The organism is Rhodoferax sp. XS2R6 (assembly GCF_056521365.1).
In genome coordinates this window covers 1-112,916 of record NZ_JBWMAY010000003.1, presented here as the reverse complement: position 1 = coordinate 112,916, position 112,916 = coordinate 1, and the positions used below count along the sequence as shown (strand labels likewise).

General features: G+C 60.1%; 109 protein-coding genes and 1 pseudogene. 83 read left to right on the top strand and 27 right to left on the bottom strand.

Annotation, left to right across the window (positions count from 1 at the left end; genetic code table 11):
• Positions 1–286 precede the first annotated feature (286 nt).
• Together AC097A_RS12070 and AC097A_RS12065 are read right to left on the bottom strand one after the other, a co-directional pair.
• Positions 287–598 carry a hypothetical protein gene (locus AC097A_RS12070; RefSeq protein WP_479621038.1) on the bottom strand — a complete coding sequence of 104 codons (312 nt, stop codon included), beginning with the start codon at positions 596–598 and terminating at the stop codon, positions 287–289.
• A gap of 436 nt (positions 599–1,034) precedes the next feature.
• Positions 1,035–1,721: a hypothetical protein gene (locus tag AC097A_RS12065; RefSeq protein ID WP_479621037.1), complete on the bottom strand. Its 687-nt coding sequence runs from the start codon at positions 1,719–1,721 to the stop codon at positions 1,035–1,037.
• A 454-nt stretch (positions 1,722–2,175) separates the two neighbouring features.
• On the opposite strand from AC097A_RS12065, the gene AC097A_RS12060 reads away from it, so the two are divergent.
• Together AC097A_RS12060 and AC097A_RS12055 are read left to right on the top strand one after the other, a co-directional pair.
• On the top strand, positions 2,176–3,672 hold the full coding sequence (locus AC097A_RS12060) for a M48 family metalloprotease (RefSeq protein ID WP_479621036.1): 1,497 nt from the start codon (positions 2,176–2,178) through the stop codon (positions 3,670–3,672).
• 57 nt (positions 3,673–3,729) lie between these two features.
• Positions 3,730–4,872 (top strand): M14 family metallopeptidase, encoded by a 1,143-nt coding sequence (locus AC097A_RS12055; protein WP_479621035.1) that lies wholly within the window; start codon positions 3,730–3,732, stop codon positions 4,870–4,872.
• Here the strand turns inward: AC097A_RS12055 and AC097A_RS12050 are convergent.
• From AC097A_RS12050 to AC097A_RS12035, 4 genes and pseudogenes are all read right to left on the bottom strand, one after another.
• Positions 4,869–4,970 (bottom strand): annotated as a pseudogene (locus AC097A_RS12050) (PEP-CTERM sorting domain-containing protein); the annotation flags it as partial. The gene AC097A_RS12055 and the pseudogene AC097A_RS12050 sit on opposite strands and share 4 nt — an antisense overlap.
• 1,458 nt (positions 4,971–6,428) lie before the next feature.
• The gene (locus tag AC097A_RS12045) at positions 6,429–7,292 is read right to left on the bottom strand and encodes a PEP-CTERM sorting domain-containing protein (RefSeq protein ID WP_315479683.1); all 864 of its coding nucleotides are present in this window, start codon (positions 7,290–7,292) and stop codon (positions 6,429–6,431) included.
• A gap of 189 nt (positions 7,293–7,481) precedes the next feature.
• Positions 7,482–8,129, bottom strand: coding sequence for a FecR domain-containing protein (locus AC097A_RS12040; protein WP_479621034.1), 648 nt, complete (start codon positions 8,127–8,129; stop codon positions 7,482–7,484).
• Between the two features lie 138 nt (positions 8,130–8,267).
• On the bottom strand, positions 8,268–8,915 hold the full coding sequence (locus AC097A_RS12035; RefSeq protein WP_315474009.1) for a response regulator transcription factor: 648 nt from the start codon (positions 8,913–8,915) through the stop codon (positions 8,268–8,270).
• 27 nt (positions 8,916–8,942) lie between these two features.
• On the opposite strand from AC097A_RS12035, the gene AC097A_RS12030 reads away from it, so the two are divergent.
• The 3 genes from AC097A_RS12030 to AC097A_RS12020 all read left to right on the top strand — a co-directional run bounded on the left by AC097A_RS12030 (position 8,943) and on the right by AC097A_RS12020 (position 12,396).
• Positions 8,943–10,331: a sensor histidine kinase gene (locus tag AC097A_RS12030; protein WP_479621033.1), complete on the top strand. Its 1,389-nt coding sequence runs from the start codon at positions 8,943–8,945 to the stop codon at positions 10,329–10,331.
• Between the two features lie 152 nt (positions 10,332–10,483).
• Entirely contained in the window at positions 10,484–11,062 is a 579-nt protein-coding gene (locus AC097A_RS12025; protein ID WP_479621032.1) for a ferritin-like domain-containing protein, read from the top strand.
• 29 nt (positions 11,063–11,091) lie between these two features.
• Entirely contained in the window at positions 11,092–12,396 is a 1,305-nt protein-coding gene (locus tag AC097A_RS12020; protein ID WP_479621031.1) for a PQQ-dependent sugar dehydrogenase, read from the top strand.
• A 1-nt stretch (position 12,397) separates the two neighbouring features.
• Here AC097A_RS12020 and AC097A_RS12015 read toward each other — a convergent pair whose 3' ends face one another.
• Entirely contained in the window at positions 12,398–12,928 is a 531-nt protein-coding gene (locus AC097A_RS12015) for a hypothetical protein (protein ID WP_479621030.1), read from the bottom strand.
• A 103-nt stretch (positions 12,929–13,031) separates the two neighbouring features.
• On the opposite strand from AC097A_RS12015, the gene serA reads away from it, so the two are divergent.
• Entirely contained in the window at positions 13,032–14,276 is a 1,245-nt protein-coding gene (gene serA, locus AC097A_RS12010) for a phosphoglycerate dehydrogenase (protein ID WP_479621029.1), read from the top strand.
• A 10-nt stretch (positions 14,277–14,286) separates the two neighbouring features.
• On the opposite strand, the gene AC097A_RS12005 is transcribed toward serA, so the two are convergent.
• Positions 14,287–14,727, bottom strand: coding sequence for an FKBP-type peptidyl-prolyl cis-trans isomerase (locus AC097A_RS12005; protein ID WP_479621028.1), 441 nt, complete (start codon positions 14,725–14,727; stop codon positions 14,287–14,289).
• A gap of 65 nt (positions 14,728–14,792) precedes the next feature.
• Between AC097A_RS12005 and AC097A_RS12000 the strand changes: the two genes are divergently transcribed.
• Complete coding sequence (locus AC097A_RS12000; RefSeq protein WP_479621027.1) at positions 14,793–15,944, top strand: HD domain-containing phosphohydrolase; 1,152 nt, start codon at positions 14,793–14,795, stop codon at positions 15,942–15,944.
• Here AC097A_RS12000 and AC097A_RS11995 read toward each other — a convergent pair.
• Positions 15,910–16,341, bottom strand: a complete 432-nt coding sequence (locus AC097A_RS11995; RefSeq protein WP_479621026.1) for a hypothetical protein — start codon at positions 16,339–16,341, stop codon at positions 15,910–15,912. The two genes, AC097A_RS12000 and AC097A_RS11995, sit on opposite strands and share 35 nt — an antisense overlap.
• Before the next feature lie 95 nt (positions 16,342–16,436).
• Positions 16,437–17,252, bottom strand: a complete 816-nt coding sequence (locus AC097A_RS11990; protein ID WP_479621025.1) for a PRC-barrel domain-containing protein — start codon at positions 17,250–17,252, stop codon at positions 16,437–16,439.
• Positions 17,253–17,517: 265 nt separating this feature from the next.
• On the opposite strand from AC097A_RS11990, the gene AC097A_RS11985 reads away from it, so the two are divergent.
• Positions 17,518–18,081, top strand: a complete 564-nt coding sequence (locus AC097A_RS11985) for a histidine phosphatase family protein (RefSeq protein WP_479621024.1) — start codon at positions 17,518–17,520, stop codon at positions 18,079–18,081.
• Positions 18,082–18,233: 152 nt separating this feature from the next.
• On the opposite strand, the gene prfH is transcribed toward AC097A_RS11985, so the two are convergent.
• Together prfH and AC097A_RS11975 are read right to left on the bottom strand one after the other, a co-directional pair.
• A complete protein-coding gene (gene prfH / locus AC097A_RS11980) occupies positions 18,234–18,863 on the bottom strand; it encodes a peptide chain release factor H (RefSeq protein WP_479621023.1) in 630 nt (209 codons plus the stop codon).
• Positions 18,860–20,008: an RNA ligase RtcB family protein gene (locus AC097A_RS11975; protein WP_479621022.1), complete on the bottom strand. Its 1,149-nt coding sequence runs from the start codon at positions 20,006–20,008 to the stop codon at positions 18,860–18,862. The genes prfH and AC097A_RS11975 overlap by 4 nt, the downstream gene beginning before the upstream one ends.
• Positions 20,009–20,434: 426 nt before the next feature.
• On the opposite strand from AC097A_RS11975, the gene AC097A_RS11970 reads away from it, so the two are divergent.
• From AC097A_RS11970 to AC097A_RS11955, 4 genes are all read left to right on the top strand, one after another.
• Positions 20,435–21,784: a vWA domain-containing protein gene (locus AC097A_RS11970; RefSeq protein WP_479621021.1), complete on the top strand. Its 1,350-nt coding sequence runs from the start codon at positions 20,435–20,437 to the stop codon at positions 21,782–21,784.
• An 8-nt stretch (positions 21,785–21,792) separates the two neighbouring features.
• Complete coding sequence (locus AC097A_RS11965) at positions 21,793–23,436, top strand: sensor histidine kinase (RefSeq protein WP_479621020.1); 1,644 nt, start codon at positions 21,793–21,795, stop codon at positions 23,434–23,436.
• Positions 23,433–24,134, top strand: coding sequence for a response regulator transcription factor (locus AC097A_RS11960; protein ID WP_479621019.1), 702 nt, complete (start codon positions 23,433–23,435; stop codon positions 24,132–24,134). The genes AC097A_RS11965 and AC097A_RS11960 overlap by 4 nt, the downstream gene beginning before the upstream one ends.
• A gap of 411 nt (positions 24,135–24,545) precedes the next feature.
• Positions 24,546–26,204: a hypothetical protein gene (locus AC097A_RS11955; RefSeq protein ID WP_479621018.1), complete on the top strand. Its 1,659-nt coding sequence runs from the start codon at positions 24,546–24,548 to the stop codon at positions 26,202–26,204.
• 276 nt (positions 26,205–26,480) lie between these two features.
• Here the strand turns inward: AC097A_RS11955 and htpG are convergent, their stop codons facing one another.
• A complete protein-coding gene (htpG, locus tag AC097A_RS11950) occupies positions 26,481–28,475 on the bottom strand; it encodes a molecular chaperone HtpG (protein WP_479621017.1) in 1,995 nt (664 codons plus the stop codon).
• A 217-nt stretch (positions 28,476–28,692) separates the two neighbouring features.
• Between htpG and AC097A_RS11945 the strand changes: the two genes are divergently transcribed.
• Positions 28,693–28,959, top strand: a complete 267-nt coding sequence (locus tag AC097A_RS11945) for a hypothetical protein (protein ID WP_479621016.1) — start codon at positions 28,693–28,695, stop codon at positions 28,957–28,959.
• On the opposite strand, the gene AC097A_RS11940 is transcribed toward AC097A_RS11945, so the two are convergent.
• Positions 28,956–30,221 carry an esterase/lipase family protein gene (locus tag AC097A_RS11940; protein WP_479621015.1) on the bottom strand — a complete coding sequence of 422 codons (1,266 nt, stop codon included), beginning with the start codon at positions 30,219–30,221 and terminating at the stop codon, positions 28,956–28,958. The two genes, AC097A_RS11945 and AC097A_RS11940, sit on opposite strands and share 4 nt — an antisense overlap.
• Positions 30,222–30,241: 20 nt before the next feature.
• Positions 30,242–31,201, bottom strand: coding sequence for a pseudouridine synthase (locus AC097A_RS11935; protein WP_479621014.1), 960 nt, complete (start codon positions 31,199–31,201; stop codon positions 30,242–30,244).
• A 217-nt stretch (positions 31,202–31,418) separates the two neighbouring features.
• Between AC097A_RS11935 and AC097A_RS11930 the strand changes: the two genes are divergently transcribed.
• The 4 genes from AC097A_RS11930 (at position 31,419) to AC097A_RS11915 (ending at position 35,082) form a co-directional block, all read left to right on the top strand.
• Entirely contained in the window at positions 31,419–32,765 is a 1,347-nt protein-coding gene (locus tag AC097A_RS11930) for a dicarboxylate/amino acid:cation symporter (protein WP_479621013.1), read from the top strand.
• 100 nt (positions 32,766–32,865) lie between these two features.
• Entirely contained in the window at positions 32,866–33,438 is a 573-nt protein-coding gene (locus AC097A_RS11925; protein WP_479621012.1) for an NADPH-dependent FMN reductase, read from the top strand.
• Positions 33,439–33,547: 109 nt separating this feature from the next.
• Positions 33,548–34,363 (top strand): transglutaminase-like domain-containing protein, encoded by an 816-nt coding sequence (locus AC097A_RS11920; protein WP_479621280.1) that lies wholly within the window; start codon positions 33,548–33,550, stop codon positions 34,361–34,363.
• Positions 34,360–35,082 (top strand): proteasome-type protease, encoded by a 723-nt coding sequence (locus tag AC097A_RS11915; protein ID WP_479621011.1) that lies wholly within the window; start codon positions 34,360–34,362, stop codon positions 35,080–35,082. Before AC097A_RS11920 ends, AC097A_RS11915 begins: the two co-directional genes overlap by 4 nt.
• Before the next feature lie 5 nt (positions 35,083–35,087).
• On the opposite strand, the gene AC097A_RS11910 is transcribed toward AC097A_RS11915, so the two are convergent.
• On the bottom strand, positions 35,088–35,909 hold the full coding sequence (locus AC097A_RS11910; protein ID WP_479621010.1) for an alpha/beta fold hydrolase: 822 nt from the start codon (positions 35,907–35,909) through the stop codon (positions 35,088–35,090).
• A gap of 17 nt (positions 35,910–35,926) precedes the next feature.
• Positions 35,927–36,445, bottom strand: a complete 519-nt coding sequence (locus tag AC097A_RS11905; protein WP_479621009.1) for a CBS domain-containing protein — start codon at positions 36,443–36,445, stop codon at positions 35,927–35,929.
• 129 nt (positions 36,446–36,574) lie between these two features.
• On the opposite strand from AC097A_RS11905, the gene AC097A_RS11900 reads away from it, so the two are divergent.
• Positions 36,575–36,904 carry a J domain-containing protein gene (locus AC097A_RS11900; RefSeq protein WP_479621008.1) on the top strand — a complete coding sequence of 110 codons (330 nt, stop codon included), beginning with the start codon at positions 36,575–36,577 and terminating at the stop codon, positions 36,902–36,904.
• Here AC097A_RS11900 and AC097A_RS11895 read toward each other — a convergent pair.
• The 4 genes from AC097A_RS11895 to AC097A_RS11880 form a co-directional block, all read right to left on the bottom strand.
• Positions 36,857–37,618, bottom strand: coding sequence for an alpha/beta fold hydrolase (locus tag AC097A_RS11895; protein WP_479621007.1), 762 nt, complete (start codon positions 37,616–37,618; stop codon positions 36,857–36,859). The genes AC097A_RS11900 and AC097A_RS11895 overlap by 48 nt on opposite strands.
• 115 nt (positions 37,619–37,733) lie before the next feature.
• A complete protein-coding gene (locus AC097A_RS11890; protein ID WP_479621279.1) occupies positions 37,734–38,183 on the bottom strand; it encodes a DUF4124 domain-containing protein in 450 nt (149 codons plus the stop codon).
• 52 nt (positions 38,184–38,235) lie between these two features.
• On the bottom strand, positions 38,236–38,454 hold the full coding sequence (locus tag AC097A_RS11885; protein WP_479621006.1) for a hypothetical protein: 219 nt from the start codon (positions 38,452–38,454) through the stop codon (positions 38,236–38,238).
• Between the two features lie 506 nt (positions 38,455–38,960).
• Positions 38,961–39,686, bottom strand: a complete 726-nt coding sequence (locus tag AC097A_RS11880; RefSeq protein WP_105261988.1) for a Crp/Fnr family transcriptional regulator — start codon at positions 39,684–39,686, stop codon at positions 38,961–38,963.
• 162 nt (positions 39,687–39,848) lie between these two features.
• Between AC097A_RS11880 and AC097A_RS11875 the strand changes: the two genes are divergently transcribed.
• The 8 genes from AC097A_RS11875 to AC097A_RS11840 all read left to right on the top strand — a co-directional run bounded on the left by AC097A_RS11875 (position 39,849) and on the right by AC097A_RS11840 (position 49,624).
• Positions 39,849–41,801: an AMP-dependent synthetase/ligase gene (locus AC097A_RS11875; protein WP_479621005.1), complete on the top strand. Its 1,953-nt coding sequence runs from the start codon at positions 39,849–39,851 to the stop codon at positions 41,799–41,801.
• The gene (locus AC097A_RS11870; RefSeq protein WP_105261990.1) at positions 41,798–42,583 is read left to right on the top strand and encodes an ABC transporter ATP-binding protein; all 786 of its coding nucleotides are present in this window, start codon (positions 41,798–41,800) and stop codon (positions 42,581–42,583) included. Before AC097A_RS11875 ends, AC097A_RS11870 begins: the two co-directional genes overlap by 4 nt.
• A gap of 11 nt (positions 42,584–42,594) precedes the next feature.
• Positions 42,595–43,524, top strand: a complete 930-nt coding sequence (locus AC097A_RS11865) for a branched-chain amino acid ABC transporter permease (protein WP_479621004.1) — start codon at positions 42,595–42,597, stop codon at positions 43,522–43,524.
• Positions 43,525–43,650: 126 nt separating this feature from the next.
• Positions 43,651–44,727, top strand: coding sequence for an ABC transporter permease subunit (locus AC097A_RS11860; protein ID WP_315473988.1), 1,077 nt, complete (start codon positions 43,651–43,653; stop codon positions 44,725–44,727).
• Positions 44,728–44,788: 61 nt separating this feature from the next.
• Entirely contained in the window at positions 44,789–46,123 is a 1,335-nt protein-coding gene (locus AC097A_RS11855; protein ID WP_479621003.1) for an ABC transporter substrate-binding protein, read from the top strand.
• A gap of 178 nt (positions 46,124–46,301) precedes the next feature.
• Entirely contained in the window at positions 46,302–47,111 is an 810-nt protein-coding gene (locus AC097A_RS11850) for an ATP-binding cassette domain-containing protein (protein WP_315479665.1), read from the top strand.
• An 84-nt stretch (positions 47,112–47,195) separates the two neighbouring features.
• Entirely contained in the window at positions 47,196–48,449 is a 1,254-nt protein-coding gene (locus AC097A_RS11845; protein ID WP_479621002.1) for a phenylacetate--CoA ligase family protein, read from the top strand.
• A gap of 203 nt (positions 48,450–48,652) precedes the next feature.
• Positions 48,653–49,624: a tripartite tricarboxylate transporter substrate-binding protein gene (locus tag AC097A_RS11840; protein WP_479621001.1), complete on the top strand. Its 972-nt coding sequence runs from the start codon at positions 48,653–48,655 to the stop codon at positions 49,622–49,624.
• Between the two features lie 54 nt (positions 49,625–49,678).
• On the opposite strand, the gene AC097A_RS11835 is transcribed toward AC097A_RS11840, so the two are convergent.
• Positions 49,679–50,008 carry a DUF1840 domain-containing protein gene (locus AC097A_RS11835; RefSeq protein ID WP_479621000.1) on the bottom strand — a complete coding sequence of 110 codons (330 nt, stop codon included), beginning with the start codon at positions 50,006–50,008 and terminating at the stop codon, positions 49,679–49,681.
• Between the two features lie 76 nt (positions 50,009–50,084).
• Between AC097A_RS11835 and AC097A_RS11830 the strand changes: the two genes are divergently transcribed.
• Positions 50,085–50,411 (top strand): polyhydroxyalkanoic acid system family protein, encoded by a 327-nt coding sequence (locus AC097A_RS11830; RefSeq protein ID WP_315495554.1) that lies wholly within the window; start codon positions 50,085–50,087, stop codon positions 50,409–50,411.
• Positions 50,412–50,471: 60 nt separating this feature from the next.
• Here the strand turns inward: AC097A_RS11830 and AC097A_RS11825 are convergent, their stop codons facing one another.
• Positions 50,472–50,726, bottom strand: coding sequence for an acyl-CoA-binding protein (locus tag AC097A_RS11825; protein ID WP_479620999.1), 255 nt, complete (start codon positions 50,724–50,726; stop codon positions 50,472–50,474).
• A 95-nt stretch (positions 50,727–50,821) separates the two neighbouring features.
• On the opposite strand from AC097A_RS11825, the gene AC097A_RS11820 reads away from it, so the two are divergent.
• Positions 50,822–52,375: a wax ester/triacylglycerol synthase family O-acyltransferase gene (locus tag AC097A_RS11820; RefSeq protein ID WP_479620998.1), complete on the top strand. Its 1,554-nt coding sequence runs from the start codon at positions 50,822–50,824 to the stop codon at positions 52,373–52,375.
• Between the two features lie 18 nt (positions 52,376–52,393).
• Here the strand turns inward: AC097A_RS11820 and AC097A_RS11815 are convergent, their stop codons facing one another.
• The 4 genes from AC097A_RS11815 to AC097A_RS11800 form a co-directional block, all read right to left on the bottom strand.
• Positions 52,394–53,167, bottom strand: a complete 774-nt coding sequence (locus tag AC097A_RS11815; RefSeq protein ID WP_479620997.1) for a hypothetical protein — start codon at positions 53,165–53,167, stop codon at positions 52,394–52,396.
• A 6-nt stretch (positions 53,168–53,173) separates the two neighbouring features.
• Entirely contained in the window at positions 53,174–53,830 is a 657-nt protein-coding gene (locus AC097A_RS11810; RefSeq protein ID WP_094481862.1) for a TetR/AcrR family transcriptional regulator, read from the bottom strand.
• 9 nt (positions 53,831–53,839) lie between these two features.
• Positions 53,840–55,090: a patatin-like phospholipase family protein gene (locus AC097A_RS11805; RefSeq protein ID WP_479620996.1), complete on the bottom strand. Its 1,251-nt coding sequence runs from the start codon at positions 55,088–55,090 to the stop codon at positions 53,840–53,842.
• Positions 55,091–55,203: 113 nt separating this feature from the next.
• The gene (locus AC097A_RS11800; protein ID WP_479620995.1) at positions 55,204–55,824 is read right to left on the bottom strand and encodes a phasin family protein; all 621 of its coding nucleotides are present in this window, start codon (positions 55,822–55,824) and stop codon (positions 55,204–55,206) included.
• A gap of 164 nt (positions 55,825–55,988) precedes the next feature.
• Here AC097A_RS11800 and AC097A_RS11795 point away from each other — a divergent pair, with 164 nt between their 5' ends.
• The 55 genes from AC097A_RS11795 (at position 55,989) to AC097A_RS11525 (ending at position 112,759) form a co-directional block, all read left to right on the top strand.
• The gene (locus AC097A_RS11795; protein WP_479620994.1) at positions 55,989–57,989 is read left to right on the top strand and encodes an SDR family oxidoreductase; all 2,001 of its coding nucleotides are present in this window, start codon (positions 55,989–55,991) and stop codon (positions 57,987–57,989) included.
• A gap of 64 nt (positions 57,990–58,053) precedes the next feature.
• Positions 58,054–58,422, top strand: coding sequence for a MarR family EPS-associated transcriptional regulator (locus tag AC097A_RS11790; protein ID WP_479620993.1), 369 nt, complete (start codon positions 58,054–58,056; stop codon positions 58,420–58,422).
• Complete coding sequence (locus AC097A_RS11785) at positions 58,419–59,714, top strand: nucleotide sugar dehydrogenase (RefSeq protein ID WP_479620992.1); 1,296 nt, start codon at positions 58,419–58,421, stop codon at positions 59,712–59,714. Before AC097A_RS11790 ends, AC097A_RS11785 begins: the two co-directional genes overlap by 4 nt.
• Positions 59,715–59,722: 8 nt before the next feature.
• A complete protein-coding gene (locus AC097A_RS11780; RefSeq protein ID WP_479620991.1) occupies positions 59,723–60,781 on the top strand; it encodes a Gfo/Idh/MocA family protein in 1,059 nt (352 codons plus the stop codon).
• The gene (locus AC097A_RS11775; RefSeq protein WP_479620990.1) at positions 60,781–61,365 is read left to right on the top strand and encodes an acyltransferase; all 585 of its coding nucleotides are present in this window, start codon (positions 60,781–60,783) and stop codon (positions 61,363–61,365) included. Before AC097A_RS11780 ends, AC097A_RS11775 begins: the two co-directional genes overlap by 1 nt.
• 18 nt (positions 61,366–61,383) lie before the next feature.
• Complete coding sequence (locus AC097A_RS11770; RefSeq protein WP_479620989.1) at positions 61,384–62,478, top strand: DegT/DnrJ/EryC1/StrS family aminotransferase; 1,095 nt, start codon at positions 61,384–61,386, stop codon at positions 62,476–62,478.
• A gap of 33 nt (positions 62,479–62,511) precedes the next feature.
• Positions 62,512–63,366, top strand: coding sequence for a dTDP-4-dehydrorhamnose reductase family protein (locus tag AC097A_RS11765; RefSeq protein WP_479620988.1), 855 nt, complete (start codon positions 62,512–62,514; stop codon positions 63,364–63,366).
• Positions 63,367–63,380: 14 nt separating this feature from the next.
• Complete coding sequence (locus tag AC097A_RS11760; protein ID WP_479620987.1) at positions 63,381–64,391, top strand: polysaccharide biosynthesis protein; 1,011 nt, start codon at positions 63,381–63,383, stop codon at positions 64,389–64,391.
• Positions 64,385–65,509, top strand: coding sequence for a non-hydrolyzing UDP-N-acetylglucosamine 2-epimerase (gene wecB, locus AC097A_RS11755; RefSeq protein WP_479621278.1), 1,125 nt, complete (start codon positions 64,385–64,387; stop codon positions 65,507–65,509). Before AC097A_RS11760 ends, wecB begins: the two co-directional genes overlap by 7 nt.
• 16 nt (positions 65,510–65,525) lie before the next feature.
• Positions 65,526–66,509, top strand: a complete 984-nt coding sequence (locus AC097A_RS11750; RefSeq protein ID WP_479620986.1) for a glycosyltransferase family 2 protein — start codon at positions 65,526–65,528, stop codon at positions 66,507–66,509.
• 63 nt (positions 66,510–66,572) lie between these two features.
• Entirely contained in the window at positions 66,573–67,286 is a 714-nt protein-coding gene (locus tag AC097A_RS11745; protein WP_479620985.1) for a class I SAM-dependent methyltransferase, read from the top strand.
• 104 nt (positions 67,287–67,390) lie between these two features.
• Positions 67,391–67,957, top strand: a complete 567-nt coding sequence (locus tag AC097A_RS11740) for an SIS domain-containing protein (RefSeq protein WP_479620984.1) — start codon at positions 67,391–67,393, stop codon at positions 67,955–67,957.
• A gap of 71 nt (positions 67,958–68,028) precedes the next feature.
• Entirely contained in the window at positions 68,029–69,021 is a 993-nt protein-coding gene (locus AC097A_RS11735; RefSeq protein WP_479620983.1) for an NAD-dependent epimerase/dehydratase family protein, read from the top strand.
• A gap of 7 nt (positions 69,022–69,028) precedes the next feature.
• The gene (locus AC097A_RS11730; protein WP_479620982.1) at positions 69,029–69,973 is read left to right on the top strand and encodes an NAD-dependent epimerase/dehydratase family protein; all 945 of its coding nucleotides are present in this window, start codon (positions 69,029–69,031) and stop codon (positions 69,971–69,973) included.
• Between the two features lie 10 nt (positions 69,974–69,983).
• Positions 69,984–70,790 carry a transketolase gene (locus tag AC097A_RS11725; protein ID WP_479620981.1) on the top strand — a complete coding sequence of 269 codons (807 nt, stop codon included), beginning with the start codon at positions 69,984–69,986 and terminating at the stop codon, positions 70,788–70,790.
• The gene (locus AC097A_RS11720) at positions 70,787–71,707 is read left to right on the top strand and encodes a transketolase family protein (RefSeq protein WP_479620980.1); all 921 of its coding nucleotides are present in this window, start codon (positions 70,787–70,789) and stop codon (positions 71,705–71,707) included. Before AC097A_RS11725 ends, AC097A_RS11720 begins: the two co-directional genes overlap by 4 nt.
• Positions 71,708–71,711: 4 nt before the next feature.
• Positions 71,712–72,311 (top strand): haloacid dehalogenase-like hydrolase, encoded by a 600-nt coding sequence (locus tag AC097A_RS11715; protein ID WP_479620979.1) that lies wholly within the window; start codon positions 71,712–71,714, stop codon positions 72,309–72,311.
• Positions 72,311–73,312, top strand: coding sequence for a phosphotransferase (locus AC097A_RS11710; RefSeq protein ID WP_479620978.1), 1,002 nt, complete (start codon positions 72,311–72,313; stop codon positions 73,310–73,312). Before AC097A_RS11715 ends, AC097A_RS11710 begins: the two co-directional genes overlap by 1 nt.
• Before the next feature lie 7 nt (positions 73,313–73,319).
• Positions 73,320–73,991 (top strand): class I SAM-dependent methyltransferase, encoded by a 672-nt coding sequence (locus tag AC097A_RS11705; protein WP_479620977.1) that lies wholly within the window; start codon positions 73,320–73,322, stop codon positions 73,989–73,991.
• Between the two features lie 8 nt (positions 73,992–73,999).
• Entirely contained in the window at positions 74,000–75,070 is a 1,071-nt protein-coding gene (locus AC097A_RS11700; protein WP_479620976.1) for a zinc-binding dehydrogenase, read from the top strand.
• A gap of 1 nt (position 75,071) precedes the next feature.
• Positions 75,072–76,322, top strand: a complete 1,251-nt coding sequence (locus AC097A_RS11695) for a class I SAM-dependent methyltransferase (protein WP_479620975.1) — start codon at positions 75,072–75,074, stop codon at positions 76,320–76,322.
• Entirely contained in the window at positions 76,319–76,846 is a 528-nt protein-coding gene (locus AC097A_RS11690; RefSeq protein WP_479620974.1) for a WbuC family cupin fold metalloprotein, read from the top strand. The genes AC097A_RS11695 and AC097A_RS11690 overlap by 4 nt, the downstream gene beginning before the upstream one ends.
• The gene (locus tag AC097A_RS11685) at positions 76,843–77,580 is read left to right on the top strand and encodes an SDR family NAD(P)-dependent oxidoreductase (protein WP_479620973.1); all 738 of its coding nucleotides are present in this window, start codon (positions 76,843–76,845) and stop codon (positions 77,578–77,580) included. The genes AC097A_RS11690 and AC097A_RS11685 overlap by 4 nt, the downstream gene beginning before the upstream one ends.
• A gap of 39 nt (positions 77,581–77,619) precedes the next feature.
• Positions 77,620–78,867 (top strand): methyltransferase domain-containing protein, encoded by a 1,248-nt coding sequence (locus tag AC097A_RS11680; RefSeq protein ID WP_479620972.1) that lies wholly within the window; start codon positions 77,620–77,622, stop codon positions 78,865–78,867.
• A 4-nt stretch (positions 78,868–78,871) separates the two neighbouring features.
• A complete protein-coding gene (locus AC097A_RS11675; protein WP_479620971.1) occupies positions 78,872–80,821 on the top strand; it encodes an acyltransferase family protein in 1,950 nt (649 codons plus the stop codon).
• A 151-nt stretch (positions 80,822–80,972) separates the two neighbouring features.
• Positions 80,973–81,557 (top strand): LbetaH domain-containing protein, encoded by a 585-nt coding sequence (locus tag AC097A_RS11670; RefSeq protein WP_479620970.1) that lies wholly within the window; start codon positions 80,973–80,975, stop codon positions 81,555–81,557.
• A gap of 50 nt (positions 81,558–81,607) precedes the next feature.
• On the top strand, positions 81,608–83,041 hold the full coding sequence (locus tag AC097A_RS11665; protein ID WP_479620969.1) for a PfkB family carbohydrate kinase: 1,434 nt from the start codon (positions 81,608–81,610) through the stop codon (positions 83,039–83,041).
• Between the two features lie 8 nt (positions 83,042–83,049).
• The gene (locus AC097A_RS11660; protein ID WP_479620968.1) at positions 83,050–83,781 is read left to right on the top strand and encodes a nucleotidyltransferase family protein; all 732 of its coding nucleotides are present in this window, start codon (positions 83,050–83,052) and stop codon (positions 83,779–83,781) included.
• Position 83,782: 1 nt separating this feature from the next.
• Complete coding sequence (locus AC097A_RS11655) at positions 83,783–85,159, top strand: lipopolysaccharide biosynthesis protein (RefSeq protein WP_479620967.1); 1,377 nt, start codon at positions 83,783–83,785, stop codon at positions 85,157–85,159.
• 39 nt (positions 85,160–85,198) lie between these two features.
• Positions 85,199–86,383 (top strand): hypothetical protein, encoded by a 1,185-nt coding sequence (locus AC097A_RS11650; RefSeq protein ID WP_479620966.1) that lies wholly within the window; start codon positions 85,199–85,201, stop codon positions 86,381–86,383.
• 61 nt (positions 86,384–86,444) lie between these two features.
• Positions 86,445–87,527, top strand: coding sequence for a glycosyltransferase (locus AC097A_RS11645; protein ID WP_479620965.1), 1,083 nt, complete (start codon positions 86,445–86,447; stop codon positions 87,525–87,527).
• Between the two features lie 138 nt (positions 87,528–87,665).
• Entirely contained in the window at positions 87,666–89,477 is a 1,812-nt protein-coding gene (locus tag AC097A_RS11640; RefSeq protein ID WP_479620964.1) for a glucosamine 6-phosphate synthetase, read from the top strand.
• Positions 89,478–89,485: 8 nt separating this feature from the next.
• Positions 89,486–90,727, top strand: coding sequence for a glycosyltransferase family 4 protein (locus tag AC097A_RS11635; protein WP_479620963.1), 1,242 nt, complete (start codon positions 89,486–89,488; stop codon positions 90,725–90,727).
• Positions 90,724–91,317 carry a sugar transferase gene (locus AC097A_RS11630; protein ID WP_479620962.1) on the top strand — a complete coding sequence of 198 codons (594 nt, stop codon included), beginning with the start codon at positions 90,724–90,726 and terminating at the stop codon, positions 91,315–91,317. The genes AC097A_RS11635 and AC097A_RS11630 overlap by 4 nt, the downstream gene beginning before the upstream one ends.
• Entirely contained in the window at positions 91,314–91,934 is a 621-nt protein-coding gene (locus AC097A_RS11625) for an acetyltransferase (RefSeq protein ID WP_479620961.1), read from the top strand. Before AC097A_RS11630 ends, AC097A_RS11625 begins: the two co-directional genes overlap by 4 nt.
• 30 nt (positions 91,935–91,964) lie before the next feature.
• Positions 91,965–93,140 (top strand): DegT/DnrJ/EryC1/StrS family aminotransferase, encoded by a 1,176-nt coding sequence (locus AC097A_RS11620; RefSeq protein WP_479620960.1) that lies wholly within the window; start codon positions 91,965–91,967, stop codon positions 93,138–93,140.
• A 28-nt stretch (positions 93,141–93,168) separates the two neighbouring features.
• The gene (locus AC097A_RS11615) at positions 93,169–93,534 is read left to right on the top strand and encodes an H-NS histone family protein (RefSeq protein ID WP_479620959.1); all 366 of its coding nucleotides are present in this window, start codon (positions 93,169–93,171) and stop codon (positions 93,532–93,534) included.
• 25 nt (positions 93,535–93,559) lie between these two features.
• Positions 93,560–95,389, top strand: coding sequence for a polysaccharide biosynthesis protein (locus tag AC097A_RS11610; RefSeq protein ID WP_479620958.1), 1,830 nt, complete (start codon positions 93,560–93,562; stop codon positions 95,387–95,389).
• Positions 95,390–95,482: 93 nt separating this feature from the next.
• Positions 95,483–96,382, top strand: coding sequence for an acetylglutamate kinase (gene argB, locus AC097A_RS11605; RefSeq protein WP_479620957.1), 900 nt, complete (start codon positions 95,483–95,485; stop codon positions 96,380–96,382).
• Between the two features lie 61 nt (positions 96,383–96,443).
• Complete coding sequence (locus tag AC097A_RS11600; RefSeq protein WP_105262036.1) at positions 96,444–97,130, top strand: response regulator; 687 nt, start codon at positions 96,444–96,446, stop codon at positions 97,128–97,130.
• 19 nt (positions 97,131–97,149) lie between these two features.
• Positions 97,150–98,580, top strand: coding sequence for a sensor histidine kinase (locus AC097A_RS11595; protein ID WP_479621277.1), 1,431 nt, complete (start codon positions 97,150–97,152; stop codon positions 98,578–98,580).
• A 50-nt stretch (positions 98,581–98,630) separates the two neighbouring features.
• On the top strand, positions 98,631–99,287 hold the full coding sequence (gene slmA / locus AC097A_RS11590) for a nucleoid occlusion factor SlmA (protein ID WP_315495522.1): 657 nt from the start codon (positions 98,631–98,633) through the stop codon (positions 99,285–99,287).
• Between the two features lie 108 nt (positions 99,288–99,395).
• Positions 99,396–100,070: a TetR/AcrR family transcriptional regulator gene (locus AC097A_RS11585; protein WP_105262037.1), complete on the top strand. Its 675-nt coding sequence runs from the start codon at positions 99,396–99,398 to the stop codon at positions 100,068–100,070.
• A 37-nt stretch (positions 100,071–100,107) separates the two neighbouring features.
• Positions 100,108–101,904: an acyl-CoA dehydrogenase C-terminal domain-containing protein gene (locus AC097A_RS11580; RefSeq protein WP_105262038.1), complete on the top strand. Its 1,797-nt coding sequence runs from the start codon at positions 100,108–100,110 to the stop codon at positions 101,902–101,904.
• Between the two features lie 47 nt (positions 101,905–101,951).
• Positions 101,952–102,386 carry a DUF2147 domain-containing protein gene (locus AC097A_RS11575; protein WP_105262039.1) on the top strand — a complete coding sequence of 145 codons (435 nt, stop codon included), beginning with the start codon at positions 101,952–101,954 and terminating at the stop codon, positions 102,384–102,386.
• An 18-nt stretch (positions 102,387–102,404) separates the two neighbouring features.
• Positions 102,405–104,804, top strand: coding sequence for a 3-hydroxyacyl-CoA dehydrogenase/enoyl-CoA hydratase family protein (locus AC097A_RS11570; RefSeq protein WP_479620956.1), 2,400 nt, complete (start codon positions 102,405–102,407; stop codon positions 104,802–104,804).
• A 1-nt stretch (position 104,805) separates the two neighbouring features.
• Entirely contained in the window at positions 104,806–105,330 is a 525-nt protein-coding gene (locus AC097A_RS11565; RefSeq protein WP_315495520.1) for a DUF4442 domain-containing protein, read from the top strand.
• 35 nt (positions 105,331–105,365) lie between these two features.
• Positions 105,366–106,559 carry an acetyl-CoA C-acyltransferase gene (locus AC097A_RS11560; RefSeq protein WP_105262042.1) on the top strand — a complete coding sequence of 398 codons (1,194 nt, stop codon included), beginning with the start codon at positions 105,366–105,368 and terminating at the stop codon, positions 106,557–106,559.
• A gap of 78 nt (positions 106,560–106,637) precedes the next feature.
• Complete coding sequence (locus tag AC097A_RS11555) at positions 106,638–107,444, top strand: acyl-CoA thioesterase (RefSeq protein ID WP_479620955.1); 807 nt, start codon at positions 106,638–106,640, stop codon at positions 107,442–107,444.
• A 37-nt stretch (positions 107,445–107,481) separates the two neighbouring features.
• Positions 107,482–108,246, top strand: a complete 765-nt coding sequence (locus AC097A_RS11550; RefSeq protein WP_315479622.1) for an enoyl-CoA hydratase — start codon at positions 107,482–107,484, stop codon at positions 108,244–108,246.
• A gap of 21 nt (positions 108,247–108,267) precedes the next feature.
• Positions 108,268–109,422: an MBL fold metallo-hydrolase gene (locus tag AC097A_RS11545; protein WP_479620954.1), complete on the top strand. Its 1,155-nt coding sequence runs from the start codon at positions 108,268–108,270 to the stop codon at positions 109,420–109,422.
• Positions 109,423–109,494: 72 nt separating this feature from the next.
• Positions 109,495–110,178, top strand: coding sequence for a TetR/AcrR family transcriptional regulator (locus tag AC097A_RS11540; protein ID WP_479620953.1), 684 nt, complete (start codon positions 109,495–109,497; stop codon positions 110,176–110,178).
• A complete protein-coding gene (locus tag AC097A_RS11535; protein WP_105262047.1) occupies positions 110,178–111,062 on the top strand; it encodes an SDR family oxidoreductase in 885 nt (294 codons plus the stop codon). Before AC097A_RS11540 ends, AC097A_RS11535 begins: the two co-directional genes overlap by 1 nt.
• A complete protein-coding gene (locus tag AC097A_RS11530) occupies positions 111,059–112,249 on the top strand; it encodes an acyl-CoA dehydrogenase family protein (protein ID WP_479620952.1) in 1,191 nt (396 codons plus the stop codon). The genes AC097A_RS11535 and AC097A_RS11530 overlap by 4 nt, the downstream gene beginning before the upstream one ends.
• Before the next feature lie 9 nt (positions 112,250–112,258).
• Complete coding sequence (locus AC097A_RS11525; RefSeq protein WP_479620951.1) at positions 112,259–112,759, top strand: thioesterase family protein; 501 nt, start codon at positions 112,259–112,261, stop codon at positions 112,757–112,759.
• The last annotated feature ends 157 nt before the right edge of the window (positions 112,760–112,916 follow it).

Here is a 112,916-nt window from a genome sequence, read left to right as displayed (position 1 = left end):
AATGACCAGCAAAAGTAATCGTAAGTACAAAATAGAGCTCTCCTCGGAAGCTACGTTAGCCAAAACGATCCGTGAATCGAAATGGAGAGCGACAAGCTTACAAAAACAATAATAGCCGTCATAAATTCAAACTTCCGCTTCCGCCGCGAAGCCGAGGCGTCTACAGACTGATTGCAGACTTTCACACCACTTTAAAGCAGTCGTTAAGGTGGGAGTGAGGGGTAGCCGGAGCGAAGAGTAGGGAAGCAAAAGCGCAGCTTTTGGCTTCCTCCGCTCGACTGCAGTGTTATGCAGCCTTTTCAATCGAACCGCCAGAGATCGTCAGAAGTAAGGTCACGACGCGCTCGCAAAGTGACTGTGACGGCGAGCGAACAGCCAGAACCAGTGGGTCTTCAGAAACAGGTTCGATGTGAACCTGATTCGTTTCGGAGGCGCCTCGGAGAAACAAGGAGAGTTCAACCCACTTGGAGTCTTCAGGTGTGTCGCTATCGCCATCGGAATCGACATCACATCCCGGACCCCACAAATGTTCGGCAACCAAATAGTAGGGAGGGCGCGGCCCCGGGTTTACTAGATGGATGATGTATTCGCGTTCCATTCTTTATGGTTACACAACGTTGTTAGACATCACCAGGAGCATGTTTCTCTTCCAGATAGTGAGCAAGCGATACATAAAAGTACTTGTGGTCTTCGTTTGCCGGCCACTTGAACGTGCAAGCCGTTTCGCCGTTGATCCAACCATGGCAGGTACGGATGAGTGTGCCGTCCTTCAACTGACTTGACCCAAATTTTGAATCTCCGCAGTTGGGGCAAATCATGGTGCCTCCCCGCGCGACATGCTGGGGCAGTTCGATTTCGCCAACTTTTCTGATATGCATTTGATAGGGCTATGTGTGGAAAGTCACCGAAATCGTATCAAACCTAGGCTTGCCAGAGTACGCCCGCTTTCGCCCCGAAGCCGAGGCGTCTACAGACTGAAAGCCGACTTTCACATCGCTCTAATGCAGTCGTTGGCGCTCCGCTTGAGCTAGGGGTTAGGCCGCACCCGTCTCATCCTGCGGCAGTTCCTCGTAGGACTGCTGCAAACGCTCCACGGCCTTTATAACTTCCGGGCGGGCCGAAAACGCCTGTACTTCCGCCTTTCCAAGCTTCTCGCGCTCGAGAATGGTCGCCAATGCATTGAGTTCAGACTGAAGTGTTGCGTAGACGAAGCTTCGGTCATGAAGAGTGCGGGCTTCGCTGATCACCTTCTCGGCATCTGTTTTTCGGTCTCGCATTCCTTCCGCCTTGTTGGAGAGAATTCGCAAAGCATCAGGAATCTCCTTGCTCAATGTGGCGTCCGCGCTTGCGGCGTATGCAAGGGCGGCTTGGTAGAACAACCATGCAATGTCTGATTGGATCAGCGTACGGAGGCGGTAATGTTCAGTTTGATGGAACTTCGAGTTGTCTAGTTCACGGAAGCCTTTACTCAGTTCCGTGGCATCAAACTCATCCCCATAGTCGCGGTATGCCTTGCACAACCCCAAGCACCGCGCGTAGTTGTGACTAACCGTGCCAAGGGTAGCCTGTAATTGACCGGCTATGACATCGAGACAGCCCTCTAGGTATCGCTGCTTCGTTGTCTCGTATTCCTTCTGACGGTAGTAGACGCGCATCGCGATCCAAGGACCGAATACAAGCGCCGCGATGGGACCGAGTGCTTTGATGTATTCGAGCAACATTTTCCAGTCAATTGTGCACATTGAATTCCCTGATGTTTAGATTTGAGCGAGCACTGCAATTGCTGGTCTTTTGTCATGGTAGCTGAGGCAACTACACGTTGGAATTCTTCAATGGGGTGCGATTTTGGAATGACCGTTTCCGCCGCATTGTGGCCGTTTACGGTTGACCTGGGCATCCCCTATTCGGGTGAATCTTCCCCCGCCCCATCGTCCAACCACGCCACGTCAGGCAGGTAGCCCGGGTACCCGGGCGCAGGCTCCACTCGCGGTTGCCACGGAGCAGGCGCGCCAGTCACGCCTTGATGGAACAACCCAAGCGAACCAGAAGCCGCCGCCCGCGACGAGGACGGAGAACGGGTGCACGGGCTACCTGCCCTCCAAGCCCGTAGGCCTGCAGGGGAGCCTCAAACCCCAGCCTTCCCTAAAATGCGATATCGCCCAAAACGTTAACCCCATGAATCTCAAACTCCCCAGCCTCCTGCTCACCGCCCTGTTGCTCTCCGCCTGCGGCACCACCATGGTCAACCCGGTCACCGGGCAGGCCGAGCGTTCGGTGATGAGCGAAGAGGACGAGGTGGCTGAGGGGGCCAAAGCGCATGCGGAGGTGTTGAAGGAATATGGCGTCTACAACAACGCCGCGGTGCAGCGTTATGTGACCAACCTGGGTCAGGCACTGGCGGCGCAAAGCCATCGCAACCAGCTGCAATGGCACTTCACCGTGCTCGACAGCCCCGAGATCAACGCCTTTGCGCTGCCCGGTGGCTATGTGTACGTGACGCGCGGCATCATGGCTTATATGGACAGCGAGGCCGATTTGGCTGGCGTCATCGGCCATGAGATTGGTCACGTGACGGCGCGCCATGGGGCGCAGCGCGCCACGCGCCAGCAAAACGCCGGGCTGGGCGTGCTGGCGGCCAGCGTGCTGGGTGCAGTGTTGGAGAGCCAGGGTTTTGGCGGGGCCGGGCAGCTGGCCAGCCAGGCCTCGCAAAGCGTGGCGGCGGGTTATGTCGCGTCGTACGGGCGCGAGCAGGAGCTGCAGGCAGACGGCCTGGGCGCGGAGTACCTGGCGCGCACACGCTACGACCCGCGCAACATGGTGGACGTGATCAACGTGCTGAAAAACCAGGAGCGGTTTGCCGCCGACCAGGCCAAAGCCGAAGGCCGCCCGGTGCCCAGTGGCGGCGACTGGCTGGCCTCGCACCCCAGCAACGACCAGCGCCTGCAGGCCATCACCGCGCTGTCGGCGCAGTACAAAGACCAGGGCAACTACAACAGCGAGGGGCGTGAGCGTTACCTCAAGCTCATTAGCGGCATGACCTTTGGCGACAGCCCGGCCCAGGGCCTGACGCGCGGGCGCAATTTCTACCACGAGCCTCTGGGCATTGCGCTCACCGCGCCCACCGGTTGGTACATCCAGAACGATGCCGACCAGCTGGCCCTGCTGAACACCGCGCGTGACGCGGCTGTGGTGGTGCGCGTGGCGCCTGCGCAGGCGGGCAAGACACACACGGATGTGATCCGCACCCTGCTCAAGCCCACACAGGGCCGCACAGAAACCACCACGCTCAACGGCCTGCAGGCCACGCGGTTTGCCGGTGCGCGCACCGCCAGCAATGGCCAGAGCCAGGCGCTGGAGGCCACGGTGATTACCGGCCCTGGCGACACCATCTACCTGCTGCAAACCAGCGCCAAAGATGCCAATGCGCTGCAACGCGCCCGCGCCCAGGTGCGCGAGGTGGAGGGCAGCTTTCGTGCCCTCACGGCACAAGACCGCGCCGCGGCACGGCCCTGGGGCATCAAGACGGTGGCCTACCCCAAGGGCGGGTTTGCCGAGCTGGCCAAAGCGTCACCCATTGCGCGGCCCGAGCAGCAGCTGCGCCTGATCAACGGTTACTACGGCGGTGGCGAGCCCAAGGTGGGGCAGCTGGTCAAAGTGGTGGATCCCCTTTAATTGCTATTAATACAGGAGCTGCTCGCGCAATAAGCACGCGGGCTAGAGGCCAATTTCATGCATAAACTGCACATCTCCACCCAGTTTGACTCCGGCGCTATTGACGTGGTGCGCCTGGAGCGTGCCGACGATATTCAGCTGCGTATCCGCAATGACAGCGCGGCGGACTTTGCCCAATGGTTTCACTTTTGCTTGCATGGCGCGGCCTTTCAGCCCGTGACCTTGCGTTTCTTGAACGCCTCTGAAAGCGCCTACCCCAAGGGCTGGGACGGCTACCAAGTGGTGGCCAGCTACGACCGCCAGGAGTGGACGCGGATTGACACCCACTACGACGGCAAAGAAATGACGGCGCGCCTGACGCCCATGGCGCAGGCGGTGTACTTTGCCTACTTCGAGCCCTACTCGTACGAGCAGCACCTGGACCTGCTGGCCTCGGCTGCCACCTCGCCCTGGGTCACGCAGCAGCGCCTGGGCAGCACCGTGCAGGGCCGCGACATGACGCTCCTGCGCATTACCGACGAAGCGGGCAACACGCCGCCCGAGCAGAAAAAGAAGGTCTGGATGATTGCCCGCCAGCACCCCGGCGAGACCATGGCCGAGTGGTTTGTGGAAGGTTTTTTGGAGCGCCTGCTGGACGCCGACGATGCGGTGGCCCGCGTGCTGCGCGACCGTTGTGTCTTTTACGTGGTGCCGCACATGAACCCCGACGGTGCGGTGCTGGGCAACCTGCGCACCAACGCCGCTGGTGCCAACCTGAACCGCGAGTGGGCCGCCCCCACGGCCGAACGCTCGCCCGAGGTGCTGCTGGTGCGCCAGGCCATGCTGGACATCGGCGTGGACCTGAACCTGGATGTGCACGGCGACGAGGGCCTGCCCTACAACTTTGTGGTTGGGTCTGAGGGCACGCCCGGCTACAGCCCGCGCGTGGCCGCGCTGGAAGACGCCTTCAAGGCCACTTGGGCCGCGAGCTGCCCGGATTTTCAGGACCGGGTGAACTACGGCAAGACGGCACCCGGCCAAGCCAACATGACGCTTGCTACCAACTGGATTGCCCAGCAGTTTGGCTGCATGGCTTTCACCGTGGAGATGCCATTTAAGGACAACGCCGACCTGCCGGACCCGCTGGTCGGCTGGAGCGGCGAACGCTCCAAAAAGCTGGGCGCCAGCGTGCTGCAGCCACTGCTGCAGTGGAGCGCCTAGGCCGATTTACCCATCTGGCGCTTGCGCGCCACGGCGCCCATCAGCCCCAGCCCGGCCAGCAGCATGGCGTAGGTTTCGGGTTCGGGTACGGCGGCAACTCCCCAGCTGGCAACCAGCAGCAGGCCGGGGGCGTAGAAGTTGTTCAGCGCAATGCGCGCCGCTGCGCCGCCGGTGTGAATCTGCAGCATGCCGCTGTAGTTTTCGCCCAGGTAAAACGCCGTGCCCGCCTGCGCGTAGTCATCAATTCCCGCAGCCTCTGACACCAGCCGCAGCCCGCTGGCGGGTCCACCGGACAGCAGCGTGAGCCGGTCGTAATAAAAGCCCTGGCGCAGCAGGGCATGGTGGTCTGCCGCCTGGAGGTCCAGCTCGAAGCTGCCGCTGCCAAAGTCTGGCGACAGATACACGCTGATGTCGGCCCCGGCCAGCCCAATCATCCCGCCCGCAAAGCTGGTGATGGGGGTGCTGCTGCTAACCAGCGGGCGGCCCAGGCTGGCCCCCATGCTCTGTAGCAGACCTGCATCGTCGGCGCTGTTGAGCACGGCATGCAGTGCGGCCAGCTCCATTGCCGGCGTGGCCGCACTGTTGGCGCTGGCGGTGGCCTGCCTGCCCAAGGCCGGCGCGGCCAGTGCAGAGAGGTTCCAGGCCTGTGCCGGGATGGAGAAGCGGCTCTCAAACGTGGCCTGCCCCGGTGTGGCGGCGGCTGCTAGCAGCGCAGCGGTGTCCGCACTGGCCGCCAGCAGGGTTTGGCTGTCGCTCAGCGCGGCGTTGTTCACCACGGCCTGTGCCGACAAGGGGCTGTTGAACCGCGGTATGCCGTAATCAGCGGTGCGCAGTGCAGCGATGTCTGCCGTCGCGGCGCTCAGCCGCTCCCCCCGCGAGGTGGCGGAGGTGCCTGCCGTGGCCGCCAGCGCGTCTGCGGTGTAGGCCAGGATCGATTTGCTTTCGTACTGCCCCGCCAGCGAGATACGGCCACTTAGGCCACTGCTTCCGCTCAGCAGTGCGGCGCCTGGTGTGAGCACTTGGGATGTGGTGTTCAGCTGCAGCCGCAGTCCGTTCAGCACATCGCCGGGCTGCGTGATGGCGGGCAGCTCCGGCAAGACCACGGCTTTGCTGCTGCTCACTCCATTGGGACTGCACTGCAGGTTGGGTGCCGCGCAAAACCAGCGGTTGAGGAGCGACTGCTGCACCGCCGTTGCGCCGACCAGGCTGCCCGTGAGCGCGAGTTGCGAATCCACTTGCAGCAGATTGCGGTTTGCGCCGGGTGCTACCGCTACCCCAGGATCAAAGATGGACACTGTGTGCCCGTATGCCAGTTCCAGCGTCAGCGTGGTGCCTGTCCAGGTTCCCAGGCGGTCATTCACCATTCGCTGTGAAATGATGGCTGTGTCCGTCAGCAGTGCCAGGTCCAGCCCGTCCGCAAAGCTGGCGGACTGGTTGAAGCTCTGGGTGTAGCTGGTGGCCAATGGCGCGGCGGACACCGCGTGGGCTGTGCAGCCCGCAAGAAGGAAAGATCCGACCAGCCTGCAGACAGGTGCCAAGGTAAATGCCTTCATGGTTCAGCTCCCCGTGGCATGGTTTGCGAACGCGGGCAGCGCGTTGCGCCTGCGCCGTGCGATGGCACCCATCAGGCCCAGCCCGGCGAGCAGCATGGCGTAGGTCTCGGGCTCGGGTACAGCGGCGAGTGTTCGGCTATCGAAGCCGTTGTCCCCAGTGATGTAATAACCTTGCGGGAGCGCAAAGCCGTAGCGTGATGTTGCCGCAATGGAGGTTCCGTTGGCGGTGGTATCCATCAAGTTCGTTTCTGTGCGAAACCCCAGATTGAAGGAGCTGCCGGGCAACAGGGCCATGGAATAGTCGAGCTCTTGGTGGAAGTCGAAGGTCCCTGTGGAACCCTGCCGTATGCTGAAGCCGCCTGAGGATGCGCCGTGCTGCCTTCCTACCCGGAAGTTCAGGTCGCTGTAAGAGGCAAAGTCTAAGGAGCCGGCATAGCTCCAATCCCCCATGCGAATGTTGACCAGGGCCAGCTGGCGATTGTCGGCCCGCGTCAATGACCCGGTGACGTCCATCTGGGCTGTCACGGTGACTGGCGACGCCCCGCTGCCGTGCAAGGTAAAGGTGCCTCCGGTAGCACCCCACAGAAACGTGCTTCCTCCGGTATTGCCATTCACCTGCTGCGACAGCACGGTGCTGTACGCTGTGACGCTGCCTTCAGCGCTGATCCTTCCGTAACCCGGCAAGCCGAAGCTACCGGGCCCTATCGACAGGGGGCTGCCAGTGCAGTCGCCCGTGCAGGAGTTGCTGCTGAGTTCGACCCAACTGGTGCCACCAGCGGGCATGTGAAACGTGTTTGCTGCGTGCGCCATCGATAGGGCGCAGCTTGCCGCGATGGCTGCGCGGGAAAGTAATTTTCTGAATGACATGAAAACTCCCTGAAGTAAGGGCGGTGTGCCCTGTTGCGAAGTGCGAGGACTTCAGGCGAGAGGCTAAAAGGCGCAGGACAAAGCAACAATGGGCCTGACTGCGTAGGCTGCGGCCGTTTCCTACGCAGTTCAGCGTAGAAAACGCCGCCCAATCTCAGGCTGTAGTCCATTCAGACTAGGCCGTCATTCCTAGTAGCTCACGCTTTCTTTGCCCGCGAAGGGCGGCTGGCGGCCCACCAGGGCTTCGAGCATGGTGAGCTCGTAGTCGCGGTGGTTGATCACCGGGGCCGCCTTCAACAAAGGCGCGGATGTCTCTGTGCCAATAAAGAACGGTGAGTCGTGGTAGCGGGTCACCACGGTGCGTGCCTGGCTCGGGTCGGCTCTGGGGCTCAGGTCTGCGGTGCCGTAACACAGGCAAAAGTAGGTTTGTGTGTCTGTGGCCTCGATATAGCAGGCCGTGCCGCGTATGCCGGCGGTGGCGGTGGGCATGTCTATGCGTTTGTTGCCAGGGCCAAACACGGCCAGCACCTTGCCGGTAACCACCCGCAGCACCGCCGTGATGCCTTCGCTGGTGAACTGCACCTGGCTGTCTTCGCGCATCAGGTAGGCGTTGTTGCCCATCACATAAATGACTTCACTGGCCTTGCCGGTGGCAATGGTGTCACCCGTCAGCACCAGCTGCCCTTCTTTGGCCGCGCTGCCGTTGACGCGCACCGTGCCTTTGAGGCTGCGGATGCCTGGGGTTAGCGGGCGTGTGCCCATGGACATCACCTGCACCATGTAAGACGACAAGCTGACGGCGCCCAGCGCCTGAAGAATGCTGCGACGGTGTGGCATGGAGATTCCCCTCGGTTTGGTGGTGCGTGTGGCGCTGTGCCTCGCGCCATGCTACCTACTTGGCCACCCCTTGTGCAATGGGTCCGTCTGCGTAGGCCACGGCCGGTGTGTACGCACTTTGGCGTAGGTGTGGTTGCGCTACAGGGTGCCCGGCGCGGTGTTGGCGCTTTCGGCCCGAATGGCGTAGGCCGCCATCTCGGCGCTGTTGCGCAGGCCCAGTTTGCTGCGGATGTTCTCGCGGTGTTTGCGGGCGGTGGCTTCGCTGATGCCTAGTTTGGCGCCCATTTCTTTGCTGGTGAGGCCTTCGCCCACCAGCTTCAGGATCACGGTTTCGCTCTGGGTGAGTTTGGCTTCCGGTCCGGGCGCCGCGGGGTCCTGGATGAAAAGGGCCGCAATGTCATTGCTGACATAACGCCTGCCTTGGGCAATCCGTCGGATGGCTTGCAACAGTTCGTGGCTGCTTTCGTTCTTGGGCACATAACCCGCAGCACCCAGTGCGAGGGCTGCGCGCACCGACGCAGCGTCCATGCGGGCGGTGACCACCAGTGTGCGGGTGGGGCAGTTGGCTGTGCGCAGGGCCTGCATGACAGCCAGGCCATCGAGCTGGGGCAGGCCCAGGTCCAACAGCAGCACGTCCGGGGCCAAGGCTAGCACCTGTGCCAACGCGCTGGCACCATCGTTGGCCAGGCCGATACAGTCCATGTCGGCCTGGGTGTCGATGAGCATTTGCAGCGCATCGGCCAGCATGGCGTGGTCTTCGGCAATAAAAATGCGTACGCTTGGCATAACGATGCAATCAGGGAGTGGTCTGCAATGGGATGGAAGAAAACAAAGTCTCTGGCCCGGCAGGCCTACGAAGAAAAAGCGTTCGCACTGTATTTTGCCTACGAAATTCCGTTCCCCTATATCGGCGTGACAGTGATTGCGCTGGCCTGTGCCTGGCTGATGTATGGGCACGTCCCGACCCCCTACATCGCGATCTGGTTTTGTGTGGGCGGCGTGTTGTCCGTGTTGCGCGAAGTTTTTGTGTGGAAGATGAAGCCGCGCTTGGCGCAGGGGGAGGGGTATCGCGAGGTTCTCTGGGGCTTCACGCTCTCCTCCCTTTTGACTGGCGCGACGTGGGGTGCGTTCACCTGGATGTACTTCGACGCTGGGCGGCCGCTGTCCTTGCTGATGATCGGTTTTGTGTTGGCGGGGTTGGCCGGTGGCACGGTGACGCCGGTTTCCATCTTTCTACCCGCCTATTACGCCGGAGTGTTGCCTACCGTTGTGCCCTTTGCCATCCTTTTGGTGTGGGTGGGCACAGTTGAGCACAGTGTGCTGGCGGGGCTCATCGTGGTTTTCCTTGCCTCTATTTCCGGTTATGCCCATGTGACCCACCGGTTGCATCGCGAGTCCATGCGGCTGCGGTACGAGAACCAGCAGCTGATCGAGGTGCTGGGTGAGCGCAAAGCCGCCGCAGAGGGCGCGTCCAAAACCAAATCGCTGTTTCTTGCGGGTGTCAGCCACGACCTGAAGCAACCCATTCGCGCCATGGGCCTGTACCTCGGTGTGTTGCAGCACACCGAGCCGACGGCCCAGGCCACAGCGTTGGCCAGTGTGGTGCCAAAAATGGAGAAGGCCCTGGCCGAATTACACGGGCAGGTGTCCCGGCTGCTGGAGTTGTCACGCCTGGAGTCCGGGGCCTTGCAATTGCACATGGAGCAGGTAGCGCTGCAGCCTGTGTTTGCGGGCTTGAACGCCTTGTTTGGAGATCAGGCCCGCAACAAAGGCATTCGCCTGCACTTCGCCAACACCAGCGAGCGACGCCATGCCGCGGTGTGGGCAGACCGGCGCCTGCTGGAATCCATTTTGCAAAACCTGGTTGGCAATGCGATCAAGCACACCCCAGCCGGAGCGGTGTATGTGGGCACGCGTGTGCGACTGGACTACCCAGAAGGCCGCCAGCTCTGCCTTGAGGTGCGTGACAGTGGCACCGGCATCGCCAGCCACTTGCAGCCACAACTTTTTGAGGCCTACCGCAGCTTTGACGACCGCGCTGCCAGCGAGAGCCATGGGCTTGGCCTGGCCATTGCCAAGGCGCAAGCCACTTACCTGGGGTGTGATATTCGTCTGGTCTCTGAAGAGGGGGCTGGCGCTACCTTCACCCTGTGCGGGCTGGCAGACGTGCCGACCGAAGCCCCAGCGAGCCCAATGGTTTAGGTTTGGCCCGATCGGTGGTCTGGCCGTCGGGGGATGGCTCTGATGGCGCGCTGCGTATGTGGCATGTGCGCCAGCGCACGGTGCCGGACTCCGGCCGGCCCCATGCTTTGTCTATTCCTAGCGTTCTAGGACCACGACTGAGAGGTATTGCCATGAACCCATCCGAGCCTATTGATGTGGACGCATTGCGCGCCCGTGCCCGCCGCCATATCGAGCAGGGCGCCGTGACCGAGGGTTACGCGGCCGACCGCCACGCGGTGCTGGAGATGCTGAATGGCGCACTGGCCACCGAGCTGGTGTGCGTGCTGCGCTACCGGCGCCACCACTACATGGCGCGTGGCATCCATTCGCAGGCGGTGGCCTCGGAGTTTTTCACCCACTCCAACGAAGAGTTGGGCCATGTGGACCAGATTGCCGAGCGCATCGTGCAACTCGGCGGGGAGCCTGACTTTGCGCCCGACACCTTGATCGAGCGCAGCCATGCGCAGTACATGGAGGCGACCACGCTGGTGGACATGATCAAGGAAGACCTGGTGGCCGAGCGCATTGCTATCGACAGTTACCGGCACTTCATCCAGTACCTGAGTGACCAGGACCCCACCACGCGCCGCATGCTCGAAGCCATCCTCGCGGTGGAAGAAGAGCATGCGGACGAGTTGGCCGATTTGCTGCAGCGTGTGCCGCCCCAGCCCGCCCCAGCCCAGCAGCTGCTGGGCCTGCACGCGATCTGAGGCCGCCAGTGCGCCACCTGTCCAGTCCTTTGAACTTTCTTGCCGTGGGCGCAGCCGGGCTGCTGTGCGCTTGCGGTGATGTAGCCACACTGCCGGTCGCGGCGGGCACCGGGCCCAGCCCGGTGTTGCCAGAGCCCGTGGCGAGCGTGGTGCCCACGGTCAACATTGCACCGGCACAGGGCTGGAGTCTGGGGCATGCGCCTGTCCCCGCCGCAGGCCTGCAGGTGCAAGCATTTGCCAGCAAGCTCGACCATCCACGGTGGTTGTATCTGCTGCCCAACGGCGATGTACTGGTGGCCGAAACCAATGCCCCAGCCAAGCCCGATGCAACGCCGAGCCTTAGGCGCTGGCTCATGGGTTTGATGATGGACAAGTCGGGTGCAGGCGTGCCGAGTGCAGACCGCATTGCCTTGCTGCGCGATACCGATGGCGACGGCGTGGCCGACCAGCGCACCGTGTTTTTGGAGCAGCTGCACTCGCCCTTCGGCATAGCCCTGGTGGGCGCCAACCTGTATGTGGCCAATACCGACGCGGTACTGCGCTTTCCCTACACCCCTGGGGACACCCATATTGCGGTGCCCGGTACCAAGGTGGTGGACCTGCCTGCGGGGCCCATCAACCACCACTGGACCAAAAACCTGATTGCCAGTGCCGATGGGCAGCAGCTGTATGTCACCGTGGGCTCCAACAGCAATGTGGGTGAGCGCGGTATGGATGTGGAGGTGGGGCGGGCTGCCATCTGGCAGGTCGACTTGCGCACCCAAACGCAACGCATCTTCGCCAGTGGCTTGCGCAACCCCAATGGCCTGGCTTGGGAGCCACAGACCGGCGCCTTATGGACCACGGTGAATGAGCGCGATGAAATCGGCAGTGACCTGGTGCCGGACTACCTCACGCAGGTGGATGACCACGCTTTTTACGGCTGGCCTTACGGTTACTACGGGCGGGTGGACACGCGGGTGACGCCGCCACGCCCCGACTTGTTGGCCCAGGCCCGATTGCCGGACTATGCGCTGGGTCCGCACACCGCCTCCTTGGGCCTGGCCGCCGCCACGGGTGAGGGCTTGTTGCCCGCCCTGGCGCAGGGCATGTTCATTGGCCAGCATGGCTCGTGGAACCGCCGCCCCCACAGTGGCTACAAGGTGGTATTTGTGTCGTTTGTGCAGGGGAAACCGGTGGGCGCGCCCATTGATGTGCTGACCGGATTTTTGAGTGAAGACGGAAAGGCCTATGGACGACCCGTGGGGGTGGTTCTGGACCACAAAGGCGGCTTGTTGGTGGCCGACGATGTGGGCAATGTGGTGTGGCGTGTGAGCCGCGCTGGCGCCTCTTGAGCTAGGCGATTTCGGGGCTGGCGTGGGCGCTGGCCGATTGCCCCACCAGAGACAGGTTGATCTCCCGCATCACCAGGGTTTTCTCGGCCTCGTTGCGGGTGTGCACCACCAGCACCACGCTGCCAGACTTGATGGCGTCCATGACGAACTCTGAGAAGCGGCCTTCTTTTTTGGCGGCACCAGCCACCGCACCCACAATGCCGCCCACACTGGCGAACCAGCCCAGCATGGCCAGTGGCGCGATCAAGGGGCTGGCCACAAACAGTGTGATGCTGCTGGCCCACAGCATGGCCGTTCCCACGGCTCCCACGCCGGTGCCCACCGCAGTGCCGATGGCGCCATCGACCAGCATGTCCTTGAGAATTTCATCACTTTCCACCGGCTGAATGGTCTGCCGCGCATCGCTTAGCAGTTCCATGTCACGCGGTGCAATGCCAAGCTCCTGCAGGCGCGCCCTCATCCGCGCGGCTTCATCGTGGGTGGCGTACAGCGCAGATACGCGGTGGGGGCTGCTGGGAAGGTGTGTGTCCATAAGGGGGCTTTCGTTGGTTTGTGTTCATTCTTGGCCGCACCTGTGCAGGCGGTCGGTGCGTTGTCGAACCGACGCAGCGCTGGTCTGCAGCGCCAATACAGCGATGTCCTCTCTGATCACTTCAACACCTTCAAGTCCCTCCGCCATTGCACTGAATGTGGTGTTGCTGGAGGGTATAGACCCGTCGGCCGTTAGTACCTTGCGCGATGCGGGCTTTACTCACGTCACCTGCCTGGCGCATGCTCCCGTGGGGGCGGCGTTGGTCGAGGCCTTACAGGGTGCTCACTTGTTGGGCCTGCGTTCCGGTACGCAGCTAACCGAGGCGGTGCTACAGAGTGCGCCATCCCTCATAGGGATTGGCTGCTTTTGTATTGGTACCAACCAGGTGGACCTGCCTGCGGCCACGCGCCTGGGCGTGCCGGTGTTCAACGCACCGTTTTCCAACACCCGCAGCGTGGCAGAGCTGGTGCTGGCCCACATCATTTACCTGCTGCGCGGTATTCCCCTGCGCAATGCGGACCTGCACCGGGGCCTTTGGATCAAGAGTGCTGCATCGTCTTACGAGGTGCGGGGAAAAACCTTGGGGCTGGTGGGCTATGGCCACATTGGCTCTCAGGTGGGGGTGCTGGCCGAGCAACTTGGCATGGTGGTGCTGTTTGTGGACACCGAGGCCAAGCTGCCGTTTGGCAATGCCAAGGAGGTGGCCAACCTGCCTGCGCTGCTGGCGCAGGCCGATGTGGTGAGCCTGCATGTACCGCAAACCCCCGAAACGCGGGGCATGTTTGGGGCCGAACAAATTGCCCAGATGAAACCCGGCAGCCACCTCATCAATGCCTCCCGCGGCACCGTGGTGGACATTGATGCGCTGGCCCTGGCGTTGGACAGGCTGCATCTGGGCGGTGCGGCGGTGGATGTGTTCCCTTTGGAGCCGCGGGGGAATGACACCGAATTTGATTCCCCATTAACCCGGTTCGACAACGTGGTGCTGACCCCGCACATCGCGGGTTCCACCCGGGAGGCACAGGCCAATATTGGCAAAGAGGTGGCGACCAAGTTGGTCCGCTACGCCCTCAACGGCTCCACTATCGCGGCTGTGAACTTCCCCAAGGTGGCTTTGCCGGCGCAGGCCGGGCGGCGCCGGCTCTTGCATATCCACCACAACACGCCGGGTGTGCTGGCGCAGCTCAATGCACTGCTATCTGCCGCCGGGGCCAATATTGCCGCGCAGTACCTAAGCACCCATGGCGACCTGGGTTATGTGGTGGTGGATGTGGAGGGCGCGACAGACCTGCCCGCGCTGGACCGCCTGTGCGCCATTCCCGGCACCGTGCGCTGCCGCTGGGTGTAGCGGCAGCGGCTTATTTGCCGTTGATGCCCAGCAGTTCCACCTCAAACAGCAGGGTCGCATTGGGCGGAATCACGCCACCCGCACCGCGCTCGCCGTAGGCAATTTGCGGCGGGCAGGTGAGTTTTGCCTTGCCGCCCACCTTCATGCGCTGCACGCCTTCGGTCCAGCAGGGGATCACGCGACCCAGCGGAAACTCGATCGGTTCGCCACGCTTGTACGAGCTGTCGAACTCTTTGCCGTCCGGCAGCGTGCCGCGGTAGTGCACCTTCACCGTGTCGCTGGCCTTGGGGCTGGCGCCGGTGCCTTCTTTGAGCGCGCGGTAGACCAGACCGGTGCTGCTGACCACGGCGCCGTCTTCTTTGGCGGAGGCTGCGGTGGTGGCGTTTTGGGCCCAGCTGCTGACGCTGGCCAGAGCAAGGGTGAGGGCGGCAATGCGGGTAATGGTGTGCATGGTGTTTGGTTTGGAAAAATGAGAACTGGATTGTCGCAGTCGCTTGGTCGTGGTTCAATTCACCCATGTCAGCGCTTCCCGACTCCCGCTCCATCATCCCTCAGTACCACGGCATGGGCCCCGTGGCGCACAGCCTTACCGAGCAGTTGCGTGCTGTTCACGGCCTGATCAGTGCGCGTTACCCTTTCATCGACCGCGTTGCCGTGGTTTTGTATGACCCGGTCACTGACCTACTCAAAACCTTTGTCAGCAGCAACAAAGACGACACCCTGCTCAAGCAGTACGAGGTGCCTTTGGCAGATGTGCCTTCATTGGCCGAATTGGCCCGCACGCGCCAGCGGCGATTGGTGGGCGACATTGCAGAAGCCTTTCGTTCCAACAGCCCGCACACCACCTGGCTCAAAGCACAGGACTACCGGTCCAGTTACACCACGCCCGTGTTTCAGGACGGGGCGCTGGCGGCCTTCCTGTTTTATGACTCCAAGCAAGTCCAGGCTTTTGACGAAGGCGCCGCAGAGTTCCTGGATATTTTTTCTGACCTGATCGCGCAGCTTTATCTGCTGCAAAAGCGTTTGGCGCACGGTCTGGTTGGCACCATCCAGGTAGCAGTGGATCTGGCTCGCATCCGTGACTTTGAAACTGGCCAGCACTTGGAGCGTATTGCCTACTACTCGCGCATCATGGCGCGGGCGTTGGCCAACAAACATGGGTTGACGGACGAGTACATCGAATATGTGCAACTCTTTGCCCCCTTGCACGACATCGGCAAGGTCGGCATCCCCGACCATATCCTGCTCAAGCCCGGGCGACTGGATGCGCAGGAATACGAAGTCATGAAGCGTCACGTCACGATTGGCGAAGGCATCATCGAGCGCATTGGCCACGACATGGGGATCCACGAAAGCCTGCCCAGCCGCATCATGCGCAACATTGTGGCCACCCACCACGAGCGTGGCGATGGCTCCGGCTACCCGCGCGGACTCACCATGGCTGATATTCCCATCGAAGGCCGTATCGTTGCGGTTGCCGATGTGTACGACGCTCTGACCAACCGGCGCGCCTACAAAGAGTCGTGGGACGAAGAGGCTGTAGCCCAGGAGTTAGCGCGCGAAGTAGCCGCGGGCCAGCTCGACGGTGAATGTGTGGCTGCTCTAATGGATGCGCGAGAAACCCGGGCCGCTATCAAGCTGCGCTTTGCCGACCAGCGCGCACCCTGAGCGGGCGCAGCGCCGTCACCAGACTCGCACCCGCCAACGCAACCCCCGCCAACACTTCAGACCAGATCGTCAGGTTGGTGACCAGGGTGTGTTCGCTGCACAGCGCCAACGTGTAGTGCAGCAGCCCGTCTAGCCCACAGGCGCCATAGGCCATAAGCAGCAGCGCACCCACTGCATGCCACCCCAAGCGACTCACAATGAGCCCCGCCACGCCCAGGCTGCTGACCGCCAGCCAGGCCCAGTACACCGTTTCGCGGGTGATGAAGGCGGGCATGTTGGGGTAGTAGGCGATGTACTCCGCGTTGTGCGCAAAGTGCGTGAGGCTGGCGATGAAGTACACGGCCAGCAACAGCCAGACGGGTTTGGGGAAATGGGCCGCGGTGAGAGGCAAAGGCATTGTTGTCGTGGGTTGTTCAGGATGCTGCGATTACATCATCCCGAACTACCCATACGGCAGACTGCATGGCGTACCAAGGCGGCCAGGCAGGGGCGTTAAAGCAGGGTCTTTTCGGCGTGTGCCCAGTAGCCCGTGCGGCCGTAGTGCTGGTGCAACGCGTCTTCCCAGTGGCGATCCATCAGTACTTTCGGGTCGTAGGGCGGTGAGGCTTTGACGGCGTCCCGGCTCAGGTCCAGTGACACAGTCTCGTTCGACCAGTGCATCCCGTTAATCCAAGGCGGTGCGACCAAAACCTGGTGGCCCATCCACCAGTTGCTGGTGTTCACCACCAAGTAGCGGATGGCCCAGGTCATTTCATCCACCAGATAACCATCTACATGGCCGATTTCACCGTCCGTGGCCTTGACGTGGTAGCCCGTGACCGCTTCGCAGCTGCGCAGATGCGGATCATCGTTGCGATGGCGTGCGCGCTCGGCGGCCAGTTCGGCTTCATCCTCGCGCTGGCGCTCCGCCCAGTCAGGTCGGTTGGCTGCGGCGCTGGGCATCACTGCGTAGGGGTACATGCCATCGCCCCACAAGCCTTGGCCACCCCAGTAGTTGGGGTAGCCGTAGTAGCTCAAATACTGCATTTCGTTCTGGCGCGACACCGGCTTGTCGGTGTCGATATTGGGGCTGTTGCGGACCTGTTCCTGGGTGATGTTGACCGGCATGGTCTTGCCGTGCCAATCGGGCACTTGCGCGGACAGGGGAGACACCAGCACTTTGCGGCTGGCAAGCCAGGTGCCTGTGTCTACCACCAGATAGCGGATGGCCCACGCGTCGTCATCAAAGTACATGTCCTTGATGTGCCCAATCTCGCCATCGGTGGCGCGGAGAGCAAAGCCAATGAGATCTTCTGTGTTGCGCAACATAGCGGCCTTCCTACGTACCGGGCCATGGAGCCGCGGATACAAGTGGTGATTGCAGGGAGTACCCGCGGCTTGCGCAAAGACGTATGCGGCGCAGGCCAGGGGCACGGGCCGACTATGGCTGGGTTGGGGCGGGAGGTCTGTTCGGTGCAGCACATGGCGTATGCATCTCGGTAGCCAAAAAGAACCAGAGGGGCCCCCGCGAGCCATGTTGGGAGAGCAAAGGCGATGGCAAGTGCGGGTTTTTCAGAACTGAAAGAATGGGCCCATGCCGATATCTTTTGTAACCCAGCGTCGCCTTGCGGTCTTCGTTCTAGTGGCGCTGGCCGCTGCGATGGCGGGCGCGCAACCCTTTGGCAACCAGTTGCAGCCGGGCAGTGTGGTGCTGATTCGCCACGCACAAGCTCCCGGTGTGGGTGACCCTGCTGCGTTTGCGCTGAATGACTGTCAGACCCAGCGGAATCTGAGTGACGAGGGCCGCGCGCAAGCGGCGCGCATCGGAGAATTTTTCCGCCAGCAACGCGTGCCGGTGGACGCAGTCTGGTCTTCTCAGTGGTGCCGCACGCGTGAAACGGCGGACGTAGCCTTTCCGGGACTGCGCGTTGACAAAGCGGCATTCAATTCATTTTTTGGCGAACCGGACAGCGCGCCTGACCAAACCCGCGCGGCCAGGGCCCTGTTGAATGCATGGCAGGGCACGGGGCTGTTGGTGGTGGTCACGCACCAAGTCAACATCACCGCGATAACCGGTGTGGTGCCTGCCTCGGGTGAGGCGGTGGTGCTCAGGCGCGAAGCTGGCCAGTGGAAGGTTGTTGCGCGCGTATCACCCTGAGCGGGTGTCTGGTCATTTCATGGAAGCGTGCCTGCGAGAGGCTCGTCTGAAGGAGAAAGCCCCGTTATTCTTGCGACTCCGGGGCTTTTGCTTGGCACTGATTTGCTATTAATTCAGTAGCTGATGGCGATTATTTAAGGCGGGTTGCAGGCCTATTCTTCTACAAATTTTTCTCCTTTGAATACTCGCCCCGCGTTACCCCGCTCCACCCCGTAGTGCTGTAGCCAGCGTTCTGCACGCGCGGCGTTGGCGTCATTGGCCGCCGCACTGGCCAGCTTGTGTGCCAGCAGTGCGCGAGCCAAGCGTTTGTTGGCATGCTGGCTGCGCTCGGTTTGCACCTTCACGCTCAGGCCGGTGGGCACGTGCGTGGCGCGCACGGCAGAGTCGGTCTTGTTCACGTGCTGGCCACCGGGGCCGCTGGCACGCAGGGTTTCAAAGCGCAGGTCTTTGTCCTGCAGCGCTTCACTGGTGTTTGGCGCATCGGGCTCAAACACTTCCGCACCGATGAACCAGTTTTTGCGCTTGTGCCCTGGCCGGTAGGGGCTGGGGCAGCTCCACTGCAAGCTTCCGCGCCAGCGCAGCGCCACGGCATGGGCCGCGTCGCCTTCCAGCGCCAACAGCACGGATCGCAAGTTGCCCGGCTTGTCGCCGGGCACGTCCTCCAAGAGTTGAACGCTGACGCCGGTGTCCGTGCATTCGCGCAGCACAAGTTGCAAAGCCTTGCGCACAGCCAGGCAGCATTCTTCCGGGCCGGTGTTGGCTGTCAGTTGTAGCAAGATCATTCGCAGCACTCCCCACGGGTTTTGTAGGTCAGCACCGGCTTGGCCCGCGCCAACAGTTCCACCAACCCGGCGCCCACCAGCGCGTGCACCACACTGTCGATACTTTTGTAGGCCTGCGGTGCTTCCTCGTAGATCAGTTGCTTGTCGTTGCAGATGACGCGGCTGCCCAGTGCGGTGCGGCCCATCTGCGTGGGCGTCATCAGCTTGAACAAGCGGTCTTTGCAGGCCGAACGAATCCACTTGCGCCCCGCACCATGCGCCAGCGACAGCAGCGTGTCGTGGCACTGGCGCGTGGGGCGCACCAGGTAGCTGTAGTCCCCGCGTGAGCCGGGTATCAGTACTGCACCTTGGTCCGACGGCGTGGCGCCTTTGCGGTGCAGCCATCCGGCTTGGCCGTGAATGCTGGCGCTGGCCACAAAGTTGTGGTGCACGTCCAGCACACAGCGGCCATCGGCGCGCACATTGGCCAGCAGCCGCTGCGCCACCAGTTGGCGGTTGCAGCGGGCAAAGCGTAGGGCCGCATCGTGCTGTGCCAGATAGTCAGCAGCCTCTGCCGTGCCTGCCTGCAGGCCGCGGTGGCCAAAGGCATCCACGTGCTGACGCAAGATGCGTTCGCCCAAGCCACGCGAGCCGCTGTGCACCAACAGCAGCAGGTGCTGCTTGTCGATGCCCAGCGCGGCAAGCGCTTCCGGGTCGTGCACCGTGTCTACTTGCTGAAACTCCGCAAAGTGGTTGCCGCTACCAATGGTGCCCAGAGATGCCTCGTGGCTACGGGGTTGCACCTCACAGCTCGCCATGGCTTGCGCCACCGCTGCTGCATCCTCTATGGGGCCGTCGATATTGCCCACGCGCTTTTCTAGCTTGTCGAGCTTGACTGCACTTGCGCGCAAGTCGGTTTTCCACAGCGCCATGCCGCAGCCAATGTCATTGCCCACCAAGGCGGGGTAGAGCTGTTGTGTTGAGAAAAATGCGGCCCCTACCGGATAGCCGCGCCCGGGGTGCAAGTCGGGCATGCCTGCGACGCGCTGCATGCCCTCCAGTTGCGATGTGGTGACGAGCTGCGCAATGGCAGCGTCTTCCATCCACGTAGCGTCAGACGCGACCACGCAGGCGCGGTCCGACACGTGTTTGACAAAATTGCCCATTAAAAATCCAGAATCAAAAGTCGTTGAAACTGGACCGGGACAGACGCGCGCACGCAGCGCGCTAGAAAAGGCGGGAGAGGTTTAGTTGATAAGCCCCGCCACCGCTGACCCAGCCCACAGGGAGGTCGTGTTCTTTTGCATGTTGTTCTCCTGGTAGGTGGATGAAAGGGTGGGGAGTGCAGTGTTTGCGCGTTGGCTAGATGCCACGGCGAAAACTGCAGGGCGCGACTTTAGCGGGGGATGCGGTGTGTGGCAAATGCGTAATGCACTGGTGACGCGTTTATGCGACAGCGGATCTCTTGCAATGGGCTCGCAATACAAACTTTTTACAAATTCCTCAAACTAATCTCACCAGTCACAAGCGCATTTTCAAGAAACTGGATTGGCAAATTTCGCACTTACCATCCAAACCTAAGAGGTCTTGAAATGAAAGAAATACTGAGTCGACTGTGCGGCATGCTGCTGGTGCCTTTGGGCCTTGCGGCGGCATCGGGCGTGCAGGCCAAGTCCATTGACTTTGACGCACGCTTGGGCACGCCTGTGGTGCAGGCTGGGCGTGCGCAAACTACCTTTCTTAAAGTGGCCTTGACGGGCTTTGAGTTGCAGGTGCAGGGCGATCGTCCACTGGCCAACGTTGCCATCGTCATAGACAAGTCGGGTTCTATGGGCGGGGAGCGCATTGAGCGCGCCAAAGAGGCCGCCATCATGGCGGTCAACACCTTGCAGTCCAACGACATCGTCTCCGTGGTGGCCTTTGACAACACGGTGGAAGTGGTCACCCCCGCCACCAAGGTGTCGGACAAGGAGCGCATTGCGCGGGCTATTCGCGGCATTTATGTTAATGGTGGTACAGGCTTGTTTGCCGGTGTGAGCAAAGGCGCCGCAGAGGTGCGCAAGTTTCTGGACAAGAACCGGGTCAACCGTGTCATCTTGCTCTCCGACGGTCAGGCCAACATTGGCCCCAGCTCCCCTGCCGAGTTGGGGCAACTGGGTGCCACGCTGGCGCGCCAAGGCATGAGCGTGACCACCATTGGCTTGGGCCGCGACTACAACGAAGACTTGATGACCCAGCTTGCCTCTTACAGCGATGGCAACCACATGTTTGTGGACAACTCACGCGATCTTGCAAGCATTTTTCAGCGCGAGTTTGGTGATGTGGGCTCGGTTGTCGCGCAAGAGGTGGAGGTGACCATTCGTCTCAAACCCGGCATCCGCCCCATTCGCATTTTGGGCCGTGAGGGTGAAATTGCCGATGGCGTGGTGCGCTTGCGCATGAGCCAGCTCTACAGCCAGCAAGAAAAATACGTGGTGCTGGAGGTGGCTGTGCCAGCCCGCAAGGCCGGACAAACCATGGACCTGGCCGATGTGGACGTGTCATACCTGAACATGCAGAGCAAATCCACCGAACGCATGAATCGCTCGGTGAACGTCAGCTTTACCGATTCTGAACAAGCCGTGGCGAACGCGACTGACAAGAAGACCATGATCTCTGCGGTGCAACAAGTCGCCAACGAAAAGAGCAAAGACGCCCTGCGCTTGCGTGACGAAGGCAAGGTAGAGGAAGCCAAGAAGGTATTGGAAGAGAATCGAAATTACCTGAGCAAGAATGCAGCCACGCTAGGAAGCCCTGGAGCCCCAGCGCCTGCATTGCAGGAAATGGAAACGGATACCAAAGAACAGGCCTCCAAGATGGAGTCCAAGAATAGTGCCGAATGGAGCTTGTTTCGCAAGTCCATCAAGGCCGATCAATACAAGCTGGAAAAGCAGCAAAAGTAGGAGCTGGTTTGCAAAAGAAGGTTGCCGTCATTCTGTTGTTGATTGTGCTGCTGCCCGTGGGGCTGCTTGCATGGCTGGGCCTGCGAATGGCCAACAACGAACAACGGGTGGCGGCAGCGCAGGTGCAAGAACTGGTGCAGTCCCAACTGGGCAACGTGGACGACACCATCAACGCCTACTTCCGCGCGCTACAAGACGACTGGGTGATTCGGCTCCGAGCACAGCCGCTCGGCACCCAGGCGCTTGCCAACTTGCCGCAGGAGCTGGGTGTGGTGCAGCAAGCGTTTGTCATTGGTGCAGACGGCAAGCGTGTCTATCCCTCATCCTCTGCCACCTTGACTGAGTCAGAAAAGCAGTTTATCCAGCGCACTGCAGCCCTTTGGGACAACCCCGGGCTACTCACCCAGGGGGCGTCGATTGGTGGCGCGGTGGGAAGCGCAAATGCAAGTGGTCTTGTGTCCAAACGCTATAGCGCTAGCGCAGCCAGTGCCGATGCGGGCCCGGCGCAGTGGGGCTGGTACACATGGCACTGGAATGCTGAGCTGCACCACATCTTTTGGCTGCGCGATGCGCAGAACCGCCTGGTAGGGGTGGAGCTAACGCCCGTGGCGCTGGTGGCCGACATCATTGCACTGCTGCCCTCTACCAGTGCGGATGGCTCGCAGGCCAAGAGCAGCACCCGTTTGGTCAACGGCAATGGGCAGGTGGTGTACGAGTGGGGAAGCTACCAGCCCGCCAGTGGCGAAAAGAGTTTGGCCATGCGCCCGTTGAGCCACCCCTTGGGCACCTGGAAGCTCGAGTACTTTGGCCCCGCGCTGGCCACAGCGGGTGTGGTGAATACCTGGGGTTTGGTGGCCGGCTTGCTGGGGCTAGCGCTTGCGTTGGTGGGCTTGGCCCTGTATCTGTACCGCGAACACACGCGCGAAATGCGCCTGGCCCAGCAGCGGGTCAATTTTGTAAACCAGGTGTCGCATGAGCTAAAAACCCCCTTAACCAACATCCGCCTGTACGCAGAGCTGATGGAAGATGCGTTGGACCCTGCGGTGGATGAGCAGGCGGCAGGTGGTAGCAAAGCGCACCGGTACCTGGGCATCATCACCGCCGAGAGCCAACGCCTCTCGCGCTTGATTGCCAACGTACTCAGCTTGGGGCAACTCCAAAAAGCGCAGTTCACACTGGCCTTGCAACAAGGCGTGGTGGACGAGGTGGTCGCGCGCTGCATTGCCGCATTCCGCCCCGCGCTAGAGGCCAAATCCATCACCGTGCAATGCACAGCGCAGGCGCCGCGCGTCGTCATGCTGGACGCGCAAGCGCTGGAGCAGATTTTGAACAACCTCTTGAGCAACGCCGAGAAATATGCCGCCAGCGGTGGCGCAATCCAACTAGAGACCACCCAAGCCCATGGTGTGAGCACCATCGACGTGCGCGACTTGGGCCCCGGCATCCCTGCCAGTGAGCGTGAACGGGTGTTTGAGCCTTTTTACCGCATCAGCTCCAAGCTGACCGATGGCGTGGCTGGCACCGGCATTGGGCTGGATATTGCCCGCCAGTTGGCCCGCCAGCACGGTGGCGACGTCACCCTGCAAGCCGCGCAGGCCGGCGCGCACTTTCGCGTAACCCTGCGCACCGAGTTTGTGGAACAGACGCCATGAAAGTATTGATCGCTGAAGACGACCTGCACATTGGTGAGGGCCTGCGCGACGTGGTGGAGGCCGAAGGCTACACCCCCATGCTGGCCAGCGATGGGGAGCAGGCACTGGCACTGTTTCATGTGCAGCGGCCGCAACTGGTGCTGCTGGACATCATGATGCCCAAGCGCGACGGCTACACCGTGTGCCGCGAGATACGGCGCGTGGACAACGATGTGCCCGTCATCTTCATCAGTGCCAAGTCCGAAGAGATAGACCGCGTGCTGGGCCTGGAGCTGGGGGCCGATGACTACATCATGAAACCCTTTGGCGTGCGCGAGGTGGTGGCCCGCATCCGCGCGGTAACGCGCCGCACCCTGGCGCGCACGCCCATGCCAGAGCTTGCGGCAGATGCCGTGCGCATTGGCGACTTGGAGCTCTACCCATCGCAACTGCGCGCACGCCGCGGCGATACGCAAATAGACCTGAGCCTGCGCGACGTCAAAATCTTGCAGCACCTGCTGCAACACAAAGGCAAAGTGGTGGACCGCGACAGCCTGTTTAACCACTGCTGGGGGCGAGATTACTTCCCCAACAGCCGCACGTTAGACCAACACATTTCCAAGCTGCGCAAACTCGTTGAGCGCGACCCCAAGGCCCCCGCCATCATTGCCACCGTGCATGGCGTGGGCTACCGGTATGACGAGCCGGGAGCTTCTTGAGTTGGTAGTTGCTACTGTTTGTATAGCTGCTTGCGCATATTCCACGAGGACTAGAGGCCGATTTGACTCTATAGGTTCTGCGGATGGAGTTGGGGCTGTACGACTTAAGCAGGAGGGCTTAAGAGGTAAAAACTCTGCACCGCCTAATGTGCGTTTGTGTCAGCTCGTTTTTGTGCTGGGTGGGGTGGCTGTAGTCGACCCAAAGCGGTCTTCTGGCTACTCAGACTCATGGCCGCTTAGCGGACATTCAAACTTGGATCATCAGGCGGGTACGATATACATTCGGAATGCCGCCAAGACCGGTCACCCGCCTTCTTTTTTTGGATCCACTCCATCCAGTTCCGTGGCAAATTTGGTCCAATAGAATTTCTGACACATAGGGGGGCGGCCTCTGTTTTAGCCCAACTGCACATGACCGAGACGACACCCCCTTCCTCAGACCGAAGGGCCTATCAGGCGGCGCTGGACAAGCTCGACGCCGCAGTATGTGATGCCATCGCGGTCGGCCAGGCTTCGGCCAATCGGATGGCCGCTCCCAATGTGGGGCACGCGACCCAGGTTTTCGCCCGTCTATGTGGCGCTGGGATGGCCATGGTCCGTGCTGCCCCATTATCGCGATGGGCGCGAGCGGACTTTGAGAACTGGGACTTTGGCGCAATATCGGGTCTTGCCTGCGGTCTCCTTGATGGCTCCCTCCTCTTTTTCTACTTAATTGAGCCACCAACGTCAGAGGCCGAACTGCAAGCCCGCATTGATGTAATGAACATCAATGACTGCACGCGCAGAATAGAACTGCATAGAAATCTCGGTAGCTTGGAGGATGTAATTGGATTTGAGAGCCAAAGACGTGAATTGCTGCAACGCCTGAAAGCCAATGAGCATTTCGTTGCGCTTCCCCAATTACTTCAAGTGCAATGCCTGGACGGCAGCGTACTCATGATCGACAGCCGCGAAAAGATTCTGGACGCATTGGGCTTTCCCAAAAAACATTTCGACGCGCTGTACAGCCTCTGGACTCAGCATCTGCACATCTTGCCAATGTCCTTCTATCGCATGGAGCCCAATGGCCGTGGCACTGGCCTCGAAAATGAAACGGACAGGGCTTACTTGATTCAGGCATTTCAGGTGTGTACGGCCTTTCTTTCTGATGCAACGGATTGCATGGTGGAGCATTTCCCAGATGCCGCCGGTTCGCGCAAAGGCATTGAATCTAGATTTCAACCAGGACCTGTCTCCAACTGCTCCAGGCGGTCCACTGGGCCCGTAGTGTCGGAGCGAGATCGGCCCACTTACGTCAAGCGGTACATGATCGCTTTGGGAAAGCCTGGCATTGCTCGGTGGTTGAAAGATTCCGGCATTCAGGAACTGGCAGAGCAACGTAGCAGGCAATTGATCAACGCGCCTTGGAACACTGAACTCACCGAAGTGGGCCAGTCCAGAGAATTTACGTTTTTGCGTGACTTTTGGAATATGTTTCAGGAATGCTCCCAGTCATGTCTGGCTCTTGACCTAATCCGAGACCTATCGCTCACATCGATGGCCCAAGTCGAGCCTGAGCGCCATACCGTCACGGCGACTTATTGGATGGAGAGCTATCTGAACGAGGTCTACATTTTTCAATGCCGCCTACTCGATCTCATTACCTTCATTCAGCGCAGGTACAAAAAGGATGCCGACTTTACTGAGTTCGTAACAGAGGTTGGTGACTCCCTGTCTGAGTTTGTGAAAAAGGAACTAGAAGCTTTGATCAAGGATCGCGGTACTCACGTCCATGAACGGCGCCACCGTCTATGCGATCCCGAACTGGCGAGATTGACGCAGCTGGACACGATGATAGACATCCTGGGGCACGCAGACCTAGGCCCTGTACGAGAGCAGTCGCGTTCGGAAGCAACGAAATGGCTTGGCATGCAGCTGCGTCACTACTCAGAACAATGTTGGCACTTATTCAATGAAGTGTGCCGCGGTTTTTCCGATGGGATCCTGCTGGACAACGACAAAATCATTGTTCCAATTCACCTCAAGGACAGGCCTGATGCCTTGGTGGGTGACCAACTACCTGCTTCATGAAATTCTCTAACGCGGGCTTGCCACTGCTTCCAAGACCTAACGCTGGCAGAGCCGGTGCAGCATCTCGGACCATGATTGGCTTCCAGATACCTGCCACTCGCCAGCGACCGCAGATGGCCCAGTTCAGCCTTTCCCGCTCCCATAGCTCCAACAAAAAGCCCCGCCAGTCTTGCGACTGTGGGGCTTTTTCTACGAGTCAATTGCTACTAATTTAGTAGCTGCTAGCGCATATTCCACGGGGCTATAGGCCGATTTATCCTCTAAACCCCTCGAGCATCACACCAGCAAGGCATTCACCCGTTTCACGTACGCCGCAGGGTCCGCAGGCAGTCCGCCTTCGGCCAGCAGCGCTTGGTCGAACAGGATGTGGGCCAGGTCGTTGAAGTGGACTGAGCCGTCCAGCTTCTTCACCAGCGCGTGTTCGGCGTTCACTTCCAGCACGGGCTTCACTTCGGGCGCTTGCTGGCCGGCTTGCTTGAGCATGCGGGCCAGTTGGGTGCTCATGCCGTGGTCTTGCACCACCAGGCAGGCGGGGCTGTCGACCAGGCGGGTGGTCACGCGTACGTCGTCGGCCTTGTCTTTCAGCGCTTCCTTCAGCTTGGCGAGCAGGGGCTTGAAGGCTTCGGCAGCTTCTTCGGCGGCCTTCTTCTCGGCGTCGTCCTGCAGGCTGCCCAAGTCCACCGCGCCCTTGGCGACGGATTGCATGGGCGTGCCGTCAAAGTCGTGCAGATAGTTCAGTGCCCACTCGTCCACGCGGTCCGTCATCAAGAGCACTTCAATGCCCTTCTTCTTGAACACTTCGAGCTGCGGGCTGTTCTTGGCAGCGGCCGCGTTGTCGGCGGTGATGTAGTAGATGGCCTCCTGGCCTTCCTTCATGCGCGCCTTGTAGTCGGCCAGCGACACGCTCACGCTGTCGGTGGTGCTGGAGGCAAAACGCAGCAGCTTGGACAGGCGGTCCTTGTTGCCAAAGTCTTCACCCAGGCCTTCTTTCAGCACGGCGCCAAATTCTGCGTAGAACTTGCTGTACTTGCCGACGTTGGCTTCCTGCTCTGCCTTCTCTTCAGCGCTAACCACATCGGTCACGCCATCTGCGCCGGCTTCAGGCAGCTTGTCGTTCTTGGCCAGCGTCTCCAGCATGGAGAGCACGCGCTTGGTGTTGCCGTCGCGAATGGCTTTCACGTCGCGGCTTTCCTGCAGCAGCTCGCGGCTCACGTTCAGCGGCAGGTCGGCGGAGTCCACCACACCCTTCACAAAGCGCATGTAGCTGGGCAGCAGGGCTTCGGCGTCGTCCATGATGAACACGCGCTTCACATACAGCTTGAGGCCGGCCTTGTGGTCGCGGTTGTACAGGTCCACGGGCGCCTTGCCGGGGATGTACAGCAGCTGGGTGTATTCGGTGCTGCCTTCCACGCGGTTGTGCGTGTGGGCCAGCGGCGCTTCAAAGTCATGGCTGATTTGTTTGTAGAAGTCGTCGTACTGCTCTTGGGTGATGTCTTTCTTGGCGCGCGACCAGATGGCGTTGGCCTTGTTGACGGTTTCCCACTCGCCGGTTTTGACCATGGCGCCGGGCTGGCGGCCACCGTTCTCGTCACCGGGCACCAGCAGTTCACCGTCTTTCCACTCTTCCTTTTCCATCTGGATGGGCAGGCTGATGTGGTCGGAGTACTTGTTGATGATGCCTTTGACCTTCCAGCTTTGGGCGTAGTCTTGGGCGTCGTCGCGCAGGTGCAGGATCACGCTGGTACCGCGCGCTTCGCGGGTGATGGTTTCCACTTCAAACGCGCCGCCACCGCTGGCGCCACCGTCGCTGACCCAGCGCACGGCTTCGTTCGCGGGCAAGCCGGCACGGCGTGATTCGACGGTGATCTTGTCGGCCACGATGAAGCCGGAGTAGAAGCCCACACCAAACTGGCCGATGAGCTGCGAGTCGGCCTTCTGGTCGCCCGACAGCTTGCTGACAAAGTCTTTGGTGCCGCTCTTGGCAATCGTGCCCAGGTTGTCGATGGCTTCTTGTTGGGACAGGCCAATGCCGTTGTCGGTAATGGTCAGTGTCTTCGCGTCCTTGTCGAAGGTGACCTTGACCTTCAGCTCGGCGTCGTTTTCGTACAGGCCGCTGTTGTTGATGGCCTCAAAACGCAGCTTGTCGCAGGCGTCGGACGCGTTGGAGATCAGCTCGCGCAGGAAAATTTCCTTGTTGGAGTACAGCGAGTGGGTCACCAGGTGCAGCAGCTGCGCCACTTCGGCCTGGAAATTCATGGTTTGCTTGGTCATAGATAGGTCTCTGAGTCTCAATAAAACGGTTCGCGCGCCTGTCAGGCAGTGCCTGTGGCGCGGGCAACCCGCAATTATGGGCGAGGCTGGGCTTTTCAAGCGCGGGCCTGTACTGGCCATAAAAGACGACTAGGCCCAAGGGGCTTGCCCACCCCTCTTCCCCCGCGCGGGCGTTAGCGCTACATTGCAAAAAAAGCACCCAGGGAAGCCCAACGCCATGAAACCGGACCAGCCTGTGCCGCCCTTTGACAAGCGGGCGGCCACCTCTTCCCCCGCCCCCAAGCCGTTTGACGGCTTGCTGGACCCCCTGCCTGTGCCCGAAGTTTCTGAGAGCGACACCGATACCGCCTGGGGCCTGTGGGAGGCCAGCGTGGGGGGCTTTCTGCAAGAGGGCAAGGCGCCGCCTGACACCCCGCCGCCCCATGGCTACGAACCCACCGAGCCCGCAGGCCTGGACGGTGAACCGGCCCCCGACAAAAACTAGGTCGACCCCACGCCCGGCGCGAGCCAGGCCAGCAACTGCGCGGTGACCTCGGGCCGGTGCAGCAGTTCCATGTGGTTCATGCGGTAGGCAATGCACTGGCTGGGCTTGGCAAACACCAAATTGCGGTTTGCCTCGTCGTGCAGGCCCAGCGCGCTGCGCAGCGGCACCAGTCCATCCCCCAGCAACCGGTCGGCCAGCGCGCTGCGTTGGCTGGCGGTGGTGGCTGCCACGGTGTAGCAGGCCACGCCCTCGGGCAGCGGCACGGGCGTGCGGCGGTCCGGTCCTTTCTGAAAGCGGTTCCGGCCCTGCCAGTCTTGTGGGCTGACAAAGCCATAACGCAGGTCGGTGATGCCGGCGCTGCGCAGCTGGCCCAGCTTGGCAAAGGGGCGCGAGTAGGGCGTGGCGCCCAGAATCACGTCCACCCAGTTGCCCGCACGCTCCAGCGGCGCACCGTGGTGTGGCGTGCCCAGAAAAACGATGTTCTTTAGCACCTGCCGCCAGCGCGCCGCGGGCCCCGCCTGCTGCACTGCACTGCGCGTGACCAGCCCGCCCATGCTGTGCGCCAGCACGGTGATCTCGCTCACCGGCACCGGCCAGTGGGCCACCAACTGGTCCAGCTCCTCCGCCAGCGCTGCACCGTTGTCCGAGGTGTGCAGGCCGGTGTTGTAGCGCACATAGACCGGTGTGTAGCCCAGCGCGGCCAGGGCGGTGGCGTGGCTGCGCACCTCGCCGGTGGCGGTGGTGTGCGTCCACTGCAGGTCGTTCATGCACAGGCCGTGAAGGATGACGAGCAACTTGCCGCCCACGGTGCCCTTGGCGGGCAAGGTGGCGGGGCGGGTCCAGTCCAGCGCCTGGCCGGCGTGGCGCAGCTGCAGGCGGGTGGCCAGTGGGTTGCCGCTGGCGGCCAGGCGGTCGCCCAGCACGCCGTTCAGGGCAGCCAGCACGGCTTCGCGCTGCGGGGTGTCGGGTGCTTCGGCATCGGCTGCGTCCAGCAGCGGCTGCAGCTTGCCCAAAATGGCTTCGGCCCCGTTGCCCACCAGCTGGGTCACACCCTGCACGGTCTGGTAAATCAAGCCGGTCAGGCCGCGTGTGGTGCCAGCTGTTTTGCCGCCCGGCACGCCCATACTGCCCCAGACGGACTGGTGCACGCCTTCGGCCATGCGGGCCACGCCGCGGGTGGCCTGGGTGGCCAGTTGCACCACGCCGCGCAGGTCAGACGCGCGAAAGTGCTGCAGGGCCTTGGGCCGGGGAGGCAGGGGCATAAAGGCCTTTGGAAGAGACGTTAGAACTTTTCGTGCGGCTGCAGGTAGCGCCACTGGCCCACGGGCAGGTTGCCCAGCATGACTTTGCCCACCCGCACGCGCTTGAGGCCCACCACGCGCAGACCCACCAGCTCGCACATGCGGCGGATCTGCCGTTTTTTGCCCTCGGTCAGCACAAAACGCAGCTGCTCGGGGTTTTGCCACTCCACCTGGGCGGGCTTCAGGGCCTGGTCATCCAAGCGCAGGCCGTGGCGCAGCAGGCGCAGCTTCTCGGGCGGAAACACGCTTTGCACATCGGCGCTGACGGGGTCGTCATCGTCAATGCGGCTGAGCTGCTGCACCTTGCCGCCATAGGTGGCGGCGGGCGAGTTGGCCGCGGCGCTGTTGGCCACGCCGGTGTAGACCACGCGCACCAAATACTCTTTTTCCATCACCGAGTCTTCGCCAATCAGCTGGCGCGCCACGCGGCCGTCTTGCGTCATCACCAGCAGGCCGGTGGAATCAATGTCCAGCCGGCCGGCGGGCACCAGGCTCTTGAGCTGGCTGCCGTGGAAGAAGAAACGCGCGTTGTCCTCGGCCCAGCGGTTTTGCGGCTGGATCAGGGTGATTGCGGGCTCGTGCCCGTCTTCGGCCTGGCCGCTGACCAGGCCAATGGGCTTGTTCAGCAGGATGGTGACCTGGTTGGCCTGCTGGCCCTGGGCTTGTTTGTCGATTTCGATGCGCACGCCGGGCAGCACCTGCATGCCCATTTCGGCCACCTTGCCGTTCACCTTCACCCAGCCCTTGCCAATCCACTCGTCGGCCTCGCGGCGCGAGGCCATGCCCAACTCGGCCATGCGTTTGTTCAGGCGCACGGTGCCGCCTGCGCCCTGGGCGGCGGTGTTGGTTTGGCCCTGGGGGATGGCGCGGTTGCCCGGCGCTTTGCTCGGCGGGGGCGCGGCGCGGCGGAAGGTGGGGGCGGGCGGTTTCTGGTCGGTCATGGTTGCTATATTTTTAGGAGCTGCTTGCGCATATTTTACGGGGGCTGGGTGCCAATTTGTTGCATAAATCACCTGGGCGTGGCCTTTCCCGAGGGCGTGGCCAAGGCGAAATAAGGTGCATAGGGTAAACCCTACTGTTGAACGCAACAGTTGGCGCCTGGCGGGGCAATCCGTATCGTCGCGCCCTGTTTTTGTACTCTCCAAAGGCCCCTCTGCCATGTCAGCGACCGTTGCGCGCAAGCCGCTCTACCAATCCCTTTACGTCCAGGTTCTGTTTGCCGTTACGGTAGGCGTGTTGCTCGGTCACTTTTACCCCCAGCTCGGTACCGACATGAAACCGCTGGGCGATGGTTTCATCAAGCTCATCAAGATGATCATTGCGCCCATCATCTTCTGCACCGTGGTGGTGGGCATTGCCGGCATGGAGGACATGAAAAAGGTTGGAAAAACCGGTGGCCTGGCCCTGCTGTACTTTGAGGTGGTGTCCACGTTGGCGCTCATCATCGGCCTGGTGGTGGTCAACGTGCTGCAGCCCGGCGCAGGCATGCATGTGGACGCCGCTTCGCTGGACACCAAGAGCATTGCGGCCTACACCGCACCCGGCAAGATGCAGGGCACGGTGGACTTTTTGCTCAATGTCATTCCCACCTCGGTGGTGGATGCGTTTGCCAAGGGCGAGATCTTGCAGGTGCTGCTGTTCTCGGTGCTGTTTGGTTTTGCGCTGCACAAGTTTGGTGGCCGCGGCACCATGGTGTTTGACTTCATCGAGAAGACCTCGCACGTGTTGTTCGACATCGTGGGCATCGTCATGAAGGTGGCGCCCATTGGTGCGTTTGGCGCCATGGCGTTCACCATCGGCAAGTACGGCGTGGATTCGCTGTTCTCGCTGGGCAAGCTCATGGGCGCGTTTTACCTGACCTGCCTGTTCTTTGTGTTTGGCGTGTTGGGCCTGATTGCCAAGCTGCATGGTTTCAGCGTGTTCAAGTTTGTGCGCTACATCAAGGAAGAGCTGCTCATCGTGCTGGGCACCTCGTCCAGCGAATCGGTACTGCCCCGCATGATGGAAAAGCTGGAGAACCTGGGCGCCCGCAAATCGGTGGTGGGCCTGGTCATTCCCACCGGCTATTCCTTCAACCTGGACGGTACCTCCATCTACCTCACCATGGCTGCGGTCTTCATTGCCCAGGCCACCGATACGCCCATGAGCTTGACGCAGCAGCTCACACTGCTGGCCGTGCTGCTGCTTACCTCCAAAGGCGCGGCGGGCATCACCGGCAGCGGCTTCATCGTGCTGGCGGCCACGCTGTCGGCCGTGGGCGGCGTGCCTGTGGCGGGCCTGGCACTCATCCTGGGCATTGACCGCTTCATGAGCGAAGCCCGTGCCCTGACCAACCTGGTGGGCAACGGTGTGGCTACGCTGGTGGTGGCCAAGTGGACCGGTGACTTGGACATGCAGCGCCTGCAGGCGGGGCTGGACCACCCCACGGTGCAAGAGGCCCAGGAGCCTGAGGAAATCTTGGACCAGCGCGTGGAGCACATGGCCGTTTCGCCCGCCAAGGCCTGATCGGCCCGGCCGGCGGGCCGAACTTTACGACGCAGTGTGCGCTGGCGAACGGTGCAACGGTGTTTGCAAGGGCAGCATGGGTCTCTTTGGGAGACAACTCATGGGCCTTTACCGGATCGCAGTGCTGGTTGGCAGCCTTCGGCGTGATTCGTTCAACCGCAAGCTGGCCAGCGCCATCACTTTGCTGGCGCCCAGTGAGTTCAGCTTCCAGCAGCTGGCCCTGGACGATTTGCCGCCGTACAACCAAGACGATGACGACAAGCAGGCGGACTCTGTCTTGCGGCTTAAACAGGACATCTCAGGCGCCAGCGCCCTGCTGTTTGTAACGCCGGAGTACAACCGCTCCATCCCCGGCGTGCTGAAGAACGCGATTGACCACGCCTCGCGCCCCTACGGCCAGAGCGCATGGCAAGGCAAACCGGCCGGCGTGCTGGGCGTGTCGGTCGGGGCCATTGGCACCGCGCTGGCCCAGCAGCACCTGCGCAACATCCTGGCCTATCTCGATGTGCCGACCATGGGCCAGCCTGAGGCTTTTGTCCACGCGAAGGCCGACCTGTTTGACGACGACGGCAAGATTGGCGCTGCCAGCCTGGCCTTCATGCAGACATGGATGGACCACTATGCCGCGTGGGTGAAGCAGCACGCGCTGGTATCGACGCCTCCATTGGCGTGAGGAGCTTGTCATGCTGCTCTCTCTAGAGATTGATGCCTACTCGCCAGCGCGCGATGCCCTGGCCGCATTGCCAACCCCTCCGTTGTGGCCAGACACCGCAGGCACCGGGCTGCAGATCCGCGTGGGCTTTGAAATCGAGTACCTGTGCCCTGCGCCCACACCCATGCTGCTGGCGCTCAGCATCCACTACACGCGCGCGGGCGACCTGATCATTCCCGACCTGCTGGTGAGCGAGCCACCCGTGAAGCTGGACACCTACCGTGACCTGTTTGGCAACTGGTGCAGTCGCATCGTCGCGCCGCAGGGGCGGCTGGTGCTGCGCACCGATGCCCTGCTGCACGACACCGGTCTGCCCGATGCCTGGGTCCCCACGTTGCAGCAAACGCCTGTGGAGCAGTTGCCAGAGGCTGTGTTGGTGTATTTGCTGGGCAGCCGTTACTGCGAGACCGACCAGCTCTCCGATATGGCCTGGCGCGAGTTTGGCGACGGCCCCACGGGTTGGGCGCGCGTGCAAGCCATTTGTGATTTTGTGCACCACCACATCGAGTTTGGCTACCACCACGCGCGCCGCACACGCACCGCCGTGCAGGCCTTTCATGAAGGGCGGGGCGTGTGTCGCGACTACGCGCACCTGGCGATTGCCCTGTGCCGCTGCATGAATATTCCAGCGCGCTATTGCACGGGCTACCTGGGCGACATTGGCATTGCGCCCGCCACCGGGCCGATGGATTTTGCCGCCTGGTTTGAAGCCTATTTGGGGGGGCGCTGGTACACCTTCGATGCACGCAACAACACCCCACGCATCGGCCGCGTTCTCATGGCGCGGGGCCGCGATGCCTGTGATGTCGCACTGGCCAACACCTTTGGTCCCAACACGCTGCAACGCTTCACTGTCTGGGCCGACGAGGTCACCCCCGACGCATGACCTACTGCGTGGGCGTCAAGCTGGACGAGGGGCTGATTTTTGCCAGCGATTCACGCACCCACGCGGGCGTGGACAACTATGCCAAGTTCAGCAAGATGATGGTCTTTGAGAGCCCTGGCCAGCGCGTCATCGTATTGCTCAGCTCGGGCGGGCTGGCGGCCACGCAGGCGGTCATCAATGTGCTACGCCAGCGCGCCTTAGGCGATCCGCCCCATCTTTGGAGTGTGTCGTCCATGTTCGACGTGGCCAACCTGGTGGCTGACGCCATGCGCGACATCGAGCGCCGCGACGGCCCCTTTATGGAATCGGGCGGGCTCAAGTTCAATGCATCGTTCATTTTGGGCGGGCAGATTGCGGGCGAGCCCATGCGCCTGTTTCGCCTGTATGCCGAGGGCAACTTCATCGAAGCCGGCTCGGACACCATCTTTCTGCAAACCGGCGAGGCCAAGTACGGCAAACCCATTCTCGACCTGGCCGTCACCTCGCGCGCCACACTGGAAGACGCCACCAAATGTGTGCTGGTGTCGTTCAACTCCACCATGCTGAGCAACCTGTCGGTGGGTATGCCGATTGACTTGTTGTGTTACGACTGCGATAGCCTGCGGGTCAGCAAGCGGCGACGTTTTGACGAGGACGACCCCTACTTCGCCCAGCTCACCGGGCAATGGCTGCTAGGCACCCGCCAGGTGTTCCACGATCTGCCGGCACTGGTGTGGTGAATGCCCTAGGCGCGGATGAAGCCCAGCAAGTCCTGGCTGAGCTTGAGCTGGTGGGTGGCCAGCAGACCGTGGGGAGCGCCGTCGTACTCCAGCAGGGTGGACTGCGCAATACCTTGGGCCGCCGCACGGCCCGCTGCGTCGATGGGCACAATCTTGTCGGCCGTGCCGTGGATGACCAGAGTGGGCACGGTGAAGGCTGGCAAGTCGGCTCGGAAGTCCGTGCTGGCAAATGCCTTGGCGCAGGCCAGGGTGGCTTGCAGGCTGGCCTGCATCGCCTGGCTGTGTGACCAACCCAGTACCTCGTTGCTCACGGGCTGTGACATCAGCCCCACACCATAAAAGTCTTTGAAAAAACCTGTGTAGAACTTCGCGCGGTCGCTGTACAAACCCAACGCTATCTGGTCAAACACCGTTTGTGGCGTGCCATGGGGGTTGTCATCCGCCTGCAGCATGTACGGCACCACCGATGCCAGCAACACGGTTTTCACCACCGACTTGCCCGCGTGGCGCGACATGTAGCGCGCCACTTCGCCCCCGCCCATCGAGAAACCCACCAGTGTCACGTCATGCGCGCCGGTCTCGCCAATCACGGCGGCCAGATCGTCGGCCAGGGCGTCGTAGTCGTAGCCGCTCCAGGGCTGGCTAGAGCGGCCAAAGCCGCGCCGGTCGTAGCTGATGGCGCGGTAGCCCGACTGCGCTATCGCCATGGCTTGTTCATCCAATGTGTCGCAGGACAGCGGCCAGCCATGCAGCATGACTACTGCCCGCCCGCTGCCCCAGTCTTTGACGTACAGCTCGGTGTTATCGGCGGTTTTGACAGTTGCCATGCGTGTCTCCTTGCTTGTTAGTGGTAGCCAATGCCCATCACGTAGTTGCGCAGCAGGGCCTCTTCGTAGCTGCCCGATGCCAGTAGCGCGCGCAGCCCGTCACGCGCGTTAAAAACGCCTAACGGAATGTTGTCTTTGCCCATCACAGGCACGTGCACTAGCCCGCGGCGGTGCATCACGGTCAGCACCTCGGCCAGCGAGTCGCTGGGGGCACACACCGTGTAGTCGCGCGCCATCACTTCGCCGGCTTGCGTGGTGAAGATGTCGGCCTTGCCAAAGCCCAACTGGCGCACCAAGATGGTTTCGGTGATGGTGCCCACCATGGCGCCGGTGGCATCACAGACCACCACCATGCCAATTTGGGCGCTGGTTAGCAGTGCGGCCACTTTGGCCAGCGAGGCCTCGGTTCCCACCCGCAGCAGCCGCGAGCGGGTGATGGTGTCGATGCTGCCAACCAAAGCTGGCGTGACGGCGCCCAGCTCTGCCGCCGCCGAATGCACCTCCACGCTGCCGATATAGAGAAAGTCACTGGTCATGGCGCCATGGTGGCCGGCCAGGTCGTCTGCGTCTGTATGCAGCCGCACACTGCCGGAGATACAGATGCACTACCGCTAATGTGCGTTGGTGCACAGGCAGCCAGCGGGTTTTGCCGCACCGTAGTCACCATGCCGCACTCCACCCCCACCACTTGGTACGATGCCCTGGAGCTGAGCCCCAGCGCCAGCCCACCGCTGATCAAGGCCGCCTACCGCTGCCTGGCGCAACAGCACCATCCGGACAAGAACCCTGGTGCGCTGGATGCCGGCGCCCGGTTTGCGCAGATCAACCAGGCCTACGCCGTGTTGTCAGACCTGCAGCGCCGGCGCGTCTACGACCGCAGTCTGGGCATCGTCAGCCCCACCAATGAGCGCCGCGCGCCTTGGACTCCGGTGGTGGCGCCGCTCGCATCAGGGATCCCGGGTCTGCGTCTGTTTGCCTTCCGGCCGCTGGTGTAACGCAATTCGCCCAATGGCGGCCGACAGTGCCGCAGCTTGGGAGAAATAGGCCGAGTGGCTGGCCTCGATCTGCTGCACCGACGCGCAGGGCGACTGCGCCACCATGCGGCGCTGCAACTCGGGTGTGACCGCGCGGTCCTGCGTCAGTTTGATGTAGTGCCGCGGTATGCGGCCATAGCGTGCGTCCGTCAGCCGCAGCCGGGTCAGCGCGGGCAAGGAGGGTTCGGGCGTCAGCAGGCTGTGCGCCAGTGCCACATCCGCTGCGTCGCAGTCCGCATACAACGTGGCCTGCCGCGCGGCCGGCGGCAGCGCATCGGTCAGTGTGCGGCGGCTGATCTGGATGTGGCGGCGCACCAGCGAGTCTTTGTCCTGGCGAAAGTAGTCCGCCACCCGCTCGCCATCGCGCAGCAAATAGGCCGCCAGGTACACACAACTCGCCACCTTGTCGGGCCGCATTTCGGCCACGGTAGACGCCACAATGCCGCCGCGGCTGTGCGCCACCAGTAGCGCGGGTTCTGGCAGCGGGTCCAGCAGGTCACACACGGCGTGTGCCATTTGTTTAAGCGTGGTGCGCCCGCGCAGCCAGCGCCACTGCGTGCCATGCGCGGGCAGGTCGGGCACATGCACCCGGTGCCCCGCTGCTTGCAGATGCGGCACCACCTTGTGCCAACACCACGCGCCATGCCAGCTGCCATGTAGAAGAACAATGTCCATATTTCACTCCCCTGATGTTTGCGCGGCCCATGTGGCGCGCTGGGGTGAACACTACGGTGGAAGCGGCGCCGTGTCTGGCCGCTTTCGGACACGCGATTGGGCGGTGCCTAACGCGTCAATTGCGTCGCGGGCCACATTTCAGCTCGGGGCTGGCCACCTCGTTGCATTGGTCAAACGCCTCCGGTTTGATGCTCCCCTGGGTTGTTCGGAAGGGGCCAAAACACGCGCTGCTTTCGTCGTAGATGCGCCACCACGTGGGGCAGTCGGTGGCGTCGGTAATGGCGTCGGTGGGCCGCTTTGCGCTGCGTGGCGCGTGCGGTAAGCCAGACGCCGCTCCCGCGGGCGGCAAGACGCCGAGATCACGCGCCCGGAACTGTTCGTCCGCCGAACGCCGCTCCGCATCCCGCTGCTGCGCCGGCGTCAGCTCAAACTGTTCCGAGTCGGTGCAGGTCGCGCTGGTCTGGTACGCCGATGGCACCGCGTCCGACACATGTGTTTTCCCCGCTGCATCCACCCAGCGGCAAACAGGCGTTGCCCCCGCGCCCGCAGATGCGAACGCTAACACCAAGGCGATCGGCAGCAGGTGGCTGCAGTGGTTCAATGGAGTTCGACGTGGCTTAGGTATGGGCATCTTTGTCTTGACTTTTCATGCGGTAGCCAAGGAGGAAACGCTCTGTTATGACCGCGGCTTCATCACGCCGAGAGGAGGGCAGCTCCGCTATGAAGTCGGTCAAGCTGAATGAAACCAAGAGCCATGAGTCTCTGATGTCTTCCAGTGCCTTGGTCAGGGTCTGCCAATCAGGATCAGGAGTGTCTGAAGCATTGTTTGGTGTCACGGTCTACGCCCTCATTCAGAGAAATTCGATGGTCAGGTGTTAACCAACCGTGTACTGCGTGGCTAAGGTGCCCGTGGCAGTAGCTGCGCGCTGCTGCATTGCTCTGGGCTGTAGGCAAGACTAGCTCCGAAGGCAGACCGACTCTGTGCGAAAACGCACACTATGCTCCCCAAGTTCGCACGGCCGTTAGCCGTGGCTCGCGTTCTCCGGCTCACTTCGCGGGCGGCTGCTTCTGGTAATTTGAGGTGACTGCGTGAACGGCGTGGTTGGCGCGCTGGCTCTGTGGCAACCGCAAATGGAGCCTGCACCCGCGGACCCCACCACCGGCCTTGGTGGCGTTTGACCCAAGAAGCTCATCTCACCATAGAGTCTGCGAGGCATCGAATGACTTCTTTTCCGTCCTCATACCCGAGCCGCCTGCCCCGCCCACACGGCAGCGCGCAACCTATCGCATTTCAATCAATTTACTATAAAAACAATAGCTGCTCGCGCATATTCCATAGGCGCTAGGCAGTGATTTGACGCGTAAACACGCGCGACCGCAGTGCCTGCAAGTCCAGTACGCGCAAGCCACCATACTCCACACGAATGAAGGCCTGCGCCTCCAGCGCGTTCAGCGCCTCGTTGACCCGCTGGCGGGACAGACCCACCAGGTAGGCCAGCTCCTGCTGGGTGATGCGCAGCACCTCGCCCACGCCGGGGTAGAGCACGGGGTTGAAGAGCGAGGCCAGGCTGCGTGCCACGCGGATGTCGGGGTTGGTCATGCGGTCGATCTCGCGTGCGGCGATGAACTGGCCCAGGCGTTCGTTGAGCTGGTTCATCACAAAGCGGTTGAAGCCAATCGAATGGTCCAGCAACCAGTGGAAGGTGTCCACATGCAGGCCTGCCACGAGGCTCTTGCGCAGCGCCTGGATGTTGTAGCGGTAGGTCTCGCGCTTCAGCGCCGTGCCCTCGCCAAACCAGCCGCCGGGTGGCACGCCGGTGAAGGTCATGGTTTGGCCCTCGGCGTTGTCGGTGCTCATCTTCAGCAGGCCGTCCACCACGCCAAACCAATACGTCACCGGGCGGCCCATGCGGCACAGGTATTCGCCCGGCGCGGCCTCTGCAATCCGCAGGTCGTCCACGGCGCGCTGGCGCTCGTCGGGCAGCAGCACTTGCAGCCACGGAATGGCGGCCAACTCCACGTCGGTGAGCGGGCGGCGGCGCTGGTGCAGGCTGGGGTCGGCGGTCATAAGGAGGCCTTGTAAGTTGCCAATAAGTGAAGGGAAAACACCTACCGAGAAATGCACAAATTGTCGTCCAAACGACAACTTGGCGTCAAATGCAGTCCTACCATTCGCCCCATACCAAAAGCCCCTTGGCGCATGCCGGGGGCCATAACGAGGTGACACGCAATGGGTACGCACACGACATTTCCGCAGCTGTTGCTGCAGCACGCCAGCCAGCGCCCGCAGGCGCCGGCCATGCGTGAAAAGGAATACGGCATCTGGCAAGCGCTAACCTGGGCCGAGCTGGCGCAGATGGTGGAGCAGATTGCCGCGGGCTTGCACCAGGCCGGCCTGCAACGCCACGACCACATGGTGGTGGTGGGTGCCAACCGGCCCCGCCTGTACGCCACCATGCTGGCTGCGCAAAGCCTGGGCGCGGTGCCCATTCCGCTGTACCAGGATGCGGCCGCACCCGAGTGTGTGTTCCCCATCAACAACGCCGAGGTGCGGTTTGCGTTTGCCGAAGACCAGGAGCAGGTCGACAAGCTGCTGGAGGTGCGTGAGCAGTGCCCCCAGCTGGCCCACATCTACTTTGACGACCCGCGCGGCCTGCGCAATTACGACGAGCCCGGCCTGGCCGCCATGGACGAACTGCAGGCGGCGGGCAAGGCGTTTGTGGCGCTGCATCCCGGCTTCTTCCAGGCCGAGGTCACCAAGGTCGCGCACACCGATGTGGCGGCCATGTTTTTCACCTCCGGCACCACGGGCAACCCCAAAGGTGTGGTGCACACGCACGACTCGCTGTTGAACCGCGCCCGTGCCGGCGCCGAGTTTGACCGCCTTACCAGCGACGAAGATGTGTTGGCCTACATGCCACCGGCCTGGATTGGGCAAAACATCTTCAGCTACGCGCAGTGGCTGTCGTGTGGCTATGTGGTGAACTGCCCCGAGAGCAGCGCCACCGCCACCATCGACCTGAAAGAGATTGGCCCGACCTACTACTTTGCGCCGCCGCGTGTGTTTGAGGGCATGCTCACCACGGTGATGATCCGCATGGAAGACGCGGGCAGCATCAAGCGCAAGCTGTTCCATTACTTTATGGGCATGGCCAAGAAAGTGGGCCCGGCGCTGATGGATGGTCTGCCCGTATCGGCCACCGACCGCGCGCTGTATGCGCTGGGCAATGTGCTGGTGTACGGCCCGCTGCGCAACACGTTGGGCTTCAGCCGCGTGCGTGTGGCCTACACCGCGGGCGAGGCGATTGGGCCGGACCTGTTCACCTTCTACCGCTCCATCGGCATTAACCTCAAGCAGCTCTACGGCTCCACCGAGACGGCGGTGTTTGTGTGCCTGCAGCCCGACAACCAGGCGCGTGCCGACACCGTGGGGGTGCCTTGCGCGGGGGTGGAGATCAAGGTGGCCGACAACGGCGAGATTTTGGTCAAGTCGCCCGGCCTCTTGAAGGAGTACTACAAAAACCCCGCCGCCACGGCCGAGGTGCTTACCGCAGACGGCTGGTACCACACCAGCGATGCGGGTTTCATCGACGCGCAGGGCCACCTCAAGATCATCGACCGCGTGAAAGACGTGGGCCGCATCAAGGGCGGTGCCAACGACGGCGCCATGTTCGCGCCCAAGTACGTGGAGAACAAGCTCAAGTTCTTCCAGCACATCAAAGAAGTGGTGGCCTATGGCGATGGCCGCGAGCAGGTGTGTGTGCTCATCAACATCGACTTTGACGCGGTGGGCAACTGGGCCGAACGCCGCAACCTGCCCTATGCAGGCTACACCGACCTGGCGCAGAAGCCCGAGGTTTACCAGCTCATCAAGGAATGTGTGGAGAAAGTCAATGCCGACCTGAGTGCGGACGCGCTGCTGGCCGGCAGCCAGGTGAGCCGCTTCCTGGTGCTGCACAAAGAGCTGGACGCCGACGATGGCGAACTGACGCGGACCAACAAGGTGCGTCGCGGCTTTATTGCCGACAAATACAGCGTGCTGGTAGACGCCTTGTACGGCGGCAAGACCAGCCAGTTCATTGAAACCCAGGTCAAGTTTGAAGACGGGCGCACCGGCAGCGTGAGCGCCACGCTGCGGATTGACGACAGCAAAACCTTTGCCCCCGTGAAGGCAGCAGCATGACGAAGAAAAAAATTGGCGACGTCATCCTCGACGTCAAAAACATCTCCCTGCGGTTTGGCGGCGTGAAGGCGCTGACCGACATCAGCTTTGATGTGCGCGAGCATGAGATCCGCGCCATCATCGGCCCCAACGGTGCGGGCAAAAGTTCGATGCTCAACTGCATCAACGGTGTGTACGCGCCGCAAGACGGTGCCATCACCTTCCGTGGCCACACCTTCAAACACATGAACAGCCACCAGGTGGCCAGCATGGGCGTGGCGCGCACTTTCCAGAACCTGGCGTTGTTCAAAGGCATGAGTGTGCTGGACAACATCATGTCTGGGCGCAATCTCAAGATCAAAAGCAACATCCTGCTGCAGGCCCTGCGCATTGGCCCGGCGGAGCGCGAAGAGATCCAACACCGCGAGGCGGTGGAACGCATCATCGATTTCCTGGAAATCCAGGCTTACCGCAAAACCCCCGTGGGCCAGCTGCCCTATGGCCTGCAAAAACGCGTGGACCTGGGCCGCGCCCTGGCCATGGAGCCGCAGGTGCTGCTGCTGGACGAACCCATGGCCGGCATGAACGTGGAAGAGAAGCAGGACATGTGCCGCTTTGTGCTGGACGTGAACGACGAGTTTGGCACCACGGTGGTGTTGATTGAACACGACATGGGTGTGGTCATGGACATCAGCGACCGCGTGGTGGTGCTGGACTACGGCAAAAAGATTGGTGACGGCACACCCGACGAGGTGCGCAACAACCCCGACGTCATCAGCGCTTACCTCGGCACCAGCCACTGAAAGACAAGACCATGGCATTTTTTCTGGAAACTCTTCTCGGCGGCCTGATGGCGGGCATGCTGTATTCGCTGGTCGCGCTGGGCTTTGTGCTGATCTTCAAGGCCTCTGGCGTGTTTAACTTTGCGCAAGGCGCCATGGTGCTGTTTGCCGCATTGGCCATGGCCCGGTTTGCGGAGTGGATTCCGTTGCACCTGGGCATTGCCAACCCTATTGCCGCCAATGTGTTGGCGTTTGTCGGAGCTGGTCTGGTGATGTTTGTTGTTGCCTGGGTGATTGAGCGCCTGGTGCTGCGCCACCTGGTCAACCAGGAAGGCACCACACTACTGATGGCCACGCTGGGCATCACCTACTTCATGGAGGGCCTGGGCCAAACCATCTTTGGCAGCAGCATCTACAAGATCGACATCGGCATGCCCAAAGACCCTGTGATGATTTTGGAGAGCAGCTTTGAAGGCGGCATCCTGATCAACAAAGAAGACTTCTACGCCGCCATCATCGCCGCCGCCCTGGTGGCGCTGCTCAGCGTGTTCTTCCAGAAAACGGCTACTGGCCGGGCCCTGCGTGCCGTGGCCGATGACCACCAGGCTGCGCAATCCATCGGCATTCCGCTCAACCGCATCTGGGTCATCGTCTGGTGCGTGGCCGGTGTGGTGGCGCTGGTGGCCGGAATGATCTGGGGCAGCAAGCTGGGCGTGCAGTTTTCGCTGACGACCGTGGCGCTGCGTGCGCTGCCGGTGGTGATTCTTGGCGGCCTGACTTCTGTGCCCGGCGCGATTGTGGGCGGTCTCATCATCGGTGTGGGCGAGAAGCTGTCCGAGGTGTATCTCGGGCCTTACGTGGGTGGCGGCATCGAGATCTGGTTTGCCTATGTGTTGGCACTTGGCTTCCTGTTGATCCGCCCGCAAGGATTGTTTGGCGAAAAAATAATCGATCGTGTATGACATACACGATCAACCCGCAGGCGGGTTCTTCGCTGCAAGCGAAGGATCATTTTTCAGCGAAGACTCACTTTGCGAAGCAAAGTTAAGCGCAGCGTGTCGCAGCTAAAAGATCATTGAGAGAAACACATGTTCTACAGAGAAAACGGCCAATTCAAAACCACCTATCGCGCGGACCAGCAAATCTTCCCGATTGCGCAGGACCGCATTGCCCTCCTGGCCCTGCTGGTGGTGGCGTTTGCGGTGGTTCCCATGCTGGCCAGCGACTACATGTTCCGCGCCATCCTGATTCCCTTCTTGATCTTCTCGCTGGCCGCGGTGGGGGTGAATATTCTGGTGGGCTACTGCGGGCAAATCTCGCTGGGCTCGGGCGCCTTTATGGCGGTGGGGGCCTATGCGGCTTACAACTTTTTTGTGCGCATCGAGGGCATGCCATTGCTGGTGGCGCTGCTGCTGGGCGGGGTGAGTTCTATGCTGTTTGGCATGGTGTTTGGTTTGCCCAGCTTGCGGGTCAAGGGCTTGTACCTGGCGGTGGCCACGCTGGCCGCGCAGTTTTTTGCCGACTGGATGTTTTTGCGCATCCAGTGGTTCACCAACAATTCCCCATCGGGTTCGGTGTCGGTGTCCAACCTGCAGGTGTTTGGTTTCTCGTTGGAGAGCCCGGTCGCCAAGTACGTGTTTTGCCTGAGCCTGCTGGCTGTCATTGCGCTGCTGGCCAAAAACCTGGTGCGTGGCGCGGTGGGCCGTGAGTGGATGGCGATCCGCGACATGGACGTGGCGGCCGCCGTGATTGGCATTCGCCCCATGTACGCCAAGCTCAGCGCGTTTGCGGTCAGCTCCTTCATCGTGGGCGTGGCCGGTGCGCTGTGGGGCTTTATTTACCTGGGGGCCTGGGAGCCCGCAGCCTTCTCGGTAGACCAGTCGTTTCGCCTGTTGTTCATGGTCATCATTGGTGGCATGGGTTCCATCGCCGGGGCCTTTTTTGGCGCGGCCTTTATTGTGGTGCTGCCTATTTTTCTGAGCCAGTTCCTGCCCGTGCTGGCCAGCCTGTTTGGTATCGAGATTTCCACCGCGGGTATCTCACATGCCGAGCTGATGATTTTTGGCGGTCTGATTGTGTGGTTCCTGATCGTGGAGCCACACGGCCTGGCCAAGCTGTGGTCGATTGCCAAACAAAAACTGCGCCTCTGGCCTTTCCCCCATTAGGGCCTTCGCGCTGGTCCCCGTGTTTTCCCCGTGCTTCAACACTTAATTACAGGAGAGACAAATGAAGCTTTCTAAACTCGTACTCGCAAGTGCCATCGTGGCCGCAGGTGCTTCTGTTCTGGTGGCTGGCAATGCCTACGCCCAGGCCAAGGAGCAATTCATTCCGGTGCTGTCCTACCGCACCGGGCCGTATGCGCCCAACGGTGTGCCATGGGCCAACGGGTATGTGGACTACATCAAGCTGACCAACGCGCGCGGTGGTATCAATGGTGTGAAGTTCTCGTTTGAAGAATGCGAGACCGGTTACGACACGGCCCGCAGCGTCGAGTGTTACGAGCGCCTGAAGGGCAAGAACGGGGGCGCCTCGTTTGTGCAGCCGCTGTCTACGGGCGCTACGTTTGCCATTACCGAGAAGGCTCCGGCCGACAAGATTTCGGTGGTGACCGTTGGTTATGGCCGCAGCGAAAGCGCAGACGGCACGGTGTTCAAGTGGAACTTCCCCATCGCCGGTACTTACTGGGTGGCGGCAGACGCCATCCTGCAGGCCATCGCCAAGAAGGAAGGCGGATTTGACAAGCTCAAGGGCAAGAAAATTTCGCTGGTCTACCACGACAGCCCGTTTGGCAAAGAGCCCATTCCGCTGCTGCAGGAGCGTGCGGCCATGCACGGCTTCACGCTGACGCTGCTGCCCGTGACGGCACCCGGCGTGGAGCAAAAAGCCACCTGGCTGCAGGTGCGCCAGAACCGCCCTGACTTCGTGGTTTTGTGGGGCTGGGGCATCATGAACAGCACCGCCATCAAAGAAGCGCAAGCCACCGGTTACCCGCGCGAGAAGATGTATGGCGTGTGGTGGGCCGGTGCAGAGCCGGACGTGAAAGACGTGGCCGACGGTGCCAAGGGCTACAACGCGGTGACCATGCAACACGGTGCCGAACCCAACTCCAAGTTGGTGAAAGACGTGATGGCCATGGTGCACAGCAAGGGCCAAGGCACGGGACCCAAAGAAGAAGTGGGCCAGGTGCTCTACATGCGCGGTGCCATGAGCGCCATGCTGGCCATTGAAGGTGTGCGTTCTGCGCAAGACCGCTTTGGCAAGGGCAAGGTCATGACCGGCGAACAAGTGCGCTGGGGCCTGGAAAACCTGAACCTGACCCAGCCCAAGCTGGACGCCCTGGGCTTTGCTGGCGTGATGCGCCCCATCAGCACCTCGTGTGTGGACCACATGGGTGCCTCGTGGGCCCGTATCCATACCTGGGATGGCAAGGCCTGGCAGTTCACGTCTGACTGGCTGCAGGGTGATGAGCAAATCATCAAGCCCCTGGTCAAGAGCACGGCCGCCAAGTACGCCACCGAGAAGAAGCTGACACCGCGTACCCCGGCCGACTGTCAATCTTGATAGCACCCCCGTTGCCCGCTCACTGCGTGTAGCGGTCCTCCCCCCTCAAGGGGGCAACACCAGCGGCCCGGCAAAGCCGGTTCCGCGGTGTTTCTGGAAGGGTGGCTTGCTTCGCTTGCCACTCTCCAGATGAAAGCTTCACGCTGCGGGGCTTTCATCTGGTCAACAAGGCTTAGCTATGGAACCGAAAAACATTGTTCTCAACGTGAATGGCATCGAGGTCATTTACAACCACGTCATCCTGGTGCTCAAGGGCGTGTCGCTGCAGGTGCCCGAGGGCGGCATCGTCGCCATCTTGGGCGGCAACGGTGCAGGCAAGACCACCACCTTGCGTGCGGTGAGCAACCTGCTGGCGGGCGAGCGTGGGGCTGTCACCAAGGGCAGCATTGAGTTGCGTGGTGAGCGCATCGAGAACCTGAGCCCGGCCGACCTGGTGCAGCGCGGCGTGGTGCAGGTGATGGAGGGGCGGCATTGTTTTGCCCACCTGACGATTGAAGAAAACCTGCTGACCGGGGGCTACACGCGCAAGAGCAAGGCCGAGGTGGCGGCGAACCTGGAGAAGGTCTACGCCTACTTTCCGCGCCTCAAGACCCGCCGCACCAGCCAGGCGGCCTACACCTCCGGCGGCGAGCAGCAGATGTGCGCCATTGGCCGAGCGCTTATGGCCAACCCCAGCATGGTGCTGCTGGACGAACCGTCCATGGGGCTGGCGCCGCAAATTGTGGAAGAGGTGTTCGAGATTGTGAAAGACCTGAACGCCAAGGAACGTGTGACCTTTTTGCTGGCCGAGCAAAACACCAATATGGCGCTCAAGTACGCCGACTACGGCTACATCATGGAAAGCGGCCGGGTGGTGATGGACGGTGCGGCCGAGGACCTGCGCACCAACGAGGACGTGAAAGAGTTCTACCTGGGTGTGGGTGGTGGTGAGCGCAAGAGCTTCAAGGACGTGAAAAGTTACAAACGCCGCAAGCGCTGGCTGGCCTAGATTGCTATGGTTTTAGTAGCTGTTTGCGCATATTCCACGTGGGCTAGAGCCCTAAAACACCCTTAAACCCCTCGGCAGACCACCATGACCCGACCCTACGACGCCCTGGAAACCCGCTCCCCCGACGCCCGCGAAGCTGCGCTGATGGCGGCGCTGCCCGCGCAGGTGGCCTATGCCCAGCGCCAGGCCCCGGCCTTTGCCCGCATTCTGGACGGTGTGGATGCCACGCAGGTGGTGGACCGCGCCGCGCTGGCCCGGCTGCCCGTCACACGCAAGTCGGAGTTGCAGGCCCTGCAGCAGGCCGCACGGGCCGAAGGTGGCAGCGTGTTTGGTGGCTTCAGCGCGCTGGGGTTTGGCGCCGCCATGCCACGTGTGTTTGCTAGCCCGGGGCCGATCTACGAACCCGAAGGTACGGGCCAGGACTATTGGCGCATGGCACGCGCTATCTATGCCGCGGGCTTTCGGCCGGGCGAGTTGATCCACAACAGTTTCAGTTACCACTTTGTGCCGGCCGGCTCGATGATGGAAACCGGCGCCCACGCGCTGGGTTGCACCGTGTTCCCCGGTGGCACCGGCCAGACCGAGCAGCAGGTGCAGGCCATGCGTGAACTGCAACCGGCGGGTTACATCGGCACGCCCAGTTTTCTGAAGATCATTCTTGAAAAAGCGGCTGAGATGGGCGTGACCATTCCCAGTGTGACCAAGGCCATGTTTGGCGGCGAGGCGTTTCCGCCGTCCCTGCGCGACTGGTTTACCACCCAGGGCGTGGACGGGTACCAGTGTTACGCCACGGCTGATCTGGGCTTGATTGCCTACGAAACCACGGCCCGTGAAGGCCTGGTGCTAGACGAAGGCGTGGTGGTAGAAATTGTGCGCCCCGGCACCGGCGACCCGGTGCTTGACGGCGAAGTGGGCGAGGTGGTGGTGACCACGCTGAGCGCAGGTTACCCGCTGGTGCGTTTTGGCACGGGGGATTTGTCGGCCGTGCTGGCCGGGCCGTGCCCCACGGGCCGCACCAACACCCGCATCAAGGGCTGGATGGGCCGGGCCGACCAGACCACCAAGGTGCGCGGCATGTTTGTGCACCCCAAACAGGTGGACGAGATTGCCAAACGTTTCCCCGAGGTGGGCCGCGCCCGGTTGGTGGTGAGCGGTGAAATGGCCAGCGACGCCATGGCCTTGCACATCGAGGTGTTGGGCAGCCCGGACGGGCTGGCCAGCCGGGTGGGCGAGGCGATTCGGGACGTGACCAAGCTGCGCGGTGACGTGGTGCTGGTGGCGCCCGGCAGCCTGCCCAACGACGGCAAGGTGATCGAGGATGCCCGCAGCTATCGCTAGGGCAGCGGTTGCAGTGCAAGCGCCGATAAGGGTTTTCCCGAGCTGTTGAACACCACAGTTACCAAGCGGTGCAGGCGTGGATAACCTTCGTTCGGCGCATTCCAGATTTCGCATCTTTAATACCCCTGCCCACTAGGTGCTTTCCGCATGACAGCGGGCAGTGGTGCAAGCTAGACTGCACACATTAACTAGGAGACTGACCCATGAAAAAACTACTCGTCGTTGTGGCCGCAATGGCTGCTGTTGGTGCCCAGGCACAAGACTTCCCGTCCAAGCCCATTTCCATCGTGGTGCCCTTCGCTGCAGGCGGTCCTACCGACCGTGTGGCCCGTGACCTGGCCGAAGCCATGCGCAAGCCCCTGGGCGGCGTGAGCATCATCATCGACAACGTGGCTGGCGCCGGTAGCTCCATCGGTTCCAACAAGGTGGCCAAGGCCGCTCCCGATGGTTACACCCTGCTGGTGAACCACATCGCCATGGGCACCATGCCTTCGCTGTTGCGCAACATGCCGTTCAAGGTCGAGTCTGACTTTGAGTACGTGGGCATGATCAACGACGTGCCCATGACCCTGATTGGCCGCCCCACGCTGCCCGCCCAGAACTACAAAGACCTGAGCGGCTGGATTGCGCAGAACAAGGGCAAGATCAACCTGGGTAACGCCGGCATCGGTTCCGCCTCCCACCTGTGTGGTTTGCTGTTCCAGAACGCCGTGGCCACCGACATGACCACCATCCCCTACAAGGGCACGGCCCCCGCCATGACCGACCTGATGGGCGGCCAGATTGACCTGATGTGTGACCAGACCACCAACACCACGCAGCAGATCGAAGGCAAAAAAGTCATCGCCTACGCAGTGACCACCTCCAAGCCCCTGACCACCCCCGCGCTCAAGAGCCTGCCCACGCTGCAAGACTCTGGCCTGAAGGGTTTTGAAGTCACCATCTGGCACGGTATTTATGCCCCCAAGGGCACCCCCGCCGACGTGTTGACCAAGCTGAACTCGGCCCTGAAAGTGGCCTTGAAAGACCCTGACTTCATCAAGAAACAAGAGGCTTTGGGCGCTGTGGTGATTACCGACAAACGTGTCGAGCCGGCGGAACACAAGAAGTTTGTGGCTGCTGAAATCGCCAAGTGGAGCCCTGTGATCAAGGCCGCTGGCGTCTACGCCGACTAAGCCCAGGTCTTCTGGTCCCGTCTGGGGCCGAGACCCTCCATCGTCTGGTGGCGCCTAGGTGCCCCAGACGATTTCTTTTTGGGCCTTCAGGCTGCGTTGCAGCATGTCCAGCAAGGGCGTGGCGCGCTGGCGCAGCGAAATGCCGGCTACCTGGGTGGCCTCGCCGTTCGCCTGTGCGTCGCGTGCGGCCTGGGCGCGCTGGGCGTCTTCGGCGGCAATCGCCGCTTCCAGCGCGGCTTTGGCAGCCAGCATGTCCTCGGGCAATAGGATGCCTTTGGCGGGAGCGCCTTCTTCGAACTTGCCCCAGATTTGCAGGATCTGGCGGCCATTGGGTTCGAGCATGATGACGTCGCTGGTGACCTTGGATTTGAACTTGTAGAGCATGGCGATGGACCCCGGTTTTATGGTGCAATGTGCCCACCCTTTTACCCCAAACACAAATCACCCGAGGAGCAGCACCGTGGCAGACCTTCACCTTCTTCGCGAACACAGCCTGGGCCTGGCCGGTGCCCGCAAAATTGCCTTCGAGTGGGCCGAGCAGGTAGAGCAGGAGTTCGACATGGAATGTGTCTACACCGAAGGCAAGACCGAAGACGAGGTGAGTTTCAAACGCTCGGGTGTGAACGGCACCTTGTTGGTGACCCAGGACCAGTTTGAGTTGAACGCCAAGCTGGGCTTTTTGCTGGGCGCGTTCAAGGACAAGATCGAGGCTGAAATTGTCAAGAACCTGGACCAGCTGCTGGCGCCCAAGGCCAGCAAGGCCAAAGTGGCGGCGAAAAAAAAGTAGCGTAAAACGCTACTTTTTTGATAGCTGCTCGCGCAGCACCTATGAGGGCTAGGGCCTGATTTAGCTCAAAGATTCGATCAGGTCGATGTACTGCTGCATGGCGTCATCGTTGCTGATGCCCTTGAAGCCATTCCAGGCATCCCACTTGGCGCGGCCCACCATGTCGGCAAAGCCGGGTTTCTTTTCGGCGTTGTCGCCGGCGGTGGCTTGTTTGTAGAGCGCATAGATCTTGAGCAGGGTGCCGTTGTCGGGGCGCTCGCTCAGGTTTTTGGAATTTGCAACGGCGGCTTCAAAAGCGGCTTTCAGGTCGGCCATGGTGTTCTCCATTGATGGTTACCCGCGTATCTTACGGTGCGTTTTCACTGCAGAATAGGCAAGCACCCCCAACCCCTGTTCAGCCCGGAGAATCCATGGTCACCCGAGTTCTTGCCAAAGATGTAGCCCAGAAGGCCAAACGCCAGACCCAGAAGGCCGCGCGGGTGGTGCAAAAAAACGTGACCGATGCGGTGGTGGGCTCCCTGGGCTTGCATGGCGAGCGCATGAGCAAGGTGGACACCGCCTGGCTGCGCATGGACTCGGCCGCCAACTTGATGATGATTGTGGGCGTGTGGGTGATCCACCCCAAGCTCAAGCTGGCCGACCTGCAGCTGCGCGTGGAAGAGCGTCTGCTCAAGTACCCCCGTTTTGTGCAGTGCGCCGTGGAAGATGCGGCGGGAGCCACCTGGGTGAAAGACCCGGCCTTCGATATTCGCAACCACCTGGTGACCGAGACCTTGGCCAAAAAACCGGCCGGCCGCGAGCAGGAGGCCTTGCAGGACCGCCTGGCCCAGCTGACCATGGAGCCGCTGGACAAGCAGCACCCGCTGTGGCAATTCCACTTGGTCGAGGACTACAAAGGGGGCTCCGCCCTGATGGTGCGTATCCACCATTGCATTGCCGATGGCATTGCCCTGATCTCGGTCACCCAGTCGCTGGTGGATGGCGGCGCACCGCCGCCCCAGCGCTCCCCGCGCGCCGCGAGCGCTGAGGGGCTGGAGGGCGCCGAGGAGTGGATTGCCAACGCGCTGCTCAAACCCTTCACCAGCATGACGGTCAAGGCCCTGGGCGCCGCGGGCGAGGGCGCGGCCCGTTCCATGGGCCTGCTGATGGAGCCGCAAAAAGGCATGGAGCAGGGCATGCACAACTCGGTGGATGCCGCCAAGATGGCCTACCAGGTGGTGAGTGACCTGGCTGCATTGGCCTTGATGCCTGACGACTCGCCGACCCGTCTGAAGGGCATGCCAGGCAACCGCAAACGTGTGGCCTGGTGCCCGCCGATTCCGCTGGAAGAGGTGAAGGCCGTGGGCAAAGCGCTGAACTGTTCGATCAACGACGTGTTACTGAGCTGCGTGGCCGGTGCCATTGGCGAGTACCTGAAAGAGCAGGGCGAGGTGGTCAAGGGCAAGGAAATTCGCGCCATGGTGCCGGTGAACCTGCGGCCCATGGAGCAGGCCTACAAGCTGGGCAACCAGTTTGGCCTGGCGCCGCTGGTGCTACCGATTGGGGTGGAGAACCCGGTGGAGCGTGTCTACGAGGTGCGTGCCCGCATGCGGGGGCTCAAGGGCAGTATGCAGCCCTTGCTGGCCTTTGGCCTGCTGGCGGTGGCGGGCCTGCTTATCAAGCCCGCGCAGGATGCGCTGCTCAACCTGTTTTCCAAGAAAACCACTGCGGTGATGACCAACGTACCGGGCCCGCGCGAGAAGCTCAAGATTTGCGGATCGACCATTGAGGAGACCCTGTTTTGGGTGCCCCAAAGCGGCTCGGTGGGGCTGGGCGTGTCGATATTGAGCTACGGTGGTGGTGTGCAGTTTGGTGTGGTGTCGGACGCCAAGTTGTGCCCGGACCCGCAGAAAATCATCGACCAGTTTGAGCCGGAGTTTGCCAAACTCTCCATGCTTACGCTGATGTTGCCCTGGGGCGAATAAGCCCAGAGGGCAAGGGGTTCAGGCGCTGAGTTCGGCCAGCACCCGGGCCACGCCCAGGTGCTCCATGGCATCCATGGGGCGCACGCTGGCGGCCGCATCAAAGAGGCGCTGGGCCTCGGCCATACGCGCCTCACCTTCCAGCATCAGCAAGGCCTTGCCGTACTCGGTGAGCGCAATGGCGGCATGGGGAATGCGGGCCATGCCTTCGGCAAACAGGCTCAGTGCGGTTTCCCGTTTGGCGCCATAGGTGAGCTGCCCAATCAGGGCGCCCACTTTGTCAATGACTTCGGCATGGAAGGCGGCCAGCGCGATGTAGGCGTCGGCGTGTTCGGGCTGCAGGGCCAAGGTGGTTTCAAACGCCGTTTTGACCTTGGCGCCCATGCCCTTGGCCAGGGCCTTGGCCACACTCACGCCCTGGCTGTAGCGCCCCAGGGCGTAGCCATGCAGGTAGTGGGCATTGGCGCAGTCGGGGGTTTGCGCGGCCAGGGCTTCGCAGCGTTTGGCCACGTCCATGAACAGGTCCAGGCGTGTTTTCTCGCCGGGTTCCAGATAGTCCGCGTAGATCAGGCGCGCCTTGTTGGCGACGATGGCACCTGCCACCCCCAGTGCGTCGCCCGCAAGGGCAGCGGCCTGGAATTCGCCGCGGTGGTAGAGCACCCAGGCATCCAGTACACGTGGGTCGCTGGGCAGGGGCTCCTGGTCCCCACGGTGCAGCACCGCCCACTGCGCGCGCAGGCCCGTGGCATCAAACGGGTGCTGCTCGGGGTGGGGGAAGGCGGTCCAGGTGGTCATTGCGCGTCAAGGGCTGGTGTAAGCCCCTGCCAGGGTGAGCAGGTGGGTGCGTTGCTGGGGCTCCAGGTAGGGCACCAGCAGGTTAAGCACATGGTGGGCCCCGCGCATCAGTGCGGCCTGGGCGCTGGCCGGCTCCAGCGCGTTGCGCGGGTCGCGCACGTATTCAAAACTCAGCCAGTAGGTCAGCACCACCACCATGCTGGTGGCGGTAGGCTCCATCTCCCGCGCGTCCATGCGCAGCGCGCCCGAGCGCGCCATGCTCTCTAGCAGGGCGCGGATGGAGCGGGTCTTGTTTTTCAGCACGCTCTGGAAATGGGTCTCCAGGCGGCGGTTTTTGCTGAGCAGGTCGTTGAGGTCGCGGTACAAAAAGCGGTACTGCCAGATCAGCTCGAACAGGGTGTGCATGAAGAACCAGGCGTCTTCCACATCACGCACGTTGTCGCTGGCGTTGAGCACTTCGTTGAGCGAGCGCTCGTAGCGGTCAAACAGTGAGTTGATCAGCTCGTCTTTGGCCGGGTAGTGGTAATAGAGGTTGCCGGGGCTGATGCCCAGTTCGGCCGAAATCAGCGTGGTGGAGACGTTGGGTTCGCCAAAGCGGTTGAACAGCTCCAGCGTGACTTCCAGAATCCGTTCGGCGGTGCGGCGAGGGGCTTTTTTGACCATCGGGTGCCTTTAGTGCAGGGCCTTGGCGGCGGTGGGCGCGGCCACCAGGTGGCCCAGGTCGTCCATCAGCTCCTGCAGGGAGGCAATGGCGCGCCCCAGCTCGGTGGGCGCCTTCTTGGGCAGGCACAGGTGGCGCTTGGGGTCGTTGAGCACATCGTGGTTCAGACTGATGCCGTGGCGGGCCAGTTTGGCGGAGAGGCCGGTCTGGCGTGAGCGCAGCATCTGGCGGGTCTGCTGGTAGGCGTGCTCGGCCAGGTGGCGACGCTGCGCATAACTGAAGGTGTTGGCCAGGTACAACTCGGGGTCGCGGTGGTCGGGCTCGATCCAGATGATGTCGGTGTCGGGGTAGGCGTGTTCGTAGTGTTTCATGCCCAGTTCCATGCGCGAGTGGATCATGGAGCGGAAAGTCTGGCTCAGCACGGCCGGCAGGCCACCATCCACAATACGCGGGATTTTGCGTTTCTCTTGCGGCACACCGCGCTGCATCACCTTGTCGAACTGCGGGGCGGTGGCATCAAAAGGGACCAGCGGGTTCAGACAGATCATCAGGTCGATTCCCTCCTCCAGGGCCACCGAGGCATGCATGGTCTTTTTGAGGGCGCCATCCACGTAGTACTGGTCCTCAATTTCGACCGGGGGGAACAGCCCTGGCAGGGCCGAGCTGGCCTGCACGGCCTGGGAGATGGGGATGTGGTCAAACCCGGGGCGCCCAAAGGGGGCTGCCTCGCCACTGTCCAGGTTGGTGGCGACCAGCGTGAGCCGGGTCTTGAGTTGGCGGAAATCGTTGGTGCGGCCTTCCTGGCTGAACAGGCGCGCCAGCTGGGTATTCACCTGCGCGTTGGAAAACACACCCGTGGGCAGGCCGGGGCTCAGGCGCTCCAGTGCTCGCAGCAGGGAACTGCGGCCACTGAGCACTTGCCAGGCCACTTGCAGTGCCAAGCCCGGCAGCATGATGCCGCGGCGGGCAAATTCACCGTAGGCCGGCTCCATGAGCCAGGAGGGGTCAAAGGTGTCGGACGGGGTGCTGTCGTTTTCGATGAAGGACGCACACATGTCCCGCGGCGTGAGGCCGTTGGCCAGGGCCGCTGCAATAAAACCGCCGGCCGACACGCCGATGTAGTGGTGCAGTTGGTTGAAGTTCAGGCCTTGCAGCGATTCCTCCAGCGCGCACATGGCGCCGACCTCGTAAATCGCTCCCAAGGGACCACCTCCGGCGAGTGCAAGCGCAATCTTGGGGGCAGTATTTTTCTGTACGGTCATGGTCTGAAAGTGTAGATGCGAGTGCACCTTGTTTTTGTTGCGTTGCAGCAGTGGTGATGGCGCGCAAAAAAGGGCGCCGAAGCGCCCTGGTGGTTTACGTGCCAGCACCGGTATCAAACTGGTGTTGCAGGTGTTTCTGCTGCGCCGGGGGCTGCTGGTTTGGCTGCGGGTGTGGCGCGTTTGGCGACTGCCTTTTTGGCAGGTGCGGCCGCTTTCTTGGCGGGCGCTTTCGCGGTCTTTTTGGCAGCGGGAGCTGCGGCCTTCTTCGCGGCTGGTTTCTTGGCCGGCTGTGCAGCGGGCGCTTTGGCAGCAGCAGGCGCCTTGGCAGACAGCTTTTGCACGGCCTTGTTCAGTTCGTCGATGCGGGCGATCAGGGCAGCCACGTCCTTGGCGGAGGGCACGCCCAGCTTGTTCAGTGCCTTGGCCACGCGCTCTTCAAAGATGTTTTCCAGTTTGTCCCACTGGCCAGAGGCCTTGGTGGAGATGTCGGTGGCCATGGTGGACATCTTGGATGTGGCTTCCGAAATTTTCTCTTCTGCGGCGGCCTGCGTCTTGCGCTGGATGCTCACGCCTTCCTTGACCAGGGATTCAAAAGCCTTGCTGCCCTCGGCTTGTGCGCGGGTGAAGGCACCCAGGCCGGCTTGCCAGATCTGCTGGGCAGAGTCTTTGACAGAGCCGGAGAGGTGGATGCCAGCTGCCTTGGTGGGCTTGTTTTTTTGCAGTTTTTTGACCATGGGTGCTCCTGAGAATGTGTCGGATGGGTAACTTTAGCCGAGACTCTAAGCGCAGAGGCGCTGCCTGTGTAGGTGGCCCTAACTAACCGCGCGTGTTTGCGGGTTTACGATGAACGGGATGGCTTGTAAAGTCGGTCAGAATGGTTTGATTATTTGGAGTATGTATGCAGTACTTTGTGACGGGAGCCACCGGCTTTATTGGCAAGCGCCTTGTAAAAAAATTACTGGAGCGCAAGGGCGCGGTGGTGCACTTTCTGATCCGCAAGGAGAGTGAGGGCAAAGTTGCTGACTTGCGCGAGTTTTGGGGCCTGAAAGATGCCAAGGGCGCTGCGCGTGCGGTGCCGGTATTTGGCGACCTGACCTCCAAGAAGCTGGGTGTAGCCGGTGATGCGGTCAAGGCCTTGAAAGGCAGCGTGGACCACTTCTACCACCTGGCTGCGGTGTACGACCTGGGGGCGGATGAGGAGTCGCAGATTGCAGTGAACATTGAGGGCACACGCAATACGGTGGATTTCGCCAAGGCTATTGATGCTGGGCATTTTCACCATGTGTCGTCCATCGCCGCAGCGGGCTTGTACGAAGGTGTCTTCCGGGAGGACATGTTTGAAGAGGCCGAGAACTACGACCATCCCTATTTCATGACCAAGCACGAGAGCGAAAAAATCGTGCGTAAGGACTGCAAGGTGCCCTGGTCGGTGTACCGCCCCGCCATGGTGGTGGGCGACAGCCAGACTGGCGAGATGGACAAAATCGACGGTCCGTACTACTTCTTCAAGCTGATTCAGCGCATGCGCCAGTTATTGCCGCCCTGGATGCCGGCCATCGGCCTGGAAGGGGGGCGCATCAACATCGTGCCCGTGGATTTTGTGGTGGACGCACTCGATGTCATCAGCCACAAGACCGGTATTGCCAAGAAGTGTTACCACCTGGTGGACCCTGTGGGCTACCGCGTGGGTGATGTGCTGGACATCTTCAGCAAAGCCGCCCATGCGCCCAAGATGAATGTGTTTGTGAATGCAGCCCTGTTGGGCTTCATCCCACGCAGCGTGACTAAGAGTCTGATGGCGCTGGCGCCCGTGCGCCGTGTGCGCAATGCCATCATGAAAGACCTGAGCCTGCCCGAGGACATGCTCACGTTTGTGAACTACCCCACGCGCTTTGACTGCCGGGATACCCAAGCCATGCTCAAGGGCAGCGGTGTGGAGTGCCCCAACCTCAAGGACTACGCTTGGCGGCTGTGGGATTACTGGGAACGCCACCTCGATCCCGATCTGCACATCGACCGCAGCCTGCGCGGCACCGTGGGTGGCAAGGTGGTGTTGATTACCGGCGGATCGTCCGGCATCGGCTTGGCCGCAGCGCATAAGTTTGCCGAAGCGGGCGCCACCACCATCATTTGTGGCCGCGATGTTGACAAGCTGGAAGAGGCCTGCAAAGAGGCCAAGGCCAAGGGTTACAACTTTGTGGCGTACCCGGCAGATATTGCCGATATGGCGGATTGCGACCGTTTTGTGCAGGTGCTGATTGAGAACCACGGTGGCGTGGACTTTCTGATCAACAACGCTGGCCGCTCCATTCGCCGCGCGATTGAGTCCAGTTACGACCGCTTTCACGATTACGAGCGCACCATGCAGCTCAACTACTTTGGCTGCCTACGCGTCACCATGGGCTTACTGCCAGGCATGGTGGCGAAAAAGAAGGGCCATGTGGTCAACATCAGCTCCATCGGTGTGCTGACCAATGCGCCTCGTTTCAGTGCCTACGTGGCGTCCAAAGCAGCACTGGATGCCTGGACCCGCTGCGCATCCAGCGAGTTTGCTGATCAGGGCATCAGCTTTACGACTATCAACATGCCACTGGTGCGCACCCCCATGATTGCACCTACGGGCATCTACAACAACGTGCCCACGCTCTCCCCCGAACAAGCCGCCGACATGGTGGCCGACGCCTGTATCAGCAAACCCGTACGCATCGCCACCCGCCTGGGCATCACCGGCCAAGTGCTGCATGCCCTGGTTCCGCGCATCGCCCAAATCGCCATGAACACCAGCTTCCGCATGTTCCCGGATTCATCGGCCGCCAAGGGCTCCAAACCCGGGGAAAAGCCGAAGTTGTCGGCAGAAGCGATTGCGATGCAGCAGATGATGCGAGGCATCCACTTCTGACCTAAGAGTGTGATTTCTGCATCTGGCGTTTAGAATGTTCAATCGATGAACAAGCTCGCGCCAGATGTCCGCCTCTTCTGAGGAATCCAGCCTGCAGGTCCTGCGCCTGCTGGCGAGGAACCCGCAGCTCACCCAGCGTGAGTTGGCGGCGGAGCTGGGCGTGAGCCTGGGCAAGGTCAATTACTGTGTGCAGGCTCTGTTGTCCAAGGGCTTCATCAAGTTGCAGAACTTCCGCGGAAGCCGCAACAAGCTGGCCTATGCCTATTTGCTGACGCCTTCGGGCATTGCCGCCAAAAGCAGCTTGGCGCTGAGCTTCTTGCAGATCAAGATGGCCGAATACGAACGCCTGCAGGCGGAGATTGAACAGCTGCAGCGCGAGGCCGAGGCTGACCCCTTGGATGGCCAGTCTGTGAACGGGATGGATGTGAAATGAAACAACTCGATGGTGTGATTGCAGTCATTGGCCTGGGCTATGTTGGCCTGCCTTTGGCGGTGGAGTTTGCCAAGGGCCGCAAGGTGATTGGTTTTGACATCAATCCAGCGCGTATTGCTGAGCTGCAGGCCGGTAAGGACAGCACCTTGGAGGTGTCCTCCGAAGAGTTGCAAGCTGCAGCGCATGCCACTTACACCGCAGACCGAAATCTGCTCAAGCAGTGCCAGGTGTTTATCGTGACGGTCCCCACTCCGGTGGATACCGCCAACCGCCCCGATATGACACCCCTGGTCAAGGCCAGCGAGACCGTGGGCAAGGTGTTGCCCGAGGGCGCCGTGGTGATCTACGAATCCACGGTCTATCCCGGCGCCACCGAAGAGGTCTGCGTGCCCGTATTGGAAAAATTCTCCGGCCTCAAGTTCAATCAGGGTTTCTATTGCGGCTACAGCCCGGAGCGCATCAACCCAGGTGACAAGGTCAACACACTCACCAAGATCAAGAAGATCACCAGCGGCAGCACCCCTGAGATGGCCGACGCGGTGGACGCGCTGTACCGCAGCATCATCACGGCCGGTACCCACAAGGCCAGCAGCCTCAAGGTGGCCGAGGCCGCCAAGGTGATAGAGAACACCCAGCGCGATCTGAATATTGCGCTGATCAACGAGTTATCTGTCATCTTTGCCCGACTCGGCATCGACACGCTGGACGTGCTCGAGGCCGCTGGCAGCAAGTGGAATTTTCTGCCTTTCCGTCCGGGGCTTGTGGGCGGTCACTGCATTGGCGTCGATCCTTACTATCTGACGCACAAAGCCGAGGAAGTGGGCTACCACCCGCAGGTCATCCTAGCCGGGCGGCGAATCAATGACAACATGGCGCGGTACGTCGCGCGCAACACCATCAAGCTGATGTTACAGAACGGTCTGGACGTGCCTCGCTGTCGTGTGGGCGTATTGGGTATTACCTTCAAGGAAAATTGCCCGGATATCCGCAACAGCAAGGTCGTGGATGCGGTGCGCGAGTTCGAGTCCTGGGGCGTGGAGGTCGTTGTGGCCGACCCTTGGGCCAGCGCAAACGAAGTGCAGCATGAGTACGGCCTGAAGCTCGGCGTGATTGACGCCGCCCATCCTGTAGATGCGTTGGTGGTGGCCGTGGGGCACAACGAATACCGGCATGCCAATGTGCAAGACTTGCGCGCCCTCTGCCGTGGCGACAAGCCGGTTTTTGCCGACGTGAAGAGCCTGTTTGATCGCCATGCGGCCGCCGCTACTGGCTTTACCGTATTCCGACTGTGAGTTCTGTCATGAGTAACGCTCCCATCACGCAACGCAAGATTCGTTTCGCTTTGGTCGGTTGCGGCCGGATTGCGAAGAACCATTTCGACTCCATTCGCCAGCACGCCGACCATGCCGAGCTGGTAAACGTCTGCGACACCGATCCCGCTGCATTGCAAAAGGCTGTGCATGCCACTGGTGCTGCTGGATACGCAAGCCTCGCTACCCTGTTGCAACAGACGACGGCCGATTGCGTAATCCTTACCACTCCTAGTGGCATCCATCCGCAGCAAGCAGTGGAAGTGGCCCGCGCCGGACGCCATGTGCTGAGCGAGAAGCCCATGGCCACCAAATGGGAGGATGGTTTGCGCATGGTGCGTGCTTGTGAGGATGCTGGTGTACGCCTGTTCGTCGTCAAGCAAAACCGCAAGAATGCGACGCTGCAGTTGCTCAAGCAGGCAGTGAGCCATAAGCGCTTCGGTCAGATCTACATGGTGACCCTCAACGTTTTCTGGCAGCGTCCGCAGGCGGGTTATTACGACCAGGCCAAGTGGCGTGGCACCTGGGATCTGGACGGCGGTGCCTTCATGAACCAGGCCAGTCACTATGTGGACCTGTTGGAATGGCTGATCGGCCCCATCGATTCCCTGCATGCCTACACGGCTACGCTGGCGCGCGATATCGAGGCCGAGGATAGTGGTGTGCTCAGTGTGCGCTGGCGCAATGGGGCATTGGGCTCGCTCAACTGCACCATGTTGACATACCCCAAGAACCTGGAAGGTTCCATCACCATCCTGGGTGAAAAAGGCACGGTGCGTGTGGGTGGTGTGGCCGTCAACGAGATCCAGGAATGGCAGTTCGCCGACAGTCGCCCCGAGGATGCGCAGATCAAGGCGGCCAGCTACGAGACCACCAGCGTCTACGGTTTTGGCCATCCCCTGTACTACGACAACGTCATCAAAACTTTGCGCGGTGAAGCTGAAGCAGACGTGGATGGCCGTGAAGGCCTGAAGTCTCTGGAAGTGCTGATTGCCGCCTACCGCTCTGCGCGTGATGGCGTGCGCGTGGGTCTCCCGCTGGAACTGTGATGAGCGTCAGCACGACTATTCATCTTTCGGCCATCGTTGACGCTGGTGCGCAGGTTGGTGAAGGCTGCCGCATCTGGCACTGGGTGCACATCAGTGCGGGCGCGCGCATCGGTCGCGCCTGCTCCTTCGGGCAAAACGTGTTCGTCGGCAACGACGTACTGATCGGTAACAACGTCAAGGTGCAGAACAACGTCAGCGTCTACGACGCAGTGACGCTGGAGGACGACGTCTTTTGTGGCCCCAGCATGGTCTTCACCAATGTCTATAACCCGCGCAGTGCGGTCACTCGCAAGGATGAATACCGGCGTACGCTGATTCGTCGCGGCGCGACGCTGGGTGCCAATTCCACCATCGTCTGTGGCGTGACGGTGGGGCAGTACGCGTTCATTGGTGCCGGCGCTGTGGTGAACCATGACGTTCCGGATTACGCGCTGATGGTTGGCGTGCCGGCACGCCAGATCGGCTGGATGAACCAGCACGGCGAACGTCTGGACCTGCCTTTGGGCGGGAACGCAGAGACCGTTTGCGCGCAGACCGGGCAGCGGTATGAACTGCGGGATGGCCAGTGCCGTCTGGTGGACTGAAAACAGGAAGCGCATTGCATGGAATTCATTGACCTCAAGTGCCAGTATCAGCGGCTCAAGCCCCAGATCGACGCGGCGATCCAGCGCGTGCTGGACCACGGGCAGTTCATTCTGGGCCCTGAAGTGGCAGAACTCGAAGAGAGGCTGGTGGCCTACACCGGCGCCAAGTACTGCATCAGTGTGGCGAATGGCACGGACGCCCTGCAGATCGCGCTGATGGCGCTGGGTGTGGGCCCGGGTGACGAAGTCATCACTCCCGGCTTTACCTATATCGCGACAGCCGAAACGGTGGCCCTGCTGGGGGCCAGGCCGGTGTATGTGGACATTGATGCGCGTACCTACAATCTGGATCCGGCACTGCTGGAAGCGGCCATCACGCTACGGACCAAGGCTATCATCCCGGTCAGCCTGTATGGCCAGTGCGCCGACTTTGACGCTATCAACGCTATCTCGGTGCGCCATGGCCTCACTGTCATTGAAGATGCCGCGCAGAGTTTTGGTGCCAGCTACAAGGGACGCAAGAGTTGCAATCTCAGTACTATTGCCTGTGCGAGTTTTTTTCCCAGCAAGCCGCTGGGGTGCTATGGGGACGGTGGCGCCATCTTCACAAGCGATGACGAACTAGCCAAGGTCATGCGCCAGATCGCGCGCCACGGACAGGATCGGCGCTACCATCACGTGCGGGTGGGTGTGAACAGCCGGCTTGATACCCTGCAGGCCGCGATTCTATTGCCTAAGCTAACGGTGCTGGACGAGGAGCTGGCGCAACGCCAGGAAGTCGCCGCACGTTATGCCAAGCTGCTGAGCGGCATCGGCCTGAAGACAACGCCAGTGGTCGAGCCCCACAACGTCAGTGCCTGGGCGCAGTACACGGTGCGTGTTTCGTCCCGTGATGCGGTGCAGAAGCACCTCGCTGACGTGGGGATTCCCACGGCAGTTCATTACCCTATTCCCCTGAACAAGCAGCCTGCGGTGGAGGACAACTCCGTGCGTTTGCCGGTAGGTGATGAGGTCGCTAGGTTGGTGATGAGTCTACCCATGAGTGCCGATTTGGTGCTTGAGCAACAGCGAAAAGTCGCTGACGCGTTGCTGACCTGGAGCCAGAGGGCTTGATATGCGGGCGCGTTTGATGATGAGGGGAGTGCGATGAAAATACTGGTGCTGGGTGCCAGCGGTATGCTCGGGAATGCCGTGATACGCGTCTTGAGTGAGGCCAAGGATTGGCAGGTCTTCGGGACGGTTCGCTCGGGTTCCGCCTACAGGTTCTTCGCACCAGGTATCGCCGACAAGCTCATTGCCGGGGTGGATGTGGAGGATCAGGACGCACTGGTCCGCGTGTTCACGCGGGTCCGCCCGGATGTTGTCATCAACTGCATTGGCCTGATCAAGCAGCTGACCGAGGGCGACGACCCTCTGCTGGCGCTGCCGATCAATGCCATGCTTCCGCATCGTCTGGCCAGGCTTTGCAAGCTGGCGGGAAGTCGCCTGATTCATGTCAGCACGGATTGCGTCTTCTCCGGCGCCAAGGGGGGCTATGTAGAGGAAGATGCTTCGGATGCGCAAGATCTGTATGGAAAATCTAAATTCCTGGGTGAGGTGAACGATGCTCACGCCATTACCTTGCGGACTTCGATCATCGGGCATGAGTTGCAAAGTGCGCATGGGCTGGTCGACTGGTTCCTGTCCCAGCAAGGACGTTGCAAGGGCTATAGGCGTGCTATCTTTTCCGGGCTTCCCACGGTCGTTCTCGCGAAGATCATGCGTGACGTGGTCATTCCCAGGCCTGAGTTGAGTGGTCTGTACCACGTGGCCGCAGCGCCCATTGCCAAGCTGGACCTGCTGACACTGGTGGCCCGTCAATACAATCAAAGCATAGAGATCGTTCCTGACGATGCGCTGGTGATTGACCGGTCCCTGCGTGCGGATCGTTTTCAGCAGGCATCGGGCTATATCGCTGAGGCGTGGCCTGAGCTGATCAAGCAGATGCACGCATACAAATAAACCTGGATGGCGATATGTTCGAAGACAAAGTGCTGATGATCACCGGTGGTACGGGTTCTTTTGGCAATGCGGTACTGAAGCGATTTCTGTCCACAGACCTCCGGGAAATCCGGATATTCAGCCGCGATGAGAAAAAGCAGGAAGAGATGCGCCTTGCGCTCAACCATGACAAGCTCAAGTTCTACCTGGGCGATGTTCGTGAGTACAGCAGCATTAACCAGGCTCTCAAGGGTGTGGACTATGTCTTCCATGCGGCTGCGCTCAAGCAGGTGCCCTCCTGCGAGTTCTATCCCATGGAGGCTGTCAGGACGAATGTCCTGGGGACCGAGAACCTGATGACTGCTGCGATTGCCAACCAAGTGAAGCGTGTCGTCCTGCTCAGCACGGACAAGGCGGTCTACCCGATCAACGCCATGGGTATCTCCAAGGCGATGATGGAAAAGCTCATGGTGGCCAAGGCGCGCATGCAGGCCGAGAGCGAAACCTTGTTTTGTGCTACCCGGTACGGCAATGTCATGGCGTCTCGAGGGTCAGTGATCCCGCTTTTTATCCAGCAACTGCGGGAGGGCAAGCCGTTGACCGTTACTGATCCAGCCATGACCCGTTTCCTGATGTCTCTGGAAGAGTCGGTGGACTTGGTCCTGTTCGCTTTTCAGAATGCACGGCAAGGCGATATCTTTGTGCAAAAGGCCCCGGCGTCCACCGTGGCGGACCTGGCGCAGGCGCTGAAGGAGCTTTTTTCGCCGAAGGCGGAGGTTCGCATAATTGGAACCCGCCACGGTGAGAAGCTGTACGAGTCGCTGCTGTCGCGCGAGGAGATGGCGCATGCACATGATATGGGTGGCTACTACAGGGTCCCTGCGGACAACCGTGATCTGAACTACAACAAGTTCTTTGTGGACGGCGAAACAAAGATCTCGCGCTTCGAGGACTACACCTCCCACAACGCCGAGCGCTTGAGCGTGGAGCAGGTCAAGGCATTGCTGTTGAAGCTCGACTACATCCAAGAGAAACTTGTATCATGAAGGTTATGACCATCGTGGGCACCCGCCCCGAGCTGATCAAGATGAGCCGGGTGATTGCCGAGTTTGACCGGCATGTCACACACATCCTCGTGCATACCGGGCAGAACTATGACTATGAGCTCAATCAGATCTTTTTCGAGGATCTGGGCATACGTAAACCGGATTACTTTCTGGAAGCTGTCGGAGAGAACGCTGCACATACCATTGGCCAAGTGATCATCAAGGCCGATGAGGTGCTGCGCAAGGAGCGCCCCGATGCGCTGCTTCTGTATGGAGATACCAACTCCTGCATGGCCGTCATCTCGGCCAAGCGCCTGAAGATTCCGGTGTTTCATATGGAAGCGGGCAACCGCTGCTTTGATGAGCGGGTGCCCGAGGAGCTCAATCGCAAGGTGCTGGACCATCTGAGTGACATCAACCTTGTGCTGACCGAGCATGCGCGACGCTATCTGCTGGCAGAAGGCGTGCGTCCGGAGACCATCATCAAGACCGGCTCGCACATGGAAGAGGTGCTGGACTTCTACAAGCCAGGGATAGAGGCGTCTGACGTACTGAGCCGTATGGGCTTGCAGCCCGGCCGCTACTTCATCGTGAGCGCGCACCGCGAGGAGAATGTCGACACGCCAGCCAATCTGAAAGATCTGCTGGGCACCTTGAACGCCTTGGCACAGGCCCATGGGGTGCCGGTCATCGTGTCCACCCACCCGCGTACCCGTAAGCGTCTTGATGATCTGGGTGTGGGCTTGTTGAATCCGCAGGTGCAATTTTCCAAGCCCTTTGGTTTTTTTGACTTCATCAAGCTGCAGATGCATTCTCTGTGCGTGGTATCCGACAGCGGCACCATCACGGAAGAGGCCTCGCTTCTGGATCTGCCAGCGATCACCATCCGCAATGCCCATGAACGGCCAGAGGGAATGGATGTGGGCACGTTGGTCATGACGGGTCTGAAAAAACAGCCTGTGTTGGATGCCGTGCAGGTGGTGCTGGCGCAGCGCAAGGCGGGCATCCGTATGTTGCCGGTGGAAGACTACAAGGGCGGCGCTGTGTCCGCTAAAGTGTTGCGCATCGTTCTGAGCTACTCGGACTATGTCAAACGTACGGTGTGGTCAGAGTCCTGATTCAGATGGGCCGGCCATGAAAAAGCGAGACGAAGTGATGGGTGCCAAGGTGTCGATTGTGATCCCTGTGTACAACGGGGCTAACTATCTGGCCGAGGCGATCGAGAGTGCTTTGGCGCAGACGCATACCAATTTCGAGGTGGTCGTTGTCAATGATGGCTCTAACGATGATGGCGAGACCCAGCGCGTGGCGCAGCGCTATGCCGGGCGCATACGCTATTTTGAAAAACTGAATGGCGGAGTCGCTTCGGCTTTGAATTTCGGTATTGCGGAGATGACGGGCGAGTATTTCTCGTGGTTGAGCCATGATGATCTATACCTTCCTGACAAGATCGCGTCGCAACTGGACTGTCTGGCAAGCGCGGTATCTGATCGCGCGCTCATTGTGTATGGTAACTGCGCGGTTTTCACAGGGGACCCGGCGCAAGCGCAGGCGGTGGATGTGCCGGATGCCGGTCTGAAGTATTTCAGGTACCTGTTGGCAACCAGCAGTGCTGTCCATGGCTGCACATTGCTGATTCCCAAGTCTGCCTTTGACAGAGGAGGATTTGATGTTTCCAAGCCGACGACGCAGGACTACGACATGTGGTTTCGCTTGGCTGGCGCATTGGATTTCGTGAAGCTCGACAGGACCTTGGTGCTGGCGCGCCAGCATCCGGAGCAGGACAGCGTGAAAAAGCGCAAAAAAGTGCGTGCGGAAAAAAATGCGATCTATTGCGGCTTTCTCGCGGAGTTAGGGCCGGAAGATGTCAATCCTGCAAGCCAGCTATCACCGGCGCGGGCGTATATGCAGCTTGCAATGGGCTACGCCAAGCATGGCCTGGTGGGCGCCACTTTGGCGGCAGCGGGAAAGTCGATGTCTTGCCTGAGTTTTCGTAAGGGGGCAGATGCGCTAGCCACCGTTTTGGGCTTGGCGCTGATCTGCACCGTGGGCATTCCCTGGGGACTTGCGAGGGCGCGTGTCGCTGACGTTGTGCGAGATACGAAGACGGCCGCGTAGAGCGGCTATCGGTGGCTCGTGGCTACCTTGATGGTTCAGATGACGTTTCAATAATTTTAGATCATGAGCAAAATTAACCGCTATAAAGCCTTTATTGCACGCATCCCGCTTCTGGGGGCTGTTGCGAAAACCATTTGGACGGCGCTGCGTCCACGCCCCCATTTTCCCGGGTCTGGGGCTTATTGGGAGAGCCGGTATGCGGCGGGAGGGACGTCGGGTTCGGGTTCATACGATGCGCTGGCGGGCTTCAAGGCCGAAGTCATCAATGGCTTTGTCCATGAGCACGGCGTGGCAAGTGTCATGGAGTTCGGTTGTGGCGACGGCAATCAGCTGAAGCTGGCCCGCTACCCGGACTATCTTGGGCTGGATGTTTCAGATGCGGCGGTCGCGCGCTGCAGTGCATTTTTCTCGGGTGACGCATCCAAGCGATTCAAAAATGTCGCGGCTTACGCAGGCGAAAAAGCCGATCTCTCCATGTCTCTGGATGTGATCTATCACCTTGTCGAGGATGCGGTATTTGATGCATATATGCGCAGGCTGTTTGGGGCCGCGAGCAAGTATGTGATCGTTTACTCATCCAATGATGAAGGCTTGAACGCCAAATATGGCGGGTATCACGTCAAGCACAGAAAATTCACCGATTGGGTGGTGGCCCATGCGCCAACGTGGAGTCTGCAGTCTATGCGGGCGAGTGCATATCCTTTTGACGAGGCGGATCCCGACCATACCTCCTTGGCCGACTTTTACTTTTACCAACGCACGGCCTCTGTAGAATGAAGGGTTGGCAGGTGCAGCCCTTGCAGCGCGCAGTTCTCTGAGCGAAAAGGGTTCTAAGAGTGGCCTCCTAATGAGGCCGGGCAGATTTTATTGGTGATCTATTCATGATGCAGCAGCATATCGAGGCTTATACAAAAAATTTGATTCAGGCATTGAGCCTGGAGGGCATGCGACAGGTGCCTTTGCTTGGTGCAGCCATGCGCGAGGCCTGGCAAAAAGGCAACGGCATCTACATCTGCGGCAACGGCGGCAGCGCGGGCAACGCGGTGCACTTGGCCAATGATTTTCTGTACGGTGTCGGTCGCAAAAAAGGCATAGGGATGCGGGTCGAGGCCTTGAGTGCCAACCCGGCCGTGCTGACCTGCTTGGCCAATGACATCGGGTATGACCAGGTGTATGCCGAGCAGCTTCGGGTAAAGGCAAACGCCGGCGATGTTCTGATTGTTTTCTCCGGCAGCGGAAATTCGCCCAATGTCGTCAAGGCGATCGAGATGGGCAATTCCTTGGGCATGAAGACGTTTGCGGTGCTGGGCTATTCGGGCGGCAAGTGCAAGGAAGTGGCACAGGTCCCTATCCATTTTGCCATCGACGATATGCAGATCGCTGAGGATCTGCAGTTGATCGTGGGCCATATGTGCATGCAGTGGCTCTGCGAGCATCCGGATGATTGATTGACGGCCTTATTTTCTTCTGCTCTTCCGGGTGGGGCCAGTAGGCCAGGCCGGAGGGGATAAAAATTCTTATGAGCAAACGATTTCTCGTCATCGGTAGCAACTCGTTTTCCGGCGCGTGCTTTGTGGACTATCTGCTGGAGCAAGGCTGCGAGGTGCTGGGGGCCAGTCGCTCGGCCGAACCGCACGACGTCTTCCTGCCCTACAAGTGGGGCACGAAACGCGACCATTTCGCGTTCCGCCAGATCGATCTCAACCACCAGCTCGATGAACTGCTGCGTTGGGTCGAAGAGCTGCAACCGGAGTACGTGGTGAATTTCGCAGCGCAGGGCATGGTCGCCCAGAGTTGGCTGACGCCCGAGCACTGGTACCAGACCAATGTCGTCGGACAGGTCCAGCTGCACGACCGGCTGCGCAAGCTGCCCTTCCTCAAACGCTATGTCCATGTCAGCACGCCCGAGGCGTATGGCAGCACAGAGGGCTGGATCACGGAGAGCTTCCACTTCGCGCCCAGCACTCCCTATGCGGTGTCGCGTGCCGCCTGCGATCTGCATCTGATGAGCTTTTTCAAGGCCTACCAGTTTCCTGTGTGTTTCACGCGTGCCGCGAACGTGTATGGCCCAGGCCAGCAGCTGTACCGGGTGATGCCGCGCGCCATGCTCTATGCGCGCCTTGGCAAGAAGATGCAGCTACACGGCGGCGGGCACTCCATCCGCTCCTTTATTCACATCAACGATGTGGCCGATGCCACCTACCGGATCGCCCTGAATGGCGTGGCTGGTGACAGCTACCATATTTCCACCCCTGATACGGTATCGATCCGGGAGTTGGTCGAGCAGATTGCCGATTTGACGAATACGCCGTTTGCAGACCTCGCTGAAGTTTCCGAGGATCGCCTGGGCAAGGACCAGGCCTATCTGCTCGAAAGCAGCAAGATCCGCAAGGAACTGGGCTGGTCTCATCGTGTGGGCCTGGGCGATGGCCTCAAGGAGACCCTGGCCTGGGTGGACAAGAGCCTCGAAGTCCTGAAAACTCTACCGGCTGATTACATTCACAAACCCTGAAAATTCCATGAATATCCTGATTACTGGCGGTTGCGGCTTTGTCGGCACCGTACTCACTGCGCAACTCCTGCAAGACGGCCACCAGATCACGGTGGTGGATACTCAGTGGTTTGGCAATCACCTCAAGCCCCATCCCCAGCTGACAGTGCTGCAGCAGGACACGCGCGATGTGGACAGCATTCCGCTGAAGAATGTCGATGCCGTGATCCACCTGGCGAACATCGCCAATGACCCCGGCGTGGAAATGAATCCGACCCTGTCGTGGGAAGTCAATGTACTGGCCACGCAGCAATTGGCCGACCGTGCCGTGCGCGCGGGCGTCAAGCAGTTCCTCTTTGCGAGTTCCGGCAGCGTGTATGGCGTGAAGGATGATCCGCAGGTGACCGAAGACCTAGAGCTGGTGCCCATCAGCGCCTACAACAAGACCAAGATGGTCGCCGAGCGCGTGCTGCTGAGCTACTCGGATGTCATGCAGATCCATTGCATCCGACCAGCAACGGTGTGCGGCTACTCGCCGCGCATGCGCCTGGATGTAAGCGTCAACATGCTCACCATGCAGGCATTGAAGAATGGCCGGATGACGGTGTTTGGTGGCGATCAGACGCGACCCAACATCCATATCAACGATATGGTGAACGTGTACCGCCATTTTCTGGCCAAGCCTGGCCTGCCCTCTGGTTGCTACAACGCTGGTTTCGAGAACATTTCCATTCTCGATATCGCAAAGAAAGTGGCTGAGAAGATCCCCGCCGAGATCGCGATCTCGGCATCCAACGACCCGCGCTCTTATCGGCAAAACTCAGACAAGTTGCTGGCCACAGGGTTTGTGCAGAGCACGACGGTCTCCGATGCCATCGACGATGTGATCACGAAATTCAAGTCCGGTGAGCTGGTCGAAACCGATCAGTGCTACACCGTGCGCTGGATGAAGCACTTGAATCTTCAAGCCTGACGGCCAAGCCATGACTACTTCCGTTCAACTGGCAGCGCAATTTCGCGCCAAGGCGATAGAAATGTCCCATGCCGCAGAAGCGGCGCATCTGGGTTCTGCGCTTTCGTGCATCGACATAGTTGCTGTGCTGTACCATTCCGTGCTGCGTCTGGATCCCAAGCAGCCCAAATGGGAGGGGCGTGATCGCTTCATCCTGAGCAAGGGGCATGCGGCCACCGCGCTGTATGCGGCGCTGGCCTACAAGGGCTTTATCAGCGAAGCCGATTTAAAAACCTATGGCAAAGTGGGTTCCCTGCTGGAAGAGCACCCCACACCCAAGCTGCCTGGTGTCGAAGCGGCGACGGGGTCCCTGGGGCACGGCTTGCCCTGCGGTTGCGGCATGGCACTGGCCAGCCGCATCAAAGGCCAGGACTACCGCAGCTTCGTTCTGATGAGCGATGGCGAATGCAACGAGGGCTCCGTCTGGGAGGCGGCCCTGTTTGCTGCCGCGAATCGACTGGGCAGTCTCTGCGCCTTTGTGGACTTCAACAAATGGCAGGCGACCGGCCGCAGCAAAGAGGTGCTGGCCCTGGATCCCTTGGTGGACAAATTCAGAAGCTTTGGCTGGCTGGTGCACGAAATCGATGGCCACGACCATCAACAGATTCTTACGGCCGTGCAAGGCGTTTCCAGCGCCAATGCGAAACCCACCATGGTGGTTGCGCACACGGTCAAGGGCAAGGGTGTCTCCTTCATGGAGGATGACAACAATTGGCACTATCGGATCCCTACGGTAGAAGAAGTGAGCAAAGCTAAATTGGAGCTCGGCGTGTCATGAGAAATGCATTCGCGAAGGCCGTGACCGAGCTGGGTGATGAATACCCGGAACTGGTCATGATGGCTGGGGATATTGGGAACCGTCTCTTTGACCGATTCAAGGAAAAGCACCCGACCCGCTTCTACAACTGCGGTGTTGCGGAAGCCAATATGACCGGAGTTGCCTCGGGGCTTGCTGCGTCGGGGCTGCGCCCTATTACCTACACCATCACGCCGTTCAATACGGTGCGCTGTCTTGAGCAGATCCGGCTGGATGTCTGCTATCCCGATTTGCCCGTCATTGTGGTGGGCACAGGGTCCGGACTCTCCTATGCGGGTCTGGGGGCGACGCACCACTCCATGGAGGACATCGCCATTCTCCGTACGCTGCCCAATATGCATGTGGTCTGCCCGGCCGACACGGTAGAGGTCCGCTTGGCCGTCAAGGCTGCGTTGCGCCTGGGGCGTCCCACCTATATCCGACTCGGAAAAAAGGGGGAGCCCCTTGTCCACCAATCCGATCCCGTGTTTGAAATCGGGCGCGGCATTGTCATGCGCGCGGGGTCCGATGTGGCAATCCTCAGTGTGGGCACCATGCTGGATACGGCCTTGAAAAGTGCCGACCAGTTGCAACAGGCAGGTGTATCGACCGAGGTCATTAGCCTGCATACGGTCAAGCCGCTGGATGACCAGTTACTGAGTGCGCTCTTTGCCGACAAGAAGCTGGTCGTGGTTCTGGAAGAACATGGCCTCATCGGTGGTGCGGGCAGTGCCGTGCTGGAGTGGGGCAACGCCAAGTGCGTTGCGCTGGACAAGCTGGTCTGCATAGGCGCTCCGGACCGATTCCTGTCCGCATGCGGAGACCAGGATCAGGCACGAATCCTGTACGGCTTGGTGCCTGACAAGGTCTGCGAGCGGGTGCTTGAGCGACTGAAGTGAGTGTATGCGCCTAGGTTTTGATTTCGACAACACGCTGATCAGCTACGACCAGCTGTTTCATCGCGCTGCTTTGGACAAGCACTTGATTCCTGAAGCAACGCCGCCACAGAAGAATGCGGTCCGGGACTACCTGCGCGAGCAAGGCATTGAAGACGAGTGGACACGCATGCAGGGTGAGGTCTATGGTGGCCGCATTCTGGAAGCTGACCCCTATCCTGGGATGCAGGCCACCTTGCTCGCACTGAAGGGCAAGCAGATTCCCATGTGCATAGTGAGCCACAAGACGCGCACACCGTATCTGGGTGAGCCTTGGGACCTCCATGCGGCGGCTCGGAGCTGGCTGCGAAAACAGGGTTTTTTTGATGCGCAGGGACTAGGCTGGTTGGATGAGCAGGTATTCTTTGAGCTGACCAAGGAAGCCAAGGTGGCACGCATCCTAGCCTTGGGGTGCACGCACTATGTTGATGACTTGCCGGAGATTCTTGCGATGCTCCCAGGCAGTGTGGAAAAGATATTGTTCGATCCGGTTCAGGCTCATCGTATGGATTCTTCCTGGGCGCGGCTATCCGCCTGGAAGGATCTGCCCGCACTGCTGGCGCTGTAATGGTCGACCATGCGGTTGAACCGCTGGAGCAGTTTTGCCGCAGTCATGGTGTAACCGGTGCTGTCGCGCTGCACCCCATTCGGGCGGGGCGCAATAGCCAAGTCTTTTTGGTGAGCAGCGGGGATGACCGTTGGGTCCTCAAGCATTACTACCAAGCGCCAGGCGCCAATCAGCGTGACAGGCTGGGTACTGAGTATGGCTTTCTTGTGTTTCTGAGGCAGATGGGAGTGGCCGGCGTTCCGGAACCTCTGGGTCTGGACCGTGCATCGAACCTTGCCTTGTACTCCTGCCTGCCTGGGCTGCGGCCCGGGACGATTCACTCTCAGCACATCAGCCAGGCTGCGCGTTTCATTGCCCGGATCAATGGCGCTCGCGCAACAGCGCAGGCCGAGGCGCTCCCTCTGGCGGCAGACGCCTGTCTGGGTTGGGGTGCACATCTGGCCCTTGCCGAGTCGCGGATTACGCGCTTGCTCGCGGTGGAGGCTGAATCCGGGGTGGCGCGTGAGGCGCGTGAGTTTGTCCAAACGCGTGTGCAGGCCTTGTGGGAGAAAGTCCAAATAGAATTGGCGCCCCGCCCGGAATGGGCCGTGCTGCCACCCGAAGATCGGATTCTGTCTCCTTCCGACTTCGGCTTCCACAATGCGCTGGAGTATGAGGCGGATCTTTCGTTTGTTGATTTCGAGTACGCGGGCTGGGACGACCCGGCCAAGCTGATCTGCGATTTCATGTGCCAGCCAGAAGTGCCCGTGACGCAAGACCAGGGGCAGCAATTCATGGCGGAGCTGTTGGAGGCGTTGCCTGGTGCTGAGGGCGTGGCGCGTCGTGTCGAGTTGCTTTCGCCTGTGCACCGGCTCAAATGGTGCTGCATTCTGTTGAACGAATTCAGGATGGAAGACCGGAAGCGGCGCGAGCATGCGGGCCTTGCCTCGGATCGCTTGCTGCGCGAGCAACTGGGCAAGGCACAATGGTATTTCGACACGCATCTGGCGGCTTTGATTTAGGGAAACAATGGCTTATATCGACTTCCTCTCGGCAATTCACAAAAGCACACATCGCGACTATCTCGGGCGTGTCAACGATCAGGATTTTCCCAAGGCCAAGGCCGCGACCTTGTCTAAACAATGGGCTTACGACTATTGGGATGGCGACCGCAAGATCTGCTACGGCGGTTATCGCTATATGCCGGGGCGCTGGGCGCCGGTGGGTCAGGCGATGATCGAGCACTACGGCATCAAGCCCGGCGACAAGATTCTTGATGTCGGATGCGGCAAGGGATTCCAACTCTACGAGTTGACCCAGCTTTGCCCGGGGGTGGAGGTGCATGGCATAGATGTCTCCAGCTATGCCATCGAGAAATCAAAGGAGGAGGTCAAGGATCACCTGAAGGTGGGTAGTGCCGCCGCCCTGCCTTACGACGACGGCGAGTTTGACTTTGTTTTTTCAATCAACACGCTGCATAACCTCCATTGCTATGACCTGGACAAGGCCATCAGGGAGATCGAGCGCGTTGGAAAAAAGAACAAGTACATCTGCGTGGAGTCTTATCGCACCGAAGAGGAGAAAGCCAATCTCCTGTATTGGCAGGTGACCTGCGAGGCTTTCAACACGCCCGAGGAATGGGCCTGGTGGTTCAAGCAGACTGGTTACACGGGCGATCATTCCTTCATCTACTTCGAGTGAGAAAAAACATGTCAGTCATGCCAAAAACCATGAAGGCGGCCGTCCTGACCAAGCTTCACACCCCACTAGAGATTCTCGAAATATCAATGCCTGCAAAGCTATTGGTTGGACAGGTTCTGGTGAAAATTCATTTCAGTGGCATCTGCGGATCTCAGCTGGGTGAAATTGACGGGGCTAAGGGGGAGGACAAGTATTTGCCGCATTTGCTTGGCCATGAAGCCTCCGGGACCGTATTGGATATTGGGCCTGGCGTACGGCATGTCAAACCGGGCGACAAAGTTGTTTTGCATTGGCGCAAGGGGATTGGCATTGAAGCTGAAACGCCGCACTACACGAGTGCAGGCCGGAAAATCAATGCAGGAAGCGTGACCACTTTCAGTGACTATTCGATCGTGTCAGAGAATCGAGTCACGCCCATTCCGGTGGATAGCGATCTGGAGGTCGCGGCGCTGTTTGGATGCGCCGTCACGACCGGCTTCGGCGTGGTCGAAAATAATGCCAAGCTGCGAATCGGGGAGTCCGTTGTCGTATTCGGTGCTGGTGGCATCGGCTTGAATATTGTCCAGGCGGCTGCACTGGTCTCTGCATACCCCATCATTGCCGTTGACTTGCACGACAATAAACTTGAGCTGGCTCGAATGATGGGTGCAACGCATGTCATCAATAGCAGTCATGGTGACATTCGCCAGCAGATAATGGATATCGTCGGCAATGCTGGTGTGGATGCCTTTATTGATAACACGGGCCAACCGGCCGTCATCGAAATGGCGTATCAGATGACCAAGCCCCAGGGGCGTGTGACGCTGGTCGGAGTGCCTCGCAAAGACAAGAATATCAACATATATTCATTGCCACTGCATTTTGGCAAGATCATTAGTGGTTCTCACGGCGGGGAAGCCATTCCACAGACGGATATCCCGCGTTACCACCAGCTTTTCCGGGTCGGGCGTATCCAGCTCAAAAGCCTGATTACCAATTACTACCCCCTGGAAAAAATCAATGATGCGCTGGCCGGAGTGCGTAACGGTGCGATTGCGGGGCGGTGCCTGATCGAAATGAGCGCAAACGCAGACCACTGAAATGCAGAGTGCCGCCAACGCCCCCGTGCCTGATTGCTTGGTTTGTGGTGAACCATTGCATTCTGGCGCAACCCTGTCCCTGGGGTCCTTGGTGGTCTGCAACCAGTTCGAAAAAAAGGCAAATGCAGTCGCGCGCGCGCATGCATTGGCTATGACCGAGTGCGCTGCATGCCACCTGGTGCAGTTGTCCAAGTATTCGCCGGCAGATGTGGTTCGACCCAGTGTGCCCTGGATTCGGTACAACGAGCCGTTTGTGCATCTGGATGCCGTAGTGGAGCAATTGCAAGCCTTTCTGCCGTCTACGCAGGGTCATATGGCTGCAGGTGTTGGTCCATTTGATGCCCCCTTGCTCGAGCGTTTGGCTCAGTGTGGCCTCGCGACCCATCCGTTGGACCTGTCTGCGTGCTTGCCCCGGGTGCCGGGTAGGTATCCCTACCTCGAGAGCATCCAGGCACTATTGCGACCTGAGTCTTTGGCTGAGTTGGCCACGGTTCAGGGGCGTGCAAAACTGGTGTCGTGCCGCTATCTGCTGGAACACAGCCACGATCCGGTGGCAAGCTTGAAAGGGCTTGGCCATCTGATGACGCCGGATGGACTGCTTTTCATCGAAATCCCGGACAGCAATAAATTTTTCTCTGCACGTGACTACAGCTTCATCTGGGAAGAGCATATTTGCTACTTCAGTGAAGAGTCATTCAGCGAATGTGCCCAGATAGCCGGGTATGAAATTGTTCAGTTCAATCGCTGTCCGGGTGCTCTTGAAGATGCATTGGTCTTTGTGTTGAGAGTGGCCAACAGTGCGTCGCGCCCAACACCAGAGAAACCCAAGCGCGGAAATACGCAAGTCTTTCTCAACTATCAAGCGGGATTTGCGGAAGTCAGGCAACGGTATTTGGATGCTGTGCAAGCCATTGCTGCCGCCGGGAGGAAAGTGGCTATTTTTGGCGCAGGTCACCAAAGCATCATGTTCGTCAATGCCTTGGGGCTGGCACCGCACATCGCCTATGCCATTGACGACGCACCCGAAAAGCTAGGGTATCTCCTTCCCGGTACCTCCATACCCATCGTGAGCTCGGAAATACTGCAGATCGACCCCTCTATCGATGTCTGTCTTTTGGGTGTCGGTCCGGGCGGCGCAGAGAGAGTTCGAAATAGCAATGCAGCCTACCTGGCGCGCGGTGGCCGGATGTACACGATTTTCCCTGGTGCAGGCGGCGCTGCCTTGGTGGATGACGAGGTTGAAGCAACGTGAACTTGATCAAGAAAGCCACTGGCGTCTATATCGCCCCGGGACCGATCGCAACCATTGGTCGCACGGAGCTCGACTACTTGCGCATGGAGCTGGCGAATAACGCGAGGGGGCGGGTGCGTATCAATCTGCACCCGGACAATGCCGACACCCTGCACGAGATGTTCATTGCCATCCGGCCGGATTCCTACATCCGCCCGCACAAGCATCTGGAAAAAAGCGAGGCCTTTCACATTGTCTATGGCGAAGTTGATGTGGTGCTTTTCAACGATGACGGTGATATTGCGCAGATCGTGCCATTGGCTGCGGGCAGCACTTCCAAAGCGTTCTATTACCGGATGTCGCGTCCTTTTTTTCATACCTTGATGATCAAGTCGGATCTGCTGCTGGTGCATGAAATCACCAATGGCCCGTTTACGGGGGACGGCACGATGTATGCTGAATTTTCGCCGGCCGAAGATGCCGATGCGGTGGCCATTGATACCTGGCTGACGAAACTGTCTGCAAGCGCGAGGCAGGTGCTATGAGTTCCAGAGGCCATGTGGTGGTGGTGGGGGGCTCCAAGGGGTTGGGCAAAGCGGTATCCATGCGATTTGCCGATAACGGATATGCCGTCACAGTGCTCTCCCGCCATCCTCCCACGGGTGATGCACGGCTCCATCATGTTGCTGCAGATCTGGAAACCATCACCTCAAGCGAAGCGATTGTTCAAGAGGTGGTGCGCATTGGCGGCGATATCCGATATCTCATTTTTTGCCAGCGTTACCGGGGGGCGGGCGATCCTTGGCAAGGCGAGTTGCAGGTTTCATTGACAGCGACACGCTTGCTGATCAATGGCTTTGCGGAGAACTTTTGCACGGACGGCGATCGTGCCATCGGTGTAGTCAGCTCTGTATACGCCGAATGTGTCGGTGGGTCGCAGCCGGACAGCTATCACGTTGCCAAGGCTGGCCTCAATCAATTGGTCAAATACAATGCTTGGGTCATGGGGCGCAAGGGAATTCGCATCAATGCGATCATGCCTCTCACTTATCTCAAAGCTGAATCCCGGGACTATTACCTGGCGAACGGCCCCCTGATGGATCTGTATCAAAAATTTGTCCCCATGGGAACCATCGGGCGCGCAGAAGATTCGGTCAACCTACTCGAATTTCTGTGTAGTGAAAAATCCTCATTTATCAATGGTCAGGCCATATTTGTGGACGGAGGCGTTTCCGTCATCTGGCCAGAAGAACTGGCCAAATCCATGGCTGCACTCTGAGATCGTGCAGCTGAATTGTCTACCTTCATGGAGCAACATTTGAAACACTTCAAACATAGAGATGACTGCCGGCTTTGCGGTTCGACAACGCTTGAGTTGGTATTGCCCATACTCCCGTCCGCAATCGGAGATGCGTTTGTTCCGGCCGAATACCTCCATCAGGCGCAGGAGCTGTATCCGCTGGATACCTACCTCTGTCTGGGGTGCGGCCACCTCCAGAATCTGGATGTGGTTGACCCCGAGATTTTGTTCCGCAACTACACCTACAGAACATCTGCTTCACTGGGCTTGGTTGACCACTTCAAAAAATACGCGCAGGCCGTGGTCTCGGGCCTGAGTATTTCGCAAGGCTCGCTCGTTATTGAGATCGGCAGCAACGATGGCTCGCTACTCAAGGCGTATAAGACGCATGGAATGCGCGTCAGAGGAGTTGATCCCGCGAAAACGATTGCTGCTACAGCAACTGCCGAGGGTGTGGAAACGTTACCGGAGTTTTTTACCTCCGCAATCGCCCAGAAAATTCTCGCTGAGAGTGGTCCCGCCACGCTGATGTGCGCCAACAATGTGTTTGCTCACGCGGACAACATTGGCGATATTGTCCAGGGCATTCGGAGCTTGCTGGCGGACGATGGTGTTTTTGTTTTCGAAGTGTCATATGTCCCGGACATCATCGATAACTTCGTGTTTGACACCATCTACCACGAACACGTATCGCATCACGCCTTGATCCCATTGGAGCGATTCTTCAATCGTTTGGATATGAGCCTGTTCGATGTCGAGCGTGTGTCTACAAAAGGCGGTTCCATTCGCGGTTTTGCACAACCCTTGTCGACGGGGCAGCGTGCCAAAACAACGGCCTATTTGCAAATGGTGGAAGATGAAAACAAGAGGGGCATAACGCACCCGCAAATTTATCGCGACTTCTACCATGCCATCGAAAAGCGCAAGCAGACTGTTCTGGAATACCTGGATGCGGCCATCGCCCGAGGGGAAACCGTGGTTGCCTACGGAGCATCTACGACAACGACTACGCTGCTGTACCACTTTGAACTGCAGACCCGCCTCAAGTACATCGTGGATGACAACCCGCTGAAGTTCAATCTTTACAGTCCGGGCGCCCATATTCCGGTCTATTCGTCAGATCAGCTTTACGCTGCACCCTCTCCAGATATCGTGGTGATACTCGCGTGGCAGTATGCGGACGCAATCATCAAGAGACACACCCGCTTTACCGAAGCAGGCGGGAAATTCCTGGTTCCTCTTCCAGAAATGACGCTGCTGCCTTGAGTTGATGTCTGGCAATTCCTCCTTGCAGCATCGGCCAGACATTGATGGTCTCCGAGCGGTAGCGGTTCTCGCGGTGGTGGCATACCATGTCACCAAGCGGATTCCTGGCGGCTATGTCGGTGTTGACATCTTCTTTGTCATATCCGGATTTTTGATTTCGAGCATTATTTTGGATGGGCTGAAGCGCAATACCTTCAGCCTTACCGATTTCTATGCGCGAAGAGTTCGCCGCATATTTCCCGCATTGTTGCTGGTTCTGCTCAGCAGTTGGCTGCTGGGCTGGTTTGTGCTTAGTCCGCAGTCATACGCCTTGCTGGGCCGGCATATGGTTGCGGGGGCCGGTTTTTTCTCAAACCTGCTTTTGTGGAGCGAATCCGGGTATTTTGACCCGGCGGCCACGCTTAAACCACTTTTGCATCTCTGGTCGCTGGGTATTGAGGAGCAGTTCTACCTAGTATGGCCCCTATTGTTGATTGTGGCAGCCAGGTGGAAATGGCGAGTCCACCTGACGATCCTGGTTCTGCTGGGGATTTCATTCGTATTCAATATCGCAGGGGTGCAGGCAAACCCCGTGGCAACGTTTTATCTTCCTCCGAGCCGCTTTTGGGAATTGCTCATGGGGGCCCTGTTGGCCTATATGCATCTGCAGTACCCCGCTGCACTCGAGCGCGGGTTGTCATGCACCGTATGCCAGTTTGGCGAGACGCGCATCCCCTTTCGTTCCCTGGTTTCATGGCTCGGTCTGGCGCTGGTTGTGGGCGCTATTTTTGGACTCAATGACGCGAGTCGCTTTCCGGGTTGGTGGGCCTTGCTGCCTACGCTTGGATCCATGATGCTCATCAGCGCGGGAAGCCATGCGTGGTTCAACAGAACCGTTCTTTCCCATCGGTGGCTGGTGACTATTGGCTTGTTGAGCTATCCGCTGTACCTCTGGCATTGGCCTTTGCTCACCTTGGGACGGATGAACTTGCTTGGCATGGACTATCCCAGGCTCACTGCCTTGGGCATGGTTGTGCTCTCCCTTTTGCTAAGCGCGCTGACTTACCGGTACATCGAAAAACCCTTGCGTTATGGCGTCAAGTGGAAACTCCATTCGGTTGTCAAATGTCTTTTGGGCGCCATGATTTTTGTGGGCGCAATGGGGGCTGTGACTTCTTTTCAGAAGGGGTGGAGCAGCCGCTACCCGCTGGCGATCAGGCCATTTCTGGACTACCAGTTTGACTACCAAGAAAGCTTTCGAAACCATCGTTGCCTCTTGGCCGGCTCCGAGCGAGATTTTGCGGCGGAGTGCACGGCAGTGGACGCCGGCATGCCCATGGTGATGATCTGGGGTGACTCGCATGGCGCCATGCTGTACCGGGCATTGGATGAGGCTGCGCGCAAGGAGGGCGTGTCTGTTGCGCAGCTTACCTCCAGCTCGTGCCCACCGATTCTGGACTTTGACAAGGGCGACCGGCCCCTATGCCGCCCCATCAACGAGGATATTTTCAAGAAAATAGTTCAATTGAAGCCCCATACGCTTGTCTTGGCGCACGATTGGCCTCAGTCCCTATCGGAGCATGCACTGGAGAAGTTGCCGGCAACCATTCAAAGGCTGCGGATGGCGGGAGTGCAGCGTATTGTGCTGATGGGGCCTGTTCCCCATTGGGGTAGGGCGCTGCCGACCGTGATTGTTCAGCATGTGCATTCCAAGAATCTTGATGCCCCCCCCGAAAGAATATTGAGCGAGCTGCAGCCTACTCTTGAAATGCTCGATGCACAGCTTTCAGGTGTGGCGAAGGAGCTTTCTCTGGAATACATTTCTCCCATGCGTGATTTCTGCAACGCAGAGGGTTGCATGATTTCCTTGGGCCAGCCCGGTGAGCCAACAGCGTTCGACGACGCACATCTGACTGGTATCGCCGCCCGCTACGTGGTACAGAAGAACATGGGCAAATTTTTGCAGGGAAAGTGATCGCTTTGTCCCCGCTGGAGAAGCGGATTGCGCTCATTGAGGAATGGCTGATTTCATGGTGAATCAAGAAACTGGTGGGTGAAAATTGAATGCCGTAGATTATGTTGTGAGGCAATTGTCTAGTATGTATCCTGGCGATTGCGCTGCCAGTGTGGATACTGAAATCCTGCAGTCGGTTGCTGAAGAGGCAGAGACGCGTTTTCAATATCTTGCGTCCAGGGTCAATATGCTGAAGCGAACGGGCGACACTCCCGACCCCTGGCACGTGATGAAGCATCCGATCTACCTGTATCTTCTGGCAAGAGTCTTGTTTGAAAGAAATGCCCTAGATGAGTATCGAATCAAGGATAGGCTCTATTGCCTGAATAAAGCACTCCATGGCTGCTCCTTGTTTTACCGGGTCAAATTGCCAGCAGTCTTCTTCTTGAATTACGCCACGCAGATTGTTCTCGGCGATTGTGTATACGGCGAGAATTTGGTGGTTTATCAGGGCGTGACGGTGGGTGGCTATCGGGAGAAAAATCCTGTGCTGGGCAGCAATGTGATCTTGATGCCAAATTGTGTCATCTCGGGGGCCACCCGCATTGGCGACAATGTGGTGGTTTCGGCGGGGGTGACTGTTATCAATCAAGTGGTGCCGAGCAACACGCTGGTGTTTGGCGGAAGTAGCAATGGCGAGTTGACGTATCACCCACTCAAAAGCAATCCTTATATCGAATACTTCTTGTCTGCCTGACAAGGTATTCTGATAGAAATTTCTGATCCGAACATCATTACACCCAACTCATGACAACAAGAACCGTACTAGTGTCTGGGCATTTCAACGTATTGCATCCAGGGCATCTTCGCCTGCTGCGTTTTGCAAAAGAATATGGAGGGCGCTTGCTCGTCGCCGTAGAGAGTGATCGCCTTGCGGGCCATGCGGCCCATGTTCCGGAGCAACTTCGCCTGGAAGGGATTCAAAGCAATAGCTGGGTAGATGAAGCCTTCGTCGTTGACGAGCCCATCGCTTCGGTGATTGCACGATTGAAGCCCGACTTTGTGGTCAAGGGCAAAGAGCATGAAACACTGTTCAATCCGGAGGCCGCTGCTTTGGCACTGTATGGGGGCAAACTTTTGTTCAGCTCAGGGGAAACTGTGTTTTCCTCGCTGGATCTCATTCGCAAAGAGTTCCGCGAATTTGATCCCAAATCCATAGGCTTGCCTCAAGACTACCTCTCCCGCCACGGTATAGAGCGCACACGACTAAGCAGTCTGCTGGAGCAGTTTGCGAAGTTGCGTGTGTGTGTTGTTGGCGATCTGATTGTGGATGAGTACATCACTTGCCAGCCCTTGGGGATGTCCCAAGAAGACCCCACCATCGTTGTTATGCCCATTGACTCCACTCGCTTTGTCGGTGGTGCGGGCATTGTCGCGGCACACGCTGCCGGGCTTGGCGCTTCGGTGCAATTCATCTCTGTCACGGGCGCCGATGCGGCAAGGGATTTTGCCGTAAAGGGCTTGGCCGAAGCGGGCGTGCAATCGCATTTGGTGCTCGATGACAGCCGGCCCACCACGCTCAAGCAGCGCTATCGCAGCAAGGGGAAGAGTCTTCTGCGCGTGAGTCATCTGCATCAGGCTGCCATATCGGTCGCACATCAGGCGCAAATCCTGTCGCAGATCGAATCGGCGCTGCCGACGATTGATCTACTGGTATTTTCCGATTTCAATTACGGCTGCTTGCCGCAACCTTTGGTGGAAAAAATTATCCAGAGTGCCAAAGGCCATGGCGTGTTGCTGGCAGCCGATAGCCAATCGTCGTCGCAAGTCGGTGATATCAGTCGTTACAAGGGCATGGATCTCCTCACGCCGACCGAGCGCGAGGCGCGCATCAGTACTCGCAACCATGAAGACGGCTTGGTGGTTCTGGCCGAGTCGCTTCGACATCAGTCCTCGGCGAAAAATATCTTGCTGAAACTCGGAGAAGAAGGGCTCTTGATTCACGCTGGCAATGGGCAGCCTAATGAGTGGATGACAGACCGGGTTGGCGCCTTGAATACAGCGCCAAAGGACGTTGCGGGTGCCGGGGACTCCTTGCTGATCACCAGCGCATTGACGCTTGCGAGTGGAGGCAATATCTGGGAGGCGGCTTGTCTGGGTTCTTTGGCTGCGGCTGTTCAGGTCGGACGCGTTGGCAATACGCCTCTCCAGACCGCTGAGCTTGTGAGAGAGTTGCTTTGATGCGAGCCATGCTACTCGCGGCTGGGCTGGGCACGCGTTTACGCCCCATTACGAACACGACCCCCAAATGTCTGGTCGATATCAATGGCAGCCCATTGCTGGCTTACTGGATCAAGCTGTTGACGCAGGCGCAGATATCCGAAACCTTAATCAATCTGCACTACCTTCCCGAGAAGGTGCTGGCCTATTTGGCTTTACAAGATCTGCGGATCAAAATAAGTACCGTGATGGAGGAGTCTCTTCTGGGGACTGCCGGCACCTTGTTGCGCAATCGGGAGTTTTTCCAGGGCCAGCCTATTATCCTAGTGCATGCGGATAACTTGTCGCTATTTGATATGCATGCCTTTGTCGAGACTTTCAAGCGGCGAGACAAGCATATTGAAATCACGATGATGACATTTGAGACCGATGTGCCGGAAAGCTGCGGAATTGTCGAGCTTGATGAGAAGGGGGTTGTTCGCGCGTTTCACGAAAAAGTGAAACAACCTCCAGGCAATCTTGCAAACGCTGCGGTGTATATTCTCGCGCCCACGGTTCTGGATTTCATACGAAATCTGAATAAAGAGGTGATTGATTTCAGCACGGAGGTGCTGCCTCACTTTATGGGGAAAATCAATACCTTCAATAACGATGTTTATCATCGCGATATCGGAACCGTGGAAAGCCTCGCGCTGGCACAGCATGAGTATCCCGAGGCGGTCGCGCGCTACCATTCAAAGACCCCGCGTACTCCAGAGTGATATGGAAGCCCTTGGAAGCCCATGGGTTCGGATCGCCCATTTTCTCGGAATTGACAAAGGAACATTCTTCGCCATCTTGGGAAAGATGTGGGGCATGGGGGCTGGATTTGTAACTACCTTGTTTATCGCAGCCTGGTTTACATCGGAGCTGCAAGGGTATTACTACACCTTCATTTCGGTCCTGGCATTGCAGGTTTTTGCCGAAATGGGCCTGGGAGGCGTCATCGGTTCGTATGCAAGCCACGAGTGGGCCAAATTATCCTTTGGGAAGAATGGTGAGTTGCTGGGGGATGCCGAAGCTCTGTCGAGATTAAACAGCCTAGGGCGTTTTGCATTGAAATGGTACGTGGCAGCCGGAGTGCTGCTTGCTGTGGCCTTGGTATTCGGTGGTTTTATTTTCTTTGCTTCCACCGGCTGGGAAAAATTTTCCGTGTGGGGCGGTCCATGGCTTGTGCTTTGCATATTGACCGGGATCAATCTATTCTTCATTCCCGTATGGGCCCTGTTGGAGGGGTGCAATCAGGTTGAGAGCATTTACTTTTATAGATTCATTCAATCCGTGATGTCCAGCGTGGCGGCCTGGGCGGGGATTTATATGGGGGCGGGGCTGTGGACGTGTGCCCTTGTTGCTGCTGTGCTGCTGCTGGTGACGCTCTTGACCGTGGTTCGCCGGTATCGCAGCTTTATTCGGCAAGTCATGTTTGCCCTGCCCTTGGGGGGGGGGCTCAATTGGCGCACCGATATACTGCCCATGCAGTGGCGGATGTCCTTGAGCTGGATGAGCGGATACCTCACTTTCTTCCTGTTTACTCCGGTGCTTTTTTACTACCAAGGTGCCACGGCTGCCGGTCAAATGGGAATGACATGGACATTTATTGCCGCTTTGAGTTCGGTGGTGTCCAGCTGGGTTATTCCCAAGGCACCCTTGTTTGGCGTGCTCATTGCGCGGCATCAATATGCGGCACTCGACGCGGAGTTTTGGCGCGTGACCAAGATTGTGGTCGGAATTTCCGTACTGGGAGCTGCCGTCATTTGGGGTGGAATCTGTGTCCTGAATGTAATGGGTCATCCCTTGGCCGGAAGATTGTTGGCTCCGTCTACGGCGGCTTACTTCCTGGCAGCGACAATTCTTCAAGTCATTGCATTGCCAATGTCGGTTTATTTGCGTGCGCACAAAAAGGAGCCGCTTTTATTCGTTTCGCTAGCCAGTGGCCTGGCGACCAGCGTTGCGGTCCTTGTGCTGGGCAAGTTTTATTCGGTTGAGGGCGTAGCTATTGGCTACCTGGCCGTTGCGATTGTGGTCATGCCGTTTGTTGCCGTCATTTGGCAACGCTGCAGAACAGCGTGGCATGGAATGCCTTCGCCTGCGAATCCGTGACCTCGCACATCATTGAATTAAATTGCTGTATCTGACCGTATGAAATGGTTTATCAACAAAGCCCGCGGCTTGGTTCGCAGGGTGCCTTTGGGTATTCGCAGACCGCTGCGACGCCTGCATTGGTTTTCCATCTGGGTGTTTCCGCGGTTGAGGGGCGTGTTTGTCTCGACTGTGTCGAAGAAGCAACGCGTTCTGGTTGTTTACGATACCTCGTCGCAACCATTCAGCATTGGGGACATCCTGATATGCCAAGAAGCTTCCCTGGTGCTGTGTCAGAAGTACCAAGTAGATGTGGTTGATTTTGCGCTTGTATACGATCCCGGGGAGCCAGCGAAATCCAATGCTACGTTTGCTGCAGCGATCAACAAAGATAATGTTATTTATCACATCGCTTCGCTGCTGCCTCTGGCGCAAGTCAACCAGAAGCTTGGGTCTTTCTTTGTTCTGGATTCACAAGAACAGCTTGTTCGTTTGATTGCCGACAACAGCGATTGTTATCACGTATGGCCGTCGGGGTGGCAGCTCGGAACCCATGAGTATTTGAGTCGAGTCGTCTTCAATGATTTGCTGGTGGAACATCACCGCCAGCATGGGGCCATCCCTCATCTGACCTGCCGCCCTCATCTGCGCGAATGGGCTGCTCAGTTTTATGCAGAACACTCTGCTTCGGCGACAGCCGTCACGGTCAACTTGAGAAATAACCCCCATTGGGACACGCGCCGAAATTCGAGTATGGAAAGCTGGCTGGTGCTGTTCAAGTATTGCGAGTCAAGATACAAGGTCAAGTTTTTCGTTATCTGTGCCCGCATCGAAATTGATGCGAGATTGCGCGAATGCCCGAATGTTGTCTTTGCAAAAGACTTTCACACGACGGTGGAGCAGGATATGGCGCTGATTCAGGCGTCTGCCATGCATATGGGGGCCGGTTCGGGGCCCGCAACCATGGCTTGGTTTGGTCCGAATCCTTATCTGATGATAGATAACGCCTCGTCATTGGAAAGCGGGTTTTACCAGCACGAGCATATGGTGGAGTACATCGACGAGCACTTCCGCAAGTACTGGTTTGCGTCGCCAGCCCAGCGTATTTTCAATGGGCTTGAGACGGAGGCGCTTTTGATTGAGGAGTTTGTCAGAATGTTTTCTGCACTTGATCCAGCTGACTGGCAAAAGTCTCTCATGCCAACGAATGGCATGCATGGAAGCGCCGCCACTTGGCTGCGTTGAACGCTCTGAGGGGGCATCCCATGGCAACGGAACTCAGGCATATGCGCGGGAAAGCAGTCGTATGAAGGTTGCATTGCTGGGTGGGGCCAGCTCCATACATACCATTCGCTGGGCCAATGGCCTGGCATCGCATGGTGTTGAGGTGCATCTGATCTCCGCCCACCCTCTGCAGCATCATTTGCACGAAGATGTGGCTTTTTACGCGCTTCAATATCGCGCACCGTTGGCCTATTTATTTGCGGCGAGGGAGGTGCGCCGTCTCATAGAGCGTATTCGCCCTGATGTATTCAATGCGCACTACGCGACTGGCTATGGATTGCTGGCCCGCCTGACAGGGTTTGGAGTGACGCTGCTGTCGGTGTGGGGGAGCGACATCTACGATTTCCCAACGAAGTCTTTTATTCACAGGCGCTTGCTTCGCGGCAATCTCAAATTCCCCGCCGCGATAGCCTCTACCAGCAAGTGCATGGCGCTTGAGCTTGCCAGAACTTACGCACATGCGTCTGTTTTCATTACACCGTTTGGAGTCGATACCGGGATGTTTCGCCCCCATCCGCCCGGGTGCAAGCCTGTTGACGGAGTTGTCGTCGGAACCGTCAAATCGCTGGCTGGAATCTACGGCGTAGATATCTTGATACGCGCATTTGCGCACGCCTGGCAAAGCCTGGGCCGCCCCTCGAATCTGTATCTCGAAATTAGCGGTGATGGCCCGGATCGGGAGGCGCTGAGCGCATTGGCCGCCGAGTTGGGCGTGGGGGCACAGCTGACCTTGCATGGTGCGGTTTCCCATGATCAGGTTCCAGCCATGATCCATCGGCTGGATATTTTTGTGGCTTTGAGTCGATTTGAGAGTTTTGGCGTGGCGGTTCTTGAGGCCGCGGCGTGCGAGCTTCCCGTGGTGGTGTCGGATGCAGAGGGGCTGGCGGAGGTGACCCAGGACGGGGTCAATGGATTTATTGTTCCGCGTGAAGATGTCCAGGCGGCGGCGGCAGCCTTGATCCGGCTGATTGAGGACCCGGGCTTGCGCAAGGCGTTTGGGCGTGCCGGGCGGCTGCATGTCACTGCAGAATACTCTTGGGACAGGTCCCTCGATAAGATGATGGAGGCATACGCGGCAACCATTCAAATGAGCGAGGCTACTTAAGGGGTGGCTCGTGTTCAGAACCTCAGGTAGAACCGGATAGCACGATATAGTTTGGCAGTTCGTCAGGCTATCAATTTCATGAAGATAGGCTGACTCCAGTGCATTTGGGGTCGGCCATAGAGCAAGCAGGTAAGTTCAATGTGTGGAATCTTTGGTGTCATTTCCTCATCGCCGGTCATTGAGGAAGAGTTGAATGTGCTGGTAACGCACGCCCAGCAACGCGGCCGCGACTCCAGCGGCTTGGTGACCCTTGTCAACGATGCCTACCAGATCTACCGAGCCGACTACCCGATCACCCGCTTGCTCAAGGAGGTTCGGCCGCGGACCAGCCACCTCGTGCTGGGGCATAGCCGGTTGATCACCAACGGCCTGGGCGATAACCAGCCGGTCGTGCGCGACGGCGTGGCGGTGTTGCACAACGGTATCATTGTCAACGATGAAGCGATCTGGCCGCAGGTTGGCAAGGTGCGCACGCTGCAAGTGGATACCGAGGTCGTTGCAGGGATTGCCGCGGCCTATCTGGAGTCCGGGCGTGCGCTGGAGCAACTGCCCTCCCATATCTTGGGTCTGTGCCGTGGTGTGGTGGCCTGCGCGCTTATTTTGCCCAAGCTGGGCAAGCTCTGTCTGTTCTCGAACAATGGCAGCCTGTATGTGGGGCGTAAGGGTGAGGCGACCTTGTTTGCGTCGGAGCGCTATCCGCTGACGGTGATCGGCTGCGAGGAGATTGTGCAGGCCCGCGACGCGGTGTTTGTAGACATTCCCGTGTCCCAGGCGGAGTTGGAGATTTTCGACAGAAATGAGCGCAAGACCGACTTGATCCCGGCCCTGTCCCTGTCCGGCGCAGAAGAGAAGTTGCTGGAGTATCGCTGCTATGAGGGGCGTCGCTGCAGCAAGTGCCTGTTGACCGAAACCATGCCCTTCATCAAGTTTGATGCAGCGGGCGTCTGCAACTACTGCAGGAATTACAAGCCGCGCAACAAGCCACGCCCCAAAGAAGAGCTGTTCAAGCTGGTGGAGCCCTATCGCCGCGCGCATGGCGATGACTGCTTGGTCCCCTTCTCGGGCGGACGGGATAGCTGCTATGGCCTGCACCTCATCGTCAAAGAACTGAAGATGAAGCCCATCACCTATACCTACGACTGGGGCATGGTGACCGATCTGGGGCGCCGGAATATCAGTCGCATGAGCGCTGAATTGGGTGTGGAAAACATCATCGTCGCAGATGACATTGCATTGAAGAGGCAGAACATTGCCAAGAACCTGAGTGCATGGCTCAAGTCACCACATTTGGGGATGTTGAGTGTGTTGACAGCAGGAGATAAGCACTTCTTCCGGCACATTGAAACTGTAAAGAAGCAGACCGGTATCGGTTTGAACTTATGGGGCGTGAATCCTTTGGAAGTTACGCATTTCAAGGCCGGTTTTCTTGGTGTTCCACCAGATTTCGAGGAGGAGCGTGTCTACTCGCATGGCGCCATGAAGCAATTGCGCTACCAGTACTTGCGCTTCAAGGCGATGCTGGAGAGCCCTGGGTATTTCAATAGTTCATTGTGGGATACCTTGTCCGGCGAGTACTACCGCAGCTTTGCGGAGAAGACGGACTACTTCCACATCTTTGACTACTGGCGCTGGGATGAAAATCAGATCAACGAGACACTCGACACTTATGACTGGGAGCGCGCGCCGGACACCACGACAACCTGGCGCATTGGCGACGGCACTGCTGCGTTCTACAACTATGTGTACTACACGGTCGCCGGTTTCACCGAGCACGACACCTTCCGCAGCAACCAGATCCGTGAAGGCGACCTGACGCGTGAGGACGCGCTGGAGTTGGTCATGGAGGAAAACGCGCCGCGTTACCCCAACCTCAAGTGGTATCTGGATGTGTTGGGCATGGACTTCAAGGAAGTCATTGCCGTGGTAAATGCTATCCCCAAGCTCTACTGAGTCGCCTTTTGAAACCCTGTATCTGGTACGTTTCCAAATACGTGGCCCCGCCGGCCAAGGTCAGCGCGGGTGGGCGCGGCTATCTCATCATGCGCGAGTTGGCCCGGATGGGCTACCGCAGTGTCATCATCACTTCGGACTCCAACCAGCTTGCTGAAGTGCCGGTGCTGGAGGCGCCCTACCTGTTCCAAGAGGTCGATGGTCTACAGCTGTGCTGGGTGCGTACCATGAAGTACGGGGTTGCCAAATCACTGCGCCGCATCGTGAGCTGGCTGGATTTCGAGTGGCGACTGTGGCGCCTGCCCAAAGACAAGCTGCCGGTGCCCGATGTGGTCATCGTCTCCAGCCTGTCGCTGCTCACCATTCTTAATGGTTTTCTTCTGCGCTGGCGCTACCGGTGCCGCCTGGTGCTGGAGATTCGTGACATCTGGCCGCTGACCATCACCGAAGAGGGCGGCTTCAGCCGCTGGAACCCGCTGGTGCTGGGTCTGGGCTTCATCGAGAGGCTGGGCTACCGTTACGCGGACGCCATTGTGGGCACCATGCCCAATCTGCGTGAGCATGTGGCCGCCGTGCTGGGGCAGCCCAAGCTCACCCATTGCATTCCCATGGGGGTTGATGAGGCCACGTTGATGGCGGGCGACGCGCTTCCTGTCGACTATGTCGAGAAGTACATTCCCAAGGGCAAGTTCATCGTGACACATGCAGGTACGATTGGCATCACTAACGCGTTGGACACTTTGCTGGATTGTGCGGAGTCCGTGCAGGACAACGCCGGGGTGCATTTTCTGGTAGTGGGCGAGGGGGATTTGCGTGCGCACTACCAGCAAAAGTACGCACACCTGTCCAACCTCAGCTTTGCGCCGCGTGTGCCTAAGCAAATGGTGCAGTCGGTGCTGTCGCATTGCGATTTGCTGTACTTCTCTGTGCATGTTTCCGAAGTCTGGAAATACGGTCAGTCCCTCAATAAGGTGATTGACTACATGCTCTCAGGCAAGCCCGTGGTCGCCTCCTACACCGGCTACCCCTCCATGATCAATGAAGCTGATTGCGGCAGCTATGTGCCCGCGGGGGATGTCGCCGCATTGCGTGGTGAGATCCTGCGCTACGAGGCCATGGATGCCACGCAGCGCGACGCCATTGGCCGGCGTGGTCGCGAATGGATACTGGCTAACCGCCGCTACGAGACGCTGGCGCAGAGCTACCTCCGCATCCTGTTTGCGCAGGATAGCGCCAAGGTGCGGGAATGAAGCGGCTGTTCGACATCCTGGTTTCGTTGGGGGCGCTGCTCGTGCTGGTCATGCCTTTGCTGTTGTTGGCCGGTGTGGTGCGTTGCAAGCTTGGCAGCCCTATTCTTTTTCGTCAGGTTCGCCCGGGGCTGCGGGGGCGCCCATTCAAGATGGTGAAGTTTCGCACCATGACGGACGAGTGCGGCGCGGACGGCGAATTGCTGCCTGATGTCCTGCGCTTGACCACATTTGGCCGTTTTTTGCGCGCCAGCAGCCTCGATGAGTTACCCGAATTGTGGAACGTGCTGCGCGGCGAAATGAGTCTGGTCGGCCCGCGTCCTTTGTTGATGGAGTATTTGCCGCTCTATTCGACCGATCAGGCGCGTCGCCACGAGGTGCGTCCGGGTATTACTGGGTGGGCCCAGATCAATGGTCGTAATGCAGTGAGTTGGGAGGCGCGATTTCGACTGGACGTCTGGTATGTCGACCATAGGTCTCTCTGGCTTGATCTAAAGATACTTTGGCTGACAGTGCGTAAAGTCATGGTGCGCGAAGGTATCAATGCTCAAGGCGAGGCGACGATGCCCCGTTTTACGGGGAATAAGCCATGAAGCGGCTCGCGCTCTTGGGGGCCAGTGGCCATGGCAAGGTGGTTGCGGATGTCGCTCTGGCGGAAGGTTGGGGTGAGGTAGTTTTTTTTGATGACGCTTGGCCAGCGCGTTCGCAGAATGGCCCTTGGCCTGTTGTTGGGAATGGCGTTGCATTGGTGGCGCGCCTCCACGAGTTCCAGGGTGTGGTAGTTTCCATTGGAGATTGCGTTGTGCGGTTGAGCAAGCACTTGGAACTTCGGGCGGCAGGAGCGCCACTGGTTACCGTCATACATCCGGGGGCCACTGTCAGTCGCCACGCCAGTTTGGGGGGCGGGTCTGTTGTGATGGCCGGCGCCGTGGTCAATATCGATTCGCAGATTGGACAGGCGGTGATCATCAATACCGGTGCGACGGTAGACCACGACTGTAATTTGGCAGATGGTGTTCATATCTGCCCGGGCGCACATCTTTCGGGAAATGTCCACGTGGGGCATTGCACCATGGTGGGTGTTGGGGTTGCGATCAAGCAGGGCGTCGTTATTGGAAACCAAGCAATCATTGGCGCTGGTGCGGTGCTTGTTCGTGATGTAGAGGATTGTGTGGTTGTTGCTGGAAATCCTGCGCGTAATTTGCGTTGATTTGGCCTGGTAACCTCTTAGATTTAATTTATGTTGAATACGGAATTTTCACCTTGGCCTAAATTCACTGACGAGGAAATTGACGCCGTAGCGGGTGTTATGCGTTCCAACAAAGTGAACTATTGGACCGGGTCTGAGTGTCGGGAGTTTGAAAAAGAATTTGCGGCGTGGTGTGGAACTCGCTACGCCATTGGTCTGGCGAATGGAACCTTGGCGTTGGACTTGGCGCTGAAAGGGTTGAATATTGGGCCAGGTGATGAGGTGGTTGTTACTCCCCGCACCTTTATTGCCAGTGTCTCTTGCGTGGTGAATGCAGGCGCAATCCCGGTATTTGCAGATGTGGATCCCGATAGTGGGAATTTGTCTGCCGCCACGATCAAAGCGGTGCTGACATCACGTACCAAGGCGGTAATTTGTGTGCATTTGGCTGGTTGGCCGTGTGACATGGATCCCATCATGGCATTGGCGGCTGAGCGCGGCTTCAAGGTCATTGAAGATTGTGCCCAAGCACATGGAGCCCAATACAAAGGGCGAAGTGTCGGGAGCATCGGTCATATAGGGGCCTGGAGTTTTTGCCAAGACAAAATTATGACCACTGGTGGCGAGGGCGGCATGGTTACCGTCAACGACGAGGCGCTTTGGCGTTCCATGTGGGCGTACAAGGACCACGGGAAAAGTTATGCGGCGGTCTATGAGCGTCAACATGCACCAGGATTTCGTTGGTTACATGAGAGCTTTGGAACCAACTGGCGCATGTTGGAAATACAAGCAGTTATTGGGCGCATCCAACTCAGGCAATTAAAGGCTTGGAATGTACGGCGTGCCGAGCACGCGGAAACAATACTTTCAATCTGCCGTTCGTTTGATTGTGTGCGGGTCCCGGTAATTCCTGAAGATCAGGAGCATGCGTGGTACAAATGTTATGTCTATGCGGTCCCCGCTCGTTTGAAAAACGATTGGAGCCGCGACAGAATAATTGCAGAAGTTAATGCGCGTGGTGTTCCGGCTTACCAAGGGTCATGTTCGGAGGTATATCGGGAGCGCGCGTTTGATGGAATCCCGTGGCGGCCACAGGAGCATTTGCGCGTGGCGAAAGATTTGGGTGAAAACAGTTTGATGTTTTTGATCCACCCCACTTTGACAGATGCAGAAATTAGTAAGACATGTGCGGTATTGCGTACAGTGTTGTCTGATGCTTCTGCATAATGACTCACTTCTGATTTATGAGGTACTTATGTCCGATCTGATCGATATTCAAAGCCAAATCGAAAAACTGCAAAAGCAGGCCAACGAAATCAAGGCTAAGGAATTTAATAACACGGTGCAGGACATCTTGGCCAAAATGCGGGCCTTTGGTATCACTGTGAAAGATTTGCAAGGTGCCAAACCGGCCAAGGCCGCCAAAGGCGCACGTGGCAAGAAGGCCGATGTTCCTATTAAGCCAACCAAAGTGAGCAAGAGGGCCGGTGTAGTTGTGGCAGCCAAATACCGCGGCCCCAATGGTGAAACTTGGTCGGGCCGTGGCCTGACGCCCAAGTGGTTGGCCACCCTAATCGTGCAGGGGCAAACCAAGGAATCTTTCGCCGTTAATGCTCAATAGCCGCCAAGTTCTTGCTTGGCCCCGCATGGCCAAGCGCTTGGCAGTCATAGCGCTGGACATTGTTCTGGCTGTGGTAGCCACTTGGGTGGCATACGCCCTGCGCCTGGACAATACCTATTACCCCGTCGGCCAGCAATGGTGGGTGTATGGGGTGGCGCCTTTGTTGGCTATCCCGATCTTTGTGCGCCTCGGCTTGTACCGGGCAATTTTCCGCTACACCGGACAAGCCGCATTGGTGACCACAGGTAAGGCGGTAGCTTTGTATGCCTTGCTATTAACAGCTGTACTCTTGTGGACACAATGGCTTGGAGTGCCGCGTAGCTTGGGCTTGCTGCAGCCCATTGTGTTCTTGTTGCTGGTCGGCGCCAGTCGCGCCTTCGCGCGCTTCTGGCTGGCCGGTTTGGTCACACAGTCGCCAGAGCATGGTGGACGCCTGCTGATCTTTGGTGCCGGTTCTGCGGGTGCGCAAACCGCTGCCGCCTTGGGGTTAGCTCGGCACTACAGCCTAGTGGGCTTTGTGGACGACGATGCCAGCAAGGATGGTCGCAGCATCAATGGCGTCGCCGTGTACGCTGCAGACAAGCTATTGCGACTGGTGCGCGATGAAGAAATCACCGACATTCTGCTCGCGATGCCCAACGCCACCCGCGAACGGCGCAATCAGATTATCGAGTCTTTGCAGGGCTTGCCCGTACACGTACGTACCTTGCCTAGCATGGCCGATCTGGCCAGTGGCAAGGTGACGGTGCAGGATATTCATGAGCTGGATGTGGAGGATTTGTTGGGCCGCGAGCCTGTTTCGCCCAATGCGGAACTGCTGGCCCAAGACCTGGCCGGCCAGGTGGTGTTGGTCAGTGGTGCTGGCGGCAGCATTGGCGGGGAGTTGACGCGCCAGATCGTGCAACAACGTCCTCGGCAGCTGCTGCTTCTGGAGCACAACGAATTCGGTCTCTACGCCATCCACCAGGAGCTGGAGGCGGTGTGTAAGGCTCAGCAGTTGTCCGTGGAGCTGGTGCCTTTACTTGGCAGCGTCTCCAATCCTGAGCGATTGGCAGCAATCTGCAATACCTACCGCCCCGCCACCGTCTACCATGCTGCCGCCTACAAACACGTGCCCATGGTGGAAGACAACCCAGGCGAAGGCGTGCGCAATAACGTGTTCGGAACGCTGAATATGGCACAAGCTGCTGCCGCCAGTGGTGCGCGGCGCTTCGTATTGATCAGCACCGACAAGGCCGTGCGCCCCACCAATGTGATGGGTGCCACCAAGCGGGTGGCCGAACTGGTCTTGCAGGCCTTGGCGCAAGAACACGCGGGCACCTGTTTTTCCATGGTCCGTTTTGGTAACGTGTTGGGCTCCAGCGGCAGCGTAGTCCCCCTGTTTCGCAAGCAGCTCGCGGCTGGCGGCCCGCTCACAGTCACGCACGAAGAAGTTACGCGTTATTTCATGACCATTCCTGAGGCCGCACAGTTGGTGTTGCAGGCCGGGGCTATGGGGCAGGGCGGTGACGTGTTTGTGTTGGACATGGGCCAACCCGTCAAGATCATGGACCTGGCGCGACGCATGGTCCAGCTCTCGGGCCTGTCGGTGCGAGATGCGGCGCACCCTACGGGGGATATCGAGATTGCGGTGACCGGCCTGCGCGTGGGCGAAAAATTGTACGAAGAGCTGCTGATCGGTGACAACCCGCAGCCCACGGACCACCCGCGCATCATGAAAGCCCACGAGCCGTTCATGCCCTGGGCGGTGCTGCAGCGGGAGCTGCAGGTGCTGCTGCAAGCGGCCAACGCCAATGACGCGGGGGCCATCAAGGCCTTCATGGTCCAGCATGTGCAGGGCTACCAGCCCGCCTAGCTGCAGCATGCCGTAGGGATGCCGCAAGCATACGGCTCTGGCAATGCGGCACAATTTGCGCTTCATCCCCCGAACCCACTACGGACTTTGACCATGTCTGACTCCAGCGTCGCCGCCCCTATCGCCCCTTTTGACAAAGCCCAGATCCTGGCCCAGGCCTTGCCCTATATCCGCAAGTTCCACGGCAAGACCATGGTCATCAAGTACGGCGGCAACGCCATGACCGACCCGGCGCTGCAAAAAGCCTTTGCCGAAGACGTGGTACTGCTGAAGCTGGTGGGTATCAACCCGGTGGTTGTACATGGCGGTGGCCCGCAGATCGAGAGCGCGCTCAAGCGTTTGGGTATGCAGGGCCAGTTCATCCAGGGCATGCGGGTGACCGACGGCCCCACCATGGACGTGGTGGAGTGGGTGCTGGGCGGCGAGGTGCAGCAGGACATCGTGGGCCTGATCAACCAGGCCGGCGGCAAGGCCGTGGGCCTGACCGGGCGTGACGGCGCCATGATCCGCGCGCGCAAACTCAAGATGCTGGACAACAACGACCCGAGCAAAGAGCACGACGTGGGCCATGTGGGCGACATCGTCAGCGTGGACCCCAGCGTGGTCAAAGCGCTGCAGGACGATGCTTTCATTCCCGTCATCAGCCCCATCGGCTTTGGCGAACACAACGAGAGTTACAACATCAATGCCGATGTGGTCGCTGCCAAGCTGGCCACCGTGCTGCAGGCCGAGAAACTCATGATGCTCACCAACATCAGCGGTGTGCTCGACAAGGCCGGTCAGTTGATGACCGACCTCACCGCCAAGCGCATCGACGAGCTGTTTGTGGACGGCACCATCAGCGGCGGCATGTTGCCCAAGATTGCCGGCGCGCTGGATGCAGCCAAGAGCGGTGTGAACTCGGTGCACATCATTGACGGCCGCGTGCCGCACGTGCTGCTGCTCGAAATCCTGACCGACCAGGCCTTCGGTACCATGATTCGCTCGCATTAATTTGCTATTGAATTAGTAGCTGCTTGCGCATACTCCATAAGCTTCAGAGGCCAAAAACACTATGAGACTGTTGCTGGTGGAAGACGATGTGATGGTGGCCAGCGGCATCAAACTGGGCCTGTCGGACGCCGGGTATGCGGTGGACTGGGTGGGCAGTGCCGAACGTGCGCTGGAGGTGACCCAGTCGGAGTCGTTTGACGTGGCCGTGGTCGACATCGGCCTGCCGCTGATGGATGGCTTGGCGCTTACCCAGGTGTTGCGAAAAAATGGGCACACCATGCCCGTGCTGATTCTCACGGCGCGCGATGCCCTGCAAGACCGGGTGCAGGGCCTGGACATGGGGGCTGACGACTACATGGTCAAACCCTTCGAGCTGCCCGAACTGCTGGCCCGGCTGCGCGCGCTGTTGCGCCGCTCGCAGGCCGCTACCTCGGCCACGCTGAGTTTTGGTCCGCTGGAGCTGGATACCGCCCAGCGGCTTGCTTGCATACGCCCCCCCGGCGGTAGCGCCCAGCCGATTGAACTGGGCCCGCGGGAATGGACGGTGATGGAGTACTTGCTGCTGCAATCCCCCAAACCCGCCAACAAAGACAAGTTGCTGCAGGCCCTGACGGGCTGGGACAAGGAAATCACGCCCAACGCGGTGGAGGTCTACATCTCCCGCCTGCGCGGCAAACTGGAGCCACATGGCATTGCGCTGCGCTCCATCCGCGGCTTTGGCTACCGCTTGGAACTCTTGGCCCCCTGAGCCTGCCATGACCAGCGGCATGTCTTCCGGCTTGCAGCGGCGCCTGCTGCTCTTGCTGTTGCTGCCCTTGTTACTGCTGGCCATGCTGAATACCTGGTTCGACTTTCGCAGCGCCGACAGCGCTGCGCTGGCCCAAGACCGCCAACTGCTGAACCTGGCGCCTTTGTTGGCAGACTCGGTCATCGCTGGCGGCAGCAATGCCGAAACTCCGCCGGTGTTGCTGGTGGCTCCGCCGGTGGACGAATTCCTCAGCATCCGCCCCGACTTGGCGGCCTTTGCGGTAGTCAGTTTGGAGGGCAAGGTGCTGGTCGGCAATGACTGGTTGACCGGACTGCCCCCCACCACCAAAGAGGCGGAGTTTTCCAGCGAAGAACACCAGGGCATCACCTACCGCATCGTCAGCCAGCGCGTTAAAACAGTGGCCGGTGAGCTGGTGGTGCGCCTGGCCGATGGCTCCGACCCCCGCCAACAATGGTTGGCCCTGCTGGCCCTCAAGGTGCTGCTGCCCAACCTGGTGCTGGCCATTGGTGGTTTTTTTGCGGTGAACTGGGCGGTGCGCACGGCCTTGCGCCCCTTGCTGGAGTTGCGCGATGCCGTGGAGCGCCGCTCCCCGCGCGACCTCTCGGCGCTGGACCCCGATGCCTCGCCCGACGAAGTGCGGCCCCTGGTGCTCTCGCTCAACCGCCTGTTCGGCATGGTCAACGCCCAGGCCGAAAGCCAGGCCCGTTTTGTGGCCGATGCAGCCCACCAGCTGCGCACCCCGTTGGCGGGCCTGCAGGCCCAGGTGGAGGCCTGGGCCCAAGCCGTTACGGGCACCAAAAATCATGCCAATATGCCATTGGCGCCCGTGGATGCTGCGCAGGCAGCTATTACTTTAGGAGCGGATCAGGTGCTGCGTCTGCGGCATGCCACGCGGCGCACCTCCCAGTTGGCGAACCAGTTGCTGGCCCTATCACGTGCCGACGCCCGCAGCGCCCAGGCCCAACCGCTGCAGCGGGTGGATCTGCAGCAATTGTGTGAGGCCGTGTTGGAGTCTCTGCTGGAAGCCGCCATGCGCAAAGACATCGACTTCGGCCTGGACGCCGCGCACGCCCATATCAGTGGGCAGGAGTGGCTGCTGCGCGAGCTGCTGGTTAACCTGGCTGACAACGCCCTCAAATACACCCCCGCGGGCGGGCGTGTCACCCTGCGCTGCGGCCAGCGCCCGGCCGCAGCTGACGCCGCCCCCACGCCGTTTCTGGAGGTGGAAGACGACGGCCCCGGCATCGCCCCGCATGAGCAGCGCCGGGTGCTGGAGCGGTTTTACCGGGTGCCGGGTACCGCCATTGAGGGCAATGGCCTGGGCCTGGCGATTGCCGATGAAATTGCCCGCGTGCACCGCAGCCACTTGCAGTTGGCCAGCGGGGCGGGGGGGCGTGGCCTGCGGGTGTGGCTGAATTTTCCACTCTAGGCGCCCAAAACCCTGTGCGAGAATCATCCGAACCCAACGCAGAATCCACCATGCCCGACGCCAACGCCCCGCTTGCCGAACCGGCCGATTCCGCGCCCGCCACCTCCGGGCGCAAGCGTCCCAAGCCTGGCGAGCGGCGGGTGCAAATTCTGCAAACCCTGGCCAGCATGCTGGAGCAGCCCGGTGGTGAGCGCATCACCACCGCGGCCCTGGCCGCACGGTTGGAGGTGAGTGAGGCCGCGCTGTACCGCCACTTTGCCAGCAAGGCCCAGATGTTCGAGGGCCTGATCGATTTCATTGAAGAAAGCGTGTTCAGCCTGATCAACCAGATCGTGGAGCGGGAGCCCGTCTCGGGCGCTGGCCATGGCGAGCGCCAGGCTGCGCGGATTGCCACCATGCTGGTCCAGTTTGCCGAAAAGAACCCCGGCATGGCCCGCGTCATGGTGGGCGACGCCCTGGTGCTGGAAAACGAACGCCTGCAGCAGCGCATGAACCAGCTGTTTGACAAGGTGGAAGCCGCGCTCAAGCAGTGCCTGCGCGACAGCGCTGTGGCCCAGGCCTCAGCCACCCCCACCGTAGATGCGCAGGTGCGCGCCACCACCGTGACCGCCTTTGTCGCGGGCCGCCTGCAGCGTTTTGCACGCTCGGGTTTCAAGCGCCTGCCCTCCGAACATCTGGAGCCCGCGCTGCAGGTCATGCTGGGGTAAACCCGTAGATTGCTTAGGAGTAACCCTCTAGAACAGCAGGGTTATGGGGGCGGTTGGTGGAAATGCTGCAAAATAGCACGATCGTTCTATTTTGTGGTGCTTTTATCCATGTCCCTTGCTTCGGTTTCCAGCCTGCCCCAGCCCGCGCCAGATGCGCCGGTCAAGCGCGCGCCCTCCAAGCGCGCCATGCAAAAAGGACAGCAAACCAAGGCCGCCATCGTCGAGGCCGCCTTGGGCCTGGCCACCCAGATTGGTCTGGAAGGCCTGAGCATTGGTGTGCTGGCCGAAGTCACGCAAATGAGCAAGTCTGGCGTTTTTGCCCACTTTGGCTCGCGTGAAGAACTCCAGATTTCGGTTATCCGCGAATACTTTGGCCGCTTCGAGCAAGAGGTGTTTTACCCCGCCCTGCATGCCGACCGCGGGCTGCCGCGCGTGGAGGCATTGTTCGGCAACTGGATGAAGCGCGTGGCCGTGGAAATCCAGTCCGGCTGCATCTTTATCAGCGGCGCGGTCGAGTTTGACGACCGGCCCGGCCCCGTGCGCGACGCGCTGGCCACCTCGGTGCAAACCTGGCTCAGCGCGCTGTACCGCGCTGTGGTGCTGGCCAAGCAGTGTGGCCACCTGCATGCCAATGCGGACGAACAACAAATGGCGTTTGAAATCCACGGCCTGATCCTGGCCCTGCACTACGAAGCCCGCTTCCTGAAAAACCCCGGTTCCATTGCGCGCGCCAACCAAGGCTTCGCCAACATCCTCGTGCGCTACGGCGCCAAGTCCGCTTAACCCCTGATTTCTTTCAGTTACCCCAAGGAGACGCACCATGCCAACGTATACCCCCCCACTGCGCGACATGCAGTTTGTGATGCACGAAGTGCTCAAAGTCGTGGATGAGCTGAAGCAAATTCCCCAGCACGCCGACATCGACGCAGACACCATCAACGCGGTACTTGAAGAGGGTGGCAAGTTCGCCTCCGAAGTGATTTTTCCGCTGAACATTTCGGGCGACGCCGAAGGCTGCACGCTGGACACCAAGACCCACGCGGTGACCACACCCAAGGGTTTCAAGGAAGCCTACAAAACGTACATCGATGGTGGCTGGGCTGCCCTGGGTTGCGACCCCGAGTTCGGCGGCCAGGGCCTGCCCCTGGTGGTCAACGGCATGTTCTACGAAATGCTCAACAGCGCCAACCAGGCCTGGACCATGTACCCCGGCTTGACGCACGGTGCCTACCACGCGCTGCACACCTACGGCACGCCTGAGCAACAGCAGACCTACCTGCACAAAATGACCAGTGGCGAGTGGACCGGCACCATGTGCCTGACCGAACCCCATTGCGGCACCGACCTGGGCCTGATGCGCACCAAGGCCGAGCCCCAGGCCGACGGCACCTACAAGATCACCGGCAACAAGATCTTCATCAGCGCTGGTGAACACGACATGGCCGACAACATCATCCATTTGGTGTTGGCCCGTCTGCCCGATGCGCCTCCCGGCATCAAAGGCGTGAGCCTGTTTGTGGTGCCCAAGTTCCATGTGAACAAGGACGGCTCCTTGGGCGAGCGCAACGGCATCTACTGCGGTGGTCTGGAGCACAAGATGGGCATCAAGTCCAACGCGACCGCCCAGATCGTCATGGAGGACGCCATCGGCACCATGATCGGCCAGCCCAACAAGGGCATGCAAGGCATGTTTGTGATGATGAACTCCGCCCGTCTGGGCGTGGGCAACCAGTCCCTGGGTCTGACCGAAGTGGCCTTCCAGAATGCATTGGCTTACGCCAAGGACCGCATCCAGATGCGCAGCCTGACCGGCACCAAGGCCAAGGACAAACCGGCCGACCCCATCATCGTGCACCCCGATGTGCGCAAGATGCTGCTGACCGCCAAGGCCTACGCCGAAGGTGGCCGCATGCTGCAGGCCTACTGCGCGATGCTGCTGGAAAAAGAACACGGCCACGCCGATGAAAAAGTGCGCAAAGACTCCGGCGAACTGCTGGCTATGCTCACCCCCATCGCCAAAGCCTTCCTGACCGACAACGGCCACATCGCCACCAACGCCTGCATGCAAGTGTTTGGCGGCCACGGCTTTATCAAGGAATGGGGCATGGAGCAGTTTGTGCGCGACAACCGCATCAACATGATCTACGAAGGCACCAACACCATCCAGTCGCTGGACCTGCTGGGCCGCAAGATCCTGGGCAACAACGGCGCCACGCTGAAGAAGTTCGGCAAGCTGGTGGGCGCATTGGTGGCAGAAGAGGGCGTCAATGAAAAGATGGCCGAGTTCATCACCCCCATCGCCATCCTGGGTGAGCAGATGACCAAGTTCACCACCGAGATCGGCTTCAAGGGTTTCCAGAACCCCGACGAAGTGGGCGCTGCTGCCGTGGACTACCTGCGCGTGGCCGGCCACCTGGTGTTTGGTTACTTCTTCGCCCGTATGGCGCAAGTCGCGCTGCGTGAAATCGCGGCTGGCAACACCGACCCCTTCTACGTGGCCAAGCTGCAAACCGCACGCTTCTACTTCTCCAAGCTGTTCCCCGAGACCGCAACGCTGATGCGCACTGCCCGCACCGGCTCCAAGGTTTTGATGGACACCGACGCCGCGCTGGCCTGAGCCCCGCCGCATTCCGCAATCCCGTTATTAAAAAAGAGGAGACAACGATGATTCGCAATACTTTGGTGGCAACCCTGGGTTTGAGTGCATTGACAGCCATGGCGCAAATGACGCCCGTAGGTTTGTGGAAAACGATTGATGACAAGGACGGTTCGGCCAAGTCCGAGATCCGGATCGTGGACAACGGTGGCGTGGTCTCGGGCAAGATCGAACGCGACCTGAACCCCAAGGCCAAGCCCGATGACAAGTGCGACGAGTGCAAGGACGACCGCAAAGACCAGCCCATCATCGGTCTGGAACTTATCCGCGGTTTGAAGAAAACCGAGGGCAAGGACATCTGGGAGGGCGGCACGATTGTCGAACCCTCCAGTGGCAAGGTTTACAAGATGACCATGACCCCCATCGAAGGGGGCAAGAAGATCGAGATGCGCGGTTACATCGGCTTCTTCTACCGCACCCAAACCTGGATTCGCGTCCAGTAACCTCTTTCAGGAATTTTTATGTCCCGCTTCCAAGTGAAAAAAGTCGCCGTGCTCGGCGCAGGCGTGATGGGTGCGCAAATTGCGGCCCACCTCGTCAACGTCAAAGTGCCGGTGGTGCTGTTTGACCTGCCCGCCAAAGAAGGCCCCAAAAACGGCATCGTCACCAAAGCCATTGAGAACCTCAAGAAGCTCAAGCCGGCCCCCCTGGGTGTGGTGGATGACGCAGCGCTGATTGGCCAGGCCAACTACGAAGAGCATCTGGAGCAACTGCGTGACTGCGACCTCATCATCGAGGCTATCGCCGAGCGCATGGACTGGAAGCTGGACCTCTACAAAAAGATAGCCCCCTTCATTGGCGCCAACACCATCGTGGCATCCAACACCTCGGGCCTGTCGATCACCAAGCTGAGTGAAGCCCTGCCCGAGGAAATCAAGCCGCGCTTCTGCGGCATCCACTTCTTCAACCCACCCCGCTACATGGCGCTGGTGGAGCTGATCAACACCCCCACCACCCAAGCCTCCTACCTGGACGCGCTGGAAGGTTTTGTCACCAGCAACCTGGGCAAGGGCGTGGTGCGTGCCAAAGACTCCCCCAACTTCATCGCCAACCGCGTCGGCATTGCCGGAATGTTGGCCACCATGAAAGAAGTGGAAAACTTTGGTCTGACCTACGACGTGGTGGACGACCTGACCGGCAAGAAGCTGGGCCGGGCGTCCAGCGGCACCTTCCGCACTGCCGACGTGGTGGGCTTGGACACCATGGCCCACGTGATCAAGACGCTGCAGGACACGCTCAGCATCGAGACCGACCCCTTCTACGAAAGTTTTGCCACCCCTGCGGTGCTCAAGACGCTGCTGGAGATGGGCAACCTCGGTCAGAAAACGAAGGCTGGTTTCTTCAAGAAGGTCGGCCGCGACGTGCTGCGCTTTGATGGCGATAGCAAGGAATACGTGGCCGGCGGCGAAAAGGCCGACGAGGTATACGGCCGCATGCTCAAAAAGCCAGCTGCGGAGCGCCTGAAACTCCTGCGCAATGCCGAGGGCAAGCAAGGCCAGTTCCTCTGGGCCATTCTGCGCAACAGCTTCCACTACGCCGCTGTGCATTTGGCGTCTATTGCCGACAACGCACGTGATGTGGACTTCTGCATGCGCTGGGGTTTTGGCATGAAGCAGGGCCCGTTCGAACTCTGGCAAGAAGCCGGCTGGCTCGAAGTCGCCAAGATGGTGCAAGAAGACATCGACGCCGGCAAGGCGCTGTGCAAGGCACCGCTGCCTGACTGGGTGTTCAAAGGCCCCGTGGCCGACGCCGGTGGTGTGCACACGTCTGCCGGTTCGTGGAACCCCACCACCGGCACCTTTGCGCCAGTGCGCCAGTTGCCCGTGTACGAACGCCAACACTTCCCCGAGAGCGTGCTGGGTGCCAACGCGCCCAAGGCTGAGGCCGCCGGCAAGACCGTGTTCGAAGACGAGTCCATCCGCCTGTGGACGCTGGATGACGAAGTGCTGATCGCCAGCATCAAGACCAAGATGCACGCCATCGGTGGCGGTGTGATCGAAGGCCTGCTGCAAGCGCAAGAGTTGGCCGAGAAGGACTACCAAGGCCTGGTGGTCTGGTCGCCCGACGAGATGTTCTCTGCCGGTGCCGACCTGCAAGGCATGATGCCCGCCTTCATGATTGGTGGCGCCAAAGCGATTGAAGGCGCCGAGGCCGAGCTGCAAAACGCCATGCTCAAGCTGCGCTACTCCAACGTGCCCGTGGTCTCGGCCATCCGTGGCCTGGCGCTGGGCGGTGGTTGCGAGCTGGCCGTGTATTCCAGCAAACGCGTGGCCGCGATGGAAAGTTACATCGGTCTGGTCGAAGTGGGTGTGGGACTGGTGCCTGGCGCCGGCGGCCTGACCTACATCGCCCGCCGTGCCGCCGAGAACATGGCCCTCAGCACCTCCAAGGACGTGTTGCCCTTCCTGACCGAAGGTTTCACCGCCGCGGCCATGGCCAAGGTCGGCACCAGCGCGCTGGAAAGCCGCAAGCTGGGTTACCTGCTGGACAGCGACATCGTGGTGCCGCACAAGGACGAGCTGCTGTTCGTGGCCATCAATGAAGCCAAGGCCATGTACGCCAGTGGCTACCGCGCGCCGCACAAGCGCAGTTTCCCCGTGGCCGGTCGCAGTGGTATTGCCACCATCCGGGCCCAGTTGGTCAATATGCGTGACGGTGGTTTCATCAGCGCGCACGACTTCCACATCGGCCTGCTGATCGCCGAAGTGGTGTGTGGTGGTCAGGTCGACGCGGGCACCCTGGTGACCGAGGAATACCTGATGGCGATGGAACGCAAGGCCTTCTGCGGTCTGCTGACCCACCCCAAGACGCAAGAACGCATCATGGGCATGATGTCCACCGGCAAACCGGTGCGTAACTGAGATGGCCCAGCCCAACCGCCTTGCCCGTTCGGTCGCCAAGCTGGACCGCGTGCCCGCCGCACTGCGCCCCTGGCTGCGCAACAAGGTCATGGGCCGCGCCGTGCCTTTCACGGGCACGGCCGGTCTGGACTTTGCGCACATGGCGCCGGAGCGGGTGGAGATTGCCGTGGCCAATGTGCGCCGCGTGCAAAACCACATCCAGGGCGTGCACGCCGCGGCCATGGCGCTGCTGGCCGAAACGGCCACCGGCATGGTGGTGGGCATGAACGTGCGCGACGACTGCCTGCCGCTGGCCAAGACCATGCACATTGACTTCAAACGCCGTGCCCAGGGTGCCCTGCGCGCCGTGGCCACGCTGTCCGACGCGCAACGCCTGTTGATGCAGCAAAGCGACAAAGGTGAGGTCAGCGTGCCGGTGTTGGTCAGTGACGAGTCGGGCGAACAGCCCATCCAGTGTGAATTTATCTGGGCGTGGATCCCCACCCCCAAGCCGAAAAACATGGCGGGACAGACCGCAGCGGCGTAGTCGCAAGCGCTGTCCCCAATTGATAGGAGTTTTTTATGAAACAAGTCCAAGACGCTTACATTGTTGCCGCCACGCGCACCCCCATCGGGCGCTCCGGCCGCGGTTTTTTCCGCAACACCCGTCCTGACGAGCTGCTGGTGGCCGCCTTGCGCAGCGCCATGCTGCAGGTTCCCACGCTGGACCCCAAGGCGATTGAAGACGCCATCATTGGCTGCTCCTTCCCCGAAGGCGAGCAGGGCATGAACATGGCCCGCGTGGCCGTGGGCCTGGCCTTTGACCACCCGGTGGGCGGCATCACCGTCAACCGCTTCTGCGCCTCCGGCATCTCCGCCATCCAGATGGCCGCCGACCGCATCCGTGTGGGCGAGGCCGATGTGTTGATCGCCGGCGGTGCCGAGTCCATGAGCATGGTGCCCATGGGCGGTGGCAAGCCCTCCTTCAACCCCGAAGTGTTTGCGCGTGACGAAAACGTCGGCATTGCCTACGGCATGGGCCTGACCGCTGAAAAGGTGGCTCAGCAGTGGAAGGTGAGCCGCGAGATGCAGGACGCCTTTGCGCTGGAATCCCACCTGCGTGCCATCAAGGCCCAGCAGGCCGGTGAGTTTGCCAACGAAATCACGCCCATCGACGTGATCGAACGCACGCCGAACCTGGTGACCGGTGAAGTGTCGACCCGCACCCGCACCGTGAGCCTGGACGAAGGCCCCCGCCCCGACACCTCGCTCGAAGGCCTGGCCAAGCTCAAGCCCGTGTTCGCGGCCCGTGGCAGTGTCACCGCCGGCAACAGCTCGCAAACCAGCGATGGCGCCGGTGCGCTGATTCTGGCGAGCGAAAAGGCGGTCAAGCAGTTTGGCCTGACACCCCTGGCTCGCTTTGTGAGCTTTGCCGCACGCGGCGTGCCTCCCGAAATCATGGGCATCGGCCCTATCGAAGCCATCCCCGCAGCGCTGCGCTACGCGGGTCTGCAGCACAGCGATATCGACTGGTTTGAGCTGAATGAAGCCTTTGCCGCCCAGTCGCTGGCAGTCATCAACACCCTGGGCCTGGACCCCTCGAAGGTCAACCCCATGGGCGGCGCCATTGCGCTGGGCCACCCACTGGGCGCCACCGGTGCCATCCGTGCGGCGACCGTCATCCACGCGTTGCGCCGCAACAACCTGAAGTACGGCATGGTGACCATGTGCGTAGGTACCGGGCAAGGGGCTGCCGGCATTTTTGAGCGCGTGTAAATAGCGCCAGACCAAGGCCACCCTCGGGTGGCCTTTTGCATGGGGCGGTATGCTCCGCGGCACCTGGAGATGAGTTGAATGAGTACACACGTTTTTGATGAAGCCATTTCCCTGCAGTCGCAGCCCGATGGCAGCTGGCTGGGCCAGACCAGCACGGCCTACGCCAATATGGTGGGGCCTTTCGGCGGTATCACCACGGCGCAGGTGCTTAACGCCGTATTGCAGCACCCGGACCGCCTGGGCGAACCGGTCTCGCTCACGGTTAACTTCTGTGCCGCCGTGGCCGATGGCGCCTTCACGCTGCAGGCCCGGCCTGCGCGCACCAACCGCTCCACCCAGCACTGGGCCATCGAGATGCTGCAGGACGGCCAGACCGTTATCACCGCTACGGCCGTGACCGCCGTGCGACGTGAAACCTGGGGTGTGGACGAAGAGCCCATGCCCCTGTGCCCGCCACCGCAGGACGTGCCCCTGCCCAGCGCCACTGCACCCATGGCCTTTGTGCAGCGTTACGAGCAGCGTGCCATCACCGGCAACATTCCCTCCGTGTGGGACGGTTCGGGCCATAGCAGCCTGTCACAGATCTGGGTGCGCGACAACCCGCCGCGTCCGCTGGACTTCGCCTCGCTGGCCTCCATCTCGGACATCTTTTTTCCGCGTGTGTTCATCCGCCGTGCCACCCATGTGCCGGTGGGCACCGTGTCGCTCACGGTGTACTTCCATGCCAGTGCAGAGCAACTGGCCGCCACGGGCACCGGCTACCTGCTGGGCCAGGCGCAGGCACAGGCCTTTCGCAACGGCTTCTTTGACCAGAGCAGCCAGCTCTGGAACGAAGCCGGTGTGCTGCTGGTGACCACCCACCAGATCGTCTATTACAAACAGTGATCCAATCGGAGCACTCCTTTTTCTTGAGAGACAGACCATGCCAGACATCCTGATCCACGCCGACGCAGGCGTGACCACCATCACCCTGAACCGGGTGGAAAAGAAAAACTCCTTCACCCAGGCCATGTACGCCACCTGCGCCGATGCGCTGGAAGCCGCCGCGGCCGATGCGACCGTGCGCGTGGTGGTATTCCAGGGCGATGCCACCGTGTTCAGCGCGGGCAATGACATTGGCGACTTTTTGAGCAATGCCCCCAAGACGCAGGACGCGCCGGTGTTCCGCTTTCTGCGCGCCATCGCGTCCTTCCCCAAGCCCATCGTGGCGGCCGTGTGTGGCCCGGCCGTGGGCATTGGCACCACCATGTTGTTCCACTGCGACCTGGTCTATGCGGGCGACAACGCCGCGTTTTCCATGCCCTTTGTGAACCTGGGCCTGTGCCCCGAAGCGGCGTCCAGCCTGCTGGTGCCGCAGATGCTGGGCTACCACCGCGCGGCCGAAGCGCTGCTGCTGGGCGAGCCCTTCATGGCCGAGGCCGCGCTCGAAGTGGGCCTGGCCAACCGTGTGGTGCCACCGCTGGAAGCCAATGGCATTGCCCAGCTGCAAGCGCACAAGCTGGCCGCCAAGCCACTGGCCTCGCTGATCGAAACCAAACGGTTGCTCAAGAAGGGGCAGATGGAGCAGGTGCTGGCGCGTATTGACGAAGAAGCCGTGAGTTTTGGCACCATGCTGGGCCAACCCGCTGCCAAGGAAGCGTTTACCGCCTTCATGGAGAAACGCAAGCCAGACTTCAGCAAGGTCTGAGTGGCCTGAAGCGCGGAATTTATGTCAAATAGGCCTATAGCCATCGTAGGTATTGCGCAAGCAGCTATTATTTTTGTAGCGCTATGCGCTGCCACGCTGGTCACCGCCAACCCCTACTACGACCCCAGCAAGCCGCACCACGCGCCAGACGGCTTTCGCAACAATTACGTGGGCGCGGTCAACAAACCCTTGACCGAGTTGCTGCGCTGGCAGTGGGAGTCTTGGCGCGAAGGGCTGCCCAAACCCGCCCAGACCCCCACACCCCAGGTCGCCCCCGATCTGCCGCACATCCAGGGCTACCAGCGCACGGCGCCCGACAGCACGGCGGGCCAGTCTGCGTCACCACCGGCCATCACCTGGGTGGGGCATGCCAGCCTGCTGGTGCAGGCCGGGGGCCTGAATGTGCTGACCGACCCCATCTTCAGCGAACGCGCCTCGCCGGTGCAGCTGTTTGGCCCCAAACGGGTGGTGCCGCCCGGCGTGGCCTTGCAGGACTTGCCACCCATCGACGTGGTGCTGATTTCCCACAACCACTACGACCACCTGGACCGCAGCAGCGTGGTTGCCCTGCACCAGCAGGCCCTGGCGGCGGGGGGCAGCACCTTGTTTTTGGTGCCGCTGGGGCAAAAGCCCTGGTTCACGGCCATTGGCATTACCCAGGTGGTGGAGCTGGACTGGTGGCAGCAACACACGGTGCGTGGGGTCGACTTTGTGCTCACGCCGGTGCAGCACTGGTCGGCCCGCGGGGTGGCCGACCGCAGCACCACGCTGTGGGGCGGCTGGGCTGTGCTGGCGCGGGATCTGCACTGGTACTTTGGCGGCGACGCTGGCTACAGCAAAGACTTTCTGGACACCCGCCTGCGCCTGGCCACACGCCAGACCGAGGCCCTGGGCGGCGGCTTTGACATTGCTCTGTTGCCCGTGGGGGCGTACGCACCGCGCTGGTTCATGCGCGAACAGCACATGAACCCCGAGGAGGCCGTGCAGGCCCACCTGGACCTGGGCGCCAAACACAGCGTGGGCATGCACTGGGGCACCTTCCAGTTGACCGACGAACCGCTGGACCAACCGCCGCAAGACCTGGCCGATGCCAAGCGGGCTCGGCAGCTGCCCGACGCGCAGTTTTTTGTCATGCCCGTCGGCGCGACCCGTACCCTGCCGGCCCGCCCCCAATAGCCATTGGGGCACCTCTTTATTTTTACCAAGCAATCGCTTGCTAAAAATAAAAGGCTTTGGTAAGGTGCGGGCATGACGCTTCCCGACAGCCTGACCCTCCTGCCCGAACCCGATACCAGCCCGTCCGCCGACGCCCCCAAACGCCCCCGCGGCCGCCCGCGCAAAACCGTGGACGAACGCGACGATGGCAATCGCCGCCACGAACTGTTGAGCGCCGCGGCCCAGCTGTTCCGCCGCAAGGGCTTTGCGGCCACCACCACGCGTGACATCGCCGCCGCCGCCGGCATGCAAAGTGGCTCGCCGTTCTACCACTTCAAAAGCAAAGACGCGTTGCTGTTCGCCGTCATGGAGCAGGGCATGCACACCGCGCTGGCCAACCAGCAGGCCGCATTTGGCGTGCCGGGCTATGCGGCGCTGCCGCCGGCACAGCAGCTGCGCGCGTTGGTGCACGCGCACTTTGCGGTGCTGCTGGGCCCGGGCAACGACTTTGTGCCCGTGATGCTGTACGAATGGCGCTCGCTCAATGTGCGCCAACGCAAGGTGTTGGCCAAGCTGATTGCCGACTACGAAGCCCTGTGGATGCCGGTGCTGACCGCGCTGCACGCCAGCGGCCAGCTCAAGGCCCCAGTGGGCCTGGCGCGCCTGCTGATGCTGGGTGCGCTCAACTGGTCGGTGCAATGGTTCGATGCGCGCAAGGGCGCATCGATTGAAGAGCTTGGCAATGCTGCCGTGTCCCTGTTTTTGAAGGAGTCCTGATGTCTTACGCTTCGGTTTTTGCGCCTGGCTTGTTTGCGGGCAAGGTGGTGGTCGTCACTGGTGGGGGCTCCGGCATCGGGCGCTGTGTGGCGCATGAGCTGTCGGCGCTGGGTGCAACGCTCGCGCTGGTGGGCCGCAAGCTGGAGAAGTTGCAGGCTGTGCAGGCCGAGATTGCGGAAGACGGTGGCAGCGCCAGCATCCACAGCTGCGACATCCGCCAAGAGGAAACGGTGAAACAAACCGTGGCCGACATCCTGGCCCAGCATGGCCGCATTGATGGGCTGGTGAACAACGCGGGCGGCCAGTACATGACGCCGCTGGAGGCCATCACTGCCAAAGGTTGGGAGGCGGTTGTTCACTCCAACCTGACCGGCGGCTTTTTGATGTCGCGCGAGTGTTATACCCAGACCATGGCCAAACACGGCGGCGCCATCGTCAATATCGTGGCCGACATGTGGGGCTCCATGCCCGGCATGGGCCACAGCGGTGCGGCGCGGGCCGGCATGGTGAGTTTTACCGAAACCGCGGCCGTGGAGTGGGCTAACCGCGGTGTGCGTGTGAACGCGGTGGCCCCGGGCTACATCGCCTCCAGCGGCATGGACCATTACCCGGCCGAGATGGCACCCATGGTGCGTGAGATGGCCAAGACCGTGCCCGTGGGCCGCTTTGGCACCGAGGCCGAAACAGCGGCCGGCATTGTGTTTTTGCTCAGCCCTGCCGCGTCCTTCATCAGCGGCAGCACGCTGCGTATCGACGGTGCGCGCCCGCAGGCCCGTTTGGGTTATCCCATGCGTGTGGCCGATGAGAAGGCCCAGGCGCGGGATGGCATCAAACCCTTCAACGGCTTTCACCGCGCCAAGCTGCCCAAGGTGTTTGCCCCATGAGCGCGGTGCTGGACACGGCCCTGGATGTGGGGCCCGAAGACATTGCGGCGGTGGAAGACGCCGCGCGCCGCTTCATCCGCACCGAGGTGGCCCCACACCTGAACGACTGGGAAGAGGCGGGCGAATTTCCGCGCGCGCTGTACCAACGCGCGGCAGACTTGGGCTGGCTGGGCCTGGGCTACCCCGAGGCTTTTGGTGGCACGCCCGCACCCTGGGCGCTGCGCAATGCCATGACGGTTGCACTGGCCCGCACGGGTGGCAGTGGCGGCCTTATGGCCAGCCTGTTCAGCCACAACATTGGCCTGCCGCCGGTGCTGCGCCATGGGTCGCCCGCGCTGCAGCAGCGCGTGGTTCCCGATGTGTTAGCCGGTAAAAAAATTGCCGCCCTGGCCATTACCGAGCCCGGCGGTGGCACCGATGTATCGGCCCTCAAAACCACGGCGCGCCTGGAGGGTGACACCTACGTGGTGGACGGCGAAAAAGTCTTCATCACTTCCGGCATGCGTGCCGACTGGATCACGGTGGCGGTGCGCACCGACCTGCAGAACAAAGGGCCCATGGGCATCTCCATGCTTATGGTGCCGGGCGATGCGGTGGGCCTGTCGCGCAGCCCGCTCAAAAAAATGGGCTGGCTCTGCTCGGACACGGCGCACCTGCGCTTTGACGGTGTGCGCGTGCCGGCTGCCAATCTGGTGGGCGAGGAGGGGGCGGGCTTCAAGATCATCCTGACCAACTTCAACGGTGAGCGCCTCTCCATGGCCGCCATGGCGCTGGGGTTTGCCGAGTGTTGTTACGACGAGGCGCTGGGCTGGGCGCAGCAGCGCAAGACCTTTGGAGCCGCGCTCATCGACCACCAGGTGATTCGCCACAAACTGATGGACATGAAGATGCGCATTGAGTCGACCCGCGCCTGGCTCAACGCCGTGTCGGCCCGTGCAGATGCGGGTGACCGCGGCGACAAATCGGCCAAGGGGGCCGAGTGGGTGGCGCAGGTCTGCCTGCTGAAAAACCACGCCACACAGACCATGCAGTTCTGCGCCGACCAAGGCGTGCAGATTCTGGGTGGCATGGGCTTTATGCGCGGCACGGCCTGCGAGCGCATCTACCGCGAAGTGAAGGTGATGATGATTGGCGGCGGCGCCGAAGAGATCATGAAAGAGTTGGCCAGCCGTCAGCTCGGCCTGTGAGAATGCCCCATGCCTAAACCCCCCTCTGTTGATGTGGCGCCGGACGCGGCGTTGCAGTTCGAGCCCGAGTTCATCGCCGGCCTGACCCGTATTTTTGAAGAAAGCATTGTCTTCAACCAGGTGCTGGGTCTCAAGATCACCGGCATCACCCCGGCCAAGGTGACGGCACGCATCGCCATGCGCCACGAACTGGTCGGGCACTACAGCTACAACCGCATCCACGGTGGCGTTATCAGCGCGGGGCTGGACGCCATGGGCGGCCTGGCGGTGATGGCGGCCATTGGCGCGCGCCATATGGACGAGGCGCCCGAGCAGCGCCTGCACCGTTTTGCCAAGCTGGGTACCATCGACCTGCGTGTGGACTACCTGCGCCCCGGCATTGGCGAGTACTTTGACCTGCACGCCGAAGTCATGCGCCTGGGCTCGCGCGTGGCGTCCACCCGCATGGAGTTTCTGGGCGCCGACGGCAAGTTGCTCTCCACGGCATCGGCTGCCTATATCGTTTCCTGATTTGCTATTAAATCAGGAGCTGTTTGCGCATATTCCACGGGGGGCGGACTCAAATCCAAGTGCAACACAGTTGGAGTTTATTGGATGACGTCAGGAGAGTGCTCAAGCTTGGCCAGCCACTGGCCGTAAACCTCCAAAGGAGTCAACCAACCCAGCG

Excerpts from the sequence above, each read along its gene's own strand:
- AC097A_RS12070 (WP_479621038.1), bottom strand. The coding sequence starts at position 598 with ATGGAACGCGAATACATCATCCATCTAGTAAACCCGGGGCCGCGCCCT.
- AC097A_RS12065 (WP_479621037.1), bottom strand. The coding sequence starts at position 1,721 with ATGTTGCTCGAATACATCAAAGCACTCGGTCCCATCGCGGCGCTTGTA.
- AC097A_RS12060 (WP_479621036.1), top strand. The coding sequence starts at position 2,176 with ATGAATCTCAAACTCCCCAGCCTCCTGCTCACCGCCCTGTTGCTCTCC.
- AC097A_RS12055 (WP_479621035.1), top strand. The coding sequence starts at position 3,730 with ATGCATAAACTGCACATCTCCACCCAGTTTGACTCCGGCGCTATTGAC.
- AC097A_RS12045 (WP_315479683.1), bottom strand. The coding sequence starts at position 7,292 with ATGTCATTCAGAAAATTACTTTCCCGCGCAGCCATCGCGGCAAGCTGC.
- AC097A_RS12040 (WP_479621034.1), bottom strand. The coding sequence starts at position 8,129 with ATGCCACACCGTCGCAGCATTCTTCAGGCGCTGGGCGCCGTCAGCTTG.
- AC097A_RS12035 (WP_315474009.1), bottom strand. The coding sequence starts at position 8,915 with ATGCCAAGCGTACGCATTTTTATTGCCGAAGACCACGCCATGCTGGCC.
- AC097A_RS12030 (WP_479621033.1), top strand. The coding sequence starts at position 8,943 with ATGGGATGGAAGAAAACAAAGTCTCTGGCCCGGCAGGCCTACGAAGAA.
- AC097A_RS12025 (WP_479621032.1), top strand. The coding sequence starts at position 10,484 with ATGAACCCATCCGAGCCTATTGATGTGGACGCATTGCGCGCCCGTGCC.
- AC097A_RS12015 (WP_479621030.1), bottom strand. The coding sequence starts at position 12,928 with ATGGACACACACCTTCCCAGCAGCCCCCACCGCGTATCTGCGCTGTAC.
- serA (WP_479621029.1), top strand. The coding sequence starts at position 13,032 with ATGTCCTCTCTGATCACTTCAACACCTTCAAGTCCCTCCGCCATTGCA.
- AC097A_RS12005 (WP_479621028.1), bottom strand. The coding sequence starts at position 14,727 with ATGCACACCATTACCCGCATTGCCGCCCTCACCCTTGCTCTGGCCAGC.
- AC097A_RS12000 (WP_479621027.1), top strand. The coding sequence starts at position 14,793 with ATGTCAGCGCTTCCCGACTCCCGCTCCATCATCCCTCAGTACCACGGC.
- AC097A_RS11995 (WP_479621026.1), bottom strand. The coding sequence starts at position 16,341 with ATGCCTTTGCCTCTCACCGCGGCCCATTTCCCCAAACCCGTCTGGCTG.
- AC097A_RS11990 (WP_479621025.1), bottom strand. The coding sequence starts at position 17,252 with ATGTTGCGCAACACAGAAGATCTCATTGGCTTTGCTCTCCGCGCCACC.
- AC097A_RS11985 (WP_479621024.1), top strand. The coding sequence starts at position 17,518 with ATGCCGATATCTTTTGTAACCCAGCGTCGCCTTGCGGTCTTCGTTCTA.
- prfH (WP_479621023.1), bottom strand. The coding sequence starts at position 18,863 with ATGATCTTGCTACAACTGACAGCCAACACCGGCCCGGAAGAATGCTGC.
- AC097A_RS11975 (WP_479621022.1), bottom strand. The coding sequence starts at position 20,008 with ATGGGCAATTTTGTCAAACACGTGTCGGACCGCGCCTGCGTGGTCGCG.
- AC097A_RS11970 (WP_479621021.1), top strand. The coding sequence starts at position 20,435 with ATGAAAGAAATACTGAGTCGACTGTGCGGCATGCTGCTGGTGCCTTTG.
- AC097A_RS11960 (WP_479621019.1), top strand. The coding sequence starts at position 23,433 with ATGAAAGTATTGATCGCTGAAGACGACCTGCACATTGGTGAGGGCCTG.
- AC097A_RS11955 (WP_479621018.1), top strand. The coding sequence starts at position 24,546 with ATGACCGAGACGACACCCCCTTCCTCAGACCGAAGGGCCTATCAGGCG.
- htpG (WP_479621017.1), bottom strand. The coding sequence starts at position 28,475 with ATGACCAAGCAAACCATGAATTTCCAGGCCGAAGTGGCGCAGCTGCTG.
- AC097A_RS11945 (WP_479621016.1), top strand. The coding sequence starts at position 28,693 with ATGAAACCGGACCAGCCTGTGCCGCCCTTTGACAAGCGGGCGGCCACC.
- AC097A_RS11940 (WP_479621015.1), bottom strand. The coding sequence starts at position 30,221 with ATGCCCCTGCCTCCCCGGCCCAAGGCCCTGCAGCACTTTCGCGCGTCT.
- AC097A_RS11935 (WP_479621014.1), bottom strand. The coding sequence starts at position 31,201 with ATGACCGACCAGAAACCGCCCGCCCCCACCTTCCGCCGCGCCGCGCCC.
- AC097A_RS11930 (WP_479621013.1), top strand. The coding sequence starts at position 31,419 with ATGTCAGCGACCGTTGCGCGCAAGCCGCTCTACCAATCCCTTTACGTC.
- AC097A_RS11925 (WP_479621012.1), top strand. The coding sequence starts at position 32,866 with ATGGGCCTTTACCGGATCGCAGTGCTGGTTGGCAGCCTTCGGCGTGAT.
- AC097A_RS11915 (WP_479621011.1), top strand. The coding sequence starts at position 34,360 with ATGACCTACTGCGTGGGCGTCAAGCTGGACGAGGGGCTGATTTTTGCC.
- AC097A_RS11910 (WP_479621010.1), bottom strand. The coding sequence starts at position 35,909 with ATGGCAACTGTCAAAACCGCCGATAACACCGAGCTGTACGTCAAAGAC.
- AC097A_RS11905 (WP_479621009.1), bottom strand. The coding sequence starts at position 36,445 with ATGACCAGTGACTTTCTCTATATCGGCAGCGTGGAGGTGCATTCGGCG.
- AC097A_RS11900 (WP_479621008.1), top strand. The coding sequence starts at position 36,575 with ATGCCGCACTCCACCCCCACCACTTGGTACGATGCCCTGGAGCTGAGC.
- AC097A_RS11895 (WP_479621007.1), bottom strand. The coding sequence starts at position 37,618 with ATGGACATTGTTCTTCTACATGGCAGCTGGCATGGCGCGTGGTGTTGG.
- AC097A_RS11880 (WP_105261988.1), bottom strand. The coding sequence starts at position 39,686 with ATGACCGCCGACCCCAGCCTGCACCAGCGCCGCCGCCCGCTCACCGAC.
- AC097A_RS11875 (WP_479621005.1), top strand. The coding sequence starts at position 39,849 with ATGGGTACGCACACGACATTTCCGCAGCTGTTGCTGCAGCACGCCAGC.
- AC097A_RS11870 (WP_105261990.1), top strand. The coding sequence starts at position 41,798 with ATGACGAAGAAAAAAATTGGCGACGTCATCCTCGACGTCAAAAACATC.
- AC097A_RS11865 (WP_479621004.1), top strand. The coding sequence starts at position 42,595 with ATGGCATTTTTTCTGGAAACTCTTCTCGGCGGCCTGATGGCGGGCATG.
- AC097A_RS11860 (WP_315473988.1), top strand. The coding sequence starts at position 43,651 with ATGTTCTACAGAGAAAACGGCCAATTCAAAACCACCTATCGCGCGGAC.
- AC097A_RS11855 (WP_479621003.1), top strand. The coding sequence starts at position 44,789 with ATGAAGCTTTCTAAACTCGTACTCGCAAGTGCCATCGTGGCCGCAGGT.
- AC097A_RS11850 (WP_315479665.1), top strand. The coding sequence starts at position 46,302 with ATGGAACCGAAAAACATTGTTCTCAACGTGAATGGCATCGAGGTCATT.
- AC097A_RS11845 (WP_479621002.1), top strand. The coding sequence starts at position 47,196 with ATGACCCGACCCTACGACGCCCTGGAAACCCGCTCCCCCGACGCCCGC.
- AC097A_RS11840 (WP_479621001.1), top strand. The coding sequence starts at position 48,653 with ATGAAAAAACTACTCGTCGTTGTGGCCGCAATGGCTGCTGTTGGTGCC.
- AC097A_RS11835 (WP_479621000.1), bottom strand. The coding sequence starts at position 50,008 with ATGCTCTACAAGTTCAAATCCAAGGTCACCAGCGACGTCATCATGCTC.
- AC097A_RS11825 (WP_479620999.1), bottom strand. The coding sequence starts at position 50,726 with ATGGCCGACCTGAAAGCCGCTTTTGAAGCCGCCGTTGCAAATTCCAAA.
- AC097A_RS11820 (WP_479620998.1), top strand. The coding sequence starts at position 50,822 with ATGGTCACCCGAGTTCTTGCCAAAGATGTAGCCCAGAAGGCCAAACGC.
- AC097A_RS11815 (WP_479620997.1), bottom strand. The coding sequence starts at position 53,167 with ATGACCACCTGGACCGCCTTCCCCCACCCCGAGCAGCACCCGTTTGAT.
- AC097A_RS11810 (WP_094481862.1), bottom strand. The coding sequence starts at position 53,830 with ATGGTCAAAAAAGCCCCTCGCCGCACCGCCGAACGGATTCTGGAAGTC.
- AC097A_RS11805 (WP_479620996.1), bottom strand. The coding sequence starts at position 55,090 with ATGACCGTACAGAAAAATACTGCCCCCAAGATTGCGCTTGCACTCGCC.
- AC097A_RS11800 (WP_479620995.1), bottom strand. The coding sequence starts at position 55,824 with ATGGTCAAAAAACTGCAAAAAAACAAGCCCACCAAGGCAGCTGGCATC.
- AC097A_RS11795 (WP_479620994.1), top strand. The coding sequence starts at position 55,989 with ATGCAGTACTTTGTGACGGGAGCCACCGGCTTTATTGGCAAGCGCCTT.
- AC097A_RS11790 (WP_479620993.1), top strand. The coding sequence starts at position 58,054 with ATGTCCGCCTCTTCTGAGGAATCCAGCCTGCAGGTCCTGCGCCTGCTG.
- AC097A_RS11785 (WP_479620992.1), top strand. The coding sequence starts at position 58,419 with ATGAAACAACTCGATGGTGTGATTGCAGTCATTGGCCTGGGCTATGTT.
- AC097A_RS11780 (WP_479620991.1), top strand. The coding sequence starts at position 59,723 with ATGAGTAACGCTCCCATCACGCAACGCAAGATTCGTTTCGCTTTGGTC.
- AC097A_RS11775 (WP_479620990.1), top strand. The coding sequence starts at position 60,781 with ATGAGCGTCAGCACGACTATTCATCTTTCGGCCATCGTTGACGCTGGT.
- AC097A_RS11770 (WP_479620989.1), top strand. The coding sequence starts at position 61,384 with ATGGAATTCATTGACCTCAAGTGCCAGTATCAGCGGCTCAAGCCCCAG.
- AC097A_RS11765 (WP_479620988.1), top strand. The coding sequence starts at position 62,512 with ATGAAAATACTGGTGCTGGGTGCCAGCGGTATGCTCGGGAATGCCGTG.
- AC097A_RS11760 (WP_479620987.1), top strand. The coding sequence starts at position 63,381 with ATGTTCGAAGACAAAGTGCTGATGATCACCGGTGGTACGGGTTCTTTT.
- AC097A_RS11750 (WP_479620986.1), top strand. The coding sequence starts at position 65,526 with ATGAAAAAGCGAGACGAAGTGATGGGTGCCAAGGTGTCGATTGTGATC.
- AC097A_RS11745 (WP_479620985.1), top strand. The coding sequence starts at position 66,573 with ATGAGCAAAATTAACCGCTATAAAGCCTTTATTGCACGCATCCCGCTT.
- AC097A_RS11740 (WP_479620984.1), top strand. The coding sequence starts at position 67,391 with ATGATGCAGCAGCATATCGAGGCTTATACAAAAAATTTGATTCAGGCA.
- AC097A_RS11735 (WP_479620983.1), top strand. The coding sequence starts at position 68,029 with ATGAGCAAACGATTTCTCGTCATCGGTAGCAACTCGTTTTCCGGCGCG.
- AC097A_RS11730 (WP_479620982.1), top strand. The coding sequence starts at position 69,029 with ATGAATATCCTGATTACTGGCGGTTGCGGCTTTGTCGGCACCGTACTC.
- AC097A_RS11725 (WP_479620981.1), top strand. The coding sequence starts at position 69,984 with ATGACTACTTCCGTTCAACTGGCAGCGCAATTTCGCGCCAAGGCGATA.
- AC097A_RS11720 (WP_479620980.1), top strand. The coding sequence starts at position 70,787 with ATGAGAAATGCATTCGCGAAGGCCGTGACCGAGCTGGGTGATGAATAC.
- AC097A_RS11715 (WP_479620979.1), top strand. The coding sequence starts at position 71,712 with ATGCGCCTAGGTTTTGATTTCGACAACACGCTGATCAGCTACGACCAG.
- AC097A_RS11710 (WP_479620978.1), top strand. The coding sequence starts at position 72,311 with ATGGTCGACCATGCGGTTGAACCGCTGGAGCAGTTTTGCCGCAGTCAT.
- AC097A_RS11705 (WP_479620977.1), top strand. The coding sequence starts at position 73,320 with ATGGCTTATATCGACTTCCTCTCGGCAATTCACAAAAGCACACATCGC.
- AC097A_RS11700 (WP_479620976.1), top strand. The coding sequence starts at position 74,000 with ATGTCAGTCATGCCAAAAACCATGAAGGCGGCCGTCCTGACCAAGCTT.
- AC097A_RS11695 (WP_479620975.1), top strand. The coding sequence starts at position 75,072 with ATGCAGAGTGCCGCCAACGCCCCCGTGCCTGATTGCTTGGTTTGTGGT.
- AC097A_RS11685 (WP_479620973.1), top strand. The coding sequence starts at position 76,843 with ATGAGTTCCAGAGGCCATGTGGTGGTGGTGGGGGGCTCCAAGGGGTTG.
- AC097A_RS11675 (WP_479620971.1), top strand. The coding sequence starts at position 78,872 with ATGTCTGGCAATTCCTCCTTGCAGCATCGGCCAGACATTGATGGTCTC.
- AC097A_RS11665 (WP_479620969.1), top strand. The coding sequence starts at position 81,608 with ATGACAACAAGAACCGTACTAGTGTCTGGGCATTTCAACGTATTGCAT.
- AC097A_RS11660 (WP_479620968.1), top strand. The coding sequence starts at position 83,050 with ATGCTACTCGCGGCTGGGCTGGGCACGCGTTTACGCCCCATTACGAAC.
- AC097A_RS11655 (WP_479620967.1), top strand. The coding sequence starts at position 83,783 with ATGGAAGCCCTTGGAAGCCCATGGGTTCGGATCGCCCATTTTCTCGGA.
- AC097A_RS11650 (WP_479620966.1), top strand. The coding sequence starts at position 85,199 with ATGAAATGGTTTATCAACAAAGCCCGCGGCTTGGTTCGCAGGGTGCCT.
- AC097A_RS11645 (WP_479620965.1), top strand. The coding sequence starts at position 86,445 with ATGAAGGTTGCATTGCTGGGTGGGGCCAGCTCCATACATACCATTCGC.
- AC097A_RS11640 (WP_479620964.1), top strand. The coding sequence starts at position 87,666 with ATGTGTGGAATCTTTGGTGTCATTTCCTCATCGCCGGTCATTGAGGAA.
- AC097A_RS11630 (WP_479620962.1), top strand. The coding sequence starts at position 90,724 with ATGAAGCGGCTGTTCGACATCCTGGTTTCGTTGGGGGCGCTGCTCGTG.
- AC097A_RS11625 (WP_479620961.1), top strand. The coding sequence starts at position 91,314 with ATGAAGCGGCTCGCGCTCTTGGGGGCCAGTGGCCATGGCAAGGTGGTT.
- AC097A_RS11620 (WP_479620960.1), top strand. The coding sequence starts at position 91,965 with ATGTTGAATACGGAATTTTCACCTTGGCCTAAATTCACTGACGAGGAA.
- AC097A_RS11615 (WP_479620959.1), top strand. The coding sequence starts at position 93,169 with ATGTCCGATCTGATCGATATTCAAAGCCAAATCGAAAAACTGCAAAAG.
- AC097A_RS11610 (WP_479620958.1), top strand. The coding sequence starts at position 93,560 with ATGGCCAAGCGCTTGGCAGTCATAGCGCTGGACATTGTTCTGGCTGTG.
- argB (WP_479620957.1), top strand. The coding sequence starts at position 95,483 with ATGTCTGACTCCAGCGTCGCCGCCCCTATCGCCCCTTTTGACAAAGCC.
- AC097A_RS11600 (WP_105262036.1), top strand. The coding sequence starts at position 96,444 with ATGAGACTGTTGCTGGTGGAAGACGATGTGATGGTGGCCAGCGGCATC.
- AC097A_RS11595 (WP_479621277.1), top strand. The coding sequence starts at position 97,150 with ATGTCTTCCGGCTTGCAGCGGCGCCTGCTGCTCTTGCTGTTGCTGCCC.
- slmA (WP_315495522.1), top strand. The coding sequence starts at position 98,631 with ATGCCCGACGCCAACGCCCCGCTTGCCGAACCGGCCGATTCCGCGCCC.
- AC097A_RS11585 (WP_105262037.1), top strand. The coding sequence starts at position 99,396 with ATGTCCCTTGCTTCGGTTTCCAGCCTGCCCCAGCCCGCGCCAGATGCG.
- AC097A_RS11580 (WP_105262038.1), top strand. The coding sequence starts at position 100,108 with ATGCCAACGTATACCCCCCCACTGCGCGACATGCAGTTTGTGATGCAC.
- AC097A_RS11575 (WP_105262039.1), top strand. The coding sequence starts at position 101,952 with ATGATTCGCAATACTTTGGTGGCAACCCTGGGTTTGAGTGCATTGACA.
- AC097A_RS11570 (WP_479620956.1), top strand. The coding sequence starts at position 102,405 with ATGTCCCGCTTCCAAGTGAAAAAAGTCGCCGTGCTCGGCGCAGGCGTG.
- AC097A_RS11565 (WP_315495520.1), top strand. The coding sequence starts at position 104,806 with ATGGCCCAGCCCAACCGCCTTGCCCGTTCGGTCGCCAAGCTGGACCGC.
- AC097A_RS11560 (WP_105262042.1), top strand. The coding sequence starts at position 105,366 with ATGAAACAAGTCCAAGACGCTTACATTGTTGCCGCCACGCGCACCCCC.
- AC097A_RS11555 (WP_479620955.1), top strand. The coding sequence starts at position 106,638 with ATGAGTACACACGTTTTTGATGAAGCCATTTCCCTGCAGTCGCAGCCC.
- AC097A_RS11550 (WP_315479622.1), top strand. The coding sequence starts at position 107,482 with ATGCCAGACATCCTGATCCACGCCGACGCAGGCGTGACCACCATCACC.
- AC097A_RS11545 (WP_479620954.1), top strand. The coding sequence starts at position 108,268 with ATGTCAAATAGGCCTATAGCCATCGTAGGTATTGCGCAAGCAGCTATT.
- AC097A_RS11540 (WP_479620953.1), top strand. The coding sequence starts at position 109,495 with ATGACGCTTCCCGACAGCCTGACCCTCCTGCCCGAACCCGATACCAGC.
- AC097A_RS11535 (WP_105262047.1), top strand. The coding sequence starts at position 110,178 with ATGTCTTACGCTTCGGTTTTTGCGCCTGGCTTGTTTGCGGGCAAGGTG.
- AC097A_RS11530 (WP_479620952.1), top strand. The coding sequence starts at position 111,059 with ATGAGCGCGGTGCTGGACACGGCCCTGGATGTGGGGCCCGAAGACATT.
- AC097A_RS11525 (WP_479620951.1), top strand. The coding sequence starts at position 112,259 with ATGCCTAAACCCCCCTCTGTTGATGTGGCGCCGGACGCGGCGTTGCAG.